The following is a 115,343-nucleotide window of genomic DNA, read 5'->3' as shown; positions in this document are numbered from 1 at the left end:
CGGCTTCTGGGACAAGGTCGGTCAGGTAGAAACGGAAAATAGCGGCCGCACCACATTACACATTTTGCCGCGTGAACTCGCCGATACCACCTTCGTGAATCAGTACCTACTGGACGAAGGCGACGATTTTGCCGGACGTGTAGTGGGGTTAACCGACACGGAAATGACCATTAAGGACATCAGCCGTGAACGTTTGATGCACCGTGAAGCATGGGGAGTGCGCCCAAAAAACATCTATCAGGGAATGGCAATGGATGCATTGCTTGACCCGAATGTGGATCTAGTGATCCTGACTGGCCCTGCGGGCTGTGGTAAAACCATCCTGGCAATGGCAGCAGCGCTTGAGCAGGTGGTTGAAAAGGGCATGTATGACAAGATCATCGTGACCCGTAACACGCCGGAAATTGCCGAATCCATCGGTTTCCTTCCAGGCACCGAAGAAGAGAAAATGCTGCCCTGGTTAGGTGCAGTGACCGATACGCTGGAAGCGCTGCACAAAAATGATGAGTGTGCAGATGGCTCGATGCGTTACATCATGGATAAGGCCAATATCCAGTTTAAATCCATCAACTTTATGCGTGGCCGCTCTATCCAGAATGCCTTTGTGATTTTGGATGAGTGTCAAAACCTTACCGCATCACAGTTGAAGACCATCATCACCCGTTGTGGTGAAGGAACGAAAATCGTTTGCTCCGGTAATCTGGCGCAAATAGACAGTCCATACCTGACCCCTGTGACATCAGGGCTGACGTACATTGTGGAAAGATTTAAGAACTTTGAAGGCAGTGCCTGTGTTTACCTCAATGGTGTGGTGCGCAGCCGTCTCGCAGAGTTTGCTGAAGAAAACCTCTAACTGGAACCGAATTGAAAAAGGCTGCCCTTTGGCAGCCTTTGTTTTTTCTGCATATTGATATTATGCCCAGCGATGCTCAGTAAACAAATCATCGTCATTGTTGTCAGCCGTAAAGTTATTTTGTGACGGTTTATTGGCGCGCATACGGGTAGATGCGATACGAACCAACATCTCACCACTTTCACCATCGTAGGGATAGCCGGCGATGCCTGAACTGAACTTGACCGGCACGACTTGTTGGTCGATATAGAGAAGGCTGAGTTGTAAGGTCTTTTGGAGCTGTTGCAATTTTCGTTGAGCCTGACTGGTGTCACTTAAATCAAATAAAACTGCAAATTCACCGCCACCAAGGCGCGCGCAAAGCGTCTGACTAGGAAGCTGTAATCTAAGTTGTGTCGCAAGGTGCTTGATGGCCATATCGCCAACATCCTGTCCGTAGCTCTCGTTGACTTCTTTAAGATGGTCAATGTCTAACACCGCTACCACGTAAGGCGAAGGTGAAAAGCGCTTATCGCTCAGCGCCGTGAAAAACTGATGACGGGTTTTGGTGCCAGTAAGCGGGTCGTTTTGTGTCGCGGTTTCCAGTTTCTGCTTTGAATCCTTCAGCGCTTTCACGGCAGATTTTAGCTCTGCGGTCCGGTGTTTCAGCAGGCGGTGATAAAGGAAAAGACCCACTGTCAACAATACCAAGGAGCATATGAAAATCAGGTACTGCGCCGTTTTGTTCAGCCATGGTAAAGCGAGATGTAACTTGTTTTGCGGCAGCCACTTTTCATAAATGGCTTTGATGTCATCTGGACGAATGTTGTCCAATCCACGCTCAACATCTGCAATCGTCTCTTTTGAATCTTTGTTTACTGCGAAATGTAGCGGGAAAGAATAGAGCTTCTGGCGTGAGGTGAACTGACCACTGTTGCCTGTATGGCGCATGTCATAAAGCGCGGTACTGAGATCGTCAATAAACACATCCACTTCGCCCCGGTACGCGGCATCGTTCAGGGAGCCAAATGTTGGGAATAAACGGATGTTTTGCTCTGGAATTCGGGAGACTAAAAACGCGTGCTTGGTGCTTTCTTTGACTGTACCAACAAGGGCGGAATCCAGAGCATGCAAATCATCAAATGGCAGGTCTTTTTGAACGAACAAATTCACGTTGTAGTGATTGAGCGGGAGTTCACGTGAAAAAGCGAGGGATTTAGCGCGATCGCCTGTATAGCCTAAGCCGCCATGGACAACGTTTGGCGTGTTGCGTGTGAAGGCGAGCGATTCACTCCAGGGTTTTAGCTCAAATGAGATGTCGACATTGTTGGCTTCGCCGTAGAGACGCCAGAAGTCGACCATAATGCCATCAGGTTCACCAAAGCGGTTGATAAATGAGAAGGGTTGCCACGTCGAAGAGCCCGTAATGATCAGTTTCTTGGCTTCTGCATAAGAGAAGGGAGAAAACAGAAAAAGTACTGACGTCAGCGAAAGAGCAGCAAGCTGGCGAATACTGGGCATAAATAAACTCGGGTACATCAACCTGTCTAGATTATCTGACGGGATTATACGCAACCCTTTGCGTTGAGGGAAACGATTAATAGGATTTCTGTCAATCGTTAATGTGATGTGAAAACGCCATATACATCTCAAAAAGAAAAGCCGCCTTACTTGGCGGCTTACTGAACAATGCGATGGTTAAAACAATTCGACGTCATCCTCGGGAACCAGAGACTGGAGTTCCCCAGAAGCAATGAGGTCTTCATAAAAAGCGACCTGATTGCGACCTTTTTGTTTGGCTTTGTAAAGGGCCTGATCGGCAAAACCGAGCACGGTAATCGCGTTGAGTTCCTGATCGTTAATAGATGCGGCGCCCATGGAGATAGAAACGTCTTTCGCCTGGCCATAGTCGCGTTGATTAACGGTAACAAGGAAGTCGCGCACCGTTTTTTCCATTTCTTCGCGTGGTTGCGGGTGCATGATGACCACGAACTCATCACCACCGTATCGGAACAGGATGTCTTCATCATCAAATGACTGTTTCATCATTGCTGTAATGAGCAGAATGACTTCATCACCAAACACGTGTCCAAGAGCGTCATTGATTTGTTTGAAGTGGTCGATATCAAAAATACACACCCAGTGATGATGCGTTGGATCGTCGGTAATACTGGTGCCCTGTATCAAGAAACGGTCGAGCAAGAGATCGATCTTGGTGGTCAATACTTTGCGGTTATATAGCCCTGTCAGACCATCACGTTCGCTGGCGGAGATGATCTTCTGATAGTTCTCATAGATTCTCGCCAGTCCTTCAATGAGTTGAACTTCATCACCCTTAAGCTCGTCCGCTTTACAAAACACGACGGCATGAATTTCGTTGTTCTCACCGTAGCGAATAGGCACGGCCAGCAAAGACTGGTTATCGTCTTTGCTAAACTCAACCACATTTTCACCTGTGATAACACAGTTGCGGAGCACACGCTCGATAGCGTCTTTCTCTTCTTCAAACAGGAAGATGTCTGAACACGCGACAACCATAAACTCAGGACTTGCTTCTGCATTATAATCCAACACCAATACCTGATTAGCCGGTGTTAGCTGTAAGACAGTCGTAATAAGGCTTTCGGAAATGGTATCGGACTCTGTCTGGGCTGTAATATCGACCACCGAGTCCAGTACATCGATACTGGTAACAGTCACAATCGCATCTCTCTTATGGGTTAAGTGTCTTAAAAATAAGTATAGATGCGGTTAGGTGATGCGCAATATTTGACCATCGCACATCACTTAAGACTATGAAAGGTAGGGCTTTATGGCTTCATTTGGTGAGCTTAGCTCGCTGATTTTTGCGTGATAAACTACCTTTCCACCATCAATAAACAACACCTTATCAGCAATAGCGATGGCATCTTCCGGGTGGTGGGTCACCATTAATATGGTTGTGCCTAAATTTCTGGCAAGCTGCCGGACTTCTTTCAACATATCGCGTCTCAGAGAAGGATCCAGTGCCGAAAACGGTTCGTCGAGCAGTAACAGAGGACGGTTGCGAACAAGACATCGTGCCAGAGCGACACGCTGTTTCTGACCTCCCGATAACTCTCCAGGTTGGCGATTGAGATAACCCTGCAGGCCTACTTTGTCAGCCGCATCTTCAACAAGTATTTTGTCTTGCGCATTTAAGGAGAGTTTTGGGCTGATACCCAAAGCAATATTGTCGAACGCGCTCAGATGACTAAACAGGTTGTGTTCCTGAAACAATACCGAAAGTGGTCGCTCGTGGGACGGCTTTAGCGTGAACTCTTCTCCGTCAAAGCTTACTGAGCCATCATGAGGTGGCAGCAAGCCACACAGCAAGGAGAGCAGAGTGCTTTTACCCGCTCCACTTGGTCCTAAAATTGCCGTAATGCTTCCCGGGTCAGCGCTAAACGAAAAGCTTAGTGTCTCTGACTGATACTGATAACTGAGCTCATTGACGTTAAGCATGGCTTCTTCCTGCGATGAGTTTTTCGATGAGAGCGTAACTGCCAAGACTGAGTATGAACAGGATGAGCGATGCCACAGCTGCGGCATCCATTTGGTAGCTACCCATCAAGTGAAACAGGTACAAAGGCAGCGTTTGGAAATCCTGGCTGCCGACCAAAGCAATCGCACCAAGATCGCCCGTTGAAAGCACAAAACTGATGCCTATTGCACGGGCAATCGGTGCCTTAAGGGCACGCCATTCAATCAGCTTAAGGCGGTGAATACCTTTTACACCGAGGCTACTGCAAAGATTTTGATATTGTTGTGAAAGTTGGAAGGCCGGTGTGCTCAGCGTTTTCACCACATAAGGCAATGCCATCAGGGTATTGACTGCCAGCACCAGCCAATACGGTGAACTAAATACGTCGATGTGCTCGCGCAGCATCAGGAAAAGGCCGGTACTGAGTACCACGCTTGGTACCACTAAAATCAATGAGGCTGTCATCTCGATGCTGTCGGCTCGTTTGTTGGAACCGTTTAAACGCCAGAAACGGCTCGTAAGCACAATAGCACTCCCAAGCAAAAAGGCGCTAAGCGCTGCCCCCGCAGCGAGTGAAATAGAATTTACGGTTGCCTGCCAAAGCGCTGCATTTGTTAATACATCAAGTGCGCTGGGGTTGATGCCACTCATTACCACCATCAGAAGGGGGGGAACGACAAAAAAGACGGCGAGCGAGATCCACATTGTATCCCAGACTTTCTCAGCAGTGCTGTCGAGTCTTGGCGGAAGCATAATATGGCTGTCCTTTCCTTGCTGGGAAACAGGACGCGTCAGTCGCTGGATAGCAAGGTGGAAAAAGCCACAAAGCAGTAACTGCCACAGTGCCAGCAGGGCACCTGTCTGCAAATCAAAGTCAAAGCGGATAGCCTGATAGATAGCGAGTTCAATGGTCGTTGCACCCGGGCCACCTCCCAGCGCCATCACAGTAGCAAAGCTCGTAAAGCAGAGCATGAAGACCAAACCAATGACATGGGGTAGTTGCTGACGGAGGTAAGGCCATTCTAAAAGGCGAAAACGGTGCCATCCGCGCATACCAAGTTGTTGAGCAAGCCTTTGCTGATCAGTGGGCACCTGCTCCAACGCTTGAACCAACAGCTGGGTCGAAAAAGGTAGATTGAAGAAAACATGTGCCAGCAAAATGCCGGAAAGGCCGTATATATTGACGTCCCAGTGTGCGCCAAGCAACGGAAGCCAATCTGACAGCAGCCCTTTTTTTCCGTAAATCGCCAGAATACCGAACACGCCAACCAGCACGGGCAGTACCAGCGTCATGGAAAACAATTTCAGTAACAGGCGCTTGCCAGGAAACTGCCGACGCGAGAGCGCATGGGCGACAGGAATCGCTAAACCAACTGACAGCAGCGTTGAGAGTAAAGCCTGTTTGATGCTGAACTCAGTCACGTGCTGCAAGTAAGGATCGTGCCAGAGGGAGGCAACATCCAGAGATGGTGCCTGACTGAGCAAAGAAAATAAAGCGGCGCCAATCAGCGCCGCTATGACCGACGCCGACAGAACGCCGGGCCAGGTTCGGGAAGGGTTTAACACGAGTTACTTATCACTTACCAGAGGCTATTTCACTAAGGCTGATTGCCATTCACGAATCCAGATGCGGCGGTTATCTGCCACTTTCTCTGGAGAGAATTGCAGGCTCTTGCCAGGTACAGAAAGCGTTTCGAAGCCTTTTGGTAGCTCAACGCCGGTAACTGGATACATCCATTGGCCGGTTGGCACTGCATTTTGGAAGCCATCACTCAGGATGAATTGCATAAACTGATCAGCCAGTTCCTGTTTTTCCGAAGTTTTCACTTTCGCTGCCACTTCTACCTGCATGTAGTGGCCTTCTTCAAAGTTAGCACTGCTGAAGTTCGGATTTTCTTCCGCAATCAGGTGATAAGCCGGAGAAGTGGTGTACGACAGTACCATGTCTGATTCGCCATTGAGGAACATGCTATACGCCTCAGACCAGCCTTTAGTTACGGTAACGGTTTTCTCCGCCAATTGCTGCCAAGCACCCGCAACATCTTCGCCGTAAACAGACTTCATCCACAGCATTAGGCCTTGGCCTGGTGTTGAAGTGCGTGGGTCTTGATAAATAACGGAGATGTCATCACGCTTCTCAACCAGCTCTTTCAAACTCTTTGGTGGGTTTTCCAGCTTGGTTTTGTCGTAAACAAAGGCGAAGTATCCATAATCGTAGGGAACGAAGGTGTCATTGCTCCAACCGTCAGGCAAAGTAACTGATTTAGTGTCTACTTTGTGACTTGCCAACAGACCTGTTTTTTCTGCTTCAGTCATTAGGTTGGTGTCTAAGCCGAGGATCACATCCGCTTTGCTGTTTTTTCCTTCGAGGCGCAGACGGTTCAATATTGTGACGCCATCTTCCAGTGCGACCAGATTCAAGGTGCAGTGACATTCAGCCTCAAAGGCTTCTTTAACTGCAGGGCCTGGTCCCCAGTCAGCAGCAAAAGAGTCGTAAGTGTATACGGTCAAGGTATCAGTAGAGTGTGCCAGCGCGGGACCAGCCATGGTCATTGCCAACATCAGAGCAGAAATAGAATATTTCATCGGTGCCTCACGTCAATGTGCGGCGAGGGTGAGGTCATTGAGCGGGTCAGCTTTGGACATCTCATTCCTACGCCAGCATTATCTGGTTCAGGTACATGGGTTTAGCGTTCGCAATCTCAGCCGACGAAGTCAGCACCCCACGAGATGGTCAATATTGTAAACCAATCGTAGTGATATAAATAGCAACGGGCGCGTAATGCGCCCGTCTTTAGTTTTTCAACAAAATACGTTTTAAGGTTGGTTAAGTGACCAATCGTAATCGTATTTAATTTTACCCTTCCAGCCCTCAAGCTTTGAACCGTCGCGGTATCGGTCGATGGTTTTTAATATTTCTTGCTCGTCACTACCGAAATCTACGCCATACCAGTCATAAATCGAAGATAGTGTCAGAGTATTACCGTCAATGCTTGCGCCTTTATTACTGTTGGTGAACTGCTTGGCTGCTGCTTCCAATAGCGCTTCACTGTTATGTGCGGAAAACGCGGTCGTAGCGAGGTTAGGGCAACCAAGGCTGGCACAGTTAACGGCGTAGTGAATACGTGAGTCATTCCAGATGGGACGAAGGATACGGTGCTCAATGTCATTGAGCGTCAGTGATTGACCTGCGACTTTGGCAACATCATCATCCCAAGGACCAAAACTTAAAAAGCCACCCAGTTTAGTAATTGATTTTACAGGGTACTCATCGAGAATAAGTTGAACAGTCAGCGCATTGTACAGATTTACCCAATAAGCAAACTGTTCAGCCTTGCTGTAATTACGAGGATCCAGAGCAGTCAGGTTAGTCAGATATTGACTGAGTAATGCCTTATCAGTCGGACTGACTGAATTGTAATTAAAAAGGTTGTGCTGGCCTTTTTCGAGAAGGTACTTGTCTAGGATTTTCTGCCAATGGCTGTGATCAAACGAAGCAGAGTTAGACTCATTACTCTTATCCCAAATAGGCCAGAGGTCGCTTTTGGGGGCAGCAAAAGCCTGGCTGCTCAAAATTAAAAAGGCGGCGCAAATGGTTAAAATAGTTCGCATGATCTTTTCCCTAAAGAGTCGTTCTAAAGCCTAAGACCTTTTAATCCATGATTTTCTTTCTAATACGACAAAAAAAGCCGACTCGATGAGCCGGCTTGTTGATACTTTGTCTGCGATCACGCCAGAAATGCTGGGATCTTACTTTCGTACTCTGCGATCTTTTCTTCATGTTGCAGCGTCAGGCCGATGCTGTCTAAGCCATTCAGCAAGCAGTGACGGCGGAACTCGTCGATTTCGAACGAGTAAGATTTACCACCTGCTGAAACGGTTTGCGCTTCCAGATCCAACGCGATCTCTGCGCCTTCATTAGCTTCCACAAACTTAAACAGTTCGTCGACTTCTGCTTCAGTCAGCTTAACCGGTACCATCTGGTTATTGATGGAGTTGCCGTAGAAGATGTCCGCAAAGCTTGGCGCGATCATCACTTTGAAGCCGAAATCAGCAAGTGCCCAAGGTGCGTGCTCACGGGATGAACCACAACCAAAGTTCTCGCGTGCCAGCAGTACACTTGCGCCTTTGTAACGTGCTTGGTTCAGCACAAACTCTGGGTTGTCCTGCTGACCAGCATCATCCAGAAAACGCCAGTCGTGAAACAGGTGCTTACCAAAACCGGTGCGGGTCACTTTCTGCAAAAATTGCTTTGGAATGATGGCATCAGTGTCGACGTTTGCTGCATCCAGCGGCGCCACCAAGCCTGTGTGTTGTTTAATTCCTGACATGGTGGGCTCCTTATAAGCTGTTCACATCAACGAAGTGACCAGCAACGGCTGCAGCTGCAGCCATCGCTGGGCTCACTAAGTGAGTACGACCTTCACGGCCCTGACGGCCTTCGAAGTTACGGTTACTGGTGGATGCGCAGCGCTCTTTTGGCCCAAGGCGATCATTGTTCATCGCCAGACACATAGAGCATCCAGGTAGACGCCATTCAAAGCCTGCTTCGACGAAAATCTTGTCGAGACCCTCTTGCTCTGCTTGCGCTTTGACCTGTTCAGAACCAGGCACCACCAGCGCCTGAACGCCTGCAGCCACTTTACGGCCTTTGGCGACAGCCGCTGCGGCGCGCATGTCTTCAATACGTGAGTTGGTGCACGAGCCGATAAACACTTTATCGATGCTGATATCAGTGATTTTCTGGCCGGCTTCGATGCCCATATAGCGAAGCGCACGCTCAGCAGAGTGACGCTCGATAGGGTCGCTAAAGCTTTCCGGTGCCGGAACCACATCGTTCACACCCACAACCTGACCTGGGTTGGTGCCCCAAGTGACTTGGTTAGAGATGTTTGCCGCTTCCAACGTGACGATAGTGTCGAACTCAGCGTCCGCGTCAGTTTTCAGGCTGTTCCAGTATTCAACAGCTGCATCCCAGTCTGCGCCAGCTGGCGAGAACTTGCGGCCTTGCAGGTATTCAAAGGTGGTTTGATCCGGTGCAACCAGACCCGCTTTTGCGCCCAACTCGATCGCCATATTACAGACCGTCATGCGGCCTTCCATGGTCAGATCTTCAATCGCTTGACCACAGAACTCAACCACGTGACCAGTACCACCTGCGTGGCCGACTTTACCGATGATCGCGAGAACGATATCTTTCGCGGTCACGCCTTCAGCGACTTTGCCTTTGACCTCAATCTTCATGGTCTTGGCACGGCCTTGCTTCAGTGTTTGAGTCGCGAGTACGTGTTCAACTTCAGAGGTACCGATACCGAATGCCAGTGCACCAAACGCGCCGTGGGTTGCGGTATGGGAATCGCCACAAACGATGGTAGTGCCCGGCAGGGTAATACCCAGCTCAGGACCCATAACGTGAACAATACCCTGATAAGGGTGGTTCAAATCGTAAAGGGTGACGCCGAACTCTTCACAGTTCTTTGCCAGCGTTTCCATCTGAATTTTTGCCATCTCGCCTGAGGCGTTGATGTCTTTGGTCTCAGTAGAAACGTTGTGATCCATAGTCGCGAAGGTTTTAGAAACCTGACGCACTTTACGGCCGTGTTGACGCAGGCCATCAAATGCCTGAGGAGAGGTCACTTCGTGGACCAAGTGACGGTCGATATACAGCAACGGGGTTTCGCCCGGTGCTTCTACGACGATGTGCGCGTCGTAGATTTTTTCGTAAAGGGTTTTCGCTGACATTGCCCTGTCTTCCTTAATAATTATGTGCTTCCAGTGCGCTTAGGCTTCGCTTACATACGCTGCAATCTTATCACCCATTTCGGATGTGGTCAGCGGGGTCGCATCGCCAGCCAGATCAGCCGTTAGCTCGCCGGCTTCCAGCGCTTGGCTGACCGCAGCTTCGATGGCACGTGCGGCGTCTTCTTCGCCAAGGCTGTAGCGCAGCATCAGAGCGGCGGACAGGATTTGCGCCACTGGGTTTGCAATGTTTTTACCTGCGATATCCGGTGCAGAACCACCTGCGGGCTCGTACAGGCCAAACTTGCTGTCGTTGAGGCTAGCTGAAGGCAGCATGCCCATGGAGCCAGTGATCATTGCGCACTCATCAGAGATGATGTCACCGAAGATATTTGAACAAAGCATCACGTCAAACTGCGATGGGTCTTTAATCAGCTGCATGGTCGCGTTGTCGATGTAGATGTGTGACAGTTCAACATCTGGATAGTCTTTCGCGATTTCTTCGACCACTTCACGCCACAGGATAGAGCTTTGCAATACATTCGCTTTATCTACTGACATTACCTTCTTGCGGCGAAGACGTGCAGACTCAAACGCGATGCGAGCAATACGCTCGATTTCATAGCGGTAGTAAACTTCAGTGTCGAACGCTTTCTCTTCTGCACCTGAACCTTCACGGCCTTTAGGCTGACCAAAGTAGATACCACCGGTCAGCTCACGCACCACTACGATGTCAAAACCGCGCTCAGAGATATCCGCGCGAAGTGGTGAGAAAGCTTCCAAACCTGCGTGAATCTGCGCCGGACGCAGGTTACAGAACAGTTGGAAATGCTTACGCAGTGGCAACAGCGCGCCACGCTCTGGCTGTTCATTCGGTGGCAAGTGTTCCCACTTAGGGCCACCTACTGAACCAAACAGAACCGCATCAGCCGCTTCACAGCCTTTGAGAGTTGCGTCTGGCAGCGGGGTGCCATGGTTGTCGATGGCGATACCACCGACATCGTATTCAGTTTTCTCAAAGCTAATGCCAAATTTAGCGCTTACGGCATCAAGAACTTTGTGGGCTTGTTGCATCACTTCCGGGCCAATACCGTCTCCCGGTAGAACGGCAATCTTATAGGTGCCTGCCATGGTTACACTGTCTCCATTTTTAATGTTGCTTGTTCTTTTATTTGCGCGATGCGGTCAGCGCGGTAAATGCTGTTAATCACGTGCAGCAATGCCTGACCTGAGGCTTCAATAATATCTGTTGAGACGCCCGTACCGTGGTACTTGCGACCTTTGTAGTTAGCGATGATGTCTGCTTGACCCAAACCGTCTTCCCCTTCGCCTTTAGCGGTCAGGTCAAACTTGTCCAGCACAATGTCATAGCCGGTAATGCGGTAAATGACCTGATACAAGGCATCAACTGGGCCGTTACCAATCGCAGCGTCGCTGACTTCGTCGTCGCCGCACTGCAGGCTGACGGTTGTAGTCGCCATTACACTGCCACTTTGTACGCTCAAATACTTCAGCTTGTAGAAGTCATCTTCTTCCTGCAGGTTGTTGAAGAACATCAGGGCTTCCAGATCGTAATCGAAAACCTGACCCTTGCGGTCTGCCAGTTTCAAGAAAGATTCGTACAAGTTGTCCAGGTTGTAGTCGTCGTCGCTGTAGCCCATGGTATCCATGTGACTTTTCACCGCAGCGCGACCTGAGCGGCTGGTCAGGTTCAATGCTTTTTGGCCCAAACCAATCGACTCTGGCGTCATGATCTCGTAAGTGTTCTTGTTCTTCAGCATGCCATCTTGGTGAATACCAGAGCTATGGCTGAATGCATTCGTACCGACAATCGCTTTGTTGGACTGAATAGGCATATTACACAGTTGGCTAACCATCTTACTGGTGCGGCTGATTTCTTTGTGATTGATACCTGTTTCGACGCCTAACAACTCGCCGCGGGTTTTGATAATCATCGCAATCTCTTCCAGCGCACAGTTACCGGCACGTTCACCGATACCGTTGATGGTGCCTTCAATCTGGCGCGCACCTGCTTGAACTGCGGCAATCGAGTTGGCGACCGACATGCCCAAGTCATCGTGACAGTGAACCGAAATCACTGCTTTGTCGATGTTTGGCACGCGGTTGAATAGGGTTTCGATGATGCCACCGAACTCACCCGGTACGGTGTAACCCACAGTATCAGGAATATTGACCGTAGTTGCACCTGCTTTGATGGCTTCTTCCACCATGCGGCACAGGTTATCAATCGGCGTACGGCCTGCATCTTCACAGGAGAATTCCACGTCATCTGTGTAACGACGGGCGCGTTTGACGGCATTCACACCCATTTCAACAACCTGATCGTAGCTACGGCGCAGTTTGTCCTGAACGTGGATAGTAGAAGTAGAAAGGAAAGTGTGGATACGAAACGCTTCAGCAACTTTGAGGGATTCTGCGGCGACGTCGATGTCTTTATCGACAGCACGGGACAATGCACAAATGCGGCTATTCTTGACCGATTTAGCGATCGTCTGGACGGATTCAAAATCACCTGGGCTTGAAACAGGGAAACCAGCTTCAATCACATCCACACCCAGACGCTCCAGCGCCAGTGCAATCTGCAACTTCTCTTTTACAGTCAAACTGGCGGACAGCGCTTGTTCGCCGTCGCGTAATGTGGTGTCAAATATGATGACTTGGTCTTTCATGGTCGTTCCCTCATGTGCCTTTATTAGGTTGTACTCCGCACCTTTGGCAGGTCATACAAAAAACCCGCGCCTTGGCGCGGGTTTCGTGTGTCAGGTGAAAACTGTTTTCAATCCATGACCTACCCGCGCGAATAATTCACGAGAAGTAGAAGGTCTAGGAGGAAAATGCGTTTCATCATTTGTAACAGTTCTCTAAAGATGTCTGCACAAATGAATACCAAACAGCTTACTAAAGCGTCAATATCAAATTAGAAAATAACAAGAAAGCGTCACTCATAATGTTAACTGTGGTTTAAAAAACTGCTTTATTGGCTTAAATCTAGATTTTTCATCTGCGGTTATTTTTTGAGCGGTAATTCATCACAATCCTATGATTTGGGGAATTAAATGGAGCGAAAAGAGACCAAAGTGGGAGTAGTATTAATTCAACAGTGATGAATTACGGATGATGAGATGAACAAAAAGCCTGGTCGCCCTACCGGAGGCTCTGATGCCAGAGCGGCGCTTATCAAAGAAGCGCAGCGATGTTTTCTTGCTTCTCCCTATCACAAAGTGTCTACCCGCAAGATTGCTGAGAGCGCAGGGGTGGATGTCGCCCTAATACGCTATTACTTCGGCAACAAAGCAGGGTTGTTTGAAGCGACCGTGCATGAGAGCGCCGCTCCTATGATTGCCCGTATCCAGAAGGCGATTAACGATGGAAAAATAGAAACACTGAACGATGCGGTTGCAACGTTTTACAAAGTGATGGCGCCAGGTCCTAATCTTCCAGCGCTGATTATCCGTAGCATGATGCTGGACGAAAACGATGAGCAAAGAAAGACAGTCGAAAAGCTCTTCAACCACTTACTCTTGCCTATGCAGCAAATGTTGTTCAGACGGTTACAGGAGAAAGGGGCATTGCAGGAAAACATCGATCCTGAGTTCGCCCGTCTTAGCTTTTTCAGCCTGATGGTCTTTCCATTCATTATTCCGCAAAGCCTTGCCACACTGCAGGGGATCACAATGGATGAGGACTACCTTCAACGGCTCGCCCAGCACAATGCTGCCTTATTACAACACGGAATTTTCAAGGTTCAGGGAGATCATACGCCATGACACTTCGCCGCAAATTGCTTTTCTTTCCCGCTCTGGCCGTTGGTATTGCTGTGCTTTTTATCGCGATAAAAAGCAGGCCAGATGTACCAGTGAAACCTGCGCAATCTAAAGCGCGGGCAGTGGATGTGATTACCTTGCAGCAATCTGACATCGCTCCTGTTGTCACTGGCTTTGGCCGGGTGACCCCGAAACTGACCTGGCAGGCGATCGCTGAAGTGGACGGCAAAGTCATTTACCGCAATCCAGCACTGGAAAAAGGGCGGGTGTTGCCTGCTGGAACCGAACTATTGCGTATTGATCCCACTGATTATCAATTGGCCGTCGCGCAAGCTCAGGCAGACGTGAGTGTCAGGGAGGTACGTTTGGCCAAACTGGAATTGGACGAATCCAACCTTAAAACCACCTTGGCGATCGAGAAGCGTAGACTGGCATTGAGCCGAGACGAATTGGCGCGTCAAAAGAACCTGCGCCAGAAAGGTTTGATATCTCAATCAGATTTGGACAATGAACAGCAAGCCTTCCTTTCCCAGCAAACCCGGGTTCAGGACCTGGAGGCTCAGTTAAAAGTTCTGCCAGATGAAAAACGCATCACTGAATCAGAACTTGAGGCGAGTAATCTAGCGCTGGAACAAGCCCAGAGAAACCTTGATAAAACCCAAATCGTTTTGCCTGTCGACAGCCGCATTGCGGAAGTGAACATCGAACGCGATCAGGTTGTTACGCCGCAGCAAGTGATGGTGATTGCCCATGGCCTTGGTGCGGTAGAGGTGGATGCGCAGGTCTCCATCCATGATATGCAGACCGTATTCGACACGTTAAATGGCGACCATAGCGAAGGCTTTTCGAGGAAATTGCATCAACTTGAAGCGAGCGTGAACCTTTCAAGTGGTAGCTTTAAAGAAGAGTGGCTGGCCAAGGTGGCGCGTTTAAGCGATACCGTCAGCCTCAATCAGGCGACGGTTGGCGTCATCCTCGAAATTGCGCTTGATGAAGAACAAAAACAGGGGATTGCCGCACAGCCAAGTTTGGTCAATGGCATGTTTGTTAAAGCGACCATTGAAGGCAAACCTGTCGCTCATTGGGTTATCCCGGAGCGCGCTCTTCGCGGTGACAAGATTTACCTGTTGGAAGACGGTACATTGAAAGTGGTGCCGGTAACCATTTTGTTCAGGCGCGGAGAGAGCGTTGCGATCGCCGGGGATCTGAAAGCGGGTCAGCAACTGGTGCTGAACGATCTTCTACCCGCGGTGCCAGGAATGGAACTTCGCGCGGTGACCTTAAACGGTGACGTGGTCGAAAACAATGCGGTGAACGGGGAGGCATCATGATTCGTTTTTTCGCCCGTCACCCGACAGCCGCTAACTTGCTGATGCTAACGTTGATCCTTCTTGGATTAACGTCACTGCCACAACTTAAGCGCGAAACCTTTCCTGAATTCGCGCCGCCTTTTATTCTCGCCACGGTAGTGTATCCCGGCGCTAGCCCAGAGCAGGTAGAGCAAAATATCTGTCTGTTGATGGAAGATGCGGTAGATGGTCTTTCCAACATCGTTGAAACCCGCTGTGAAGCAGTGGAAGGTTCAGCTGGTTTGGTCGTAAAACTGGATGCCAATGCTGATATCTCCCGCATGCTGGTGGATATCCAAACCCAAATCAACGCCATCAACAATTTCCCTAGTGATATTGAGCCGCCCGTAGTACGTGAGCTGGATTGGAACGAACCCGTGGTAGATGTGGCGATTGCAGCCGATACCGATTGGGTAGGGCTTAAAGCCTATGCAGAAGATCTGAAGCAGACGCTCAAGCGTGACTATGATGTGCCTTTGGTGAGTGTTGCAGGTTTCTCGGACAAACAAATCCGCATTGAAGTGCGAGAAAGTGCATTACGACAACTTGGGCTCAGCATTTCAGATATTGCCTCTCAAGTCAGTGCGCAGAACATCAACCTACCTAGCGGTAATGTCGAGCTTGATAACAAGAGCCTGTTGATCCGATTCGATGAAAGACGTATTGCTGCGGATACCCTGGGGCAGATTGTCGTTGCTGCTGACAGTGATGGCGGCGTGATTCGCCTGCAGGATATCGCTACCCTGACCGAGCGCTTTGAGCTTGATGAACAGCAGGTGTGGTTTGATGGCAAACCTTCGGCGCTGCTTAAAATCAGCAAAAACAAAGCTGATGATGCTCTTCGTATCAAAGAAAAAGTGGCGCAGTTTGTTGATGACGAACAAGCCCGCGCACCCAATGGCGTGACACTTAACCTCACCAACGATTTCTCGTCGCTCCTTTGGGACCGCCTGACCATGATGACCCGCAATGCCTGGCAAGGGGTGATCCTGGTATTTGGTGTGATGTGGATGTTCTTCTCGTTGCGCTATTCATTCTGGGTGGCGGCTGGCTTACCCGTTGCCTTTCTTGGCAGCTTCTTTTTGATGGCACAACTTGGGCTCTCCATTAACATCATGTCGCTGGTCGCACTGCTAATGGCTATCGGTATCATGATGGATGATGCCATTGTGATATCAGAGTCCATCGCCTCGCATATCGATCGGGGGCAGAAACTTGAGGATGCCGTGGTCAATGGGGTCAAGAAGGTACTTCCCGGCGTGGTGTCTTCATATCTTACTACCGTGTGTATATTCGGGAGTCTTATCTTCTTACAAGGAGAGATGGGGGCGGTGCTCCGGGTCGTTCCTATGGTGCTTATCCTGGTTCTGACACTCAGCCTTGTGGAAGCCTTCCTCATTTTGCCGCATCACTTGCAACATTCATTGGCAAAAGCCAAAGCGCCAAAACCGGATTTGGCCTTCAAACGTGTCTTCCTCGAAAAATTCGAGGCTTTTCGTGCAGGCAAACTGGCAGAGTTAGTAGAAAGTGCGGTGAAGTGGCGCTACCCCTTTGTTGGCGGTGTTATTGCCATGCTGCTGATCTCTTTTGCTCTTTTAGCCTCCGGTCAGCTACGTTTTGTCGGCTTTCCTGAACTCGATGGAGATATTGCGGAAGCCCGCGTCATATTGCCGCCCGGCTCATCACTGGCGCAAACTGAGGCTGTCGTTGCGAAACTGGTTGCCTCAGCCAATCGAGTGGGTGAGAGATTAAGTGAACAAAACGAAAGTGGTCAGCCTTTGGTGGAGCACATCACCGAGCAATTCAACTTTAACGCCGATGCCGATGAGAGTGGTCAGCATATCGCGACAGTGAGGCTTGATTTGTTGAGTGCGGAGATCCGCAATACCTTGATTGATGACTTCATCTCAGATTGGGAAAAAGAAACTGGTGTGCTGACCGATCCTATTTCTATGGTTTTCAAGCAGCCCGCGTTTGGACCCGGTGGACGCGACTTTGATATTCGCTTGCAACATGACGATTTGAACGAGTTGAAACAAGCCTCGGTCGCCATCCAGCAGTTTATCAGCCAATTTCAGGGCGTATCAGGGGTGCTCGATGATATGCGCCCCGGTAAAGAAGAAGTGAAAGTGACGCTGCGTCCCGGTGCGGAAGCTTTTGGCATCAACGGCCAGTTGATTGCCCGTCAGCTGCGCGCCGCGTACTTTGGTCAAACGGCAGATGAAATTCAGGTTGGCCCTGAAAGCATTGAGATAGATGTACGCCTCGACAGTGATGATGCCGCCAGCCTGCAAAGCTTAGCCAACTTCCCAATTGTGTTGCCTGATGGAAGTCAGGTGCCGCTTTCTACCGCCGCAGAGCTCAATTATCAACGTAACTTCGTGCGTATCCAGCGCATTGATGGCATGCGAACACTGAGTGTTTATGGCGATGTGGTGCAAAGCCAGGTCAGTATTGGTGATGTTTTGGCGCAATTAAAACGCGATGTGATCCCAGGGCTGGAAACGAAGTATCCGGGGCTACGCGTGTTGTTTGAAGGCCAGAGTCAGGACTCAGCGGAAACTGGCCGCTCCATGGGGATTGGCTTTGCTCTGGGATTGTTCGGTATCTTCGTGATCCTGAGTTATCAATTCCGCAGCTATCTTGAACCCTTTGTGGTCTTGATTGCCATCCCGCTTGCCTTAATTGGCGTGCTGTGGGGACATTGGCTGCTGGGGCATCCGCTCAGTATGCCAAGCCTGATGGGGTTCGTTTCGCTGGCTGGCGTGGTGGTGAACGACTCCATCTTGCTGGTGCAATATATCCGTCACCACTTGGATGAAGGGGAAGATATTTATGATGCTGTGGTGCGCGCCAGTCAGGAACGTTTCCGTGCCGTCTTTCTGACGTCGCTGACCACGGCTGCTGGCTTACTGCCACTCCTGTTGGAAACGAGTTTGCAGGCCCAGGTGGTGAAACCTCTGGTGATTTCAATCGTGTTCGGGATATTCACTTCAACGTTGTTGGTGCTGTTTATGATTCCGGCAGCGTACGCGATTTTGGCTGACTTCGGTAAAGTGAAGCGCCATGAAAATCTTCATGGTGATATGCCGGCGTAAAATTCATCAAGTCGTCTACAAAGCGTCATGGGACTGTCATTCCTGACTCCTAGTCTGAAACGGTAACGTGAAGAATTGGAGCTGATGAATGCGGAGCCTCGTCGCCATCCAGAGGGTGGATAATGCCGTATCCACCCTTTGTCTTAATCACCGTTTCAGTGCGGACATCGCACGGATTTTCCGTTGGGTCTCTAAAAGTGGAGACGGTCATCTTTACGCAGCAATAGGCGTGTTGCTTGCTCTTTTCGGCGGCATGCAAGGCCTACATTTTCTTATCGTCGGCCTGTTGGCGTTTGCCATTGAAGTGCCTCTTTTTATGTGGCTGAAAAGACGCTTTCGTCGCGCAAGGCCACAGCATCTTCCAGCATTTATCACGCCGTCTGATCTCTACAGTATGCCTTCAGGACACACGGCGGCGGCATTTGTGATGGCGGCATTGCTAAGTCACTTCTACCCCGAATTCAGTCATGTTTATTGGGGATGGGCGGCCGCGATTGGCGCTTCCCGTGTACTGCTTGGTGTTCACTTCATTACCGATGTCTTCGTCGGTGCCCTGCTTGGACTGGCCTGTGCTTCACTGGCTTTAATGGTCTGATTAATCACAACGAGAACCTGCATGAAAATACTTTATGGCGTGCAAGGCACGGGGAATGGCCATATTTCCCGTGCACGTGCGATGGCTGAAGCCTTTTCCAAGCTACCGCATGTTGAGGTGAAATTTCTGTTTTCCGGCCGACCTGCGTCGGAATACTTTGATATGGGGATATTCGGGGACTATGAGGTTCGCCGTGGCCTGACGTTTATCAGTGAGGCAGGTAAAGTCAGCATGCTGAAAACGGCGTTGAACAACAGTCTGGTGTCATTTGCCCGAGAAGTGCGTGATTTGAATGTGTCCGAATACGATCTGGTGGTGTCTGATTTTGAGCCAATATCCGCGCATGCCGCCAGGCGACAGCGGGTACCGACAGTGTCGGTCAGCCATCAATCTGCGTTTGCCTTCGACGTCCCAAAGCAGGGGCAATCCCTGCTGGATAAGCTCATCATGCATTACTTTGCGCCAACTGAGACCAAAATTGGCCTGCATTGGTATCACTTTAATCAGCCTATCCTTCCGCCGATCATTGATCTGAAAACAACAGAAATCTCCAAGGATGGCACTATTTTGACGTACCTTCCGTTTGAAAAACTGGAAGAGGTTATCGGCGTACTACAACATTTTACTCACCGCTTCATCTGTTTTCATCCTTCCTGTCAGGAAGCAAGAACCGAAGAGAATGTGGATGTACGTCCGTTGAGCAAAGTTACTTTCCATGAAGCGTTAGCTCGTTGCGATGGTGTGATTGCCAATGGCGGATTTGAGTTACCTTCTGAAGCATTGTCTTTGGGAAAGAAGCTATTGTTGAAACCCCTCAGTGGTCAGTTTGAACAGCAAAGCAATGTCTCGACGCTGGACACGCTGGGGCTTGCAAACTCAATGGAGTCGTTGGATGTTGGGACGATTCGCGAGTGGCTGGAACAGGCAGAGAGCAGTCGAGTGAAATACCCAAATGTTGCTTCGGAGCTGGCGACTTGGCTCGGGGAAGGGGATCTAAGCACCTTGTCTTTACTTCGTGAATCGCTCTGGTCACAAGTGTCATTTCCAGAGCATGTCACCGATCTTCTCTCAGATTTCTGGCCGCAAAAAACACGCAAGCGTGCGATGTTTAGCATGAGGCTGCCATCTCAGGCGAATAAAAGTTTGCGCCAGCATTGATGAAATGAATGTGTAACTAACAAGGTTGTTAGTTTTGATTTTTAGATCTAAGAGGCTGATTATCAGCCTCTTTTTTATTTTGTTTTTAGGTTTTTACCATTTCTGTTGCACATGATTTTATAACAATTTACTGGGGCGCATTTATCCGATCATGTTACTAAGTTGGTGCCTTGGTTAGCGTGTGTTCAGTTTCACTCATTATGCTGGGGCGTGAGCAGGCTAAGTTGCCTTACTGATAGCTGTCGACCCTTTTCAATTTACATACTCATTTTCAGGGTCGTTCGGTAATTCCGGTGACGGACGCTTTACATTTACTCCTTCCTTTAGGGTTTTGCTATGACGCAGAAAGAGTCGGTTAACAATATTGAAAACCGTACGGATACGACGTTAAGAAGTGTTGATCTCAATCTCATCACCGTTTTTGATGCAGTGATGCAGGAACAGAACATTACGCGCGCCGCACAGAGTCTAGGCATGTCACAACCAGCGGTGAGTAATGCAGTGTCACGTCTTAAAGTGATGTTTAACGACGAGCTGTTTGTTCGAAATGGCCGTGGTATTAAACCTACCCAACGCGCCCGTCAGCTATTTGGCCCGATTCGTCAGGCGATCCAGCTGATTAAAAATGAACTGCCGACTTCCGTATTCATTCCGGAAACCAGTAACCGTACATTCCGTTTGGCGATTTGTAGCCCATCAGACATGCGCTTTGTTCCGCAAATCCTGAACACAATTTCGTCAGTCGCACCGAGCGTGAAAGTTCAGGTAGAAACGGAATTTGATCGTGATATCGCGCGTAAGCTGCGTTACCAGGAAGTGGATTTTGTGATTGATTACCTGCACTTCAATGAATCAGGTTTCAGCAGCACAGAAATGTTCAACGATGAGCTGGTTGTGGTAGCGAGCAAGAACCATCCCCGTTTGGCAGAGAGCATCACAGCGAAAGAGCTGGCAGCTGAAGCGCATGCCGTGTTGAAGCGCAATGGTGAAATGCAGGGCTATGCAGAAGCGCTTTACCGCGATGGTCGTTACCGTGAAGCGTATCAGGGCGTGAGTCTGAGCAATATTCTTTACGTGGTCAGCCAATCACAGCTGGTGGCTGTAGCACCTCGCTGGATGATTGAAGCAGGCCATAACCGCGACAACCTGAAGATGTTGCCGCTGCCACTGGATACTAACCGTATCAGTGGTTACCTGAGCTGGCATGCGTCTGCAGAAAAAGACAAAGGCCACCTGTGGATGCGTGACCAATTACTGTCAATTTGTGGTAACTCACTGGTATAAGTGATGCCAAAACAGATGAGAAAACCGGCTTCGGCCGGTTTTTTTGTGCCTAAGACCTTTTTGATTACAGCCTGTTACAACTTTCCCATAAGTTGAGAGAACACGTGTACTCTGAAATGAGCAGGGTTCGTCAAAATCATTGCCTAGATTTTAGCCAATGTGGGTGCGCTTTTTCTTGTAATTGATGAAGGAGTCATTACACTGCTGCCTAAGTTTTAGCTTACAAGTGTTAGCTAATTTTTGTCGCTGTCCCACATGCATTCTAAAGGGACGCAACCACGTGCTGAGAGAGAATTAAATGGCGCTGGAACTTCATATCGTTAACCGAATCCGCGAGCAGGTAAAAGCTCAAGGCGACAAGATCGCGCTGCGTTTCCAACAAGGAAACGGTTGGGGCGAAATGAGCTGGCGTCAGTTCGGTGAGCGCATTGATGCGGCTTCCAAAGCGATGCTGGTATCTGGCCTCGCGGTACAGGACAAAATTGGTATCTTCGCCAACAACTGTGCGGAGTGGAGTATTGCGGATATCGCTGCGCTTCAGGTGCGCTGCGTGCCAGTGCCAATTTATCCAACCAATACCGCTGATCAGGCTGCTTACATTTTGCGTGATGCAGGTGTGCGTATTCTGTTTGTGGGCGATCAGTCGCAGGCGGATGCCGCGATGTCGATTGCATCTAGCTGTCCAGCGCTGGAAAAGATTGTCAGCTTTAGTGATAACGTTGATTTTGCCGGCCATGAAATGGGCCTGAGCTGGGAAGCGTTCCTTGAGAGTGCTAACGACAACGTTGAGCAAGAGCTCATTGCGCGTGTCGATCAAGCATCAATGGAAGATTTGATGACGCTGATTTACACCTCAGGCACTACTGGTAAGCCAAAAGGTGTGATGCTGGATTACGGCAACATTGCGGCCCAAATTGAAAGTCACGATGCGGTATTGGGTATCACTGAAAACGAAGTCTCTCTGGCGTTCTTGCCGTTGTCGCACGTGTTTGAGCGTTGCTGGAGCTTCTACGTGCTGCACCATGGCGCGACAAACTGTTATCTGTCTAACACCAATGCAATTCGCGATGCGCTGCAGGAAGTGAAGCCAACCGTGATGTGTGCGGTACCGCGCTTCTACGAAAAAATCTACAGCGCTGTTCACGAGAAAGTGGCGACAGCGAGTCCGGTGAAAAAAGGCATGTTCCGCGCTGCCGTTTACATCGGTAACCTGATGGCCGAAATCACCCGTAAAGGGAAGAAACCGGCCCCATGGCTGAAAAGCGCACACCGCATGGCAGACAAGCTGGTATTGAGCAAACTGCGTCAGCTTCTGGGTGGCAATATCACTATGATGCCGTGTGGAGGGGCAAAGCTGGAGCCGGCTATTGGTCGCTTCTTCCACGCGATTGGTGTCAATGTGAAGCTGGGTTATGGCATGACCGAAACCACAGCAACGGTTTCATGCTGGGACAGTGCGAGCTTTGACCCCGATTCCATCGGTATGCCAATGCCAAATGCCGAAGTGAAGATTGGGGCCAACAACGAAATTCTGGTGCGTGGTCCTATGGTCATGCGCGGCTACTACAACAAAGCCAAAGAAACAGCAGAAACCTTCACGGCTGATGGTTTTCTTAAAACCGGCGATGCAGGCCACATTGATGCTCAAGGCAACCTGTTTATCACTGACCGTATCAAAGAGCTGATGAAAACCTCTGGTGGTAAGTATATTGCGCCGCAGGTGATTGAAGGCAAATTGGGTAAAGACCACTTTATCGAGCAAATTGCTGTGGTGGCGGATGCGCGCCATTTTGTGTCTGCTTTGATTGTGCCTTGTTTTGAAACCTTGGAAACCTGGGCGAAAGAATTGAACATCAAATACCACGATCGCATGGAGCTGATTAAACATAGCGAAGTGGTGGAGATGTTCGAGAAACGCGTCGAAGAGCTGCAAAAGGAGCTGGCCAAGTTTGAGCAGGTGAAGAAGTTCACCCTGCTGCCTTCAGAGTTCTCCATGGCACAAGGTGAACTCACGCCAACTTTGAAGCTGCGTCGTAAGGTGATCCTAGAGCGCTACAAGAAACAAATCGAAGCCATGTATAAGAAACACAGCTGATTGGAATATTGTGAAAAACCCAGCCTCTGAGCTGGGTTTTTTATGGCTTTTTTTCCTGTATTCCCATATTGGAAGTGACGTTAAAGTGTCCTTAATGTGCTACTTCAATCGAATCCTGTCAGTAACAGCCAAAAACATACTTTTTTCATGCCCCATTTTTCCTGGTGAGCGAACAGTAAATGTCGCCAAAAAGGAACTTTTCAGCAGTGAATGCTAAAACCGATGGCTATATCAGAGTCTTTACTGATGAATGTTTGTCCAATCAGAGTATTAATGGGAATCTGAGTTAACCAATAGACATATTTGCTAACAAAGCGTTAAAGTTGTGGGGCTCAAGCGGTGATGAGCGGCTGTTTACAGCGCGCATCCAAATAGCCCTTGAGTGGAAGCTTTTTTGATTCTTGTTACGACCGGAATCAAAAGCATAGCTGGCATGGATTGGCGGCAAACAGGTAGTCACGCCGACATCCATCACTAGGCTACAAATAAGTCCTAAAACTATGCATACATGGAGGCATATAGTGGAAATGTTGTCAGGAGCCGACATGGTCGTTCGTTCGATGATCGACCAAGGCGTAAAACATATATTTGGGTATCCGGGCGGATCAGTTTTGGATATCTATGATGCACTGCATGAGAAAAGCGATATCGAGCACGTTCTCGTTCGCCACGAACAAGCAGCAGTTCACATGGCCGATGGCTATGCCCGTGCAACCGGCGAAGTCGGCGTTGTACTGGTTACCTCAGGTCCAGGCGCAACCAATGCCATTACCGGCATTGCAACCGCGTACTATGATTCTGTCCCAATGGTGGTTTTGTCCGGTCAGGTAATGAGCAACCTGATTGGTAACGATGCCTTCCAGGAATGTGACATGGTGGGTGTTTCACGTCCTATCGTAAAACACAGCTTTTTGGTGAAAAACACCGAAGACATTCCAAAAATCATCAAGAAAGCCTTCTATTTGGCATCAACCGGCCGCCCAGGTCCTGTGGTTGTCGATCTGCCAAAAGATATGCTGAACCCAGCAAACAAATTCCCGTACGAGTACCCGGAAAGCATGTCCATGCGTTCTTACAACCCAACAACAACGGGTCATAAAGGACAAATTAAGCGTGGCTTGAAAGCACTGCTTGAAGCGAAAAAACCGGTACTGTACATCGGTGGTGGTTCCATCATTTCTGAGTGTGGCGAGCAAATTAAAACGCTGGCAGATACACTGAATATTCCTGTTATCAGTACACTGATGGGCCTTGGAGCTTATCCGGGTACGGGTGACAAATCGCTGGGCATGCTTGGTATGCACGGCACGTACGAAGCCAATATGGCAATGCACAATGCTGACCTGATCTTCGGTATTGGTGTCCGTTTTGATGACCGTACGACGAATAACCTCGAAAAATACTGTCCAAATGCCAAGGTCATGCACATCGACATCGACCCATCGAGCATTTCAAAAACCGTTTCGGCTGACATCCCAATCGTAGGTTCGGCAGACGTGGTATTGAATACCATGCTGAAGATCCTGACCGAGCAGGGCGGCACGAACGATGAAGCGGCGCTGGACGCATGGTGGAACAACATCAACGTATGGCGTGAACGCAAGTGTTTGGCTTACGAAACGAATAACGAACGCATCAAGCCGCAGCAAGCGATTGAAGCGGTCTACAAGCTCACCAATGGTGATGCATACGTGGCATCGGATGTTGGCCAGCACCAAATGTTTGCTGCGCTTTACTACCCGTTTGATAAGCCACGTCGCTGGATCAACTCCGGTGGTCTCGGCACCATGGGCTTCGGCCTGCCTGCTGCGATGGGTGTGAAATTCGCAATCCCTGATGCAGAAGTGCTTTGTGTCACCGGTGACGGCAGTATCCAGATGAATATCCAGGAGCTGTCGACGGCGCTGCAGTACGATATCCCCGTTAAAATTATCAACCTCAACAACCGCTTCCTCGGCATGGTGAAGCAGTGGCAGGACATGATTTATCAAGGTCGTCACTCTCACTCTTACATGGATTCGGTGCCTGATTTCGCTGCAATTGCAGAAGCTTACGGTCACGTAGGCATCCGCATCAGCGATCCGGCTCAGCTGGAAAGCGAGCTGGCACGTGGTTTGGCGATGAAAGACAAACTGGTCTTCTTCGACATCAGCGTGGACGAAACAGAGCACGTTTATCCAATGCAGGTGCGTGGTGGTGCGATGAATGAAATGTGGTTGAGCAAGACGGAGAGAACATAATGCGCAGTATTGTATCGATTTTGATGGAAAACGAACCGGGCGCATTGTCTCGTGTAGTTGGCCTGTTTTCGCAGCGTGGCTACAACATTGAATCCCTGACGGTTTCCCCGACAGATGATCCAACACTGTCCCGCTTGAACATCACAACCACCGTGGTGAAAGCGTCTGAGCGCGAGCAGATTGAAAAACAACTGCACAAGCTGATTGACGTACTGAAAGTGAGTAATGTGACCGAGTCAGAGCACATTGAGCGCGAACTGGCGATGGTAAAAGTGAAAGCGAGCGGTTTTGCCCGCGCAGAAGTCAAACGTACAGCTGACATCTTCCGTGGTCAGATTGTGGACGTGACTAACTCGCTTTACACCGTTCAAATTGCAGGCTCAAGCGACAAGATTGAAGCCTTCATCGCAGCGATGAAAGATGTCACCGACATCATCGAAGTTGCACGAAGCGGTGTCGTAGGTATTGCCCGTGGTGAGCGCGCACTGCGTCAATAAAACTGACAGTTTGTCTCAGAAAAAGCCGATGGTGAAAGCCGTCGGTTTTTTTTATGTCTGATGGGTTGGCGGAAGATGCTCTCAACTTGTGACTTTCTGCCCAAAATGTATACTTCCGGGGTACAAGAAAAACAAAATAAACCCAAGAGAAAGTCGTTGTGTTCCAAACCATCAATAAGTATTTGGTGAGAGTGACAACCTTGTCTCTGGCTGTCCTGACCATAAAGGTCGGCTGGATTTATCTGGTGCCGATGGCGGTACTGATGAACACTCACCGCAATGAACTGGTCCCATCCAGATTTAAGAAATAAAACCAAAGAAACAGAATGTTAGCCTGACGTGCTAAAAACAAAAAAGGAGCCGATAGGCTCCTTTTTTTATGCTCGGTACGGTTCGATTACAGAACGTGTACAGATGCAGTATTAGTAGTACCAGAAGCAACCAGTGCGCCTGAAACCATAACAACGATGTCGCCTTTCGCAGCCAGACCTGACTCCAGAGCGATTTCTTTACCGCGACGGTAGAATTCGTCAGTGTTTTCGAACTGGTTAACAACTACAGAAGTCACACCCTTGCTCAGGCAAAGTTGCGCAGCCGTTTTCTCGTTGATGGTGACAGCAATGATGTTTGCCGTTGGGAAGTACTTACGGATAGAACGCGCAGACTTACCTGCTTCAGTAGCAACAACGATCAGAGGAGCACCCAGCTTTTCAGCGGTGTCTACTGCGCCTTTACATACTGCTTCAGTGATACGCAGGCGAGAGCTGTCCAAACGTGAGCCCAGTTCAGCTTTCAGTACAGCATCAGTACGCTTAGCAATTTGCGCCATGATGGTCACTGCTTCAACAGGGTATTTACCTTTCGCAGTTTCACCTGACAGCATCACTGCGTCAGTGCCGTCCATGATCGCGTTCGCTACGTCACCCGCTTCTGCGCGAGTTGGACGTGGGTTCTTGATCATTGAATCCAGCATTTGAGTTGCAGTGATAACCACTTTACGCGCGCGGTTACATTTTTCGATCATCATCTTCTGAGCGAAGATAACTTCTTCAGCTGGGATTTCTACACCCAGGTCACCACGTGCAACCATGATGCCGTCAGACAGATCCAGAATTTCGTCGAAGTTATCAACGCCTTCCTGGTTTTCGATTTTAGAGATGATTTGGATGTTCTCGCCGCCGTTTGCAGCCAGAAGCTCACGAATTTCTTTAACGTCAGACGCTTTACGGATGAAAGAAGCAGCGATGAAGTCAACGCCTTGCTCACAACCGAATACCAGGTCACCTTTGTCTTTTTCAGACAGTGCAGGCAGGTTTACAGAAACGCCTGGCAGGTTAACGCCTTTGTTTTCGCCCAGGTCACCGTTGTTCAGAACTTTACAGATAACGTCAGTTTCTGTGGTTTCCAGAACTTCCATCTCGATCAGACCATCGTCAACCAAGATAGTGTTACCTACAGCCAGGTCTGTTGCAAAACCAGGGTAGGTCACTGCAACGCGTTCTGCGTTACCTACTACTGAAGCGTCAGTAGTGAAAGTGAAAGTTTGACCTGCAACCAGAGAAACATCGTTGCCGCCTTCCAGCTTGATGGTGCGGATCTCAGGACCTTTGGTATCCAGCAGGATAGCCAGTTGCTTGCCACTGTTTTCCATTACCTGACGCAGGTTAGAGATGCGAGTACCGTGCTCTGCAAAGTCGCCGTGCGAGAAGTTCAGGCGCATTACGTTCATGCCTGCATCTGCCAGCTTAGTCAGCATCTCTACTGATTCGGTTTTTGGTCCAATCGTACAAACGATTTTGGTCTTTTTCATGTAGGGTTCTCTCCGGTCGAACTTTTACTACCCAAGGGATAAATGTCGCTGTAGTCACGTTATTCAGGTTCTTGAGTTTTGTAAGAAAACAACAAGCTACTGTGTGTTGAGCAGCAAGAGTGCCATGTGCTCTTACAGCGTTAATATTGATTCATGCCACATAATTGTGTTGTCCAAACGCGGATTCGCTTGGACAACACAACTCATCCATGAAAGCGGACACAAGTATACATGCTTTATATGGCGGAAATTTGATCGCAGGCAAGTGAAAAAGGGTTATTCCAACCTTCCTTGCACCATCCACTCAAATGAAACAGCAATGTGCCTTTTTTCAGGGCCGTAAATTTACCACATAAACTTATCTAGATCACTAATCAGTAACGAATAGATAAACAGCAGTGAACATCGGTGAACATTGGGTTGAATGCGTCAAAAGATAGCCCACTAGACGGGGATCATGCCTGAATATTTTTGAAAAAAAATGACATTATTTCGTCGCCTCATGAGTATCTGGAGAAATTTTTTCACTATTTCATAGATCTATGTCTCGCTCTGGCTATCTAACTGTCAAACAGTATGTGGTCTGTTGGTTAAATTTTGCGACAATGTTGTCATCAATTCACCTTGGGGAATGACTGCCTTTGATGCATTTGCTTCGGTTATGCCGATTCGTCTGTAGCGTTGTGGTATTTGTACTGGGGATCTCCCAGTCAGTTGCGTTGGCTGAAACGGATAAAGACACCATTATCGTGACGAACTCTCATAGCTGGAAGCCATTTGCTTTCTCTGAAAATGGCATCGCTAAAGGACTGTTGGTCGATTACTGGAAGTTGTTCGGGGAGATCAATAATACACCCATTGAGTTTGCGCTTTCTGACTGGAATGACTCGTTGGTTGCGATGCAAGAAGGTGGGCGCAAAGTGCACGCTGGTTTGCTCTATTCCGAATCCCGCGACGAATATCTGGATTATGTTTTTCCCCTTTTTGAAATCTCCACCACTTTATACGTGGTTAATGATGCTGAAGAACTGAAAACACAGGGTGTAGTGCCAGGTATGGTTGTCGGTGTGGTGCGTGGTGGCTTTGAAGAGGAGTATCTGAAAAACCGTTATCCGCTTGTTGCTACCATGGGTTTTGATAACAATGCCGCCCTCATTCAGGCGGCGCGTAATGGCAAAATTAAGCGCATGCTGGTCGATACCCAAGTTGCTACCTACTATCTGCTTCAACAGGATAACCCTCTGGGGTTTGTCCCTATTGAGCGCATGTACAAAAAAATGCTGTACGCAGCGGTACCTGCAGGCAACGAACTGCTTCAACGCGAAATCGAAAGTGGTATTAAGAATATTCCGCCCCATGAAATCGATCGCATCAAACAAAAATGGCTGAACACCAGCAGGACCACGAAAATACCAAACTGGCTTTGGCCTTTGGTGGGGTCCGTCTTGTTGTTGGGTTCTGCAAGCTATATCATTTTGCTGAAACAGGCAGTGAAGCGGAAAACCCGCGCTCTCAAAGCGTTGAACAGCAAACTTGAGGAATATGCCTTTACAGATTCCTTGACGGGCTTGATGAACCGCCGGGGTCTCGACAGGGTGTTCGCCAGCAAGCGGGTCAAAAGCATGCAGAAACGTGGTCAGCTGGGTGTATTGATGCTCGATGTGGATCACTTTAAGCAAATTAACGACAAATATGGCCATTCGAAAGGCGATGAAGTGCTGAATAACCTGGGCCGGGTACTGAGCAACTACCTGCGTGAAGCAGTGGCGATATCCCGCTTGGGGGGAGAAGAGATTTGCTTGCTGGTGCCAGTGGAGGATCTGCACGATCTTGAGGTTAATGCCGATTACGTTTGCAGTTTTATTGTACCGCAGGTATCTCAAGAGGGTGTTGGGTTAAGCGTCACTGCATCTGTTGGTGCGTTGTTGGTGGACAAAGACGGGAAAGAAACGTCTTTAGAAGCGCTGCTTCATCATGCTGACCGGTTAATGTATCAGGCTAAAGAAGCGGGGCGTAACAGAGTGATGCTGGGCTGTCTGTCCAGCCAACAGCATCATAGATATTCAAGTCAGGTTAGTGCTTAGCTTTTCTCCGGCGCGTTTTCAGCAGACTCGTCGTAATTGATCACGCGGTTACGCCCGGTCTTTTTCGCGATGTAAAGGGCTTCGTCTGCGCGGAGACTGGCAGAAAGAAAGTCTTCCGTCGCATCAAGTACAGTCGCGCCGATGGAAATTGCACAACTAATCGTTAGAGGCTGAGAATTTGGGTGGCTGACCCTGACTTCGCAGTCTTGTACCGATTGTCTCAACTGTTCCAATCGCGCTGTGGCCTCGGTATGGTTATCCGCCCAGATAAGCAGTGCAAACTCCTCCCCGCCTAAGCGGAACGCATATTCATCTGGTGCAGTGAAGTCTTCAATTTCCTGAGCAAAACGACGAAGCACGATATCGCCGACCGGGTGGCCAAAGGTATCGTTGATGCGTTTAAAGTGGTCGATGTCCGCCATGGCGAGGTATTGACGGCGCTGTTGGGCGGCATGGCGCTCGCTGAACAGATCTAACAGATAACGGCGATTATAAAGATTGGTGAGATCGTCCCGGTTTGCCATATCACGCAAAGTACGCTCGCGACGGATTTGGTCGGTCACCACGCTCACAAACGTACACATGGCTTTTTCGCCATACCAATCAATCACTTTATCTGTAATTTCAGCAATCATTGGATTTCCTTTCAGATCCATATGATTGATTACTTCCGGGGGGGTCGGGATTCCAGTTTCAATCGCATGATTGTAGCGGCGCTGCGCCTCAGGCCAGTGTTCCTCTTCAAAGAGCACACGGATAGAAGGCAGACTCAGCACGTCTTCTGCACTCGCCATTCCACTGAACTTTGCGAATGCATTATTAGCATACTTGGGGACAAAGTTGATGTGTATGACGCAGGGGTTGGGGTGGATGTCGAGTATGTCTTTAAAATCTGGCATCGCGTGGAGAAAGTGCTGGTCAAAAATTTAATGTGCAAGTTATCACTTACCAGTATGAAAACTGCGATGTATTTCAAGAATTTGGAATTGTCGTTAGAAATTAATCAGTTGTGAATCATATGTCTTACATCTTTGTTAGTAGTGGGGCGCAAAATTATCATTCCACTCAATAATGGAGCGAATCTCTCAGATTTAGATAGAGCCAATTCTTTTTACGTAGACCTGACAGAGAAACGGGTTTTTTTGGGGAAGAAATGCCGCTTCCTGCTACTTTCAAATTAAGATCAACATTACACCGAGATAAGGTTGATTCATGCATAAATGGAGATTATTGGTAGGCGTTAGCGTGTTATGTTTCTCGTCATATCTGCCCGCTGAAACTAGCGAGTTTTCCTATACCGAACAATTAGATAGTGATAACCGCATGAAGTGTCTATATGGCTATTTTGCGGAGAAAACTGGCGACCATGATTTCGCGGTGGCGATTCTTGAAGACTGTATTGCACGCTGGAATGATGTTTATTCCATGCTGCTGCTTGCTCAAATTCATGAAAACGGTGTGTACTCAGCGTCCAATCCCTCCCGTTCCACAGCCCTAATGAAGCAGGGGGCACAACTCGATGATGAAGCAGGCTACTCGCGACTTGCGAGATATCACTACGGGAAAGCGCTTTACGAAGGCTTTGGCACTGCTGTCGATAAAAACCAGGGAAAAGAATATCTCCGAATGGCCGCCCGCGAAGGGGTTGAAGCCGCCTGCGAATACCTTGAACAAAATGGTGAACTTTGCTGATGACGTGAAGGCGTAAAGTTTCCATTCGCTTCGCTGTCTTAAGGATGAAGCAAGGCCGCACAGCGACTCTGGATATGCTCAATAGGAGTAGTAGCGCAAAGGTAAGAAGTCATGTGTACCATTTTCGCCGGGCAGGATCCCACCAATTACGAAATGCATTCCCGTTCTGTTCGCCTCGCGGGCCATTCCACGAGTGTCAGGCTGGAAAAGAAGTTCTGGCAAATCATCGATCATATTGCCCATTCCCAGGGCATGAACACGGGTAAGTTCCTCACCACGCTTTACGACGAAGCCATGGATATCAATGGGGATGTCACCAACTTTGCGTCTCTGCTCCGCTGCAGTTGCATTTTGTATTTGAGCGAGCCACACGGTGTGTTGGATCTTGCCAACGCTGAACTTCACCAACAAGCCGCGTTGGTGAAAAAAGCGGTCTAGCGGCGTTAACAATATTTTTACATGCGGTAGCATGATACCACCTAAGCAGGTGTCCCTGTCGTTATAGTGGGTTTACCCAATAACGCATGGAGGTGCTTATGGCGAAACTCATTCATTCGATGATCCGGGTGCGCGATCCGGATCGCTCAATAGCCTTTTACAAAACTGCCCTCGATCTCGACGTCGCACAGCGATTCGATTTTGAGGGCTTTTCCCTCATCTATTTGCGTAATGTCAGCAACGACTTTGAGCTGGAATTAACGCATAACCATAGCCAGAGCGAGCCCTACACCCACGGAACGGGCTATGGTCATCTTGCCGTCTGTGTGGACGATCTGGCCGCGACACACAGCAAAATCAGCAACGCCAACCTCAACCCTGCCGAGATTAAATCCATGAGCCACCAAGGTGAGCCAATGGCGAGGTTCTTTTTCCTTACCGACCCCGATGGCTACAAAATCGAATTCCTTGAGCAGTCCGGACGTTTCCAATAGAAGAAGCGCCGCACTGCTTGCAAAAGGACACTGAAAGCAAGGAGAACAGCAATGAATAACGTGAAACCCCAATACTCCCGACGAGCCATTCTAAAAATGGGAGTGATGACCGCCACCGCCGCGTATGCCTATGTAGCGGCGGGAATTTCCCTTTCTGGTAAATCCTGGGCACTAACAGTCAAAGCGCTGGATGACAATACCGCCAGTCATCTGGTGAGTATTGCGCGCAGTATTTATCCTCATCCAAGCCTTGATGATGTCTACTATGCCGCGAGTGTCGAAAGTATTGATGCTCAGGCCGCCAACGATCCCGTTTTGAAAAAAGCCCTGATCGATGGTGTGGCAAACCTCATGAAAAACACAGGAGGTGACTGGAATAGTCTGCCTTTGGCGAAACGAACTGAACTGCTTCAGCAGGTGGCGAGTGACCCGTTTTTTCAGGCAGTCCGCGGCAACATGGTGGTGTCTCTTTACGACAATCCTGGTGTCTGGCCGGCGTTTGGTTATGAAGGCTCTTCATTTGAAAAAGGCGGCTATATCAACCGTGGCTTTGACGATATTCAATGGCTGCCAGCATCCGGTAAGGAGGGATAATCATGGCTAAGCAGTATGACCTGACTGACGACAATGTAGTGGTAGTGATTGGTTCCGGAGCCGGTGGCGGAACTTTGGGAAATGAGCTGGCACAAAAAGGCGTCGATGTTGTGTGTCTTGAAGCCGGTTCGCGCCTTGATTACCGCAAGGACTTTGAAAATAACGAATGGAAGATGTTTGGTAAAGAAGCCTGGCTAGAGCCGAGGACCACGTCCGGCACATGGGAAGTAGCCAGAGACTTTCCCGGCTTACCAGCCTGGATTTGCAAAACCGTTGGCGGCTCAACACTTCACTGGGCAGGAGCAAGCCTTCGCTTTCAGGAGCACGAATTCCGCACCCAAGACGTGTATGGCGATGTAAAAAACGCCACCTTATTGAACTGGCCAATCACCCTCGCTGAGCTTGAGCCTTATTATGACAAAGCGGAAGACAAAATGGGCGTGACCCGCACCCATGATATTCCCGGTCTTCCCGGCAATAACAACTTCAAGGTGTTGCAGGCCGGTGCGACCAAAATCGGCTATAAAGATGTGCATACCGGACGTATGGCAATCAACTCCCAGCCGCGAGATGGACGGGCAGCTTGTCAGCAGCTTGGGTTCTGCTTCCAGGGCTGTCGAATGGGGGCGAAATGGTCGACGCTTTACACTGAGATCCCGAAAGCGGAAGCGACAGGTCACTTTGAGCTCAGGCCCAGCAGTCATGTGTTGAAAATTACTCATGATGCGTCAGGCAAAGTAGATGGTGTGCTTTATGTAGATGCTGACGGTAATCAGCAACATCAAAAGGCGCGTATTGTCTGCTTAGCCGGTAACTCAATTGAAAGCCCGCGCGTGCTGCTGAATTCTGCCACTGCCATGTATCCAGATGGGCTTGCAAACAGCTCAGGCGAAGTGGGGCGTAACTACATGCGCCACGTGACAGGCTCTGTGTATGCTGAGTTCGAAAATCCCGTGAACATGTACCGTGGCACCACCATGGCGGGGATTGTGACTGATGAGTCCAAACACGATCCATCTCGCGGCTTTGTCGGCGGCTATGAAATGGAAACCTTGTCACTCGGTCTTCCCTTTATGGCGGCATTTCTAAAACCGGGTGCATGGGGCGAGGAGTTTGCCAAAGACATGGAAGGTTACGAGCGCATGGCGGGCATGTGGATCGTCGGTGAAGACATGCCGCGTTCAACCAATCGCATCACACTAAACACCGATGTCAAAGACCAATTCGGATTACCGGTTCCTAATGTGCATTACGATGATCACCTCAATGACATCGCAATGCGAAACCATGCCTACAAGCAAGGTGCGGCAATTTATGATGCCGTTGGTGCGGTGAAAACCCACAAAGTTGTCCCCTATCCGTCGACGCATAACCTCGGAACTAACCGGATGAGCGCCCAGGCGCGGGATGGAGTAGTCAACCGTTGGGGGCAGTCCCACGATATCGATAACCTGTTTATTTCTGATGGCAGCGTGTTCACCACGGGAGCGGCAGAAAACCCAACTTTGACCATTGTTGCCCTTGCAATTCGTCAGGCGGATTACATTGCTGATGCCATGAATAAAAAGCTGATTTAATCATTTTCTCCCCGGCGAAAGCTGGGGAGTTTATTTCCCAAGTTCTGCATCTTTGAGATCTTGCGGTGTGATTTCCTGTCCGTCAGCCTCAAAGCTAAATAGGCCGCTCGCTTCTTTAGAAGGCAACGTGAAAGGCGGCGCATGATGAACCAGTTGAAACTCCAGCACAGTGTAAGGGCGCTGCCACAACCACTCACGATTACTCACGGCACCTAAATCCGGCTCAGGCAGAGGCTCATCAATAAAAGAATAGAAATAAAGTGTAAAGCCGTAACTGGCTACAGGTTGGATGGATTTTAGCGTTAGACCCAAGCTATCCGCCCATGTCTGCATGGCATTTTCGTTATGACACCGGAGAGTGATGTGTGCCAGTGTTGCTCCATCGGCTATCGGGTGTGTCAGTGGACGGTTTTCCGGCTTGTTACCTTCAAAGGTGGTTTGCAGCAACTCAATGGTTAAACCGTTTGGGTCAGAGAGGTGCGCGAGGTAGCCAATATCCTGAAACTGGCGTGGCGTTGAGACATTGATACCTTGCGAGCGAAGCCATTGGCAGGCAGCATCCAAGTCCGCGACGGTAATGCCGATTTTCCAAAAAACATCGGTTGGTGTTGGTTGGTAACAAGTGTCAGACGAAACAAAAGAAAGAGACGCGCTTTCGCCGTCAAATCGCCAGCCAGAATCAGTGAGTTTCATACCCAAAATGTCTTGATAGAAAGCGTGAAGACTCTCGCCAAGCTTTGCTTTGATGGTAATGCCCGTGAACACCGAATACTTCTCCTTTCCTTGTGTTTATGCCTTTTATTGTTGCTGTTTCTTGGGAAAAAAGTGCGATGAAAAAAGCGTGATTTCAGACCGACAGCAACTGACTGGTTTGTAAATTTGCCAACGGCGTCCCGACACTCATCGATAGGTTTGCAATTGCAATGTGATGTGTATCAAAATTGTCACACGATAAATTTTGGAATAGAAATCACGTTAATGCTCAGGGCGTCAACTCTCGCAATATCACTGGTATCAATCGTAGGCTGCTCCCAGGAAAAAGACGGCGACGTCTTTCTAGAGCGCTGCTTTGCTGATCGTGAATATAACTACGAATGCGATGGCGTCAGTTTTACGGCGCTGCAAGGCTTGGTTGAAAAAACCAGCGAGCAAGAGTTGGTGGTGAGAGTCGGAAGAGAGCCTTTCATACTCTCTAATCCTGAAGGCTTTGAAGGGCTGGCAGACGTGGACATTGATTACCTGAAAAACCTCTCCATCAAGTTTTCTGGCACGATCAAAGAAGCCACCTGGATCCAGAAAAGCTTTGATGTGGAAAACCCACGTATTGACTGGTTTGAGATGCCGGACAAAGAACACATTGCCAACATCCGAAAAGAGCGCAAAATCCGCTCAGCGATGTTAGATGCCCGCGGCGGTGAAGATGAAGCCTATCAATATTGCGCGGCACAGGCCGAAAGCTTTTACGGTGCAGATTGTGGCTTCGACCAAAGCTTCGAGTCAGTCTGGAACAAAGACACGCTATTCACCACAGTGAGTTGTAGAGGAGAAAGCGGAAAGAAAACCCGTTTTAAGTGCAGCACCTATGACGGTATGACCGTGCTTGAGTCGTACTGGTGATCTCAGGGCTACTGTTCTAATTCAGAATATTTACTGACAATCTCTGCGTATTTGCCTGACGCTTTCACCTGATCCAACGCCGCTTGCCAGCGGGCAACCTCTTCGTCTGGCGTGTCTTTGGAGAAAGCGATATAAAGCTGAATGTTGAACAGTGTAATGTCAGTTTTCTCGATACTGTCTGGATTGATGCTGCTGTTTTGCATCATCGGCTTGTAAGCAAACTCCCCTATTGGTGCCAAATCCCCCCGTCCCATGGCCAACATAGAAAAACTCTGTATTGGTGAGTTGGTCACATAAAGATTGTTGAACCCCTGAGCTTGCAGAAACCCGGTTTCCGGGAAACCTCGGGTCACCAGAATAGAGTTGACCCCTCGCGCGTCTTCGAGTGATTGGATATCAGTATTGGCATCTTTGCGGCGAAAGAAGCGGATTCTGTCTTCGACTAAAGGACCGACCCACTTGAACAGCGGCTCTCGCTCTTCCGTCCGGCTCATGGAAAACAGGATACGACGTTCTTTCCGCTGCGCTTCTTTGAACGCTCTTGCCCAAGGGAGGATCTCGATATCGTCAGGATGTTCGACGATCGTGAACATCTCCCGGACGATCTCGACAGATAGGCCAGTAAGCTCACCCCCTTCAACATAGCCAAACGGGGCGAAGTCCTCTGTCATCACAGTGAATGTTTGAGATAACGCGAGCTGACTGTTGAGCAGCAGTGGAAGTGCGATAAGGCAGCAGATGGCGGATTTTAACCGCGACTTACTCAGTAAGTTCATTATTCACCTGACATTGCATTTTCTTGTTTTTCGTATGCATAAAGTTTACTCAAACTCAAAAATAGCTTGGTTCTATTTATGCTAAGTCTCAAGAGTGGATCCGAAGCTGTATCAAGAAGAGTCGGAAGATGCAGGGCGCTTCACACTAAATGCTGGCTGTTACGCGCTGTTTGTTGAGAAAAGACGGCAATGCCTGTTTGCTGGTTTTGCTGATGGTTTGCATCAACCTAAAGCTTGGATTGGTAACACCTTGTTGTTGAAGCTCTTCAAGCATCAGCAGCCAGAGTCTTGCTGTCATTTCAGCATCAGCCAATGCGCGGTGGAAAACGCCATCATTGGCAATGCCCTTAAAACGCACGAGATCGCCGAGTTTATGGGTGGGGGAGTCTTGAATAAGACGGCGGGCAATCAGCATTGAGCAAGTAAACTGACCGGAATAATCTGCGCGCAGACGTTCCAGTTCCGCATCCAAAAAGCGCTTATCGAAAGAGGCGTTGTGAGCCACAAGATTAAAGTCAGCGATAAACACAGCAAAGCGACTCATAACATCTTCGCAGCCTGATGCGGTGCGCAGCATATTGTTGGTGATGCCAGTGTAGCCTTCGATAAAACTGCTGACGCGAAAGCCGGGGTTCATTAATTCCTGAAAGGTGTCGACTACCTCACCGTCAACCAGCTTTACTGCACCGATTTCAATGGCGCGGTCACCCATGTTAGGTGATAAGCCCGTGGTTTCGAAGTCGAGGACAACGACGGTATTAGCGGCAGTAGATGGCATTGGGAAGCTTCCGGAACAAGAGAAACAGAGGGAAGGAGTATACAGGGGAAACGACTACATGCGTGAAAAGTGAAAAAAAAGCTCGCTATTTAACCGGCACACTGTATAGTTCGCGCCTGGCTCAGAAAGAGCTGTTAATGCCAAATTTAGTTTAAGTTTCTTCTCAGCTACTTCTCGATAGTCTTCGTTAATACCCTGCGTCAACTTGTGCTTCATCGACCATTCAATAGCTTTCCATACAGCCTTACTGTTCAACGTCAGCGTTTAGCTTGTCGTTAACACACTCATTTAAAAACAAATTAGAGGTTACTATGTCTGATAAATCGACTGGTCTGGTAAAATGGTTCGACGAAACTAAAGGTTTTGGCTTCATCACTCAAGACAACGGTGGTAAGGACGTATTCGTTCACTTCCGTGCAATCGTTTCTGACGGTTTCAAAACTCTGGCTGAAGGTCAGAAAGTACGTTTTAACGTTGAGCAAGGCCAAAAAGGTCCTCAAGCGACTAACGTAGAAGCGCTGTAATTCAGCGAGAGACTGCGCAATACGCGGTATATTGCGCAGTTTTATTTACTGCTTTTTCTTCCTCAGGGCATCGCCCTTAAAGTTGAACCCTTACCGTTTGCAGTGCATTCGCTGGCAGGGTTATCAGCGCACTCTGCGCACCAATCACCAAATCAAACTGTATCGGCTTCTTGGTCGTGTTGAGCAGTTGCACACTCAGCAATCCTGATTCATTCACCGTTGCACTGGCATGTAAATCATCCTGTTCCAATCCGCCTAACAAAGTATCGGTTTTGACGGCTTTATCACCGGGGCGAATCGTGCGGCTGAACTGTGCTAACACATCATAAATCGGCGTGTAATAGACATAGCCCGTTTCCGTATCAATCATGATCGGCGCCCCGCAGAAATTCCCGGCATGATTAGGTCCGCCTTTGGCATCTAGCACCGCATTCCAATCTACCCAGCCGTTCATCCAGTGATTCAGACTGACGATAATGTCACGCGCGTAGCGGTGCACTGGGGTGTAGATAGGGTGGTTTTCCGGGTTTGGCGCCCAAGTAGCGGTGTATGCCCAATCGGTCGCGTTTTCATTCCACCAGAACGCGTCGTTATCAAACCAGCCGGACTCCTGAAATTTCACCGGATCCAAAATGCCTTTCGGCGCAGGCTTACCGAGATCGTCAATGGTGCCTTCAGTATGGATGATGGCGAAATCCGGGAATTTGTTGTGTACCTTCTCCAGCACCTCTTCGTACACATCCACCGTGCTGGAATACCAGTGAACGGCAGAGCCATAAACATACGGCGCGGTGTCGGGATCGCCCAGGATCACATCCGTCCAATGTTCCAGATGATCACGGTTTTGATCGTAGATCAGCAATCGAGTATCGCTGAAAGCGCTTTCTTTTAAAGCCGGACCAAGAAACTCTTTGATGAAGGTATTCTGGCTCTCAGCAGTAAAGTGCATGCTCTCCCAGTTGCCGCTGTTGCCGTGCGGTTCATTGACTGGCGTTAAACCCCAGATATCAACTCCGGCTTCCTTATAGTGCTCAAGGTATTTCACCAGATAATCCGCATAAGTGGATTCATATTCCGGTTTGAGCGATCCGCCCGTGCCTTCCCAGTCGTTCTCTTCTGAGCCTTTGATGAACCAGGTATTGATGTCTTTCATCCAAGGTGGCGCTGTCCAGGCAGAGGCAATGATGTTCAGGGTGCCGTCATCTTGTTTTGCTTTGATCGACTTTGCTTCTTTGATCATCGGCAGCACGTCGAACGATTCATCCTGAATACCTGGATACTTAGCTTTTGAAAAGCCATCACTGTCTGGTGCGATAGTAAAGTGCTCCAGCGCCGCATCACCTTCCACTTCGGCATAGCCGAGCTTTCCTTCCACAGAAAAGTCGGTCGAGCCAATCGGCGTGCGGGTCAGCGAGAAGTTTGCGCCTGATTCGCCGTAGAGGTTGTTCATGACCTCAAGACGCTTTTCTGGCGGAAGGTGAGCTAATACAAACGCAGCAGATTCAGTGAAAGACGTACCGATCCCAGTAATGGTTTGCTTGGTGATATCCGGTTGGATGACGACTTGTGTGCCGTTTGCGCGTTCAGTGGTGAAGGACTGGTTTGGCATCACCGACATTTTGTCTCCCGCTTCGCTGGTCAGCAGGATTTCACTCGTTGAGGTTAAGCCAAAATTCTTGTTATTACTCAATGCTTGCTCCCTGTCTTTATCAGTAGTGCAGGAAAGCAGCATTGCCGAAGACAACGCAACAAGCGCCGCAGCGACTGCTCTCACTTCCATGTTGTTCGCTCCACAGTGGGATGGTTTTTTGTTTATTCAGCGACCGCGCAATAGTCCCTTTTACGCAGTGAGCTGACACCCGCGGATAGGTATAACGGTTTCAGGTGGGCTTGTAACTAGTCGGAGTGGTTTAGGTTTTCAGTATTCTTGCGATTGGGACAAAGGGCGAGCCAAGGTGCCACCAGAGGTGCTGAAAGAGAGCGAATCGTGGAAGAGGAATAAACGCCAGTGGCGCTATGTTGTCGGCTCTGGGGATCTCAGCCACTCAATCGCCAGTTTTTCCAATGACTCCCAACTGGTGATTTCATGGGTACCGATGTGGAAACGGGAAGACGTCAGTTGTCCATAGAGCTTGAAGTTTATCTTTTCTCGGGGGTACTGAATCTCGCAGTGCACTGACTTAGCAAGGGTATCGATATCAAACGCGACCACCATAATTGGTAGCGACTTATCGCCGCCACGAATATTGAGGCGAAGCACCACCGGCAGCCCTGCATCATTGGCGAACATATACATAGGCACAACACTGTGCTTGCTGCCGCTAGGGAGCAATTTGTGAAGACAATCCAGCCTATCGAGCATACCTTTCCCCTTGGGTTTTAAGGATTAATCCAACTTAAGCCATTTCTTCAGTGTAGTGATGTTTACAGATTAGAAACTTGATTTGGTTAAAGTTTGTGCGATTTGGCGCGAGGGGAGCAGAAAACGGCGCGTTGAAAATGAAAGGCATGCCACCGCATTTACGGCAGTGGCACTTCGTTTTCCCTAGGTGCGTAGACCACGCGATTACGGCCTTCCCGTTTCGCTTGGTATAACGCGTGGTCAGCATTTTGCAGCAATTGGTCGAGGTTTTGAGTGGGATGCCAGGTGGCCATACCGACAGAAATGGTGACGCGAATAAATTGGTCTTCGAACTCGATATCCGAATCTTCTACGGCTGAAAGCAGTCGTTCTGTCATGGTTTGAGCTGCCTCTCCCGGTTTGTTTTCCATGATGACAGCAAACTCTTCTCCACCAAGACGCGAAAGGAGATCGGTTTTTCGCAGTGATTGGTTTAAAACCTTACCGACATGTCGAAGAACAGCGTCCCCACAGGCATGGCTGTATGTGTCATTCACCTTTTTGAAGTGATCAATATCGATCATCAGCAGGTGCACACTTGGCGAGGCGTTGCGCTTCGCCCGCTCAATGAATTGCTGTGCGCCTTCAAAGAAAGAGCGCCTATTCGGTAAACCCGTCAGCAAGTCGGTGCGGGCTTCTTTTTCGGCCAGTGCTTTGGCTTCATACAGTTGCTTGGTTTGCGCTTTAACCCTTTCTTCTAAAACGTGCGCGGCATTTTCCAAATATTTCCAGTGTTTTTCTTCAATGCGTTGCTTTTCCCGCTGCATGTGTCTGAATCGAAGGATCATGACAGTAGTCAGCAAAATGACTTCAATCAGACCACCAAAATAAATCAGCCATTCAGCGAAGGCGCTGTCTGCGATGTACCCTCTGAGTCTTGCTGAGGCGAGCGCCATACCAATGGCAAAGAACACCCAACTTCCTGAAAACAGCAGTGCGTGTGGCACTTTTTTCTTGTGAGCATAGATGCCCAGAGGGATCAGGAAGAACGCCCCAATCGCGGTGAAATCAATAATGATTCGGGAAAGATAAGGCTTACCAAGGAGGTTAAGGACCACGCCGACCGCGACCACTGTCACCACTGCCAGCATGACTTTATCAACACGTGGTGAATGCTCCGGCACATTCAAAAAGTGACGAACAAAAAGAATGGCGACGAGTTGGCAAATGTTTATCTGCAGCACCACCATCCATAACTCATAGTGCTGTGATGCGATTAAATAGCTCCACACACCGCTGAATGCAGCAAAAAGTGAGGCGGCTGAAAACGCGAAAGCGGTGTAATAAAGATAAAGCCGGTCTTTTGTGGCGAAATAGGCGAGCAGGGTAGACAGACCCATGGCAATTTCCACACACAACAAAATCACCAATAGCGATAATTCTACATGTGTAGAGTGGTAAAAGTCAGACTCTTCCCAGATACGCATAGAGTCAAATTTATGCATAGGGAATTCTCTTCCCTGAAACAGGCGATAGTAAACCTCAACCTCAGAGTCAGGCGGGACATCGACTGAAAATGCAGGCCTGTAAAAAGAGACCGGCCGCGAGTCTGTGGGCTCAGTGTAGACGAAGCGTTGATGCGTGAATGTGCCGTCACCGCCTTTCAAGCGGAAGTAGAAATCGATGGTCTCTACGGATGGCTCCACATACTCCACAATGACTTTTTTACTGACGGGTTCAGGATTAGATAATTGAAAACTTATCCAGGTCGGAAGCGTCGAAAAGCCTCGGTTAACCTCACCTTTTTCGGGGCGCTGCCAGTCCGTGATAGCCACGACATCATCAATGGTTAACTGATATGAGGGATCATCGATAAAACGAAATTTATCAACCGTCGACCTCCCGCTTTCCCACTGTGACAAATCAATGGTTGTTTCCGCAGACGCGAGACCAGAGACACTGAAAGTGATAAACAGGACGGAAAACACCAGTGATAAAAAGTGATTAATCCGACGTTGCCACATGCATGTAGATTCCTGAGTTAATGGGCTTATCACCTTCACTCCCCGCCAAGCATTGCCGGATACCCAGCAGGGAAATGCCAATGACTAAATACTGATACTGTTCGGTATCAAAGAGGGCAGTTGCATCACATACGGCATAGGTCGTGAGGCATTGCGCTCATGAATATCGATCTCGATTCTGTTTAAGTTCATGTGGAACTGAGTCAGTATCGGTGCCACACGTTTGTCGGTGAAGTATTGGGTTCTTGGGTCATCCGTATAGTGACCAAGGGTGTCATATTGCACGCCGGCTAACAGGTAGGCGAATGAGGTTTGATAGAGCGCCACATCCAAAGGCGGCAGCCAATCAACTACATCTTCCTGAGCGAGTATTTCACTGCGTCCTGGCATTGGCTTGTAAAGCGTTCCGCTCGCCCCAGGGATATAAGACATCAGCGGATACTGCGCATAGTTCACTGAAGCATGTTGGGCACTTGCGGTATAAATGATTTGCGCCACGACACGGCAGAGATAATCAAAACTGTCGATTTGTACCGGGCTCTTTTCATCATTCGTTGCCGTTAAGCCATCTAAGCCCCTTACTGCGGCGCGCTTTGGATTAACCAGCTCATTCACCCAGGCTTGAAGCTCAAAATCATCCAGCACCATTTTGTTGCGCGCTTCCGCCGTATCGCCCTCGTAATAAAGCGACAGATAATCAGTCACGAATTGCTGAATCGCAGCCCAAAGGTCGAGGGTATCTTCCCTGAACGGGAAAGACGGTAACGAGTCGCTTGAGACACCACGTTGATGGAAGATCTTATCTGGATACTGATCATCAAAGCGACGCTTTTCATAAGCGTCCACCAGTACTTCCGCAGTTTCCTGATGCGAGGTTGAAATCACGGAGGCCACAACGCCGCCTGGCACCATCAAGCTGGTGTAAGCGCCATGATTAATGTCCAAGGTGAAGCGGAAATGCGGTTTCAACAGCACCATCAGTGGGTGTGTTTGTGGCAACTGTCGATGGCTGGCGACAACAATGGGTTCAATCACCAAATGGCACGCGCCCAAATGCGCCACGGTTTCATGCTCAATCGTACAGGCATTTTGCACCACCATTTTTGCCAGCAGCCACTTTGCGCCATCGACATCGTTGTTATTTGTGCAGTCATTTGGCGTAAAAATTGGCGTGGTGTCGGCATTAAAATGCTGTCCTAATTGAATGGCGATGGGCTGCATTGCGCCGTCAGTCGGGTAGCCATGAGGTGGCGACGCATTCCAATAGAACAGCGCAATCGGCGCTTCAGGGTAGCGGTGTAAACCATGCAAAGACGCGCCTTTCTTGCCTTCAAACATGGTGTAATCGCAAACGTACAATAAGCCTTTATTGACGGCCTCAGTGAGCGTTAACGTACTATCACCGCTGACTTGCTGCAGAATGTCGTCAGTAACGGGCATCTTCTCCAGAAGCTCAGCCAGCAAATACACATTCTCATGCGCTGCTTTCTGTGTTCTGACACCTCTGAGATTAGTGGTATTAAACCCCGCGATTTGCATGTAGCCAAAGTACCAATCTTGCAGACAAATCGGTAAATCATCTTCCGGCATCCACGCTTTGCGCTCTACATCCAAAGCTTGAGGCGTCGGCAAGGTGTTAAACAGCAATTCGTAATCTGCCAGTCCTTTCGGTTTGAGATACTGATGCCCACGCTCCTCATTCAAGGTGTAGTAAAGCGTGTCTTTCAGAAATGCCGTAAAGCCCTCTGACTCAAATTGCTTGGTGACTTTCGCCAGCCCCTCAACGATGTGCATGAAATCTTTGGGTAGATGAGAGAGGCCTTTAAGCGCCCCTTCAATAGCATTAGGCACCTCAGCCAGTGCTTCGAGCAACGCCTTGGTTGCTGCTACATCTTCAATCACAGCCAGTGGAGAACTTGGCGATTTCAACGCGTGGTAGGCCTCGTTAACCTTTTTGATCGACTCTGAGACATCGCCGGTCAAATCGTCCTGCAGCTCTCGCTCAAGCAAAGACACAACAACCTTTGTGAAGTTTTCCAGCAAGGGCAAAAAGACCTTAGCAACTTTCGCTTCATACTCCAGCGTGAACTCCTCTCCTTTAGGCAGCCCTGCAGAGAGGGACAGCGGCTCAATGTAGCTGAACATATAGTTATATGACGCTTGTGATACCGATACCTGAAACGCTCTATTCTGAATAGCTTCCTGAGACAGCGTCTGTGGAAGTGATGGAGTCATAGAGGAGTTTTTAGATTGCATGCGCTTTCCTTGCTGGCTTTTCCCAATCTCCTTGGGATACTTCTTTTCTAACAAAACCGTGGTTCATTTTTGTTTCGTTAGTTTTATATATGAAGCAGCCAATAATAAAACAATCAGTAGACGTTCATGCGCGCAAATTCAGGCGCACTACACAAACATCAATATTTGCGAGTGTGATTTTGTTTAACTGAAAGAGCGTGGATTCGTTGCATTTGGGCTGCGTGTTCTGTAAGCGCACTGAACATCAATGTCATTTGGGGTATAAGGTTTAAAAGTTACAGAACGTTTTGGATCTTTGTTCCTATCTTTGGTGTTTTCTACCTGTTCGTTGTCGGTGCCAAGGGTAATGAATGGGCATGGAAAAATAATGAATGGGAAAGTATTGATGCGTTCAAAGCATCACAAAAAAAATGGTCGCGGGCAGCACTTGGATACATTGTTGTTCTTGTTTTATTTTCTGTCGTCTTTACTCATTCTCTTACTCATGAATTTGAGACATCTCCGTCTACCAAGCTTGCGTTAACCTCGATGGAATAAAGTGAGGTTTTCAAGGCTAATATAGGGATTCCTCATGATTATTCTTTAAGGTCAGGAACAATTGGTGGTCCTGAGTCTGAAGGCTTTGCTGAAATGGAATATGTTGTCGAAGGAAATCATGGTGAAGGTATGCTTTTCTTCAAAGCGAGTCATACCAATCTGAACTGGCAGTTGGACTGCCTGACAATTCAGTTTGCTGATACGCACGAAACAGAGACAGTTATACCTTGTGAATAGCGCTAAAAATGAGGACGAATCAGCATGGATAAAAACTCGGTCGTCAAGATAGAGCCAGTAGACACTGAATTCAATGAACAACGCGTGTCAGACGTTCGCGGTGTAAATTGGGACGGTTGTATGCTCAAAGTCCATGTCGAGTTTGATAATGTCGAAGAGCCTGTGTACGTCTGCTTTTTTGGGGTGGATGGATTCAGAGTGTTGGATGAATTCGACCTAAATGAGTTTTGGTGGGCAGACAATGCCGACCTTACTTGGCTTTGCACCGTGAAAGAGGGAGGCTGGCTTAGTCTTGAGAAAACACGGTCTGGTTTTCTATCCGATCCCGAAGGTCTAACTGAGTATCTTATTGCTGGTAATACTGAGTGCGTCAGTATTCTGACAACCGCACCACCAACTATCATTTACGCTTCCAAAAATGCCCTCAATTCAAACTAAAGGCTCCTGACGGTTCAGTTCATGGAGATAGGCAGATATTTGAACGAGGCCAATGAGAGCTGTTTTGCGTATTGCTTTGCCGCTCCCTTACTTTCGAAAGGATAAATCCCTGCCTTATCTAACTCCGCAATAGCATCATCTACATTTTTCACCATCCTCGCAGATTTGAATTATGGACCAATCGATTATGAGGGGGATTTTTCGTTATTTTTCAATGAACAAGGATGAACGAAAATGCACAAATTAACTTATTAAAATCAGTGGTTTGTCGTGTTTTGGTTTGTTTGCTCTTGTTCATCAAAATCCATGGGAATATGATTAATTTGCTACATATGTGCTACACAGCGAGCGCGGCGAGTTGCAGGGAAGCAAAAAATCATGCCTATAAAAAAGAAGATCACCACCACCAGTATCAAGCAACTTCGGATAGAAGATAAGCGGATCAATGATACCGAAATTCTCGGCTTCCATGCGCGGATTTCTTCGGCGGGTCGCATCGTTTACTACCTGTTCTATCGTTTTGATGGCAAACAGGTGAACTACAAGCTTGGAAACGCAACAGATATCACTCCCGCTCAAGCGCGAGACCTTGCCAAAGAGAAAGCGGGACAAGTGGCTAAGGGCAATGACGTACATGAAGAGAAAAAGCAGGTACGCCAAGAAACTCAACGCCGGAAACACCTCAAGCTCCCTGTTTACCTTGATGAGCGTTATCTGCCGTTTTTGATAACGCGAAATCCCAAAACAGCCAACCGCATCGTTAACCACATAAAAAGCCGCTTCGCATTTCTGATGGATAAGGAACTGGATCAAATCACCCCTTGGGAGATTGAAAAGTGGCGTAGTGAGCAAAGGCAAAAAGGGCGAACACCTTCAACCATTAATCACAGCGTGAACTCACTGAAAGGCGCGCTATCAAGAGCGGTTGAATGGGGGTTGATTGATTCCCACGAACTGAGCAAAGTCAAAACCATCAAAGCGGATAACATTCGCGTCCGTTACCTTAATGAAAGCGAAGAAAAGCGGTTGCGTCATGCTATCAAGCTGCGTGATATGAATGCCCGCGCTGCTAGGCGTTCAGCCAACGAACACAGAGAAATTCGAGGTTATGAGCAATTTCCAAGTTTGGATGATGTCACCTTCGTGGATTACGTCGAGCCGTTGATACTGCTTGCCATGAATACAGGTTTGCGCCGTGGCGAGCTATTGAGTCTTGCTTGGTCAGACATTTACTTTACTGAGCGTTACCTGCAAGTACGTGGCGGTAATGCCAAGTCAAAGCAAGGCCGAACCATTCCACTAAACAATGAAGCGTACAACGCGCTTTTCAACTGGCGAGAGCAAAACCAGAAAGCGACTTATGTGTTTGAAGGTAAGGCTGGCGTGCCGCTTACTGAGGTGAAAAAGCCGTGGGGCATGGTAATGAAGATGGCAGAAATTGAAGAGTTCAACTTTCATGACCTCCGCCACCACTTTGCCAGTAAGCTAGTGATGGCGGGGGTAGACCTGAACACAGTTCGAGAATTGCTAGGCCATGCAGACCTTAAAATGACGCTAAGGTATGCACACTTAGCGCCAGAGCATAAGGCTGCTGCTGTTAGCTTGATTGGATAAAAATCTCAGAGTATTAAACCTATACTAGTAAGATTCCTAAGTCTTTTTGTTTTGTGAAGTCATCAATTTTCGTATAAAGCTCGCTTTTCTTGAAATACATTGAGTCGTAAGACATTGCCCACAATTTTTCAATGTTATCTCCGCTATTTACCATATCATTGTTAATCTTTAAGTGTTTTCTTATTAATATGTATGTTAACTCAGAAAGATCATGCCCATGAACTATCTCATCTATTGGGAAGTCAAGGGCAATTACCTTTTCTAATGATGAGTGTATTTCCTCCTGAGTTTTTATTGACCCCTTGTCTTCTACTTTGTTAATTGAGTAGTTTATAGCTGTTTGAATAAGAGCTGTGTCATCAATAAAGGTAAAGCTTTTTACATCAACAAATTTTGTAAAGTCTAACTTTTTCCCATTCGCCTTTTGAGGTTTGAATACTAGCCCAAGTCTATCTAACTTGTTTGCTAGTTTTAAACATCCTACCTTATAGGCGAGATCTTTTATGTGGCATTTTAGGTTGGGAAATTTTTCCATTAGAGTTTGTTTTCTCTCTAAACCTAACATTTGCTCTAAAACTTTTTCAAAAGTGGGAGTCTTGACTATCATACCCTCAGAATCATGAGTGTCAGTTATGAAAAAGTTTGGATGAAAATCCTCTTGGTAGTTCCCTCTTACTCTAATAAAATCTGCGTCTCTGATTGCAATCTTATCTGTAAACCCTCTCCCTTCTAATATTTCCCAAACATCCCTCATTTTATATTTTCCAAAAGTGACTTTAGGTTCAATTAATTCTTTATTGAAGAATTGTGGATATACATTTAAATCTTTTACACCCTCAATAAGTAAATAATATTTTGAGTCATTCGTGTCTTGCATAATAGAGTTTGCAATTCTATCTGGCGTTATAAATTCATCCACAGTTATGACTCCAAACCTACAAGTTTCTGAGTCAGATTCCAATGATTCCCTATGAGGTCAGGGGAGTGAGTTGCTATTATTACAGACAGGTTGTTTTGAGAAATTATCTCTTTTATGTCATTAATGAAATTGTTTTGCCAAGAAATATGTAGAGATAGCTCAGGCTCATCAATCAAGACAAGACTTCCTTTGCCATATAAGAAGATAAGTTTGTAGAACAGAATTATTTCATGTTGCTCTCCTGAAGAGAGCTTTTCGAATGGAAACTCTAAAGGACTACCTTGTTCATCATATAGAATGGTTGATTGAACTTTAAAGCCATTATTCATACATGAGGATATTTTTTTATGTTTAAGTCTGGCGTTAGTGATTCTTAGGAATAGTGAAAGTTGTTTGTGGATTTCATTGTATGGCTCAAGCTTTTCCTTGCTATCCTCAATATATTGACTTATGAAGTTGAAAACGCTGGCTTCATTCTTTTTTAAGTTCTGAATATCTTCAAGGTTAATATTTGTTAACAGACCCACACTTGCTAGCTCTTTTCTTCTATCATTGAGTTTGTTTAGTTTTTCATTGATGTCATCACTTGTTAATGTTGTTATTTTGTTTAACTTTTCTATTACTCGGTTTGGAAATGTACTATCTAGGTTGGCTGTTATATTCTGCGCTTTGTTGCTGTATGATTGTAATTTCTCTTTTAGGTCTTGGGCACAATACATTATTGTTGATTTGTATTTTTCATCATTTTTTCCGTGTTTTGTTAGTATCCGCTGTGTTTCAATTAACTCAATTTTAATGTGATCGACTTTTTCTAAGAACCAGTTAGGGAGTTGATTCCTGCTTTTTTTTTGGTTAATTAATTTTTGTATGAAAATATCATCCTCATCATAGTGCCGGTAGACTCTTTCTACTACATCTCCATTTTCATTTTCAATTAAGTAAGATCTCCTATTGAGTCTATTTCTTCTAGCTGACTTTGAATGCTCATCAAGGTTTATCCACTTGTTTTTTGCGGACTCTGGGTTCCTAATTTTTAGTCTGTTTTGGCCTTTTTCATTATGTACTTGTAATAACCACTGACTCTTGTCAGTAAATGTAATGGTTAGCTTTTTAAATGTTACTTCTTTTACTTGATCAAAGTTGTATTTGAAAATGTTATCTAACATCTCAAGTAAAACGGTTTTTCCAAGTCCATTTTCACCAATAATTATTGTTATATCATCATCAGAAAAGCTTATCTCATGGGTGAATATTCCAAATAAACCTTCTATGATTATTGATTCTATCTTCATGGGAGCTCTCTATTAGTATATCTAGTGATTGGCGATTGATTATACTGTTAGGGTGCGTTTTTTTCTTTAAAAATATACATTCACTTTCAGAATGGTGATTTCCATCTGATAAATCAGGTCTAGAAAGTGTTCTCGTCGACTTGATTAATTAGTGAGTCTCCTGCGATTTTTATAGATATAGTATTCGGCCTCTTAACCGACCAAACCTCATGAATACTAGGTTTCTAACTGAAATTGGTAGATCTAAAGGCTCGGTTCGTTTTGGTTAACAAACCTAAAGACCTTTTAACTGTGGGATTTTCTCTAACCATTAAATACTAACTTTGAATTAGATGGAGAGAATACGAGCCAGATCGCTTGCAGTGACGTTACGTTGGTATCAACTTCCCTTAATCTATCTGGATGTAAATTCGGTTTGGAAGCCGACGGCTTAACCAACCAACTTCGGTTAGATGAACCTTTAGGTTACCTCTTTCGGTTAAAACCAAACTTTCAGCTTCTTAACCGACGAAACCGCATAAACACTGGGCCTCTAAACGAGTCGGGTAGGCCTAAAGGTTCGGCTCGTTCGGCTTACAAACCTAAAGGCTAGGAAACAGGCAAGGATGCAAAAAAGACGTTTTTATCGCTTAGACGAAATCAGTGATATCACCCCAATCACCAAAGGCGATTTACTTCATGCCGTTGAAAGAGGCGATTTGTCGCTTTGTGCTTGGGTGGATGCTAAAGCGCTAGGCGCTCAAATACAGAGCAAAGAACCTAATAGGCCTGCGCTGGCAAACTTGTTTGATTACCGTGGGGTTTTGAGTCTCACGTCCAAGCAATCGATTGATTGCCTCTCTTCATTAAAAACGGCGATTAGCCGGACGCTTATCCTTGAACCTGACTTCGTTGCCAATTGGCGAAGTGTTTCAACGGATTACCCTAAAGCCAAACCTGTTCGGTTTAGTTCGGTTACCACATTGCCGAATAAGCATTTAGACCCATTTGTTGCGTTCGCGTCGATTGGTACTCAGGCGGTATACGGTCAGAGGGCAAAGCAATTTGCGAAAGCGGGTACAGATGAGTGGCAAAGAGAAGGCATCTCAGGCCTGTTTGATGCTTTGCTCGCTACCGAGGAAGAATTGGCAATCAAACCGTTAGAGATTCGGCTTGATCAGCTTCGGTTTGATTTAGAAGCCGTGAACAAAGTATTTGGTCTTGAAACAAACCAAAGTGAACGTAAAAGCCAGAAAGTGGTAGACCTGAGCGACATTGAAACGCACGGGATAAAGATAATGATAAGTAAGGTGCTCTTTGGTAATCCTGATGCTGAACCTCGGGTCATTTGGAACGCGATAAAGCGAGATCATCATACCGAAGCTAAAGAAATTGATGTTGATAGCCTGATTTACGACATCAATCATGATTTGATTAAGTGGTTTGGTCAGGGCGATACGACAAAAGAACTTAAATATAAAACCTTCACAAATTACGTTTCAACCCTGAAAAACGAGGTTAAATAAAAACTCTCCCAACTAGAATCCCAGCCAGCGTCCCAAGGCAATTGGGACGCTTACGGTATCTCCCAACGAACAACAGGAGATATCGTTATGGCTATACAGCACTCGAATAAACGCGCATACACTGAACAAGAAACTTCCGCCTATATCGGCATGAGCCGTTCCTTTCTGCGTCAATCACGCATGGAAGGCCACCGCCAGAACCGCACCGAAGCACCACCGTTTATTAAAATCGGTCGTGCCGTCCGTTACCTGAAAGAAGACCTCGACCAATGGCTTGATAGCCACCGCAAGCAAACTCAACTTGTTTGTGATGGAGGTGAACATGTCTAACGCCAAGAAGCTTAAGTTAAACAAACACCTTCGAGACGTTATCGGAGCGCTTCAAAAAGGGCATTGGTTCGAACTGTGCAATTCAAGCAAGCCATGTATTGAAGGCCGTTACGCCTGCTCTGAGGGTTTCGGTATTCGAGTGATGCACCGGACGATTCTCAAACTTCAACGAGAAGGGATTCTGACTAAAAGACAGGTTCAATACTACGGTATCTCGTGGCTTCGCTACGAACTTACTGATACAGGGAGGGCGTTAGATGTTAGCCATTCCTGAAAGCGAACTGGCGAAAATTGATTGGGATGACAGGGCGTTCGTAAAAGAGCGCCTTTCCTTATTGCCCGCCAAAGCACAAAAGATTCTATTCGCTCGTTACAAGACAATCTCAAACAAGCAGGTTAGAAACACAGACCTTCGTGAATTGGTTGATGGCCTAACGGCAAAGCTTACCGTTTCCCCTGAAACGCTTAGTCTCAGCATGTCAGAAGATGAGCTTCGTGAAGAGGCCGAAAATCTGGTTGATGCTGCGTTGTCGATTCGTCGAGCCATGATGGGCAACGAGGAAGAAACGCTTTCTTCACTGACCGCACTTTGCCTCAGCTATGGAATTACCCCACCAGAAGAGAAGAAATACACACTCGAAGGGCGTTTACGGCGGCTGTCGGACAAGTCTTGGTGGCTGCGCAGACTTCGCAGGGCATTGCGAGCAAACATAGAAACTACCATGCGCCACTTTGGGGAAGTGAATCGCTGTAAGGCTATCTATTGTTCGGACGAAACACTTACCGCCAGGACTGCGCAGAAATTCCATCAAACGGAATATCTTTCAAAGACTGTCATGACCAACCAACACGGCCAAAGCTTTAGCCTGTTGGAGCTTTCACAAAAGGGCGTATCAGACCCGAAAATCCGCAAAACTGAGTTGATGGTTCGTGCACGTGGCTTTGAAGACCTCGCTAACGAGCTAGGCCATGTTGCCACCTTCCTCACCATTACTTGTCCGTCAAAGTATCACCGTAGCTATGCAACGACGGGAGACGATAACCCCAAATGGCAAGGCTATACGCCAGCCGAAGCCCAAACCTATCTGAACGAGAACTGGAAACTGGTTCGTGCCAAGTTGCAGCGAGAAGACGTGCGTTTCTATGGTTTTCGCGTCGTAGAGCCACAACATGACGGCACACCGCATTGGCATTTACTGTTATTTGTCGAGCCTAGGCACTATGACACCTTGATAAACATCATGCGTGAATATGCCATGCGCGAAGATGGCGACGAGAACGGCGCAGATAAGCACCGCTTCACCGAAGTGAAGATTGACCCTAACAAGGGTTCAGCAACGGGCTATATCGCCAAATACATTTCTAAAAACATAGACGGTGAGAACCTTGAAGCAGGTGTTTACGGTGAAGACCCGAAATGCGCAGCGGCGAGGGTGGATGCGTGGGCGGCGTGTTGGAGCATTCGTCAGTTTCAGCAACTTGGCGGCTGTTCGGTGACTGTTTGGCGCGAGTTACGCCGTTTAAAGGCCATGATGGGTGAAAGCAAGCTAGTGACAGAAATCCATGCGGCAGCAGACAAAGGATGTTGGAAGACGTTCACCGATTTAATGGGCGGTGTGTTCTGTAAGCGCACAGAACAGGCTATCGCACCGCATTATGAACTCGCCGTTGATACGGCAACAGGCGTTGTGAAAACGTCTATGTATAGCGAAGAAGAGCTTTTAAAGGTACTGAAAGGCATTTCAACGGGTGGTAAAACCATTATCACCCGAACCAACGAATGGCATCTGTCCTAGGGACAGATGTTCTTTTACTTGGAGTTCTGTGAATAACTGTATTTAGAAACAAAAGCGGATGCCATAGAGCCCTTCAGGGTAAGTATGTTTAAATTGAACTGTTTATATGTACAGTATAAGATCGTGAGAGTGAGCAGGTGAAATTTGATGTTGTGAGTTAAGTTTCGCATTAAAATGCTAAGAATAATTAGTGTTTTACTTGGTTTTTATTTCATCGATGAATTTCTACGCACTACGAGTATCTTTGGTTGCCACTGAGCCACAACTTTTTGTCGGTAAAAACATGTCAAAAGATATCTTATCTTTTGAAGATGCTCTAAATCACGCTGTTGGTGAACCACCTAAAAATGAACAAGGACACGTTCTTTTTTCAATAAAAGTCAGTGTATATGACCGCAAAACAGGCGCGATGGCAGGTATGGTTGCAAAAGCAAAAAGTTTGCATGGCCATGACTCTGACTTTAAAGAATATAGTGTTGATGATTATCCACCAATGGTTTGGTTTTGGGATCGAGAGCAACAAGTGATTCTGCTGGAGAAAAAAACTAATGTGTTCTCTACCCCTAGCGCTGCTTGTAAGGCGTTTGAAAAGATAGCTAACAACTATGAGCTTGCTATGTTGGGCATTAGAGCAGAAATAGAACCAGTGCTAAATCGAGATGAGCAAAATTTTTGGGAGGAGTATGACAAGTTTGAGGTTGTGCAGTCTGTTACTTTCGAACTTACACCTCCTAACCTCTTTGGTGAAACTGAGAAAGAGATGAAAAAAGCTCTGAACGATACGGCAAGAAGCACTAATGCAAACAAAGTTACTGCTATTTTCGAAAACAAAGATAAGAAGCTAAAACTGAAAAATGATAGCTGGGTTGGCAATCTCGTTAGTTGGTGCAGAAAAGGTGGTGGTCACTGGTTTCTAAAGGGATACCTTCACGGAAAGAAAACTCAAATGACTGTTAAGAGTGAAAAAACAGCAAAAATTGTCCATATGAAAGGACAAGGAATTACAGAAGTTACCCTGACTAACTATGCACCTCATGATGTGAAAGATATCGTTGAGCTTTATCGAGATGATTACCGCTATGATGATGGGAATGAGAAAGTAAGTTAATGATTAAGCCAGTCGCTATAGTTGTAATTATCTTTATATTTTGTCTGGCATTTTCATCTAGTGATGAAAATGCTTACAAGATTATTGAAGCTGCAACGCCAGGAATTCTTGGTGCGATTCTAGGTGGCATTACCGCTGGCCTATCAATCATCTTTAGCGTGCTTCTTACTGTAACGTCAACTAACGCCACAAAGATAAAGTTATCTTCATTTATGGGGTTTATTTCGAGCCTAAGAGTTGATGTTTTAGCTTTGTTGGCATGCTTAGTAGCATCGCTCCTTCTTCCTTATCTTAGAGTTACAGGAATTCCCCTACTTAATTATCCAATTCATGAGCTAGTTCCTGATAGACATACGTTTTATACAGCACTACAGCTAACAACGATTTCCGTTTCTGTTGCCATCATCGTTGAAGTGTTTAACGTAATGTTCGGCTTGTTTAAGTATTTTTCCAAACTCAAAGATGAACAAGATATTGAGTGAAAATTGTAAATGGTTATGTAGTCCTTTTAGGATAAAAAGAGAAATCGGTCAGTCTCCATTATTGGCGGTTATCTATACACTTTTTAGTTTTTTGGTTCATTCAATATATCTACAATTAGGAAAACTTGAGCATCCGTAAAATGATGAGCCTCGATGTTTGCCTTGTTTAGCTGTTCTCAAGACAAGTTCAGATTTGCAGCGTGGGCAAATAGGGGATTGAGTTTTTGTTGGCGTGTGTGCGATTTCATTTCCACTCACTTGCTTTGTCTCATTAATCATCTTGAGTAACTTACCGCCGTTGATGAATTCGAATTGTTTGGCGTTAGCAAAACTGATTGCATCCGCGGTAAAGTCGCCAGAGGTGACAACAATCATTCTATCGGCTTGGCGATCTAGCAAAACGCCGTAGAGCTCTCGCAATACCTTCACACCTACTTTTCTCGCTTTCCAGTGTTTGCATTGAACAAGGTGCAGCTCACCATCTTTGCGCAACTCAATATCTACGCCACCATCGGGCGCTTGATTCAAGTTTTGGGAAACGTTAAATCCCTTTTGTCTGTAGTACTCACCCACTAACGCCTCAAAATCCAACCAGTGCATTTTATACAAGTGCTCAAACGTGGCGGTTTTGGTGAGGCGATTTCGGGCGATGTGACGCTTTAACAGGGAAGTAGCTGCAGGAAGCAGAAAAATGAGGGCGAAGGGAAGCGCAAGAGTGCGCGAAGCGTTAGCTAAACCCTCAGAGACCATAGAGTCGCCACTAAGGATGTAAGGCACCAAAGACGTAAGCGAGATATAGATAACGCCTGAGAACATAACACTGACCCACCACGGAGCATGTGTTAGTAGCGTAAGAATGTGTTCGTCTCGCTTTGGCATCTCGTCAGCCCATCGTTTTGGCAATACGGCTAATTAATCACAGCTTGCGGATGCTCGGTAGATGAACGAGCGGTCTATTCGATGTGGATTTTAGAAAGCGATGAAACGGAGAGGATATTTCTTGAGAACGGCTATAACGGGCGTCTTATGTAGCAAAAATCTGCTACATATATGCTACACAGAAGCAGAAAAGCAAAAGGCCTGAGTGGTTACTAACCTCTCAGGCCTTTAAATTTGGTGGCCCCTCGCAGATTTGAACTGCGGACCAATCGATTATGAGTCGACTGCTCTAACCACTGAGCTAAGGGGCCGTTTAGGGGGTTGATTATAAGGGGTGGGAGCGGGGGTGTCTAGACGCAACCACACCCTATTCAGTATGCTTTTTAGCCACTTAGTTCAAATCGCAGAAATGAAAAAGGCGAGCAGTGCTCGCCTTTCCAATATTGCTTTAAATGCGTCTTGGATTATTCGTCCAGGAAGCTGCGCAGAACTTCTGAGCGGCTTGGGTGACGCAGTTTACGCAGTGCTTTCGCTTCAATCTGACGGATACGCTCACGCGTTACGTCAAACTGTTTGCCCACTTCTTCCAGCGTGTGGTCGGTATTCATGTCGATACCGAAACGCATACGCAGAACTTTTGCCTCACGAGGTGTCAGGCCAGCCAATACTTCGCTGGTAGCCATCTTGAGGTTGTTCATGGTCGCGGAATCCATTGGCAGCTCGAGGGTGGTATCCTCGATAAAGTCGCCCAGATGTGAATCTTCATCGTCACCGATTGGGGTTTCCATGGAGATTGGCTCTTTGGCGATCTTCAGCACTTTGCGGATCTTGTCTTCTGGCATTTGCATGCGCTCTGCCAGTTCTTCTGGCAGTGGCTCACGACCCATCTCCTGAAGCATCTGACGTGAGATACGGTTCAGTTTGTTGATGGTTTCAATCATGTGAACAGGGATACGGATCGTACGCGCCTGGTCTGCGATTGAACGGGTGATTGCCTGACGGATCCACCATGTTGCGTAAGTCGAGAACTTGTAACCACGACGGTATTCGAACTTGTCTACCGCTTTCATCAGGCCGATGTTACCTTCCTGAATCAAATCCAGGAATTGCAGGCCGCGGTTGGTGTATTTCTTCGCGATAGAAATAACCAGACGCAAGTTCGCTTCAACCATCTCTTTCTTCGCACGGCGTGCTTTCGCTTCACCGATTGACATGCGACGGCTGATATCTTTTACACGCTCTACAGAAAGGCCGGTTTCGTCTTCAACGATTTTCAGTTTCTGTACGCAGCGGCGAAGATCTTCTTCGTACTGCTTCAGGCGATCGACGTATGGTTTGTCTGAAGCCAGTGCTTCATCCAGCCAGCTGTCTGACGATTCGTTGCCGCTGAACAGTTGTACAAAGGTTTTCTTCGGCATTTTCGCTTGGTCTACACACAGGCGCATCACAATGCGTTCTTGTGTGCGTACGCGATCCATTGTCTCGCGCATTTCATTAACCAGGCGGTCGAATTGTTTTGGTATCAGACGGAATTGCTTGAACACTTCTGACAGTTCGGCGATGGCGCCTGCAGTGTCTTCGTGGAAGCGGCCGTTTTTCTGGATGGACAGCTGCATGCCTTCGTAAGCGAGGCGCAAGTCGTTAAACTTTTCGCGCGCTAGCTCTGGGTCGATGCCAGTGTCTTCTTCTTCGTCATCGTCATCATCGTCGTCGCCATCATCTTCGTCTTCCAGTTGCTCTTCTGTGAGCTCTGAACCGATGTGGGTGGCGGTAGGTGCGATGTCTTCCTGGTTCGGGTCTACGAAGCCAGAAATGATGTCTGTCAGGCGAAGCTCTTCTGCTTCTACTTTGTCAAACTGATCGAGCAGTGATGAGATGGAGCCAGGGTATTCGGCAACCGATACCTGTACTTGGTTAATACCATCTTCGATGCGTTTGGCGATGTCGATTTCGCCTTCGCGGGTAAGCAGTTCTACTGTACCCATTTCACGCATGTACATGCGTACTGGGTCAGTTGTACGACCTATTTCAGATTCAACGCTAGAAAGTGCTGCTGCTGCTGCTTCGACGGCATCTTCGTCCGCGACAGTTTCAGACATCATCAGCTCATCGGCATCTGGCGCTGTTTCCACCACCTGAATACCCATGTCGTTGATCATCTGAATGATGTCTTCTATCTGATCAGAATCGACAATGTCTTCCGGTAGGTGGTCATTTACTTCTGCATAGGTTAGATAGCCTTGTTCCTTACCTTTTGCGACAAGCAACTTTAGCTGTGACTGCGGATTTTGATCCATAGACGATATCCAACTTCGGGTCTGAGTGAAGAATTTAGTATGCGGAAACGCAAACTGCCAATTTTAGCAAAATACAAGTATGCTGGCTAGTTTCTAGTCGGGCCGGTTGAGGATTAACAACTGCAACTCCCGCTTCTCTTCGACTGATAAGCCGACGGTATTCGATTTAGCTTGCAACTTGGCTATTTGTTGTTTGACACACTGGTCCAGAATCTTGTCCAGTGAGTCTAAAAATACATCTAATACATTGTTTTCGTTGATAGGTAGTTCCCAACTTGCCAATTTGGCTAACAATGCTTCTTGTTCCGTGCCGCGCCAATGTTCCAGCAGCTGTCCTGTCGTAATATTGGGACGGGACCGGCAAAGTTCAAGCATGGTGGTGAATAAATTTAAGCCGGGGATCCCGAGCTCTTCCACACCATCAAGTGGCGGTACGTTTTCTACAAACCCTGGATTCTGCAATAACAGGGTTATCACTTCTCTCATTGGGGTACGTTTCATTTCCGGCAAAGGTTGACGTTTTTGCGTCTGACCTTGTCGGCTGATGAGCTTTTCGAGTTGTTGCTCATCAGGTAGACCTAGCTTCTGGCCCAAAATGTTACGTAGGTAGAGACGAAGTGTGCCGCCCGGCACTTTGTCTATCAGTGGCACGGCCAAAGTGGTGAGCTTGGCTTTACCTTCCTGACTGCTGGTGTCGACTTGTTCCATCAAGGTGTTAAACAGAAATTCTGACAGTGACATGGCACCTGCAAGGCGCAGTTCAAAGCCTTCTTTGCCTTCCTGTCGAACCATGGAATCTGGGTCTTCACCGTCTGGCAGGAACATGAATTTGAGCTGGCGACCATCTACCAAATGGGGGAGTGCCTGCTCCATTGCACGCCATGCAGCGTCACGTCCTGCGCGGTCACCGTCGTAGCAGCAAATCACGTTGGAGGTCTGGCGGAACATGGTTTGCATATGTTCTGCGGTGGTCGCTGTACCCAGTGAGGCAACGGCATAATCAATGCCAAATTGTCCTAGGGCGACCACGTCCATGTAACCTTCAACAACGAGTAATTGCTTGGGCTCGCGGTGTGCCTGTAGCACTTCGTACAGGCCATACAACTCACGCCCTTTGTGGAATATCGGTGTTTCCGGTGAGTTGAGGTATTTCGGTGTGCCATCGCCAATGACGCGGCCACCAAAACCGATAACACGTCCACGACGGTCACGAATAGGGAACATTACACGGCCACGGAAGCGGTCGTAACGGCGTCCGTTGTCGTTTTCAATCAGCATGCCGGTTGATACCAGTGCCTGCTGGCTGGTGTTGTCACGACCAAAGCGTGAGCGCACCTGATCCCATTCGTCAGCGACGTAGCCAATCCCAAACTTCTGTACGATTTCACCGGAAAGGCCACGACCTTTTAGGTAATCAATCGCTATCTTACCCGCTTCATTACGCAGCCCACCCTGATAAAACTGGGCGATTTGCCCCATCATCTGGTAAAGGTCGCGTTTTTGATCGCTGCGTGCATAAGGCCCTTTTGGGGCACCACCGCCGGATTGTTCTCTTGGGACATCGAGACCTAGCGAAGACGCTAATTCTTCGATGGCTTCGACAAATTCAAGGCGATCGAACTCCATGACGAAGTCGATGGCGTTGCCGTGAGCACCACAGCCAAAACAATGATAGAACTGTTTCTCTTGGCTGACGGAGAAAGACGGGGTTTTTTCGTTATGGAAAGGACAGCAGGCACCGTAGTTTTTGCCTTGCTTTTTAAGTTTCACCCGCGCGTCTATTAGCTCGACAATATCGAGTCGTGCTAGCAGATCATCAATGAATGAGCGTGGGATCTTTCCTGCCATAAACCTTTATGCGTTCGGTGAATAAGAGAAGAGGGTACTCTCAGTATTTGCTACTGAGCGAATACGAACAAGCCGCGCACTCCAAAAATGGATAGCACGGCTTGTTTGCAGGTCGGATAAAAGTTAGGCCAGATTAGCTTTAACCAATTGGCTGATTTTACCCATGTCAGCTCGGCCCTGAACCAAAGGTTTCAGAACGGCCATGACTTTACCCATGTCTTGCATGGAGCCTGCTCCAGAAGTTGCGATGGCTTCTTTCACCAGAGCATCAACTTCTTCGTCGCTGAGTGGCTTTGGCATGAACTCTTCCAGAACGGAAATTTCTGCCAGTTCCACATCAGCCAGGTCATCACGGCCTGCTGACTGATATTGCGAAACGGAATCACGACGCTGCTTAACCATTTTGGTCATCACTGCCAGCACTTCGTCTTCGTTCAGAGTTTTCTGACCGTCGACTTCTTGCTGTTTAATTGCAGCCATGATCAAACGGATTGTGCCAAGACGAGGTTTGTCTTTGGCTTTCATCGCCGTTTTTTGTTCGTCTTTCAGACGTTCAATCAATTCCATCTCGCAATCCTGTATTAATCGTAATTAGTACAGGCGAACGCGACGTGCGTTTTCGCGAGCCAGCTTCTTCAGGTGGCGTTTAACTGCAGCTGCTTTAGCGCGTTTGCGAACGGTAGTCGGCTTTTCGAAGTGCTCACGACGGCGAACTTCAGAAAGGATACCTGCTTTTTCACAAGAGCGCTTGAAGCGACGCAGTGCTACGTCGAATGGTTCGTTTTCACGTACTTTAACTACTGGCATGTGCCTTTCACCTCAGGGGTTAGTCAGTTATCGCTGGAGACAGATTGACCAGCTTTGATTAAAAATGGTGCGGAATTCTAATCCGATACTAGGGTGCTTGTAAAGCATAACTGGTGAATTTGATGCCGCCCATGTAAGATTGCCGCCTGATTTAGAAACCAGCAGATCGAAAGCGGATCGATCTGTGATCCAAGTGAGCTGAGGTGTTATGCGAATTCTGGGCATCGAGACGTCGTGCGATGAGACCGGCGTGGCTATTTATGATGATGAAAAAGGTCTGTTAGCGCACCAGTTATACAGCCAGGTAAAACTGCATGCTGATTACGGCGGTGTGGTGCCTGAACTGGCTTCTCGCGATCACGTTAAGAAGACGATTCCGCTGGTTAAAGCTGCGCTGAAAGAAGCAGGCTTGACGCCGAAAGACTTGGATGGCGTGGCTTACACGGCAGGCCCGGGTCTGGTGGGCGCGCTGTTGGTCGGCGCGACGATTGGCCGAAGCCTGGCTTATGCGTGGGACATTCCTGCCGTAGCGGTTCATCATATGGAAGGTCACTTGCTGGCGCCGATGCTGGAAGATAACCCTCCTCCGTTCCCGTTTATCGCGCTGTTGGTTTCTGGCGGTCACTCGATGATCGTTGAAGTAAAAGGTATCGGTGAATACCAGATCCTTGGCGAATCGATTGATGATGCCGCCGGCGAAGCGTTCGACAAAACTGCGAAGCTGATGAACCTGGATTACCCAGGTGGCCCTCTGCTTTCTAAACTGGCAGAAAAGGGCGACAGCAGCCGCTTCACTTTCCCACGTCCAATGACCAACGTGCCGGGTCTGGACATGAGCTTCTCTGGCTTGAAAACCTTCACCGCCAATACCATTGCCGCCAACGACAATGACGACCAAACCCGTGCTGATATCGCCCGTGCGTTTGAAGATGCCGTCGTTGATACTTTGGTGATCAAGTGTAAACGCGCATTGAAGCAGTGCGGCATGAAGCGTGTGGTGATTGCGGGCGGCGTGAGTGCTAACCGTCATTTGCGTGCCAAGCTGGAAGAGTTGGCGAACAATATCGGTGGTGAGGTTTATTACCCGCGCACTGAGTTTTGTACCGACAACGGTGCCATGATTGCTTATGCTGGCATGCAGCGCCTGAAAAACGGCGAGCACAATGATTTGGGTGTGAAAGCTTTCCCACGCTGGCCGATTGATACGCTTAAGCCGATTGAAGGGTAAGAGTGAAGAGCAGATCCTAGGAAAAGAAAGGTCCTAGATCCTAGGAAGAGCACAAAGCAGAGCGCTGGAAAAGCGAAAAGCAGAATATAAAAAAGCGGCAACTGAATTTCAGTGCCGCTTTTTTATTTTTCTACGTTGGGAGCAATCTCTTCTAGGGCCCTAGGACCTAGGACCTAGGACCTGCTCTTCCTTCCTGCTCTTCACTTTCCGCCAGCTTCTTCTTTTTGTTCCAGATCTTTTGCTCTTCCTTGCGAAGCAGGCGTTTTATGTTTTCCTGATGACGGAAAATGATAAGACAGGAGAGCATGGCGACAGGCATGGTGAATTGGGGTTTGACCATCCACGTAAACAATGGGGCAAACAAAGACGCGAGAAGTGCGCCGACAGAAGAATAGCCCGTGACTAAAACGGCAGCTATCCATGTCCCTAACATCATGCCGGTGAGATCTAAGCCTATAGGTGCAATGGCACCGAGTGCAGTTGCGACCCCTTTACCGCCACGAAAATGAAAGAAGATGGGGTAGATATGGCCCAAGCAGGCCGCGATACCAATCAAGCCAAGCATGAAAGGATTGACGCCCAACAGGTAGCTTACCCAGACAGGAATAGTGCCTTTGAGCATGTCGCACAGTAGCACGAGTGCGGCAGCGAGCCGACCACCTAATCGGAATACATTGGTCGCACCTGGATTACCTGAGCCTTGTTCTCGTGGGTCTGGCAGGCCATAGAGACGACAGATCAATACTGCGCTGGATATGGAACCCAGTAAATATGCAAGTACGATCATCAATAGGCCAAAAGCAGTCATTCAGTCATCCAGTTTGAACATTCGCTAGGGCGGCGAGAACTTGGTATAGTTCGCGCACCAGACACAAAGTATCCAATTTTTTAAGGATATTGTGTAGATATAATGAGCGCTCAGGCTATTTTTGCCGTGGCGCTGGTTGAGCAGATGTTACGTGCTTTTGCGCATAATGGGTATCCGACCTCTGATATTTTTGAGTGAACATGGATTTAGTATTTATTGAGCAGCTTGAAGTCGTGACCACTATCGGCGTCTACGACTGGGAACAACAAATCAAACAGAAGCTGGTGTTTGATATTGAAATGGCGCATGACAACAAGCCTGCGGCAGATAGCGATGATGTGGCTTACGCACTGGACTATGCCTCAGTGAGTGGTGCGATTATCGATTTGGTCGAAAGCGGCCGTTTTCTCCTAGTGGAACGCGTTGCTGAAGAAATTGCGGCGCTGATCCAATCCCAATTCTCTGTGCCTTGGGTTCGCGTGAAAGTGAGCAAACCAGGTGCTGTCCCTCAGGCTCGCACCGTAGGTGTGGTGATTGAGCGAGGCGCCAAGTGACTCAGGTTCTCGTGAGCGTCGGCTCTAACATTGAACGCGAGCATCATATCTCTGAAGGTATTGCAGCGCTCAGGGAACTCGACCCTCAATGTCGTTGCTCCCGCATTTTTGAAGCTGTTCCCGTCGGCTTTGAAGGTCCTAATTTTTATAACCTTGTCGTTGAGCTTCATACTGAACTGAGCCTCGAAGGCATTATGGCTGCGCTGCGTGAGATTGAATCGCGCTGGGGGCGTGAGCGTGATGCTATCAAGTTCCGTGATCGCACGCTGGACATCGATTTGCTGACTTACGGTGAGCTGTCGCAGCCTGAAGGCCCGACATTGCCGCGCAACGATGTGTACAAATTTGCCTTTACCCTGTGGCCGTTGGCAGAGCTATGCCCTGACCAAATCATTCCGGGTGATGACAAAACTTATCAAGAAGCGTGGGACGCTTTCTCAGAAGAACAACCCCTTTGGCCGGTGACCGATTTTTCCCTTTAATAACTATAAGTGACTTAAAACTATGAGCATGTTTGAAGCCTTTGCGCTGGCTTTAATTCAGGGTCTGACGGAGTTTCTTCCCGTCTCGAGCTCTGCGCATCTTATTCTTCCGTCAGAAATTCTAGGTTGGCAGGATCAGGGCTTAGCCTTTGATGTTGCTGTTCACGTGGGTACCTTGCTTGCTGTTGTGGGCTACTTCCGAAAGGAAGTGACGCAATTGCTGGGCGCATTCTTCCGCTCCATCTTCAAAGGTGAGCGTTCTTCTGATGCAACGCTGGCATGGATGATTGCACTGGCAACGATTCCTGCCTGTATTTTCGGCCTGTTCATGAAAGACATCATCGAAGTTTACTTGCGTTCGGCGTGGGTGATTGCGGTGACATGTATTGTCTTCGGTCTGCTGCTTTGGTGGGTCGATGTGAAAGCCAAGTGTGAGTTTGACGAATACAAAACCACGCCGAAAATGGCGCTGTGGATTGGTATTGCGCAGGCGCTGGCAATGATCCCGGGCACGTCCCGCTCTGGCGCGACCATGACTATGGCGCTTTACCTCGGTTACACCCGTGAAGCTGCGGCGCGTTTTTCTTTCCTGATGTCGATTCCAATCATCGTACTGGCAGGCTCTTACCTCGGCCTTGGTCTGGTAAAAAGTGACGTACCTGTCATGTGGGCGCCTATCCTGACTGGTGTGTTGGTTTCATTCATCAGTGCGTATGCGTGTATCCACTGGTTCCTGAAACTTGTGACCAAGATGGGCATGAAGCCATTCGTGATTTACCGCGTAGCGCTGGGTCTCGGCCTGATGGCGTTTTTGGCGACGCGATAAGAGCTTGAGGGCCTGGGAAAAGCAGGTCCTAGGAAATACAGATCCTAGGTCCTAGGAAATACAGATCCTAGGTCCTAGGAAATACAGATCCTAGGTCCTAGGAGGAGCAAGAGTAGATCCTAGGAATAGAAAAAGCGGCAACTGCTAACAGTGCCGCTTTTTTACGTCTGGAGTTGGAAATACTGCCTTCTAGGACCCTAGGACCCTAGGCCCCTAGGACCCTAGGACCCTAGGACCCTATTCCCTTCCAGGTACTTTTTCACCGCTTCGATCCGCTGTCTTGTCAGCTCTTCCCGTATTGCCGGGCCTTTAAAACCAGCAGCGACAATCGGTTTCACTTCAACAGCGCTTGCGGCATCAAACGCGCCGCTCAGCCATTCTGACTGCGGGTATTCACGCTCTTCAAATCCTGTGCGGCCTTGGTGATCAGCTTTGCTCGCCGTGGCGAGTTGAGGGGTTTTCTCCGGCTTACGCCAACAGTCATTGCGGTCAAATATCTTGACGAAAGTGGCGGCTTTTAACTCGCCTGCGTTGTGCACATTGGTGTGCTCGGCGCAGACCAGAAGGGCGGCGTCGCGGTAGGCGTTCGGTACACGGATGCGCTCGCACAGCGCTTTAATCGGTTTCAAACCAAGCTTGGTGTGCAGTTTGTGGCTTGGCCACTCTTCTTTTGGTGTCAGGCCTTTACCCAAGTCATGCACTTGCGCAGCAAAACGTATTACCGGATCTTGGGTTAGAAGCGCTGCTTGTCTGGCGACCATTAGGGTGTGAATACCCGTGTCGATTTCCGGATGCCACTGTTCGGGCTGAGGTACGCCGAACAGGGCGTCTATCTCCGGCAGTACGACAGCTAATGCACCGCAGTCTCGCAACACGCTTAAGAACACTTCAGGATGCTGAGAAGTGAGTGACTTTTCCCATTCTTTCCAGATGCGCTCGGCGGTCAGGGCGTCAAGCTCGCCGCTTTCGACGATTTCCTGCATCATCGCAAGGGTCTCATCAGCCACGCGAAAACCAAGATGATGAAATCTTGCCGCAAAGCGTGCAACGCGCAGCACGCGTAGCGGGTCTTCTACAAAAGCAGGGGAAACATGGCGAAGCAGACGATCGTTGAGATCTTGCTGGCCACCGTAAGGGTCAATGAGAGATCCATCTTCGGCTTTCGCAATGGCATTGATGGTCAGGTCGCGTCGCTGCAAGTCTTCTTCCAACGTGACATCAGGTGCGAAATCACAAACAAAACCCGTGTAGCCTTTACCTGATTTGCGTTCTGTGCGAGCCAGTGCATGCTCTTCATGGGTTTTAGGGTGGAGGAAAACGGGGAAGTCCGAGCCCACTTGCTGGTAACCAGCGTTTAGCATGGAATCAATGTCTGCGCCGACCACGACCCAGTCCCGATCTTTGACTTCCAGACCGAGGAGTTCGTCGCGAACGGCACCGCCGACAAGGTAGGTTTTCACATTACTATCCGAAATCTAAGCAATAATGTGATCATCATATACCGAAACCATGGGTCTATGCAGGCGCGAACCGTGCGCAGAATACAGGGATGTGTGTAAAAGCTGCGAACCTGTCCCTGATTACACAGTCTGAAGCTGTGACTGGCTTTACTTCATCTTTAGGCCGCGCTACCTTGCGAGCCATTGAGGGAACAGAGAAATATTCATGTACCAAGACTTTTTCCGGTTAACCGAGTCGCCATTTGCGATCGTGCCTAATCCTAAATTTTACTTTTTGAGCGAAAGGCACAAAGAAGCGCTGAGTCATGTCCTGAATGGCATTGAGGATGGTGGCGGTTTGGCGCTTTTAACCGGTGAAGTGGGGACGGGTAAAACCACCACCATGAAAGCCTTGTTGGATCGCATGCCCGAGAAAACGCAGGTTGCAACGATCCTGAATCCGAGTGTGTCTGTACTCGAACTGCTTCAAACGCTTTGCGATGAGCTGGGCGTGAAATACAAAGACGATGACAGCTTTAAGCGCCTCTACGACGCCATATCCGATAAGTTGTTCAATAACGAATCTAAAGGCATCCAAACTGTGTTGCTGGTGGATGAAGCCCAACATCTGATGCCGGATGTGTTGGAGCAGCTTCGTCTTCTGACCAATATCGAAACCTCTTACCGCAAGCTTTTAAAAGTGATTCTGATTGGTCAGCCTGAGCTGCAGCAAATGCTGCGTCAGTCCAATCTTCGCCAGCTTGCTCAGCGCATTACCGCGCGTTATCACTTGATGCCGCTCACGCCGGATGAAGTGCATCAATACATCACGCACCGTATCAGCTGCGCGGGTGGTTTGGAGCCTTTGTTTGATGGGGCAGCCATTAAGTTGATTGCCAACGAGACGGGAGGTGTGCCGCGTCTGGTGAACCTGGTGTGTGATAAAGCGCTGAAGATGGCGTTTAAAGAATCGCGCCAGAAGGTCAACAAAGCCATTGCGGCGCGTGCTTGTCAGGACGTGCTGGAATGGCAGGGCGTGGTACAGAGCAAGCCACAGACTGACTACAAACGTTATTGGCCTGTTTATGCCGGTGCGATTGGTGGTGCAGCCTTACTTGCTATCGCTATTCGGGTTGGGCTCGGTGTTGGCAGCGAGGACGAAGCGATTGTTGTTGCGACTGAATCTCCTGCTCCTGTGGTTGTCACTGAGCCGGCTGCTGTTGAAGTGGTTGAGCAACCAGCGCCTGTTGTTGTCGTTTCCGAGCCGACACCTGTGGTGAAAGCCGAGGCTAACAAGCCGGTCCAGACCATTGTCACTTTGCCACTTAGCGAAGTGACTCGTGAGAGTTTGAGTGCAGGCTCATCGATGCAGTCCCTTTATAAGCTTTGGGGCTTTGATGCCGATGTGTTGGCAGCGGGCTGTTCATCAGAAGTGCGTGGTGAGCTTGCCTGCTTTAAAGGAAACTTACCGCTTTCCCAATTGTTGACTATCGATCGTCCAGCTGTGCTTGAAATGAACGGCACAGGTGGCCAAAACTGGTTTGCCGTGCTGTATGGCAGAGGTGACGGTCAGTTTGAACTGCTGGCGGCTGACAAACGTCTGCTGGTGAGCGAAGAATTCCTAAACCAATACTGGAGCGGCGAAGCGTTGGTGCTTTGGCGTCCGCCATTAGGCAACCCTAACTTTATCCGCTTTGGTCAGCGCGGTGAGCGTGTTCAGTGGCTGGATCAGCGCTTGAATCTGGTGCTGGGCGAGAATGCGCCGGTATCTAATACCTTTGGTCAGGAGCAGCGCGTGAAAGTACGTGAGTTCCAACGCAGCAAAGGCTTGGATGCGGATGGTATCCCTGGCGCTATGACCTTTATGGTTCTGGACTCTGTGCTGCAAATGCTTGGGCCAACGCTGGTGGGCAGCATTGATGCTACTCCGGGCGAGAAGCTGGCGCTTTCAGATGGTGAGATTGTGGTGATGCCAGATTCAGATGTCTTTGAACTTGCGCTTGAGCCTTTGCCGCAGCCTGTCATTGAGCCGGTTGTGGAAGAAGATATTGCTCAGTCTGAGCCGTCAGAGCCTGAAGTGGTAGAAATCGGCAGCACAACCTTTACCGCGCCGAATCAGACACAACTGAAAGGGAATAACGAGCTGACACTGGAAGATTTGGATTTATCTGAACTCTCTCCTGAACTGGCGCAGAAAGTCGAAGCAGCCATGGGCAGTGATAAGTCGCGTACCCTGGAAGCGAAATTGGACCGCGCTCAGCCAGAGAGCAATGTCGTGCCGATTGCTGAGCTGAATTCTGCGCAATTAAACCGCTTGCCTGCGATGGATTTTCAAACCCATATCTATACCTCTAATGAGAGTAACCGTTGGGTGAAGGTCAATGGCAAAGAAGCCCGTGAAGGTCAGTTTGTGGCAGATGGCGTATTGCTTCGCGGTATTGAACCCCAGCAAGTGGTGGTGCAGTTTGAAGATGCGCTCATCGCCATTCCAGCGCTAACAACATGGTAATGCAAGAGTTCGCGTCTAGAGTTTTTTCCTAGGTCCTAGGGTTTGGGGTCTGGGAAAAGCAGTAAAGCCAAACGCTATTGCCTTTAGTGCTGATTCAAAAAACAAAAAAGCCGCTTTCGCGGCTTTTTTATTGTCGTTTGCTTATCGCTTACGCCCAACCATTATTACGCTTCTTGCGGCGTGGGATCAGGTGCGGCAGGATGAGACCAAACAGCAGACCGCCACCCGCAACCATGCCACCGTAAGCAAAGTAGCGCATCAGCAAGTCATCTTTCTGAGTGTCGATACGTGCGCGCAGCTCGCGGATTTCGGTTTGCGCATCGATCAGCTTCTGGTTCAGTTCGCTGGTGTGTTGCTCCAGCTCTTTCACCTGAGCGTTGCGCTGATCCAGCGACTCAATCAGGCCTTTGGTTTTTGCTTCCGCATCGCCTTGTGCACTCGACAGTGCTTCTTTTACCTGCTTCAGTTCTTCTTCCAATGCAGGTACACGAACTTTCAGACCAGGTTGTTTAGAAACATACTTGGTTTCAACCCAGCCTTTACGACCACGATCATCAATAATTTGGGTGTAGCCAGCGTTACGGTTACTGTCCACAACTGTCACTTTCGTACCCGCATCCACACTGCCGAGAATACGGAACTGGGTGCCCGGGCCAGAATGCATGTAAGTGAAAAGCTCATCTGAGATGTAGTTGTCCTTCGCATGTGCAGCAGGGACCGCCAGCATCATAAGTACAGCCAGGGCAGAGAAAAGTTGCTTCACGGAGTATTCCTTTGTTTTGGTCGTGATAGTTAAGACTGATATACCCAAACGACCTGAAGATGCTCGCATTCAGAGGTCATCAATGCGTTCAATTCGAGACAAATTTCACGAGGAGTAGTCGTTCTACTTCCGTGGAATTTAACGAAGAAGTGGGCGCATTGAAGGCCTCCCTTCGGGCGAGTTGACTGACACTGTGCTCTTTGTTGTTCCTTTTTGATGGAGGTGACTACACCTACAAAGGAACGCCGCGATCACAATGCCAGTCAAACTCGCTGAATCCTGCATCTTCAGGTTGTTTGGGTATAAGATCCAAATACTAAAAAATTTTGGGGTTCAGGTACAACAAAAGGGAGGCATAACCTCCCTTTTTTGACCGAAGACTGACATCACTGCACAAAAACGTGACTGAAATGCCTTTCTTAGTTTGTCTTATACGCCGAATGCAGCCTGCATAACGTAGAAGAAAATCACTGCAAGCAGCGCACCGGCTGGCAGGGTGACGACCCAAGATGCCACGATATTACGCACGACACCCAGATTCAGTGCACCGATACCACGGGCAAAACCAACACCCAATACCGCACCGACCAGCGTTTGCGTGGTAGAGATTGGAAGGCCCGTGCCGGAAGCCAGAACAACCGTAGATGCGGTTGCCAGCTGAGCCGCGAAACCACGGCTTGGTGTCAGCTCAGTAATACCTGAACCTACCGTCGCCATCACTTTGTGACCCAAAGTTGCCAGACCCACCACGATACCGATACCACCCAGAGGTAGAATCCACCATGCAATGGTGCTCTTCTCGGTGATTTGGCCCATGTGTTCAACGGTAGACACGATAGCCGACAGTGGACCGATCGCGTTTGCTACGTCGTTAGAACCGTGCGCGAATGCCATCGCACAGGCTGTCACGACCATCAACAGGCTGAATACGCGTTCAACGCCTTGGTAGCCATTTGTGCTTGCTGTGTCATCTTTGTACTTGCGGTTGATGTAGACGTACCCGAACATCATGATCAGAGAAGAAACCGCAATGGATACCATCACTGCTTCACCGGTAGAAAGATGCAAACCGACATGCTTCAGACCTTTCTTGATGGTTACCATAGCGATAATCATCGCCGTCAGGAACATGTAGACCGGTACGAAACGCTTGGCGTTGATCAACGGTTTATCGGTATCAAAGATCAGGCGTTGGGCACTGACAAAAATCGCGTAAGCGAACACACCGGAAATCAACGGCGTGACAAGCCAGCTGCCTACGATGCCTTGCACCGAACTCCAGTCCACTGCTTCAGTGCCGACAGACACACAAGCGAAACCGATAATTGCACCAATGATGGAGTGAGTGGTGGAAACCGGCCAGCCCATGTAGGACGCAACCAGTAGCCATGTACCCGCTGCCAGCAGCGCAGACATCATGCCGTAAACCAGCACTTCAGGTTGGGAGGCATAAAGCGACGTTTCAATCACCCCTTTGCGGATGGTGTCTGTCACTTCACCACCGGCCAGATAAGCGCCGGCGAATTCAAAAATCATCGCAATGATGATGGCTTGTTTAACGGTCAGTGCTTTAGAACCCACTGACGTACCCATGGCGTTGGCAACGTCGTTTGCACCGATACCGATAGCCATCATGAAACCAAAGACTGCGGCCACCAAAATAATAATGGTGCCGTAATTCGCTAGGATTTCCATTGTATTACCTTGTTATCTCTTAGATGAATGGCGCGTTACGAGCGCGACAGCATCAGCTCAAGACGCGAGCCAACACGTTGTGCCTGATCAGCGATAGCGCCGACCCATTCAAGAATCTTGTAAAGGAACATCACATCAACCGGGTTGTATTCACTCTCGATTGACATCAATTGCTGGCGAAGTTTGATTTGCATTGAGTCAGTATCGCCCTCAATGGTATCCAACTGGTGGATCATTTCTTCAACCAGAGTGACTTCACGTCCTTTAAAGCCAGTTTCCAGCAGTTCATCCAATTCACTGATAACGCGACGTGCCTGATCGGCAGCGTCCAGACAACGTTGCACGTAGGCGACGAAGTCGGTGTAGAGCAAGGAAGGGACTTGGAGTTGTCGACCAATCACACGGCCGGCAATGTCTTTGGCGAGGTTTGCAAGCTTGTCCTGTTGGATAAGCAGGTCGAGCATGTCAGTACGGTCTACCGGAAGGAAGAGACCGCGAGGCAATTTAAGGCGGATTTCACGTTTGAGCGCATCTGCTTCTTTCTCAATCGTGGAAATCTCGTGGCGCAGTTGTTCTGCACGTTCCCAATCGCCTTTCTCACAAGCTTCGAAGAAAGGGACCAACAGCGAGCAGCAGTCGTTTACGCGGCTCACATGGCGTTGCAAAGGTTTTAAAGGGCTCTTTGCGAACAGCCCAACAATTGTATTTACAGGCATAGCCGTATCTACCTAAAAGACCTGTCCAAAGGATCAGGCTAAATATTACACCGGAAATCACCTGAATATTTCAGGGGTATGGATTTCTGGTGACGCGATGGTTATTTAGGCGGCGAATGTTATCGTAATCACATTTGTATTGATACCGTTTCAGATCAATGAAAGTCTCTTGCTCGCATAAGCGAATACCCATATCCTTGTTCTGCTATTGGTTATGGGTACCTTTATGGAAACTGAGATAGAGCTAAAGTTTTTTGTCTCAACCGATTTTTCACGCCAAATTCGAGACAAAATTACTGATTTAAAGGTATTGCAGCAACGCCAGCGAGACCTCGGTAATATCTACTACGACACCCCGGATTACCTGCTGCGACGCCATGATATTGGGCTTCGTGTCAGGCGCTATGACGATGTGTTCGTGCAAACACTGAAAACCGCAGGCCGCGTTGTTGCAGGACTTCACCAACGTCCGGAATACAATGCAGAACTGGAATCTCCAGTTCCTGATCTTTCACTGATTCCCGCTGATGCTTGGCCAGAAGGTTTAGACATCGAAGCACTCAGTGCCAACCTGAATCCTTTGTTCTCTACAGATTTTGAGCGCCAGCAGTGGCTGCTTGCGATGCCTGACAGCAGTCAGGTGGAGCTAGCTTTCGACAGCGGCGAAGTCACTACTGAGAACGGGGGCTACGACCCGATTTGCGAAGTTGAGCTTGAGCTGAAGTCTGGTCAGACAGATGCGCTGTTTGTGCTGGCGCGAGAGCTGGCAGAAAACGGCGGTTTGCGTTTGGGCAATCTGAGTAAAGCGGCCCGAGGTTACCGTCTGGCGACTGGCTATGAAGGTGATCCGGTGAAACCGCTGACCATGGTTCATGTTAGCGGCCTGATGTCGGTAGAGCAGTCGTTTGTTAAAGCGCTCGAGCACGCGCTTGATCACTGGCACTACCATGAGCAGGTCTACGTGGAGCGTCCTGAGCAGGAAGCCATCTTTGAGATGTGCAACGCCGTGTCGCTGATCCGCCAGGCTCTGGTGCTTTATGGTGGTTTGATCCCGCGTCGCGCCAGTGCACTGCTTCGTCAGGAGCTGCAATGGCTGGAAGGGGAACTGGATTGGGTTTACGAGGGCCGGGCTATTGAGCGCTTGCTCGACGATAAAGGTCACTTTCTGCGTAAACTGAACGCGCAAAAGCCATTGATGGCAAAGCTTTCAGATCGCTATGACGAATTGCCAGAGCGTGCTGAAGTGTTGGAGCTATTGCACTCAAGCCGTTATTGCAACCTGCTGCTTGATTTGAGCCGCTGGATCCTGACTCGTGGTTGGCAACCGTTCCTGGATGACAAAGCCCGTGAAAAATTGGGTGAGCCTATTCGCCAGTTTGCTAACCGCTCGCTGGCCCAATCCTGGGATGAGCTTTTGAGTGTCTTCGCGGAAGGCAATGAGCTGGATCGCTTTGCTTATCTGGATCAGCAGCCGCGCCTGAACCGAAACCTGATGTCAGGGTGTTGTGTCGCTGCCTTATTTGAGACTGAAGAGCGGGAAACTTTCCGTCTTCCTTGGCTTGATCTGCTGCAAGGCATTGAAGACTTTCAACTGCTTGAGCCTGTGAGAAAGCTGGCTGATGATGAAGATTTGGATGAGGATGATCGCGCGCAGATCGAAAAATGGCTGGGTCGCAAGGAAGAATCTTTGCTGCATGCCATGATGCAATCGCGTCAGATTGGCCTACAGCTTGAACCCTATTGGGATATCTAAATTCTGAATGTTTAAAAATAGCGCCTGATGGCGCTATTTTTTTGCTTGCTGCGAAGGTGGTTTGTTCTCCAGCTTGGCTTCAATTGCTGTAAGGCGTTCCAATATTTCAGTTTGCTGCGTGAGAATAAGTTCCAACGCTTCGCGGCGGCGTTCTTCTCTTTCCTGCGCTTTCTTCTCTGGCTTGGTGACATAGGAAGTCACAAGGCCAGTGATAGCACCAAAAATACCAACACCACACATAATCACTATTACCGCGACAGCGCGTCCTGCCGGTGTCACAGGGTAGTAATCGCCGTAGCCTACGGTAGAAATAGTGACAAACACCCACCAGATAGCATCAGTCAGGCTAGTGATGTTGGCCTCGTCTGAAGGGCTTTCGAGTGCGAAAACCGCTGCAGAGCCTGTGGAAACAAGAACCGTCAGCAGCAACAGAATGGTCGCCATGGTGGTTTCGTTCCGGTTTTCGCTCATGTAAGTGAGCAGTGACTGACTTTGCTGAATAAGACGGATTACGCGGAATATTTGGAAAATGCGGGCGAAACGTAGTGCTTCAACCACAGGGATGCTGGCGAGAATATCTATCCAATGTGCTTTCAAATAAGTGACTTTGTTATCACTTTTAAGAAGATGTAGGGCGATTTGTAGCAAAAATATCAGACAAATCAGCGTATCGATGCCTAGCAATAAGGTATAAAGAGGGTCGCTTTTAGGCAGCAATAAAATGGTAGTGACCACACAAAGTGAGACAAAGGAAAGCAACAGACTCAACAATCCCATCGGATTCAGATCTAAGTTTTTCGTTTCGGTCTCGCTCATCACTCAATAAACAACCTGTGCTGCCGTTAGTTTTTTAGGGTTTAGCATCTCCACCGAAGTTAACGCTCGACAGATACCTAACCCTATTCCGCTTGCTTTCTCTCTACTGTATCGCAGTTTACGCGATGCAACTATCAAGGAGTCATCGAGAATGTCACAGATGATATTCAGGCCTTGGGAAAAGGCCGTTGCCAACATCAAACTGGTTCCCAAACTCATTCTTTTAATGGTTTTCAGTACCTTGCTATTGGTGGCAAAACAGTTGTGGGACGCCAATACGTTTCGAGACTCTGTCAGTGAGGTCACTGAAGCGCAAAGCCATAGTCTGGCATTGCGAAGTGCTGAAATGGCAAAAGAGCTTCTGAAAGAAGAGAACGGCACATCGCTGCTTCAGCGTGTGGTGAGCCGAGAAAACGCGACCAGCGAAATTAACCAATACATCTACTTCACCAACCGTAAAACCGGTGAAGTTCTGGCGCATCCAAGCATCCGTAATTTTGATGGATTGAACCTGCCACTTGAAAATGGCCGAATGCTGACAGAAGTGATTCGAAATACTCAGGGTGAATTTACCTACCATCTTGCTAACGAAGGGCGTCATGGCATTGCCGTGCCTGTAGGAAACACGGATTGGCTGTCCATTTCTTCCCAACCAGATTCCGCGGCTGAACAATACTACAACGCTTATCTGATTCAGGTGGCATGGCAAACCGCGCTTATGATTGTTGCCTTTATGGTCATACTGCTGGGCGGCTCTAACCTGATGCTTCGCCAAATCAATTGCTTGATCGACGGTATGCGTAATATGGCTCAGAAGAATCTGAGTGTGCCAGTGGTGATGGACTGCAAAGACGAGTTCGGTGAGCTGGCGCGTGAACTGGAAAAAAGCCGTATTCAACTGTCGAGCGTGATTAAAACGCAGCGTCACTCTTCGGAAGAATTGTCTGATATGGCTGAGGTGATGAGCATCAGCATGGACGAGACCCGCGAATCTGCCAAAGAGCAATTCGGTGAGATCGACCAGTTGGCGTCAGCAATGAGCGAAATGACTTCCACAGTACAAGATGTTGCGGGCCATGCGCGTGCAGCTTCACAGGCGACAGAAGCATCCCGCGAACAGGTGGCGAACGGTCAGCAGTACGTGAGCAACACGATTTCGACTATCAACAAGCTGTCTGATGATATCCGCGAGTCAGCGAGCGTAGTCAATCAGGTGGAAGAGCGCGTTGAGAAAATCAGTTCTGTTGTAGTGACCATTCAGGGGATTTCAGAGCAGACCAACTTGCTGGCACTTAATGCCGCGATTGAGGCAGCGCGTGCTGGTGAAATGGGCCGAGGCTTTGCCGTGGTAGCCGATGAAGTGCGTAACCTGGCGCAAAACACTCAGAAAGCCACTTTAGAAATTCAGGATATGATCACCCAGCTTCAGTCTTCAGCTCAGCAGGCGGTTGGCCTGATGGAGCAAAGCGTGGTGGAAGCCGTGGAAAGCGTAGAGTCAGTCAGCAAAGCGGGCGAAGAGCTCAACCTGATTGTGGAGCAAATCTCCCAAATCAACGACATGAACTTCCATATCGCCACCGCCGCAGAGCAGCAAGCCTCAGTGGCTGATGAGATGAATCAGAATCTGACCAATGTCCGAGAGCTGGTGGAGGCGTCTGTGACTGTGGTGACTGAGCTGGCGGAAACCTCAGAAAGCATGCAGGGCAATGCAGAAAAGCTTGATCTGAAAATCAAAGAGTTCGCAGTTTGATTTCCGTTTAGGAATGAGGAAGCCCACCGATTGTGTGGGCTTTTTTTATGATATTTTAAGGTTAACTAGAAAGCTCAAAGGAAAGATCACCGATGTCGCTTCCCACGGAACTGGATGCTTGCGCAACTCGCGCTATCGACACTCTGGCTGAAAAACAGCCTGATAACCTTGAACAATGGCAAGGTGCTGACAGGGAGACCCTTTCCCGCACATTGGCACTGAGCGACTTCATCAATGAATCGGTGCTTCATGACGAAAACCTGCTGCCTTGGTTAAAGGATAATCTCGGCTCCGGTCTTCGTATCGCGCAATACCGTAAACTGCTGAAAGAGCAACTCGATAGCCAGCAGGATGAAAATAGCCTATTGCGTGAGCTTCGCCGTTTCCGTCGACGTGAGATGGTTTGGCTGGCATGGCATGACTTTAACGACGCCATTTCCCTTGATGATGGTCTCGCCCATCTCTCTAAACTGGCAGAAGCCATGATCATGGAAGCTTACGGCTGGCTTTACCGTTTCTGCTGCAATGAGTGGGGAACGCCCTGTGATGCAGACGGAAATCCACAGCCAATGTTGATCCTCGGCATGGGTAAGTTGGGCGGCGGCGAGCTGAATTTCTCTTCTGATATCGACCTTATTTTTACATACCCTGAGAACGGCGAAACCCAAGGCGCGCGTCGCAGCATTGCCAATGCCCAGTTCTTCACCCGTCTCGGTCAGCGTTTGATCAAAGCGTTGGATCAGCAAACGTATGATGGTTTCTGTTATCGCGTCGACATGCGCCTTCGCCCGTTTGGTGATAGTGGCCCATTGGTCATGAGTTTCGCGGCGCTTGAAGATTACTATCAGGAGCAGGGACGAGATTGGGAACGTTACGCGATGATCAAAGCGCGGGTGATGGGGAAAGAGCAGTTTGCCTGTTACCAGACTCTCCGTCAGATGCTGCGTCCTTTTGTGTTCCGCCGATATATCGATTTCAGTGCGATCCAGTCTCTACGTCGTATGAAGGCGATGATCCGCAGTGAAGTGCGTCGCCGTGGCCTGACAGACAACATTAAGTTGGGGGCGGGTGGTATTCGTGAAATCGAGTTTATCGTCCAGTCTTTCCAGCTTATCCGAGGCGGTCGCGATCCGATTTTGCGTAAACGTGGCCTTTTCATCACTTTGAATGCGATTCGCGAACTGGAGCTGCTGCCGGAGAAGGAAGCTGACACGCTCGAAGCATCATACCGCTACCTGCGTAGAGTAGAGAATTTGCTGCAAGCCATTGGTGATAAACAGACCCAAACCTTGCCTGATAACGATCGTGATAGGTTGCGTCTTGCCGTGGCTATGGGTGAAACGGAGTGGGACGCGCTTCGTGAGAAGATTGCTTTCCACATGCAGGGTGTCCACGACATCTTCGATAATCTGATTGGCGACGAAGAGGAAAACGAAGAAGAGAAGATCGGCGCTGAATTCAGTGAGATCTGGGATGCTGCACGTGATCCTGACTTGGTCGAGAAGATCCTGAGCGACATGCAGGCACAAAGCGCTGAAGATCAGGCCAAAGCATTGCTGCGATTCAAAGAAGAGTTAGCAAAACGCACTTTGGGCCCTCGAGGTCGTGAAGTGGTGAACCGCCTTATGCCTCTGATGCTCAGCCACATTGTGTGCCGTACAGATGCAATGGCGGTGCTTGAGCGGGTGCTCAAACTGCTGGTTCGTATCGCGACGCGTACAACGTACCTGGAACTTCTCGATGAGCACCATGGAGCAATTACCCAATTAGTACGCCTTTGCAGTGCAAGCCCAATGGTGGCCGAGCAACTGGCGAATTACCCTATCCTTCTGGATGAACTTCTGGATCTGCAACACCTTTACAATCCAACGCCACTCGATCAATACCGCAACGAGCTGTTTGATTTTCTCGCCCGTATTCCGGAAGAGGATATGGAACAGCAAATGGAAAACATCCGCCAGTTCAAGCAAACCCAGCTGCTCCGTATCGCAGCGGCTGATATTGCTGACGTACTGCCAGTGATGAAGGTGAGCGATCACTTAACCTATTTGGCGGAAGCCATTGTGGAAGCTGTGGTGAATCAGGCCTGGTATCAGATGACGGAAAAGTACGGGCAACCATCTCACCTGTCTGGCCGAGATGGCCGTGGCTTTGCGGTAATTGGTTACGGCAAAGTTGGAGGCATTGAGCTCGGTTACAACTCAGACTTGGATGTGGTGTTTGTGCACGATTGCCCGGATAACACCTACACTGACGGCCCGAAAGAGATAGACAGCCGCCAGTTCTATCTGCGACTGGCTCAGCGTATCGTCCATCTATTTTCTACTCGGACAGCATCAGGCGTGTTGTATGAAATCGATACCCGCCTTCGCCCCTCTGGTGCTTCAGGAATGCTGGTGACAACGCTCGAGTCGTTCGAAGAATACCAAAACGAAGAGGCCTGGACCTGGGAGCATCAGGCGCTGGTGCGTACCCGTTTGGTTTATGGTGATGCACTGCTGACAAAGGGCTTTGCAGATGTGCGTAAGCGCGTACTGACGAAAGAGCGCGACGTTGATGCCCTGCGTAAGGAAGTGGTCGAGATGCGCCATAAAATGCGCGACCACCTTGGTAGCAAAGAGAAGGACAAATTCCACATCAAACAGGATCCGGGCGGGATTACTGATATTGAATTTATGACCCAGTTCTTCGTGCTGGCGAATGCCAATGACGAACCAGCATTGACCCGATGGAGCGATAACGTCCGCATCCTTGAAGACATGGCACAAGCGGGCATTCTCAGTACGCCGCAAGCACTAACCTTACGGGATGCTTATGTTGCGATGCGCGATGAAATTCATCGTCTGAACCTACTTGATGCGTCTGTGGAAGTTGAAGACAGTGCGTTCATAGCAGAGCGCGAAGCGGTGAAAGCGGCTTGGGAAGAGTGGATGGAGCCTGTGTAAAACAGGCCCTAGGAAGAGTAGGATCTAGAGCCTAGGAAATGAAAAAGCGGCTACTGATTCAGTGCCGCTTTTTGCAGAATTACTCGCAGGATCTAGCCCATTGATAACTCAGTCATATAGCGAGGGTTCGCCTTCAGGACGGCTCTTGAATCGGCGGTGCAGCCACATGTACTGCTCAGGCGCACGCATGATCGATCGTTCCACAAACTTATTGGTATAAACCGCAGAGGCTTCGGCATCATCGTAAGGGAAAGCTTCCATTGGCGGATCCAGTCTCATGGTGTAGCCAGTGCCTTCACGGTCTCTCGTGATGGTGAATGTAGCGACTTTACATTTGCTGGCAGAAGCAAGCAGGTGTGTACCCGTCGTAGTGCAGGCTTTTTCGACCGCAAACAGTGGCGCCCATGCATAGCGGTGACGGCCATAGTCATGGTCCGGTGCATACCAAACCAGCTCGCCTTGGCGCAGGCGTTTGATCATCTGCTTCACGTCGCGACGATCAATGCATTTGTTCTCGCGGGTTCGGCCACGGTATTGGAACCAGTCGTAGACCGGGTTAGTGTTAGGTCGGTATACACCATAACCAGAAGTATGAACCCCGAAAGCGCGGGCACCCAACTCTAAGTTAAATGAATGCACTGCTACCACCAGTACACCTTCATTGTTGGCTTTGAACTCTTCGATTTGCTCAAAACCTTCGTATTTCATGTGTTTCTTGATACGCCATGCTGGCCAGAACCATGCCATGCAAGTTTCAAAAAACGCTAAGCCCATATGCTGGAAGTTTTCCTTCAGCAAGGCTTCTCGTTCACCGCCTGTCATCTCCGGGAAGCAAAGCTCCAGATTTCGCGAAGCAATCTTCTTGCGGCTTTTGAAGAACTTCATGATCAGCAAACCAAGCTTCCGGCCAAGGAAGCGTTGCACGCGATAAGGCATCCAACTTATTAGGAACATCAACCCGACACCAATCCAGGTGTGCCAATACTTAGGATGTAGTAAGGACCATTGGAAAGTGGGCGCTTCAGAATTGTTGCTCATAGCGTTGTCGTGTTTCCTGAATCAAGCGAGAAAATAAGGTCGTCATTGTATACCGAAACTTTTGAAATAGTCAGAGTTCGTCAACAAGCTATCTTACTGTAGCAATTGAAAGACATAGAAGAAGTGAGTTGTTGCCCGCATGGCTGTTGCAGTGATGTGTTTATGGTAATATCGCCGACGTTCCTTTTTCCCTGGAGAAAACAATGAAACTGACTTTGCCTGATTATCAGCAAGCCGACGTTCTGGTTGTTGGAGATGTCATGCTTGACCGCTATTGGTATGGCCCAACGGGACGTATCTCTCCGGAAGCTCCGGTACCGGTCGTTAAAATCAACCAGACTGAAGAGCGTCCAGGCGGTGCTGCCAACGTGGCGATGAATATCGCAGCGCTGGGTGGCAAGGCACAACTGATTGGTTTGGTAGGCCAGGATGAGCAAGCGCAAGTGCTGAACAACACGTTGAGCTCGCTGAAAGTGGAATGTGATTTTGTTGGTTTGGAGAATTTTCCGACCATCACCAAATTGCGTGTAATGAGCCGTAACCAGCAGTTGATTCGTCTGGATTTTGAAGAAGGCTTCCACGATGTAGACGTTCAGCCAATTCTTGAGCGTATTGAAGCGGCACTGCCAAAAGCCAAGGCTATGATCCTGTCGGATTACGCGAAAGGCGCACTGGAAAATGTTCAGCCTATGATCCAACTGGCGCGTCAGGCAGGTGTTGCTACGCTGGTCGACCCGAAAGGTGCTGACTTTGAACGCTACCGTGGTGCAACGTTGCTGACGCCAAACATGAGCGAATTTGAAGCTGTTGTGGGTACTTGCCGCACGGAAGAAGATATTGTTGAGCGTGGTTTGGCGCTTATCGAAAAATTCGAATTCGAAGCTCTGCTGGTAACCCGCAGTGAAAACGGCATGACTTTGCTTCGCAAAGAGCATGAGCCACTGAACCTGCCAACGCTGGCAAAAGAAGTGTATGACGTGACAGGTGCGGGCGATACCGTGATTTCGGTGCTGGCGGCTTCTTTGGCGGCAGGCAAGCCTATCGAAGACGCCTGTGCGCTGGCAAATGCTGCCGCTGGTGTCGTGGTTGGCAAGTTGGGCACATCCACTCTGTCTACCATTGAACTGACGGAAGCTGTGCATGGCAGCCATCATTCTGGTTATGGTGTTGTCACTGAAGAACAGCTGAAAGCAGCAGTGCAGATGGCTCAATCCCGTGGTGAGAAAGTGGTGATGACGAACGGATGTTTCGACATTCTGCATGCTGGCCACGTGGCGTACCTAAATGAAGCAGCAAAACTGGGCGATCGTCTGATTGTTGCCGTGAATACTGACGAATCTGTGCGTGGACTAAAAGGTCCTGGTCGTCCGGTAAATCCTACCGATCGCCGCATGGCTGTATTGGCAGGTCTGGGTGCTGTGGATTGGGTTGTACCATTCGGTGAAGAAACGCCGCAACGTCTTATCAGTGAAGTGCTGCCTAATCTCTTGGTGAAAGGCGGCGATTATAAGCCTGAAGATATCGCTGGCGGTGAAGAAGTGATTGCCGCAGGCGGTGAAGTTCGCGTGCTGAATTTCGAAGACGGTTGCTCAACCACAGAGATCATCAACTCTATCCTAGGCGGTCACAACAAGGCTTAACCCCTTTTTGTGGCAAAGTGAGTTGGAAACAAAAAAGGCGCCTTAGGCGCCTTTTTGATACTTACCGAAAAGTTATTTTTTCGGTGGAAGCAGACCGTTGTTGATATCAACCAGATCTTGTTCGTTCAGCGTGCCCACCGCTTGACGCAATTGCAATACGCTGATGATGTAATCGTAACGTGCATCCGACAGGTTACGGTTCGCATCGTAAAGGCGACGGGTCGCATCCAGTACGTCTACGATAGTACGGGTACCCACTTCGAAGCCGGCTTCTGTTGCTTCCAACGCAGAGCGCTGTGAAACCACGGTTTGTTCATACGCACGAAGTGCACCGATGCTGGCGTTGATGTTGTTGTAAAACGCACGAACATCTTTCACAGTCGAGCGGTATGTACCCTCCAACTGCTCAGACGCAGCAACATAGTTAAACTGCGCTTCTTTCACGCCAGCGCTGATAGTTCCACCACTGTACAGAGGCATGTTGAAGTTGATACCACCCCTCAGTTCACTGTTATCTATATCGTTAGAGGAATTAGAGCGGTTTTCTTGATTGGTATAATTATAACCTGCATCAAATGTCAGAGAAGGTAGGTGGCCAGACTCTGCCAGGCTAATACGCTCCTTCGCTGCATCGCGAGAAATGCGCTGTGCCAGCAGGCTCAGGTTGCCCTCTTCTGCTTGCTTAACCAGCTCATCGGCAACTTGTTCTGGGCGGGTGGCAGAGAAAGTTTTAGTGTTCAGTACGTAGAGGTCAGCATGACGGGTGCCAGTGATCTCACGAAGTTCTTCGTAGCTGTTGGAAACCTGGTTTTCAGACAGAATTTCCTGAGCCAGCACGGAGTCATACTGTGCTTGTGCATCATGCACGTCAGTGATTGCAGATAGACCCACTTCAAAGCGCTGCTTGGTTTGTTCTAATTGACGACCAACTGCAGCTTTCTCTGCGCGCACGAAAATCAGATCATCAATAGCGCGAAGCACATTGAAGTATGCTTGTGAGACACGAAGCATAAGACCTTGTTGTTCTGCCGCATAAACTGCATCAGCCTGACGGGCAGTAATTTCTGCGATATCAAGGTTAATCCAGCTATTCTGCTCGAAAAGCTCTTGGCTAAGAGTAATGCCGGCAGTCAGTGTGTCGGTGTCATTAATACTGTCATCGCTGTTGCGAGACAAATTGTAGCCTGCGTTAAGGTTAATTTGTGGCAGCAGCGTACCGCGGTTGGTATCGACAGCAGCAAAAGCAGCGTCTTTAGTTGCAGCGGCTTGTAGAAGTTGTGGGTCGCTTTGTTTCGCCTGCTCGTAAACCTGAATCAAATCGTCAGCGCTTGCCAGGGGAGCGGCAGTGCCTAGCGCAACCCCGATAAAAAGGGGGAGCAATTTTTTCATAATAGGTAGTCCCTGAACTTATCGTTATCTCGTCAATTGCCAATAGGTGTCCGACCCTAGTGTAAACTATGGATGCTTACTTGGAACTGACAATGTGATGGTTTCTTGAGAAAAATTGATTGTAAAACCATCTGAACCATAAAGATATTCAAATAATTCTGCAATCCATACCAAAAAAGTGAAGGTATGACATTGCGGCTCCACATTTCGACCATTTATCATTTGCTCCCCGTTTGCAGGAATAAAGGGATATTCCGTGCCACAGCAAAATACACCATCCCAATTTGGGAAAGACGACGTCAAAATTGAAGCAAACGACGTTGTCTATAATGGTTACTTTAAGATGGTGAAATATCGCTTTCGTCATCGACTTTTTGCCGGTGGCTGGAGTGATGCCATTGAACGCGAGCTATTCGAGCGAGGCCACGCCGTCGCGATGCTCCCTTATGACCCGGTGACTGACAAGGTTGTGATGGTTGAGCAAATCCGCATCGGAGCAATGATGGCAAGCGATTCTCCCTGGCAGTTAGAGATTGTCGCAGGGATCATCGATAAAGATGAATCCCCAGAGGAGGTCGCTGTGCGCGAAGCGGATGAGGAAGCAGGGCTTTCTGTCAGTAAGCTCGAGCGAATGACCAGTTACCTGTCGAGTTCAGGAGGGTGCTCTGAACGCATTCATCTGTATCTTGGGCTTGTAGATGCGTCGAATGCTGAAGGCGTTCATGGTTTGCCGGAAGAAGGCGAAGATATTTTGGTACATGTGGTGCCGTTTATCACAGCAATGCAATGGATAAAGGAAGGCAAGGTTGAAAACGCTGCTTCTCTTATTGCGCTGCAATGGCTGGCACTTAACCGTGATAGGGTTCGCGCGGAGACATCCAACATTGGGTGAACACGCAGCGATTGGGAATAAGGGTATGTTGAGGCAAGGGTACAGAGTCGACTTGAATGCGCTGATGCGTATGTACGAGACCAATTACGCTAAATTGCTAAGACTGATGCCGCGTGACGATAACGTGGGGGACTCCTGCGTTTATGAAATCCAGGGACATGAGTTCCAGATGGATATCGTAGAGTCGACGCGTTACACCACCTTGCTCGATATTTGGCAGCGTGGTGAAGTGCCCCAATATTTGCGACCCAGACTCACAGTTCGTATGTATCATGATGCACGTGTGGCCGAAGTGTGTACCACACAGCAGATTTCTCGCATCCAGCCGCGCTATGATTATCCGAACCCGCGTATGCACCAGAGAGATGAGAAGCATCAAGTGAATGCTTTTCTTGCTGACTGGTTAGCGCATTGCCTGCAAAACGGTATAACAAAACAGAATATAATTTATTAGTTTGACGTGCATGAGCGCGTATTTACGATCAGGGTTTTCAAGACGTTGCGGATAAGCCATCTACCAAGCCAACACAGCCAGACCGTCCGGTTGTTACAAATTACAGATACCCATCTCTTTGCTGATCCTTATGGTTGTTTGCTTGGGGTGAATACGGCTGCGAGTTTTCAGGCAGTAGTCGGTGAAATCCAATCCAGTCAGGTTGAGTTTGATGCCATTATCGCGACCGGCGATATTTCCCAGGATCACACCGCCGAGTCCTATCAGCGTTTTGTTGATGGTATTGCTCACTGGTCGCAGCCTTGTTTCTGGCTCCCGGGCAATCATGATTACCAACAGGAAATGCATTCCATTCTTGCGCAATCGACGCTGCAACGTTGCGATAGCGTGTTAGTTGGAGAGCATTGGCAACTGGTGGTATTGGACAGCCAGGTGAAAGGCGTGCCGCATGGACGTCTCTCTGACGAGCAACTTTCTCTGCTTGATATCGCGCTATCAACAAACAAAGACCGTCATACATTGGTGCTACTTCACCACCATCCGCTCCCCGCTGGCAGTGCATGGCTGGATCAACACCAACTCCATAATCAGGAAGACTTCTGGGCGGTGGTTGAAAAGCACAACAATGTGAAAGGCGTGGTGTGTGGCCACATTCACCAAGCGCTGGATACCGAACATAAAGGTCGTCGCGTCATGGCGGCACCTTCAACCTGTATTCAATTCAAGCCTGATTCTGATGATTTTGCACTGGATTCTACTAATCCAGGTTGGCGCGAAATTGAATTACATCAGGACGGCACCATTATCACCCACGTAGGACGACTTAAGGGCACGGAATTTCAGCCTGATATGAATTCAACAGGCTACTAAAATATGAAGCCCTTGCTCCTCTACATTCATGGTTTTAACAGCTCGCCGCTTTCTGCGAAGGCAGAGCAGATGCGGGCTTGGTGCGAATTTCATCGTCCAGACATAAAGCTGGAAGTTCCCCGTCTCGCCTGTTACCCTGCCGAAGCCGCACACCAACTCCAACATATAATTGAAACCTTCAAAGGTGACTATCAGATAGGTTTGGTTGGTAGTTCTCTCGGTGGCTATCTATCGACATGGCTAAATGCCCATTATGGGTTTCGTGCCGCGCTGGTGAACCCAGCGGTAAAGCCTTATGACTTGTTGGCCGATTACCTCGGGCCTCAGCAAAATCCTTACACCGGAGAAGAGTACCTGCTTGAGCCTCATCATATGGATGAGTTGAAAGCCTTGGATGTGGATGTGATTTCTCATCCAGAGACACTCTGGTTGCTGCAGCAAGAAGGCGATGAAGTGCTTGATTACCGAGAGGCCGTCGCTAAATACCAGGGTTGCAAGCAAACTGTTGAAGCAGGTGGCGATCATGCTTTTGTCGGATTCGACAGATACCCCGCTGAAATCATTCAATTCCTGGGACTGTGACCACAACTCACAGAATAACCTCGTTAGCTGTGACAATATTTGACAAGCTAGCGCGGCATCACTGACCATGTGACAAAATTTAGAAAACCATTCATCTATGACAGAGCAAGTTTATAACGCGGGATCCATTGAAGTTCTCAATGGTCTTGAGCCGGTGCGTCGTCGTCCCGGTATGTATACAGACACGACCCGTCCAAATCATCTCGGTCAAGAAGTTATCGACAACAGTGTCGATGAGGCATTGGCGGGACATGCACGTAAAGTGGAAGTCATCCTTCATGCGGATCAGTCCCTTGAAGTGATTGATGACGGCCGTGGCATGCCGGTGGACATTCACCCGGAAGAAGGGGTTTCAGGTGTAGAACTGATCCTTTGTAAGCTCCACGCCGGTGGCAAATTCTCCAACAAGAACTATCAGTTCAGTGGAGGTTTGCACGGTGTGGGTATTTCGGTTGTAAACGCCCTGTCTAACCGTGTCGAAGTCTCGGTAAAACGTGACGGTCAGGTGTATGAAATCGCCTTCGAACATGGCGATAAAGTACAGGAACTGACAGTAACCGGTACTTGTGGGCGCCGTGCAAAAGGCACGCGTGTTCACTTCTGGCCAGATTCGAGCTACTTCGACTCACCAAAATTCTCGGTTTCCCGTCTGAAAAGCATTCTGAAAGCCAAGGCCGTACTTTGTCCTGGGCTTGAAATCGTCTTTACCGACAAGAACACTGATGAAACCACCAAGTGGTGCTACGAAAGTGGCCTGAAAGATTATCTGGCAGAAGGCGTAAAAGGTTACGAACTGCTGCCGGCAGAACCATTTGTAGGTGAATTCAATGCGCCACATGAAGCGGCCGATTGGGCAGTTATCTGGTTACCGGAAGGTGGTGAGCTGATTGCTGAAAGTTACGTTAACTTGATACCAACCGCTCAAGGCGGTACGCACGTGAATGGCCTTCGTCAGGGCCTTCTGGATGCAATGCGCGAGTTCTGTGAATTCCGCAATCTGTTGCCACGCGGCGTTAAGCTGACAGCTGATGATATCTGGGATCGCTGTGCCTACGTGCTGTCTGTAAAAATGCAGGATCCGCAGTTTGCGGGCCAGACCAAAGAGCGTCTGTCATCGCGTCAATGTGCTGCATTCGTATCAGGCGTCGTAAAAGACGCGTTCAGCTTGTGGCTGAACGAGCGTCCGCAACTGGCGGAACAACTGGCAGAAGTTTGTATTGCTAATGCGCACCGCCGTATGCGCGCCGCGAAGAAGGTAGTGCGTAAGAAAGTGGCGTCAGGCCCAGCACTGCCGGGCAAGCTGACAGACTGCTCAATGCAGGATCTGGCGCGCACTGAACTCTTCCTCGTCGAGGGTGACTCGGCAGGTGGTTCTGCCAAGCAAGCCCGTGACCGTGAATTTCAGGCCATCATGCCGCTTCGCGGTAAGATCCTGAACACGTGGGAAGTTTCAGCTGATCAGGTTTTGGCCTCTCAGGAAGTTCACGATATTTCTGTAGCGCTGGGTATCGACCCGGACAGTGAAGATCTGAGCGGCCTGCGTTACGGCAAGGTTTGTATCCTCGCCGATGCGGACTCGGATGGTCTTCACATTGCCACACTGCTTTGTGCGCTATTCGTGAAGCACTTCCAGGCGCTGGTGAGAGCTGGTCACGTGTATGTGGCAATGCCACCGCTTTACCGTATCGATTGCGGCAAAGAAGTGTATTACGCACTGGATGACGAAGAGAAAGCGGGCATCCTTGAGCGTTTGAGCCAGAAGCGCGCCAAAATCGACGTACAGCGATTTAAAGGTCTGGGTGAGATGAACCCACTGCAGCTTCGCGAAACCACCATGGATCCGAATACCCGCCGTCTGGTTCAGTTGACCATTGACGATCAGGAAGAAACGGATCGCATGATGGACATGCTCCTGGGTAAGAAACGCGCAGAAGACCGCCGCCACTGGTTGCAAGACAAAGGCGACATGGCTGAGCTGACCGAAGTTTAAGCAAGAATTTTAAGATCGGACGTTTTCAATGACTGATATCACTTATGACGGTGTCGAACAGCTTCCGCTGAGGAAGTTTACTGAGGATGCATACCTCAACTATTCGATGTACGTCATCATGGACCGTGCACTGCCTTTTATCGGTGACGGCCTGAAGCCGGTACAGCGCCGCATTATTTATGCGATGTCTGAGCTTGGCCTGTCGGCAACTGCCAAATACAAGAAATCTGCCCGTACCGTCGGTGACGTGCTGGGTAAGTATCACCCACACGGTGACTCCGCCTGTTACGAAGCCATGGTATTGATGGCGCAGCCGTTCTCTTACCGTTACCCGCTGGTTGATGGTCAGGGCAACTGGGGTGCGCCAGACGATCCGAAATCCTTCGCGGCGATGCGTTACACTGAATCGCGCCTGTCACGTTTCTCGGAAGTGCTGCTGTCTGAATTAGGACAAGGCACTGTTGACTGGCAGCCAAACTTCGACGGCACCATGAAGGAGCCGAAAGCGCTGCCTGCGCGTCTACCGCATATCCTGCTGAACGGCGTGACCGGTATCGCAGTCGGTATGGCGACTGACATCCCACCGCACAACGCCCGTGAAGTGGCAAATGCGCTGGTGGCGTTGATTGATACGCCAAAACTGGAGCTGGATGACCTGCTTGAGCATGTCAAAGGCCCGGATTATCCGACCGAAGCCGAAATCATTACACCGCAGGTAGAGCTCAAGAAGCTGTACCGCGATGGTCGTGGTTCCATCAAGATGCGTGCTTGCTGGCACAAAGACAACGGCGATATCGTGATCACCGCGCTGCCGCATCAGGTTTCCGGTGCGAAGCTTCTGGAGCAAATCGCTAACCAGATGCGCGCGAAGAAATTGCCGATGGTCGACGACTTGCGTGACGAGTCGGATCATGAAAACCCGACCCGTATTGTGATTGTTCCACGCTCAAACCGTGTGGATTGCGATCAACTGATGAACCACCTGTTCGTTTCAACAGATCTGGAAAAGAGCTACCGCGTTAACCTGAACATGATTGGTCTTGATGGCCGTCCTCAGGTGAAGGGTCTGGTTAGAATCCTGACTGAGTGGCTGGAATACCGCCGCGAAACCGTGCGTCGCCGTCTGCAATACCGTCTGGACAAAGTACTGGCCCGTCTGCACATCCTGGAAGGTTTGTTGGCTGCGTATCTCAACATTGATGAAGTGATTGAGATCATCCGCACCGAAGACGAGCCGAAAAAAGAGCTGATGAGTCGTTTTGACCTCAGCGAGAAGCAAGCCGAAGCGATCCTTGAAATCAAACTCCGCCAGTTGGCAAAACTGGAAGAGATCAAGATCCGTGGCGAGCAGGATGAGCTGAACAAAGAGCGCGAGCAACTGGAAAAGCTGCTGGGTTCTGAGCGCCGTATGAATACCCTGCTGAAGAAAGAAATTCTGGCAGATGCTGAAAAGTACGGCGACGATCGCCGCTCGCCATTGATTGAACGCGCTGAAGCGAAAGCGATGACAGAGCGTGATTTGATCCCGAGCGAGCCAATTACTGTGGTTCTGTCTGAAAAAGGTTGGATCCGTCATGCGAAAGGCCACGATGTTGATGCGACCACGCTGAGCTATAAGTCTGGTGATAATTATCTGGCGTCCGCACGTGGTAAGAGTAATCAGCCCGCTGTGTTTATCGGCACTGATGGCCGCAGCTACGCACTTGAGTCGCACAGTCTGCCCTCTGCGCGTAGTCAGGGTGAGCCGATTACTGGCCGCTTGAACATCACAGCAGGTACGACAGTGCGCCATGTGATGATGGGCGAGAACGATCATCTGGTGCTGATGGCGTCAGATGCGGGTTATGGCTTTGTGTGTAAGCAAGACGACCTTCTTTCGAAAAACCGCAGCGGTAAAGCCTTGTTGAGCCTGCCTCAAGCTGCTGAAGTAATGGCACCACAACGTGTGTTTGATATCGACAATGACGATATCGTCGCTATCACTAATGAAGGCCGTATGCTGGTGTTCCCGGTGAAAGAGCTGCCTCAACTGGGTAAAGGTAAAGGTAACAAGATCATCAACATTCCTTCTGCGCGCGCGAAAGCCCGTGAAGAGCTGTTGGCGCAATTGTTCGTTATTCCACAAGGCTCAACCGTGACTCTGCATGCCGGTAAGCGCAAGCTGTCATTGAAACCTGCGGACATGGATAATTTCCGTGGTGAGCGCGGCCGACGCGGCTCTATGCTGCCACGAGGTTTGCAGCGAGTAACGGCTATCGAGGTGGTGACACCAGACACATCGTCGGCAGAAACCTCAGCGCCAGATATTCCGGAAGCTGAATAGGAAAAAGCCCTCTACGGAGGGCTTTTTTTCGTCTTGTTAACCGAAGGTTGATGATTTTTGTCAATGCATGCGTATACTAGTCGCAGCCAATTTAAGCGAACAAGTGTACGCTGTAATTTTTACCCGACCGCCCCAGGCCAACAGCCTGATTCTTTGCGGCTAAATGGTGTTAGGAGAATTTGAATGTACTTTATACTGCGACTGCTGGCTGTCGCGTTGTTTGCGATTTTCATGCTTGTATTCGGTTGTGGTTACTGCCTGTTCAGCCCGAGAAATCCAAAGCACGTTTATACTTTCGGCCGCATGTTTGGCAAGCTTTCTTCTCTGTTTGGCATCAAGCTTGACCTGCGCCAGTCCGAAGCATCAAAAGACGTTGGCACCTGTGTTTACATCGCTAACCACCAGAGCAACTGGGACTTGGTGACCGTATCAAATGCTGTTCGCCCGCGCGCCGTGACCGTGGGTAAGAAAAGCCTCGCATACATTCCTATTTTCGGTACCTTGTACTGGTTGACCGGTAACATCCTGATTGACCGCAACAACCGTAGCAAAGCGGTTGGTACCATTGGCCAGGTGGTTGACCAAATTAAAGACAATGACGTTTCTGTTTGGTTGTTCCCTGAGGGTACGCGCTCACGCGGCCGCGGTCTGCTGCCATTCAAAACCGGTGCGTTCCATGCCGCCATCGGTGCAGGCGTGCCTATCGTTCCTATCGTTTGTAGTTCAACCAAGCACCTGAGTGCTTCACGTGGCGATAACGGGCACATCATTGTGGAAGTGATGGATCCGATTTCTATCGAAGGCTATGACAAAGACAATGTGCGCGAATTGGCGAAGAAGTGTCATGACATCATGGCGGCTAAACTGGCAGAACTGGACGCGGAAGTAGCCGAGCTCAACAAGAAGTAATAAACTACTCAGTAACAATGAACGAAAGGATACGCAGATGCGTATCCTTTTTGTGTTTTAAGAAGCCTCTGATTTGTAAGAGAAGTAAGACAGGTATGCTGAGAGATCAGGTTGTTCTGGTAACAGAAAATGGCGAGCCAACGGGGCTTGCCGAAAAACTGGCTGCGCACGAGCAAGGGCTTTTGCATCTGGCTTTTTCGGTGATGATTTACCGGGAAACGCCGCATGGCCGTGAATACCTGCTCCAGCAAAGAGCGATGGGTAAGTACCACAGCGGTGGGTTGTGGACCAATACCTGTTGCTCGCACCCTATGCAGGGGGAGTCTTTTGAAGCTGCAGCGAAGCGTCGCTTGAACGAAGAGCTTGGCATTGTTGCGCCGCTCAGCTTCGAGATGGGCGAGTCTTTTTGCTATCGCGCTGAGCTTGATAACAATCTGACTGAGCATGAGTTGGACCAAATCATTGTCTGTCAGGTAGACGATGTCACCCTGGTTCCCAATCCTGATGAAGTGATGGACTGGCGCTGGTGGCCTCAGCAGGAAATGAGTGCCGCAATGGGCAACAAGCCCGAGCAGTTTACGGCTTGGTTCCATGAAGTTGTCGACAAGATTGAAGTGCAGTTGGCGGCTTAGCAGTTTTGCTCAGACAATAAAAAAGCGACCTTTTCTTTTGGTCGCTTTTTTCATTCTCGTTCAATCAAAGTCATGCGACCTAGAAAGATTATTTGCGTACCGCGATCGCTTCGATTTCGATACCAACATCTTTAGGCAGACGAGCGACTTCAACACAAGAGCGTGCTGGGTAGTGTTCTACACCGTGCTCGTCGAAGAATTTGCCATATACCTCGTTAACAGTACCGAAGTCGTTCAGATCTTTTACGAATACGGTCAGTTTAACGATGTCGCTAACAGTCAGGCCTGAAGATTCAACAACTGCTTTCACGTTTTCCAGAGACTGGCGTGCTTGAACAGCGATGTCCGCTGACACTTCACCAGTGACAGGGTTCACTGGGATTTGGCCTGAAGTCAGTACCATGTTACCCAGATCGACGCCCTGAATGTATGGGCCAATTGCTGCTGGAGCGTGTTCAGTGTGAAGCACTTTAGTCATTTACCAATCCTTCATTCAATGTTTTTCGGTAGGGTGGTTAGTCTGCATGGCGACTCGCCCGACGTAAACCCAATTCCATCACATTTTATACCCGACACCATGTAATGTTCCGCTCATGGACAAGAAAAGCCAGCGCAAAGGCTGGCTTTTTTGCGCAGAGAAAACGATCAGTGGCTTTCTGTCATGATTTCGCGCGAGAACACCTTCTCACAGTATTTGCACTTTAGGTGGATATCGTCAGTTTTCTCAATCACGTTGAAGCTGCTCTCAACGGCTTTTTCGTCGTGAGTGATGCAGTTGGAGTTAGGACAACGGAACACACCCAGAATGCTCTTAGGCAGCGTCAGGGGGATTTTGGCGACGACTTGATAGTTCTCGATTTGGTTGACGGTAGCTTTAGGGGCGTAGAGTGCCAGTTGTTGCGCCTGCTCTTCAGACACGAAGATGTTTTCAATCTTGATCAGATCTTTCGCACCCAGTGCTGAGGAAGGCAGGTTCAAACCCACGGTCACGCGTTCGTTGGTTTTGTGCAGCTTAAACAGCTTCATGACTTTAAAGCCGACATTTGCAGGGATATGGTCGATAACTGTGCCGTTCTTGATGGCTTCAACCTGTAATTTGTGTTCTTTAACCATGTTGTTTCTCCTGCCTTAAACGCTTCCGTTGATAACCAGTGCCAGTAATGCCTGACGCGCATACACCCCATTTTCCGCCTGCTCGAAGTAGTAGGCGTAAGGGGTTTTGTCGACTGCGACCGTGATTTCATCTACGCGCGGCAGTGGGTGAAGCACCTTCAGGTTATCGCGGGCATTGGCAAGCTGTGGGGTGTCGAGAATAAACGCCGCTTTGATGTGTTGGTACTCGGACTCGTCAAAACGCTCTTTCTGAACACGCGTCATGTACAGAATGTCGAGTTCCGGCACGACGTCTTCGATGCTGGTGTGCAGGCTGTAATGGATGCCTTGCTCGTCCAATTCTTCCAGAATGTAGTCCGGCATCGCCAGTGCTTCTGGTGCGATGAAATAGAACTGGTTGTTATCGAACTTCGACAGTGCCTGAGTCAGAGAATGCACGGTGCGGCCGTATTTCAGATCACCAACCATGGCCACTTTCAGGTTGTCCAAACGCCCTTGGGTTTCGTAAATGCTGAAAAGGTCCAGTAGGGTTTGGGTTGGGTGCTGGTTGGCGCCATCGCCGCCATTAATCACAGGCACACCTTTGGAGAACTCTGAAGCCAGGCGGGCAGCACCTTCTTTCGGGTGACGCATTACGAATGCATCAACATAAGAAGAGATGACCTGTACCGAGTCAGACAAGGTTTCGCCTTTTTTACCGGAAGACGTATTTCCGCCATCCGGAAAACCAATGACTGTGCCACCAAGACGCTGAACCGCTGTTTCGAAAGACAGGCGGGTGCGGGTTGATGCCTCGAAGAAGCAACTCGCGACTACCTTGTTCTTCAACACGGTAGGGTTCGGTTCCGCTTTCAGTTTGCCGGCAGTGTCGACGATAAGTTCCAGTTCTTCGCGGGACAACTCCGGGATGGAGATGATGTGTTTATTGTGCAGCGAGGTCGCCATGTCTTCTCTTCCCTTAACAAATTCCATGCGTTGGCTGGGTGAAAACAGCCAGTGCAACATGGTGGATGGTACATTTTGGTCAAAAAAAAGCCTCCCGATCAGGAGGCTTTTCTTGAGAATCCAGTAAAAACAAAAAACGGCGCCAGTGCCGAGATTCGGCAGGTTTTAGCAGTCAGTTGTGTCGCTAATGTTGGCATTCCGATTCGTTTTTTTGACAAATTGCGAAGGATTATACGCCCATTTTTGTCCGGTGCAAGGCAGAGCGAATAGCGGTATAAAATAAAAAGCCGCGCAGGTGCGCGGCTTCATGGAGCGATGTAATAGGGTTAACTACCCAGCGTGGCTACCATCACTGCTTTGATGGTGTGCATACGGTTTTCTGCTTCATCAAACACGATGGAGTATTCAGATTCGAAGACGTCCTCGGTGACTTCGAGCCCTTTCATGCCGTATTTCTCTGCTACTTCTGCACCAATGGTGGTTTCATCATTGTGGAACGCTGGCAGGCAGTGCATGAATTTGACGTCTGGATTACCGGTGGCTTTGATCATATCCATATTGACCTGATAAGGCTTCATCATGGCAACACGCTCGTCCCAGGCTTCTTTAGATTCACCCATGGAAACCCACACGTCGGTGTAAAGGAAATCACAGCCCTGAACGCCTTCTTCCACGCTTTCTGTCAGGGTAATTTGTGCACCAGTCTTGGCGGCTATCGCCTGACACTCTTCAACCAGCGCTTCTTCCGGCCAGAACTGACTTGGGGCAACCAGACGGATATCCATGCCCATCTTTGCTGCACCCACCATCAGGGAGTTACCCATGTTGTTGCGTGCATCGCCAAGGTAAGCAAACTTCATTTCGGAAAGCTTTTTGCCCTGACCGTGCTCAAGCATGGTGAGGAAATCTGCCAGGATCTGCGTTGGATGGAATTCATCAGTCAGACCATTCCAAACCGGAACACCTGCAAATTGGCCCAACTCTTCAACGATAGACTGGCCGAAACCGCGATATTGGATGCCGTCATACATACGGCCAAGAACACGCGCAGTGTCTTTCATCGACTCTTTGTGACCGATCTGCGAGCCAGATGGGCCGATATAGGAAACCTGTGCGCCTTGGTCAAAGGCGGCAACTTCGAAGGCACATCGCGTGCGGGTAGAAGCTTTCTCGAAGATCAGGGCAATGTTCTTGCCTTTCAGACGAGGCTGCTCATAGCCACCGTATTTAGCTTTCTTCAACTCTGCGGAGAGATCCAGCAGGTGCGCGATTTCTTTTGGTGTGAAATCCAGCAGCTTGAGAAAGTTCCGGTTACGCAGATTAAATGCCATGTTGAGGTCCCTTTCTAAAAATCCGTTTACTGCGATGTGACTTATATTTTCGTCACTTTGATATTAGTCACGATTCTGACTTATTTGTGAGTATTAATTCAACCCCTTTGAATAAATATTTATTTGTGTTTGGTCGACATTTTCCCGGAGAAACGAAAAAAGCCACCTCGCAATGAGGTGGCTCGTTCGGTTAAGGAGAGTGGGAGAGTTCGGTTGCTTTTTAAAGCCCTTCGCGTTCGATAGGGCAGCTCATGCAGCGTGCACCGCCACGACCGCGGCCAAGTTGATCGCCCGGGATAGGCAGGACGGTGATGCCCGCTTTGTCGTATTTTTCATTGGTGTATACGTTGCCTTCATAACCAATCACCACGCCTGGGCGCACGGTCAGCACGTTGTTGGCATCGTTCCACTGTTCGCGTTCGGCTTCAAAGCTGTCACCACCGGTGGTGATGATATTGAGCTGAGGTAATTCCAGCGCTTTTTCGATGGCATGCAGGAAATAGTCAGCTTCTTTCACTTCCACATCGCCATTGCCTTTGTTGATAAGACGCCAGCTTTGCAGGTCTTTACGCATCACTTGTGGATACACAGAGAAAGTGTCGATGTCCATGTGGGTCATCACGGTATCCAAGTGCATGCAGGAGCGGTGCTTTGGTAGGTTAATGGCAATCACTTCTTTTGCCTGACCATTAGCAAACAGGCTACGTGCCAGCGCTTCGACACCTTGTGGTGTTGTGCGCTCAGACATGCCCACCAGAACTGCACCGTTGCCGATAACCAGCACATCACCGCCTTCGACCATGGCATTGTCGTAGTCGCGCTGTTCATCGCCAAGATAAGTAATGAAGTCCTGACCCGCGAACAGAGGGTGCCAGCGGTAAATAGCGCGCAGGTGGTTGGTTTCACGCTGACGGGCAGGCATCGCCATTGGATTTAAGGACACGCCACCATATACCCAGCATGAAGTGTCACGGGTAAACAAGTGGTTCGGCAGAGGGTCGATGATGAAATCCATGCGTTCGTGCATTGCCTGCATCATCGACGCTGAATGGTTTGGAAAATCGATATAGCTCAAACCGCCGAGAAGGATGTGTGCTAACTCTTCGTTACTCAGGCTCTTTAAATAGCTTCGCACATCATGGGCGAACTGGTAACCAAGACGGTATTCGCCCACCTGGGTTTTGAGCAACCAGGTTTTGGCTTCCGGCACTTCTAATGTTTGGGCCAGAAGATCGTGCAATAACAGCACTTCAACGCCCTGGTCACGCAGGGTTTGCGCGAATTGATCGTGCTCCTCGCCGGCACGTTCCACGGCAAGTACATCATCAAACAACAGGTCTTTGTAGTTAGACGGCGTAAGGTGGTTTAGCGCTCGTTCTGGTCGATGAAGCATTACACGCTTCAACTGACCAACTTCAGATCCCACATATAGCTGACTCATGATCGTTTCTCTCTTGAATTTTTATTAACCTCCACCGTTTAGCCTTGTGCGACATGAGCTGCTGAGAGACGTTGTCTCTTGGTCATGTCAATGCGCAGCAGGAACGATGGGGAAAATGGAGATAAAGCGACAGAATTCTGTATTCGTGACGTCGGATAGTAGAGACGCCTGAAAATTTGTCGTAAATCCATTTACCTTTTTGCATGAGGACTAACCTTGGATTGCTCGATCTTCGCCGAGTGGGAGAGCCCGCCATGCATCTATCGGTGCTTATCTATGCGATAAAAATGCACACTATTCCATAATTAAGGGTTTTATTGGCGCAAGATTAGGTGTTTTTAATTATATCCAGCATCTTGTGTTGTAATTGCCCTGTTCTCAAATAATGACAACCTTGTTCGATAAGGTCAATTTTACTTTTAATTAACATGTGGGGAGTGTGGGAAATTGGCGTGGTAAACCATGCCAATCCATGCCATAGTTCTGCCGTTAATTAAGTGCCTGGAGTGATCTGATGTCTTACGCTGACATTATTGAAGAACAAAAAGCGGAAACCCGTGAAATCATTGAAGCCCTGTTGGAAGATGGTAGCGATCCTGATGCGCTGTACACCATTGAGCACCACCTGTCTGCAGACAGCTTTGCAGAGCTTGAAGGCGCGGCAGTAGAAGCGTTCAAAATGGGCTTTGAAGTGCTGGAAGCGGAAGAGCTTGAACTGGAAGACGGCTCCACAGTGATCTGCTTTGATGCGGTGATGGAATCTGCGCTTGATGCAGACCGCATTGACGAACAGGTCGAGAAACTGGTGAAGCTGGCTGAGAAATTCAGCATCGATTACGACGGCTGGGGCACTTACTTTGAGTCGGACGAAGAAGACGCCGAGGAAGAGGGTGAACTGGAAGAAGACGATTAATTGTCTTTGCCGAAAAGAAAGCCGGAGCGTTAAAGACTCCGGCTTTTTTGTTTCTGTTAATTGGTGACTTATAGTTTTTTCAGCATCGCGACTTCGCAGTCTGTATGTCCGGTGTTACCAAGTGGAGCATCGACACGTTTAAAGCCGAGTGACTTGTATAGGTGAATAGCTTCTTTCAGGCAGGCAGTCGTTTCTAGATAGCAACTGTGATAACCCTGATTACGTGCGAACTTCATGGCCATCGCCGCAAGCCTTCTAGCAAAGCCCCGACCACGAAGTTCAGGACGGAAATACATTTTCTGCAATTCGCATACACCCACTTCCCCCGGCAAAGGTGCAATGCCGCCGCCACCCAAAATTTTCCCGTTCTGCTCAACAACCCAATAAGCCGCATTTTCCGCTTTGTAGCTTTCACTCAGAACATCCAGAGTCGGGTCTGCCACGCTGTAGCCTTTATCAGCAGTCAGGCCATACTCTTCGGATACTTTACGAATAACAGTAGCAATCGCTGCGTTGTCGGCAGGCTCCAATAGGCGAAGGGTAAAACCTTTCTGGCGTTCGCTTTGCTCCATTGCCCGGTTATATCGGTGCAGTGATGTGGAAAGGGATTCAATTTCATCGGTATCCAGTTGTTCCAGATACAGAGCGATTTGCTGATTGATCCCAAAGTGATGTTCATCCAGACGCTCTTTACCCACATCAGATAGGGAATAGCGCGGCAGATTGCTTTCTTGGTCGATAGTGGAAGCAACATTGTCGTTGTTGATGAGAATAGCCAGTGTGCGGTTAGCATTGGTGACATCAATGTTGAGACGCTCAGAAAGCTGCTCAGCGGTCAGAGACTCTTGCTCCAGCTCAATCATGACGTGGCATTGCACGGTCGTGAGGCCTGCTGTGCCATAGATGTTGTCCAACAATCCACGATGGCGAAGAAGTTGGCGGACGAGCGATCTGATTTCAACCGGACCTGTAGTCATTGTGTCTCCATTTTACATCGAATGTGTCACTTTCCTTTGTGGCTTACTGTCTTTGGGTAAGCAAGCAACCCGGAGGATAACAGCACCGGGTTGCACAAAATAAAGCCATTTGATTCGCACTTGCTTAATTTGGCGATGAGCCTATCGAGCTTAATGATTATGATGGCAAAAACCATAATAAAACAGTTGGCAAAGGATTGACCATGGAAAACAAAATGAACTTTCACGGCACCGGACGTGAATTTTTTGGTATCTGGATTGTGAATATAATACTGAGCCTTCTTACTCTCGGTATCTATTCAGCTTGGGCAAAAGTAAGAACCAAGAAGTATTTCTACGGAAACACAGAACTAGCCGGTGATCGCTTTGATTATCACGCCACCCCGAAACAAATTCTGATTGGGCGGCTTATTGCCGTCTCCGCATTTATAATCTGGCTTTTGGTAGGGCAGTTTTTTCCTCTGCTTTCTGGCATTTTATTTTTAGCCGGTCTTCTCGTATTACCTTGGCTTGCGAGAAATAATGCTCGTTTTGATGCCCGCATGACCAGTTATCGAAACGTACGGCTCAACTTTACAGGCTCCTTGCTTGGTGCATATACGGCTATTCTTGGCCGTGGTGCGTTGATTGTCATCATGTTTATTGCACTGGTGGCGTTTGCCACGGCGCAAACGAACGCCTTTGTCACTTTTGTCTTTATTCTGGGCGGATTCGTAGCAGGTTTCATCATGTTTGCTTGGTTGATGAAAGGGATCGCCAGTTACTTTGCCAACGGCTATGGATACGGACGGCTTTCCTTTCAAGCGGAGTTATCAACGGGCTTTTATGTTCGGACCTATTTTGGGGCAATGCTGTTGGGATTCTTGGTGTCTATCGGTACCGGTATTTTATCTGCGGCTGTGGTTGCGATTGCTGAGTTCTTTTTTCCTGTTTCGCTGAAATTGGGTGATATGGATATAGAAAATATCTCAATATCTGACCTCGGTGGCGTACTCAATTTAGCGTCTGTCATTATTCTTACTTACGCAACTATGTTTGCTTCTTTTCTGGTAGTTAGCGCATATGTTGTTTCACGTACCCGCAATCATGTATTCAGTCGCATGCAAGTCGGCGAAACGGGAGATTACCGCCTAAAGTCCGAGATGCGAGCTCGAGACTATGTTTGGTTGGTTGTGAGTAACTTTTTCCTTCAAGTGTTTACGTTGGGTTTGGCTCGTCCTTGGGTACAGGTGCGCACTAGCCGTTATTTGCTGTCTGTCACTACAATCCATGGCGACCTTGATGCGCTGAGTGTTTATGAAGATGAAAATGGCGCTAAGTCCGCTGTGGGCGATGAAATGTCACAGGTCTTCGACTTGGATATTGGGATTAGCTGATGGCAAAAGGTACTGCGTTTGCAGCAGGCGAGTCAGGCAAACATGAGGCTGAGCTCTATGTCATGGGTGAGACTAAAGCCGTCCTGACATTCGGTGGCAAATCCGTTGAATGCGCACTTAATGAAATCTCTCGTTCTGAGCGTATAGGAAATCTGCCTTTGCAACTCCGCTTCCCCGATGGTGAACTCTTTATACCGAATAATGAAGCTGAATTACCCTATTTCATTCAGGCTAAAAAGCGAGGGTGGCTGACGCGCCTTGAGAGCAGCAAAACGGCAATTTTATCTTCCATTGCAGGTGCACTGCTGTTTATGGTGGCCTTTTTCTATATCGGGTTGCCTGGGATAAGCACTGGGATCACGCAAGTTTTACCCGAAGAGATCCCGATGGCGGTGGGTGAGCATGTGATGTCTCAGCTCGACGAAAGAATGTTTACTGCTTCTGAGCTGGATGCCGAACGCCAGCAAGCGCTGAATGAGCGCTTTGATGCGCTGGTAGAAATGTTACCTCCAATGCCTGTCAAACCTAAGCTGGTGCTCCGCAACTGGAAACAAGGGCCCAATGCGTTTGCCTTGAGTGATGGCACTGTGGTGTTGCTCGATCCGCTGGTGAATCTGGCAGAGAGTGACGCGCAGCTTGAAAGTGTGATATTGCATGAGCTTGGGCATGTTTATCACCAGCATGTGATGATTGGACTGGTGCGTTCGACCTTGATTTCTGTTTCTGTGGCAATGATTACTGGCGAAAGTACCGGAGTTATCGACTTGATGACAGGTTTGGGTGTACTTGCCGCCACGGCAGGGTATTCCAGAGCAGATGAGGAGGAATCTGACCAATTTGCGGCTAAATACCTCAGTACTATTTATGGTGATGCCAGTGCACAGGCGGAAATGTTTACTTTGCTTGGCGAAGCACATCAGGCGAGTGGAATGTCACAATGGCTGAGCTCCCACCCTGATACACAAGGGCGCATTGAGGCAGCAAACACCTACCAGACGGAATGATAAAAGGGCAGCTGATGCTACCCTTTCTGATTCTCTAACATTTCCGCATTTTAAGCTGCCATAGGATGCTGGCGTTGCATCATGCTCAAGCGTTCTTTGTTCTGCCATACACGTTCGTGGAAGTAGTAAGCCATGGTATTGATACAAGGTTCAATCATCGCCATTACACTACCAATCAGTACATCGCCAGTCAGCAGGTAAGCCACACCAAACGCAACGCTGAAGTGGACAACAGCAAAACTTGCAGTTTTACGGCCCGGATGATTCATCGCCAGACGCTTCAGTAACTTGTTGTCCCATGCTTTTTCATGGAAGTAAAACGCAACCGTATTGACCATCGGTTCTACCATGGCAATCAAGCTACCCAGCAGAATATCGCCAGTCAGTACATACGCGACTGTAAACGCAACGGTAAAGTGAATCACAGCAAAACTTAAGGTCTTTTTCATAACAGTTCCCTCATTCGGTATGACTTCATTATTGCAAATAATTCTCATTTGTAAATGAGTTTTCTGTTGATTGTTTTGATAGGTTTAAACTATCAAAGCGTCGAGGGGGGTGACAATGAGGAGAATAATGGAATAAGAAAGCGCTGAGAGTGGGCCCTGGAACCAGATGTTGAACCAGGGCAATAGGAAATGTTTAGGCGACTGCCTGTTCTTTTAAGGCGAGAGTGAATGCATCCAAGGTGAGAGGTTTGTAGAACAGGTAACCTTGTGCCATCTCCAATCCGGCAGCCACCGCGGAAACAAGTTGTTCCTCTGTCTCCAGCCCTTCAATCAATACCTGTTTTTTCATGCCTTTAAGCATATTGACCATACCACCAAGTAAGCGCTCTGAGCGGTCACATTTGCTTAATCCCCAAGTGAAGATTCGGTCGATTTTTATTACTGATACTGGCAAATCAAGCAGATAACCAAAGGAGGAATACCCTGTACCGAAATCATCAAGGTGTAGTGACCACCCTTGTTCATGTAGCTTGGCAATATTCGCTTTGCACCCTTCCCCTTGAACGAAACAGCCTTCGGTGATTTCCAGTGATATCCGATGCTTGTCGATACCATACTGTTGCAAGATGCCACTTAGAATTGGTAATAACTCCCGACGGTTGAGTGACAAGGGAGATATGTTGATGGCAATTTCTGGCAGCTCAGGATGGTTTGCCAGCACTTTACAGGCAGAGCGGAACACAAAGGTATCGAGCTCGAAGCTTAGCCCAGCGGCCTCTGCGATTGGGACAAATACACCCGGTGACACTTCCCCCAATTCTTCATGGTTCCACCGCAGTAAGGCTTCAGCCCCAATAATGCGATTATTAATGAGGTTGACCTTAGGTTGGAAAACCAGATAAAGCCTTTCTTCAGAAAGATCCTGACGCAGTTTGTTAATCAGGTTCAGTCTCTCGTTGCAGGCTTTTTCCATATCATCATCAAAGATGAGTGTGGCACCACGACGTTTGGATTTCGCTTGTTTAAGGGCCATTTCGGCGCGTCTTAATGCGACTTCTATGTTGCTGAGGTTTCCATCCTCCTTCACGCTGAAAATACCGGACGTTACACCAAGGTAGAAGGTGCCACCTTCCCCCATTTCAAAACAGGTGTCCTGAAGGGTTTGAAGTACATTTAGCAATGACGCTTCGCCTAACTCTGTAGCGACAGCAAAAGCATCACTGTGAAGTCGGCTGACGACGCTACTGGCTGGGAGGCTTTGTTTTAAGGCATTACCGAACACTTTGAGCACTTTGTTGCCATAGTCAAAGCCCAGCGATTCATTAATCTGATGAAAATCGTCGATATCAATCATTGCAAGGGTGAGGCGGCCTGTTTGCTTCAAAAGCGATGGCGCTTGTGAATCAACAAACCCTAGGCGGCTGTGAAGACCGGTGATTTCGTCAATAAAGGCGGCATCAAAAAGCTGATTGACGAATTTGGTGTTTTCCAAGCCAAGTGCAACATTCTGGATGAATACAGACAGTAGTTCAGGATCAAGCTGATCCAGCACATCGGTTTTGTCAGTGAAAATGTAGATCACTGCTTTCCAACGGCTTGGCGTGTCCATATACAGGGCGATGTTCCCGCCATTGATAACGTTTCTTCCTTCCTTAAAAGCCTGTTTGATGACAGTGTGAGAGGTGTCATCCAACGCCACACTGTCGAGGCTTTTACCAAATGCTTTTTGGTATTTTTGGCTGGTGGCAACGACGATGTGTTCATCTTCGTGGCGTTTGCTGGTGGCGTGAAAGTAGATTTTTTCCAGTTGCTCCGGTGGGTTCAACGGGCGACTGGATACACAGAATATACCTTCAGAGTGAATGTCGAACAGTACGTTGATTTGCTCCAGTACACCTTCACTGAAGCTGGCGATTGAGCGTTCCTGAAACTGGTTGGCGGCTGAATCGACGATTTTCTTTAATCCATCTCGGCTTTTCTGAATCGAATACAGATTCTGGTATGAGCGGATAGATGTGCAAATGGTGCTGAACAACTTGGTGCGTGTCAGCTCGTTCTTTGTCTTGTAGTCGTTTATCTCAAAGTTCTCTATCACTGACTCTTCAGGGGCATAACCTGGCTGGCCGGTACGCAGAACGATTTGCGTGGCGTGGTTGCCCAGCTCTTTTCGGATATAGCTCGCGAGCTGTAATCCTGCATCTTCGGTTTCCATCACCACATCAAGCAGCACGACCGCTGTATCAGGGTTATCTGCGAGAAGCTGCTGACCTTCTTCTCCTGAGTAGGCATGGATGAATGTCAGCGGGTAACCCATGATGGTGACATTGCTCAATGCTAGTGTGGTGGCCTGATGCATGGAGGCTTCATCATCAATAATGGCGATTTTCCAGCTGCGGATGGGCACAGTCTTAGGTTCGGATGGGGCAGATGGGCTATCGATAATGCTGATTTTAAAATTGCTCATTGTCCACCTTCTGCTTGTTGAATAGATGCCGGAATAGATATGTCGAACACGGCACCATTGTCGTTGTACACCTGAATATCCCCTTGCAGCATATTGACCACAATGCTGTAGACGATATGCATACCCATCCCGGAACCACCTTTACCCAAACGGGTTGTGTAAAAAGGTTCAAAGATGCGTTTGATGCCTTCTTCAGAAAGGCCTTTGCCCGAATCGCGATAAAGCCATCGAATATGGTCATCTTTCTGGGTCAAAGTGAGGGAAATCTCTCCATGACCATCCTGATCAAATCCGTGAAGAATTGAGTTATTAAATAGGTTAGTAAACACCTGCCCAATCGGCCCTGGGTAGCTGTTCATCATCAGTTTATCGTCCGCATGAAGTTCAAAACTGATAGGGCGGTTTTTGATTTGGTGGTGCAGAGTGCTGTACACCTCTTGCATCAAGGCACCCAGCTCAAACTCCCGCAATTGCTCGCTGGTCTGGTCGTTGGCCACCTGTTTGAAGCTGTTAATGAGTTCAGAGGCTCTTTGCAATGAACGGTTCAAGACACTGAAAGCATCGTTCCCATGAGACTCAAAGCTTTCAAGATCTTCACGACGGATCTCCCCGGTTTTGAGCTTTTCCAAAAACGAAAGGTGCTCGGCTTCCAGCGTGCTCGCCATGGTCACCGAAATCCCAAGTGGCGTGTTAATCTCATGGGAAACTCCAGCCACTAGGCTCCCAAGGGAGGAGAGTTTCTCAGTTTCTATCAGTTTATCCTGCGCAGATTTCAGGTTCTCCAGCATCTCTGTCAGTTGCTCTTTATCCCTTTTAAGTGCTTCCTTCTGGTTAGCATTTTCTATCTGCAATTGGTCGAGTTTTGACAATCCAACCTGAAAATTCTTCAGACTTAAGGTTATTCGTCCCAGCTCATTGTCTTCAATGTCTTCAAAAGGGATATTGCGATGACCCAGACGCAGTGCCTGAATGGTTGTGTTGATTTTCTCCAACGGCCTGAACAGTGAACGCTGGAAGAAGAGGACAATGAATGCCAGTAAAATAGTCGCAAAAATAGTGACAAATATGAGTAGATACATGGACTTGTTGGCTATATTGCGCAGCCCATGAGATTCTTCAATCAATAGGCTGTCCGACTGGTCAGCCATTTTGTTGAGCAGTGTTTTCATATCCAGAAATACGCCTCGTTCCAACGCAATGACCGCTTTAAGTGCTCGTTGTCGGGCAGTGTTGTCATGGTGTTTGAATACGTTATTGGCTATTCCGAAAAATCTGGCAAAGTGCCATTCAATGCGCCTTAGCTGCTGGGCAATGTTGGGGTCGCTCGTTGCATCAGAAAGCGATTGTATGTAGTACTTGAATTCCTCTGCATTGGCGATGAAACGTTTTTCAGCTAACGGGTAACCAAGCAGGTAAATATCTAAATCAGCTTTCATATCCTGCATTTCATCGAGTAACTCTAGATCGTATCGATGTAATGGAGCGAAGTCGTTACGGAAAGCCTGAAGATCGCTCTGATTGTTAATAAAGGTATGTAGCTTATCGAGAAGCACTTCAAGTGGCTGACTTGTAGAGTTGATGAGGGAGCGGGCACGCTGCTCTGCTGTAGGGTCGAATACGTTAAATACGCCTTCTTGAGAGAGTGAGAGAAAGGCTTGGTGTAGCGCGCGCAACTCTACAATATCCTGACTTATTGCCTGATCTTTCGAGACGCTGAGATCCTGCTTGTGTTTGACGAATATCTCCAGATGTTGAAGGAAGGCTGTGTGACCTTCCACATCTTCCTCTTCCACATACCGCATCAGATTGAACAGCATTTCGCTAAGCTCATCCACCATGTGAATGGTGTTGATAGTATTCGGTAGTGCCTTATCTAACAGCGCATCAGTACTGCTTCGGGTGCTAAGCGCGACCCAAACAGTCATTGACGACACGGTAAGTAAGAGAACCGTTAGTGTTATCAAGCTGAGGTTCAGCCTGGATGCGATTGAATTCATTTCTACGTTTCATTAGTTGCAGAATGACGTTCTATAAAGCGTAGTAATGGATTTAGACACGAATGTTAAACCTGCCCACTAATTGCGGCGCATGTCACTTTTATGCATCGAGTTGTTGATAGATTTAACAGTTTTGGTGGGCGAGGAGGAAAGAAAACGGGCCTTCCAGTGGAAGACCCGTTTGTGAGCAAAAGTTAAACAGTGAGATTACAGTGCAGCGATAACTGCTTTTTGTTCTTCCAGCTTAGTCAGGGTTTCTGCGTAGCCATCCAACTTCGCACGCTCAGCAGCGACAACTGCTTCAGGCGCTTTCGCCACAAAGCCTTGGTTGTTCAGCTTGCCTTCAACGCGTTTGATCTCGCCCTGAGTTTTGGCAATTTCTTTGTCCAGACGAGCCAGTTCAGCGTCTTTGTCAATCAGACCTGCCATTGGGATCATCAGGGTAGACTTACCAACCAACGCGGTTGCACATGCTGGAGTTTCTTCACCGGCTTCCAGAATGCGGATGCCTTCCAGCTTCGCCAGTGAAACCAGAACCTGCTTGCTGGCTTCTACGCGCGCAGCGTCTTTCTCGTCAGCCGCTTTCAACATGATGTCCATCGGCTTGCTTGGTGCGATGTCGTACTCTGCACGCAGGTTGCGGATAGAAGTGATGAAAGATTTCACCCACTCGATATCTGCCAGTGCGTCTGCATCGAATTGTGCTTCGTCATACTGTGGCAGTGCCTGCAGCATGATGGTGTCGCCTTCAACGCCTTTAACCAGCGGTTTCACGCTCTGCCAAATAGATTCCGTGATGTATGGAACCACTGGGTGCGCCAGACGCAGCGTCTTCTCAAGCACGGTGATTAGCGTGTGACGGGTCGCGCGCTGTTGTGCTTCCGTGCCTTTCCACAGAACTGGTTTAGTCAGCTCCAGGTACCAGTCACAGAATTGGTTCCAGATGAATTCGTACAGCGTGTTTGCTGCCATATCCAGACGGAAGTTCTCTATGTGTGCGTTGAACTCTTTTGCTGCTAGTTGGAACTGAGATTCGATCCACTTGTCAGCCAGTGAGAATTCCATCTCACCGCCCTGCATGCCACAATCTTGATCTTCTGCGTTCATCAGCACGTAGCGGCTTGCGTTCCAAAGCTTGTTACAGAAGTTACGGTAACCCTCAAGACGTTTCATGTCCCAGTTGATGTCACGGCCAGTTGATGCCATGGCAGCCAAGGTGAAACGCAGTGCGTCTGTGCCGTATGCTTCGATACCGTTTTCAAACGTCTTACGGGTGTTCTTCTCGATCTTCGCTGCCAGTTGAGGCTGCATCATGTTGCCACAACGCTTCTCAACCAGAGACTCAAGATCGATACCGTCGATCATGTCGATTGGGTCAAGTACGTTACCCTTAGACTTCGACATCTTGTCGCCGTTTTCATCACGGATCAAACCCGTCATGTAAACAGTTTTAAACGGTACTTGTGGCTTGCCATTTTCATCTTTACAGAAGTGCAGCGTCATCATGATCATACGCGCAACCCAGAAGAAGATGATGTCAAAACCAGACACCAGAACATCTGATGGGTGGAATTGTTTCAATGCGTCCGTATTTTCTGGCCAACCTTGAGTACCAAAGGTCCATAGCGCAGATGAGAACCACGTATCCAGAACGTCGTCGTCTTGGCGCAGCACAATAACTGGATCCAGACCGTTCTTCTCGCGAACTTCGTCTTCGTCACGGCCGACGTAAACATTGCCTTGGTTGTCATACCAAGCAGGGATGCGGTGACCCCACCATAGCTGACGAGAGATACACCAATCTTGAACGTCACGCATCCAAGAGAAGTACATGTTTTCGTATTGCTTAGGTACGAATTGGATGTCGCCATTTTCAACGGCTTCCACTGCTGGTTTAGCCAGCGGCGCGGTACGCACGTACCATTGGTCAGTCAGCATTGGCTCGATAACCACGCCACCACGGTCGCCGTAAGGAACCGTCAGGTCGTGATCTTTGATTTCGTCCAGCAGACCCAACTCTTCGAACTCAGCAACGATCGCTTTACGTGCAGCAAAGCGCTCCATGCCATGGTATTTCTCAGGCAGGTTGCTGCTGTATACATCGCTGGTTTCACCGTTTGTGGTGAAAACTTCTGCAACATCACGGATGTTTGCATCAAAGGTCAGGATGTTGATCATAGGCAGCTGATGACGCTTACCTACTTCATAGTCGTTGAAGTCGTGCGCAGGGGTGATCTTCACACAACCTGTGCCTTTCTCCATGTCTGCGTGCTCGTCGCCCACGATTGGAATGCGGCGGCCAACGATTGGCAGAAGGATGTCTTTACCGATCAGATCTTTGTAACGTGGATCTTCTGGGTTTACTGCAACACCGGTATCACCCAGCATGGTCTCTGGACGCGTAGTTGCAACAACAATGTAGTCTTTGCCGTCTGCCGTTTTAACGCCGTCTGCCAGTGGGTAGCGGAAGTGCCACATGTGGCCTTTGGTGTCTTTGCTTTCAACTTCCAGGTCCGAAATTGCTGTGTGCAGTTTCGGATCCCAGTTAACCAGACGCTTACCACGGTAGATGAGATCTTCTTCGTACAGGCGTACGAAGACTTCTTTAACCGCATTTGATAGACCGTCGTCCATGGTGAAGCGCTCACGATCCCAGTCAACCGATGCGCCAAGGCGACGAAGCTGTTTGGTGATCGTGCCACCAGACTCGCCTTTCCACTCCCAGATCTTGTCGATGAAAGCGTCGCGGCCGTAGTCGTGCTTGGTTTTGCTTTCTTCTGCAGCGATCTTACGCTCAACAACCATTTGGGTTGCGATACCTGCGTGGTCAGTACCGACCTGCCACAGGGTGTTTTTGCCTTTCATGCGCTCGCAGCGGATCAGGGTATCCATAATGGTGTCTTGGAACGCATGGCCCATGTGCAGGCTGCCCGTGACGTTGGGTGGTGGGATCATGATGCTGTATGCAGCTTTTGATGTGTCACCGTGAGGCTTGAAGTAGCCAGCCTCTTCCCAGCGCTGGTACAGCGCTTTTTCAATTGATGTTGGGTTGTATGTCTTTTCCATAGCGCTCTTGATGGACTGATTTAATAGGACATTTCTTCAATGGCGAGAGTACGCATTTGACGCCCCGCCATGCGGTAAATTTTGTAGCGTTCCCGAGCCTGTTGCTTGGGAGCTTCTTCGCAAGGCACGAAGTCTACCACTTGTGCAAAGGAAGGCGCAAAAGTTGCTGCTTCTTGCGCCAGATTTATTAGCACTTGGCGGTGGCCAGCATGGCGTACACCCGGCCAACCAATTTCAACCTGCGCACCACCACGGGGACCTTCACCAACAAGGTTATGAGGCACAAAGTGCTCCGCAGTTTGTTGGAAGAGCAATTCATCAATCGCTTCGGCTTGGTTTTTGTCTTCAGCCATGATGAATGTCTTCATGCCTTGCTGACAAAAAAGGGCAGAGAGCTGGCTAACCTTTTCCAACATTTGTTGTGTTGGTTCGTCTTGCGATTCATCCAGTATGTAGAAGGTCGCCATGCCTGTCATCGAATTCCCTCTTTAGCCATTGGGCGGTGTTGATAACGCCACTTTGTTCGGCTCAGTGTGCGGTGAGTTGTTCACTCACGCAACAAAAAGTAGCGACAAAAAACAGCAACAAAAAAGGAGGCCTCGGCCTCCTTTTCTCTTTGTGCAGTTTTATTCTGCGACTTCAAGGCCAGAACGGTTCAGAAGGAACTGGACCAGCAATGGAACAGGACGGCCTGTTGCGCCTTTGTTCTGTCCGCCTTTGAACGAAGTCCCCGCTACATCAAGGTGCGCCCAGTTGTACTTCTTCGCAAAGCGCGAAAGGAAACAACCCGCAGTAATGGTGCCGCCACCTGGACCGCCGATGTTCGCCATGTCAGCAAACGGGCTCTTAAGTTGGTCTTGGTATTCTTCAGTCATTGGCAGGCGCCAAGCACGGTCACCCGCTTGCTCAGATGCATTCACAATTTCGTGTGCCAGTGGGTTGTGGTTTGAAATCAGGCCGCTGATGTGATGGCTCAGTGCCACGATACATGCGCCCGTCAGAGTTGCCACGTCAATCACACACTCTGGCTCGTAACGCTCAACATATGTGAGGGCGTCACAAAGTACCAGGCGTCCTTCTGCGTCAGTGTTAAGCACTTCAACAGTTTGGCCTGACATGGTGGTCACGATGTCGCCTGGACGGTAAGCATTACCATCAGGCATATTTTCACAACCAGCCAGAATACCCACCACATTAATTGGCAGGTCCAGTTTCGCCAGAGATTTCATTGCACCGAATACAGACGCTGCACCACACATGTCGTATTTCATTTCGTCCATGTTGGCAGGCGGCTTCAGTGAAATACCGCCAGCATCGAACGTCAGACCTTTACCAACCAGAATGATTGGCTTGGCATCTGGGTCTGGGTGACCTTTGTACTCCATGATTGACATCATGGACTCGTTTTTCGAGCCCTGACCAACTGCCAAGTAAGAAGTCATGCCCAGCTCTTTCATCTCTTGCTCGCCAATGATCTTGGTGCTGACTTTTTCAAAGTCATCCGCCAGACGGCGTGCTTGCGAAGCAAGGTATGCTGGGTTTGCAACGTTTGGTGGCATGTTGCCAAGGTCTTTACATGCGTTCACACCGGAAGCAACCGCCAGACCGTGTGCAATCGCACGTTCACCCAGATTCAGTTCACGACGTGTTGGTACGTTGAATACCAGTTTACGCAGCGGGCGGCGGGTTTCTGGCTTCACGCTCTTGAACTGGTTGAAGGTGTAGAGGCTGTCTTTGGTGCTCTCAACCGCCTGGCGTACTTTCCAGTATGTATCGCGGCCTTTCACGTGTAGCTCAGTCAAGAAGCAAACGGCTTCCATTGAGCCCGTTTCGTTCAGCGTGTTGATGGTGTTTTTGATGATTTCTTTGTATTGGCGTTCACCGAGTTCACGCTCTTTACCACAACCAACCAGAAGCACACGCTCAGACAGCACATTAGGAACGTGGTGCAATAGCAGCATCTGGCCAGGCTTTCCTTCGAGGTCACCACGGCGCAGCAGGCTACTGATGTAACCGTCGCTGATTTTATCAAGTTGTTCTGCCACTGGTGACAGGCGGCGTGGTTCAAACACACCTACAACGATACATGCACTGCGCTGTTTCTCGGGACTCCCGCTTTTTACACTGAACTCCATGCGTACTCCTACATCCTAAAGACAAGTGAGGCTAAATGTTGGATAATGCCCGCTTTATCGGAACTCGAAACTGTGTTCGACGTAAATTTCATTAAGCAGGCCAACACTTGGCCGAAAGATTAAAAAATAACTAATTTACCGAAAAACTATAGCGATTCGAGTAAAAAAACAAGTTTTCTAAAGGTAAAACGCCGTGATTATTGTTCGGTATTTGATCCGAGAAACAGTGAAAACGCAACTTGCGGTGCTGTTTGTGCTATTTCTGGTCTTTTTTAGCCAGAAATTTATCCGTGTGCTGGCGAACGCAACAGATGGCTCAATTCCGGGCAGCGATGTGTTAACTCTTGTCGGGTTGTACATGCCGTCGATGGGTATGCTAATGCTGCCGCTCAGCCTCTATATAGGTATTTTGATCACTTTCGGGCGTTTGTACGCAGAAAGTGAAATTACAGTAATGAATGCGACAGGTATCGGGAACAAATTTCTGATCCGGGCCGCACTTTATTTAGCTGTGATTACTGGCACTGTTGCTGCATTCAATGCGCTATGGCTAACACCATGGGCAAATGATAAAGAAATCAAGGTAATGGAAAGTCTTGAGGCCGATACGGGTCTTGAGCTTTTGGTTCAGGGACAAATCCAAACTACGCCTGATGGACAGGCAGTGGTTTTTGTCAGCGAAATCACTGGAGACGGTAAAGATCTCCATAAAGTGTTTATTGCACAGCCAGTACCACGTGGCACCTTGCGGCCCAACGTTGTTGTAGCGGAGAAAGGCTATATCTCTGAATTACCTGATGGACGCCAGGTTCTCGATCTGAATGACGGCATGCGCTATGAAGGTGTGCCAACCCTGCTCGATTACACAGTGACTGATTATGAGAACTATCAGGTGCTCATTGGTCAGCGTGAAGTGCGCCAGAAACACCGGGATTGGGATGCCGTTCCGACCCAATCGCTGATCAACGAGCCGTCAGCCCACGCTCAGGCTGAACTTCAGTGGCGTATCTCTCTGGTGCTTTGTATCCCGCTGATGACCATGATTGTGGTGCCACTATCGGCAGTGAACCCGCGTCAGGGACGTTTCGCGAAACTCTTCCCCGCGGTATTGATTTACCTGGCCTACTTCCTTTCCATCAGTGCGGCGAAATCTGCAATAGAGGAGGGTAAGTTGCCACCGGAGATTGGTCTTTGGAGTGTGAACATTTTGGCTTTGCTGGTGGCATTAATGCTGATCAGTTGGGACAGCCTACCAATGCGTAAACTGAAATACCGACTGAGGAGAGCGGCTTAATGTTTAAGATCCTCGACCTTTATATAGGCCGCACCATCATCGCTACTACAACCTTGTGTCTGGCAACACTGGTTGGCCTGTCTGCCATCATCAAGTTCGTTGAACAATTGCGCTCTGTGGGTGATGGTACCTTCACCATGATAACGGCTATTCAGTATGTGCTACTGAGCATGCCTCGCGACATTGAAATGTTTTTTCCGATGGCAGTGCTGCTAGGAGCTCTCATTGGACTGGGCACATTGGCCTCGAGCTCTGAGCTTGTGGTGATGCAAGCAGCAGGCTTTTCCAAGCTTGATATCGGTCTTTCGGTACTGAAAACCGCCATGCCTTTGATGTTGGTCGTACTGGCTCTGGGGCAGTGGGGGGCGCCTGACGCTCAGAAAGCTGCGCGTGAACTTCGCGCCTTCGCCAAATCTGGCGGTAACGTGATGTCGGTGAGAACCGGCGTTTGGGCAAAAGACGGCGCAGACTTCATCTATATTGCACGTACTGATCAGAAAGAGTCACTGACGGGTGTGAATATCTGGAAGTTCGATGATACCCAGAATCTGCAAGCTCAGGTGTTCGCAGAGCAAGCTAAATACCTGGATAAAGACAGCTGGATGCTGGAGAAAGTGACAGTGACGCACTTCGATGGTCCGGTGAAGATCAGTGAAACTAAAGAAGCGGAGCTGGCGTGGAAAACCACACTAACGCCAGAGAAGCTCGCGATTGTGACGGTGAAGCCTGAAGAGCTGTCGCTCAGCGGTGTCTATAGTTACGTGGATTACCTGAAAGCTTCAGAGCAAGATGCTTCCCGTTACGAGCTGGCTTTATGGCGTAAGGCACTTCAGCCATTATCGATTGGTGTCATGATGCTGTTGGCGCTGAGCTTTGTTTTCGGACCGTTGCGTTCGGTGACTATGGGGGCGAGGGTGTTGTCGGGCGTGATCTTTGGTTTCGCTTTCTATATATCTAATGAAGTTTTTGGCCCGATGACACTGGTCTATAAGCTACCGCCATTTGTTGGTGCGGTGGCGCCGAGTTTGGCTTTTATCGGTGTGACACTTTATCTATTAAACCGAAAGCTCTAATAAAAGACGATATCAGATTGGAAAACAAAAGAGGGAGCCTATTGGCTCCCTCTTTATTATCTACATTCGAACGAACTATTTAATCGTATCGACCTTAATCACCTGACTGTTCGAGAAGTGATCCTGAAACGCACGATTGTTGCGGTCAAACAGAGCCAGCAGGTTACCGATACCTAAGCACGAAGTCGCCATTCGGATAAGTGCTTGGGTAAAGGTGATGTTCCCACCGAACTCACTGACGACTTTAAGCTTCCATGCTTTCATTCCAACTGTCTGTCCTGCTCGGGTCCAGAAGTAACCATAAAAGCCAGCCGCAATAGCAAACACATAGATAGTAAAGAAAGGGCTGACTGCCGGGTTGCGTGTCAGATAATCGCTGACATCTTCATAGCCATCAATGGAAAGTCCCAGCTGCACAGCGATAGCCACGGCACCGACGACTAATGCGATTGCCAACATCTCCACAGCGATGAGTACGAGAAAGTCATAAAGCCAGGCGCCGAAGCGACGGAAAAAACTAGCGCCCTTGGGTACGCTGTACTGTGTCGATGATTGAGCCATTGTTCTGTCCTAGAAATGAGTACTGTGTGTAGTTTACCAGCCTAATCGGCAGTGTTGAATGCGTAAAAATAGGGCAGATAGCGCGTGTTTATAGCACTGTGGTGAAAAAAGAACCGATCGAGAAGGTTTTGTGAATTATAGGCTTGCTTCAACCCATTGCTTGCGTATAATTGCTCGCACTTGCCCGGGTGGCGAAATTGGTAGACGCAGCGGATTCAAAATCCGCCGGTGAATAACTGTGCCGGTTCAAGTCCGGCCCCGGGCACCAATTTCCGGAAAAGCCCCAGTCGAAAGACTGGGGCTTTTTTCGTTTTATGCTTTTCTATTGGCGTTCCAAAAATTCCTCTTTATTACGTTCCTTCACTCTAACCTCCATTTAATGATGCTTTTCTCCCTACCACGTTCGTTCTAATTACCAGTGACAAGAAAAAGCTCGATGAGTATTGGGCTCATCAGAGGCTTCTTAAACACAATTTCTACTGTGTATAGGGATGAAGGTGTGCTTCATTTCATTTTTCTTTGCTCTTTTAGGGTCAAAGTTGCTGGATAAATACTCATTTTTGCCGTTTTTGCTGGCTTTGTGACCATTTGAGCTGATTTTTGAAAATTATTTGGTTTTTGCTATTGCCAACGAAAGTGAACTCTCTATAATGCGCCTCATCGACACGGAGCGAGGCGCAGTAAGCCAGCTACCAAGTCAACGTTCTTTAACAATTTGACCTATGCAATCTGTGTGGGCACTCGTCATTGATAGACAAAAGATTTATCGATGTTTACTGAGTGACCAAACGACATAACTTCGGTTATATCGGCACAGTCAATTCGTTTTGCTTCTGCTTTTTTAAAAGCGGAGACAAAACAACAACAGTATTTCATCGAGCCAAAAACTTTAATTGAAGAGTTTGATCATGGCTCAGATTGAACGCTGGCGGC

General features: G+C 48.7%; 95 protein-coding genes, 2 tRNA genes, 1 pseudogene and 1 riboswitch (1 of these 99 running past the window's edge). Of the genes and pseudogenes, 50 read left to right on the top strand and 48 right to left on the bottom strand.

The window, feature by feature from the left end; all coding sequences use genetic code 11:
* Positions 1–853, top strand: partial view of a PhoH family protein gene (locus GCE9029_RS20650; RefSeq protein WP_062666513.1) — the 3' portion only. Its footprint begins 521 nt before the window's first position; 853 of the gene's 1,374 nt are visible here — the last part of the coding sequence; the start codon falls outside the window, past its left edge; the stop codon is at positions 851–853.
* A gap of 60 nt (positions 854–913) precedes the next feature.
* Here the strand turns inward: GCE9029_RS20650 and GCE9029_RS20645 are convergent, their stop codons facing one another.
* The 10 genes from GCE9029_RS20645 to leuA form a co-directional block, all read right to left on the bottom strand.
* A complete protein-coding gene (locus tag GCE9029_RS20645) occupies positions 914–2,353 on the bottom strand; it encodes a transporter substrate-binding domain-containing diguanylate cyclase (RefSeq protein ID WP_062666512.1) in 1,440 nt (479 codons plus the stop codon).
* Between the two features lie 177 nt (positions 2,354–2,530).
* Positions 2,531–3,532 carry a GGDEF domain-containing protein gene (locus GCE9029_RS20640; protein ID WP_062666510.1) on the bottom strand — a complete coding sequence of 334 codons (1,002 nt, stop codon included), beginning with the start codon at positions 3,530–3,532 and terminating at the stop codon, positions 2,531–2,533.
* A gap of 93 nt (positions 3,533–3,625) precedes the next feature.
* Positions 3,626–4,315: a thiamine ABC transporter ATP-binding protein gene (gene thiQ / locus GCE9029_RS20635; RefSeq protein WP_062666508.1), complete on the bottom strand. Its 690-nt coding sequence runs from the start codon at positions 4,313–4,315 to the stop codon at positions 3,626–3,628.
* Positions 4,308–5,900, bottom strand: coding sequence for a thiamine/thiamine pyrophosphate ABC transporter permease (gene thiP / locus GCE9029_RS20630; RefSeq protein WP_062666506.1), 1,593 nt, complete (start codon positions 5,898–5,900; stop codon positions 4,308–4,310). Before thiP ends, thiQ begins: the two co-directional genes overlap by 8 nt.
* A gap of 24 nt (positions 5,901–5,924) precedes the next feature.
* Complete coding sequence (gene thiB, locus GCE9029_RS20625) at positions 5,925–6,896, bottom strand: thiamine ABC transporter substrate binding subunit (protein ID WP_438356878.1); 972 nt, start codon at positions 6,894–6,896, stop codon at positions 5,925–5,927.
* A gap of 71 nt (positions 6,897–6,967) precedes the next feature.
* Positions 6,968–7,070: riboswitch (TPP riboswitch) on the bottom strand.
* An 81-nt stretch (positions 7,071–7,151) separates the two neighbouring features.
* Entirely contained in the window at positions 7,152–7,949 is a 798-nt protein-coding gene (locus GCE9029_RS20620; protein WP_197475412.1) for a DUF547 domain-containing protein, read from the bottom strand.
* A gap of 113 nt (positions 7,950–8,062) precedes the next feature.
* A complete protein-coding gene (gene leuD / locus GCE9029_RS20615; protein WP_062666498.1) occupies positions 8,063–8,665 on the bottom strand; it encodes a 3-isopropylmalate dehydratase small subunit in 603 nt (200 codons plus the stop codon).
* A 10-nt stretch (positions 8,666–8,675) separates the two neighbouring features.
* Complete coding sequence (gene leuC, locus GCE9029_RS20610; protein ID WP_062666497.1) at positions 8,676–10,076, bottom strand: 3-isopropylmalate dehydratase large subunit; 1,401 nt, start codon at positions 10,074–10,076, stop codon at positions 8,676–8,678.
* A 39-nt stretch (positions 10,077–10,115) separates the two neighbouring features.
* Positions 10,116–11,204 (bottom strand): 3-isopropylmalate dehydrogenase, encoded by a 1,089-nt coding sequence (gene leuB / locus GCE9029_RS20605; RefSeq protein WP_046306228.1) that lies wholly within the window; start codon positions 11,202–11,204, stop codon positions 10,116–10,118.
* A gap of 2 nt (positions 11,205–11,206) precedes the next feature.
* On the bottom strand, positions 11,207–12,763 hold the full coding sequence (gene leuA / locus GCE9029_RS20600) for a 2-isopropylmalate synthase (protein ID WP_062666495.1): 1,557 nt from the start codon (positions 12,761–12,763) through the stop codon (positions 11,207–11,209).
* Positions 12,764–13,216: 453 nt separating this feature from the next.
* Here leuA and GCE9029_RS20595 point away from each other — a divergent pair, with 453 nt between their 5' ends.
* The 10 genes from GCE9029_RS20595 to GCE9029_RS26585 all read left to right on the top strand — a co-directional run bounded on the left by GCE9029_RS20595 (position 13,217) and on the right by GCE9029_RS26585 (position 26,485).
* Positions 13,217–13,861 (top strand): TetR/AcrR family transcriptional regulator, encoded by a 645-nt coding sequence (locus tag GCE9029_RS20595; RefSeq protein ID WP_062666493.1) that lies wholly within the window; start codon positions 13,217–13,219, stop codon positions 13,859–13,861.
* Positions 13,858–15,189 (top strand): efflux RND transporter periplasmic adaptor subunit, encoded by a 1,332-nt coding sequence (locus GCE9029_RS20590; RefSeq protein ID WP_062666491.1) that lies wholly within the window; start codon positions 13,858–13,860, stop codon positions 15,187–15,189. The genes GCE9029_RS20595 and GCE9029_RS20590 overlap by 4 nt, the downstream gene beginning before the upstream one ends.
* Entirely contained in the window at positions 15,186–18,305 is a 3,120-nt protein-coding gene (locus tag GCE9029_RS20585) for an efflux RND transporter permease subunit (protein ID WP_062666489.1), read from the top strand. Before GCE9029_RS20590 ends, GCE9029_RS20585 begins: the two co-directional genes overlap by 4 nt.
* 88 nt (positions 18,306–18,393) lie before the next feature.
* Positions 18,394–18,900, top strand: a complete 507-nt coding sequence (locus GCE9029_RS20580; RefSeq protein WP_062666487.1) for a phosphatase PAP2 family protein — start codon at positions 18,394–18,396, stop codon at positions 18,898–18,900.
* 21 nt (positions 18,901–18,921) lie between these two features.
* On the top strand, positions 18,922–20,058 hold the full coding sequence (locus GCE9029_RS20575; RefSeq protein ID WP_062666484.1) for an MJ1255/VC2487 family glycosyltransferase: 1,137 nt from the start codon (positions 18,922–18,924) through the stop codon (positions 20,056–20,058).
* Positions 20,059–20,394: 336 nt separating this feature from the next.
* Positions 20,395–21,342: a transcriptional regulator LeuO gene (leuO, locus tag GCE9029_RS20570; RefSeq protein ID WP_062666482.1), complete on the top strand. Its 948-nt coding sequence runs from the start codon at positions 20,395–20,397 to the stop codon at positions 21,340–21,342.
* 298 nt (positions 21,343–21,640) lie between these two features.
* A complete protein-coding gene (locus GCE9029_RS20565) occupies positions 21,641–23,437 on the top strand; it encodes an AMP-dependent synthetase/ligase (RefSeq protein ID WP_062666480.1) in 1,797 nt (598 codons plus the stop codon).
* Positions 23,438–23,958: 521 nt separating this feature from the next.
* Positions 23,959–25,677: an acetolactate synthase 3 large subunit gene (locus tag GCE9029_RS20560; RefSeq protein WP_062666478.1), complete on the top strand. Its 1,719-nt coding sequence runs from the start codon at positions 23,959–23,961 to the stop codon at positions 25,675–25,677.
* Entirely contained in the window at positions 25,677–26,174 is a 498-nt protein-coding gene (gene ilvN, locus GCE9029_RS20555) for an acetolactate synthase small subunit (RefSeq protein WP_002537707.1), read from the top strand. Before GCE9029_RS20560 ends, ilvN begins: the two co-directional genes overlap by 1 nt.
* Before the next feature lie 158 nt (positions 26,175–26,332).
* Positions 26,333–26,485 carry a hypothetical protein gene (locus GCE9029_RS26585; RefSeq protein ID WP_197475410.1) on the top strand — a complete coding sequence of 51 codons (153 nt, stop codon included), beginning with the start codon at positions 26,333–26,335 and terminating at the stop codon, positions 26,483–26,485.
* Positions 26,486–26,571: 86 nt separating this feature from the next.
* On the opposite strand, the gene pykF is transcribed toward GCE9029_RS26585, so the two are convergent.
* Positions 26,572–27,984 (bottom strand): pyruvate kinase PykF, encoded by a 1,413-nt coding sequence (gene pykF / locus GCE9029_RS20550; RefSeq protein ID WP_062666476.1) that lies wholly within the window; start codon positions 27,982–27,984, stop codon positions 26,572–26,574.
* 644 nt (positions 27,985–28,628) lie between these two features.
* On the opposite strand from pykF, the gene GCE9029_RS20545 reads away from it, so the two are divergent.
* Positions 28,629–30,068 carry a transporter substrate-binding domain-containing diguanylate cyclase gene (locus tag GCE9029_RS20545; RefSeq protein ID WP_062666474.1) on the top strand — a complete coding sequence of 480 codons (1,440 nt, stop codon included), beginning with the start codon at positions 28,629–28,631 and terminating at the stop codon, positions 30,066–30,068.
* On the opposite strand, the gene GCE9029_RS20540 is transcribed toward GCE9029_RS20545, so the two are convergent.
* Complete coding sequence (locus GCE9029_RS20540) at positions 30,065–30,967, bottom strand: GGDEF domain-containing protein (RefSeq protein WP_062666472.1); 903 nt, start codon at positions 30,965–30,967, stop codon at positions 30,065–30,067. The genes GCE9029_RS20545 and GCE9029_RS20540 overlap by 4 nt on opposite strands.
* Positions 30,968–31,280: 313 nt before the next feature.
* On the opposite strand from GCE9029_RS20540, the gene GCE9029_RS20535 reads away from it, so the two are divergent.
* The 5 genes from GCE9029_RS20535 to GCE9029_RS20515 all read left to right on the top strand — a co-directional run bounded on the left by GCE9029_RS20535 (position 31,281) and on the right by GCE9029_RS20515 (position 34,863).
* On the top strand, positions 31,281–31,760 hold the full coding sequence (locus GCE9029_RS20535) for an SEL1-like repeat protein (protein WP_062666470.1): 480 nt from the start codon (positions 31,281–31,283) through the stop codon (positions 31,758–31,760).
* A 111-nt stretch (positions 31,761–31,871) separates the two neighbouring features.
* Positions 31,872–32,198 (top strand): ribbon-helix-helix domain-containing protein, encoded by a 327-nt coding sequence (locus GCE9029_RS20530; RefSeq protein ID WP_062666468.1) that lies wholly within the window; start codon positions 31,872–31,874, stop codon positions 32,196–32,198.
* 98 nt (positions 32,199–32,296) lie between these two features.
* The gene (locus tag GCE9029_RS20525) at positions 32,297–32,692 is read left to right on the top strand and encodes a VOC family protein (RefSeq protein ID WP_062666465.1); all 396 of its coding nucleotides are present in this window, start codon (positions 32,297–32,299) and stop codon (positions 32,690–32,692) included.
* A gap of 51 nt (positions 32,693–32,743) precedes the next feature.
* Positions 32,744–33,286, top strand: a complete 543-nt coding sequence (locus GCE9029_RS20520) for a hypothetical protein (RefSeq protein WP_062666463.1) — start codon at positions 32,744–32,746, stop codon at positions 33,284–33,286.
* Between the two features lie 2 nt (positions 33,287–33,288).
* A complete protein-coding gene (locus tag GCE9029_RS20515) occupies positions 33,289–34,863 on the top strand; it encodes a GMC family oxidoreductase (RefSeq protein WP_062666460.1) in 1,575 nt (524 codons plus the stop codon).
* Between the two features lie 30 nt (positions 34,864–34,893).
* On the opposite strand, the gene GCE9029_RS20510 is transcribed toward GCE9029_RS20515, so the two are convergent.
* Complete coding sequence (locus tag GCE9029_RS20510) at positions 34,894–35,628, bottom strand: VOC family protein (RefSeq protein ID WP_062666458.1); 735 nt, start codon at positions 35,626–35,628, stop codon at positions 34,894–34,896.
* A 213-nt stretch (positions 35,629–35,841) separates the two neighbouring features.
* On the opposite strand from GCE9029_RS20510, the gene GCE9029_RS20505 reads away from it, so the two are divergent.
* Positions 35,842–36,480, top strand: a complete 639-nt coding sequence (locus GCE9029_RS20505) for a hypothetical protein (RefSeq protein WP_062666456.1) — start codon at positions 35,842–35,844, stop codon at positions 36,478–36,480.
* 8 nt (positions 36,481–36,488) lie between these two features.
* On the opposite strand, the gene GCE9029_RS20500 is transcribed toward GCE9029_RS20505, so the two are convergent.
* Positions 36,489–37,256, bottom strand: coding sequence for a substrate-binding periplasmic protein (locus GCE9029_RS20500; protein ID WP_062666454.1), 768 nt, complete (start codon positions 37,254–37,256; stop codon positions 36,489–36,491).
* Positions 37,257–37,401: 145 nt separating this feature from the next.
* Positions 37,402–38,034 carry a 3'-5' exonuclease gene (locus tag GCE9029_RS20495; RefSeq protein ID WP_062666452.1) on the bottom strand — a complete coding sequence of 211 codons (633 nt, stop codon included), beginning with the start codon at positions 38,032–38,034 and terminating at the stop codon, positions 37,402–37,404.
* A gap of 311 nt (positions 38,035–38,345) precedes the next feature.
* Here GCE9029_RS20495 and cspE point away from each other — a divergent pair, with 311 nt between their 5' ends.
* A complete protein-coding gene (cspE, locus tag GCE9029_RS20490; RefSeq protein WP_002537692.1) occupies positions 38,346–38,558 on the top strand; it encodes a transcription antiterminator/RNA stability regulator CspE in 213 nt (70 codons plus the stop codon).
* 76 nt (positions 38,559–38,634) lie between these two features.
* Here the strand turns inward: cspE and GCE9029_RS20485 are convergent, their stop codons facing one another.
* The 4 genes from GCE9029_RS20485 to GCE9029_RS20470 all read right to left on the bottom strand — a co-directional run bounded on the left by GCE9029_RS20485 (position 38,635) and on the right by GCE9029_RS20470 (position 45,179).
* The gene (locus GCE9029_RS20485) at positions 38,635–40,338 is read right to left on the bottom strand and encodes a glycoside hydrolase family 30 protein (protein ID WP_062666450.1); all 1,704 of its coding nucleotides are present in this window, start codon (positions 40,336–40,338) and stop codon (positions 38,635–38,637) included.
* Positions 40,339–40,572: 234 nt separating this feature from the next.
* Positions 40,573–40,920 carry a hypothetical protein gene (locus GCE9029_RS20480; protein ID WP_062666448.1) on the bottom strand — a complete coding sequence of 116 codons (348 nt, stop codon included), beginning with the start codon at positions 40,918–40,920 and terminating at the stop codon, positions 40,573–40,575.
* A 158-nt stretch (positions 40,921–41,078) separates the two neighbouring features.
* Complete coding sequence (locus tag GCE9029_RS20475) at positions 41,079–42,923, bottom strand: sensor domain-containing diguanylate cyclase (protein WP_062666446.1); 1,845 nt, start codon at positions 42,921–42,923, stop codon at positions 41,079–41,081.
* An 84-nt stretch (positions 42,924–43,007) separates the two neighbouring features.
* A complete protein-coding gene (locus GCE9029_RS20470; protein WP_062666445.1) occupies positions 43,008–45,179 on the bottom strand; it encodes a lipoxygenase family protein in 2,172 nt (723 codons plus the stop codon).
* Positions 45,180–45,977: 798 nt separating this feature from the next.
* Here GCE9029_RS20470 and GCE9029_RS20465 point away from each other — a divergent pair.
* A complete protein-coding gene (locus tag GCE9029_RS20465) occupies positions 45,978–46,391 on the top strand; it encodes a hypothetical protein (RefSeq protein WP_062666443.1) in 414 nt (137 codons plus the stop codon).
* Positions 46,392–46,769: 378 nt separating this feature from the next.
* On the top strand, positions 46,770–48,005 hold the full coding sequence (locus GCE9029_RS20460) for a site-specific integrase (protein WP_062666441.1): 1,236 nt from the start codon (positions 46,770–46,772) through the stop codon (positions 48,003–48,005).
* A 19-nt stretch (positions 48,006–48,024) separates the two neighbouring features.
* Here GCE9029_RS20460 and GCE9029_RS20455 read toward each other — a convergent pair whose 3' ends face one another.
* Together GCE9029_RS20455 and GCE9029_RS20450 are read right to left on the bottom strand one after the other, a co-directional pair.
* A complete protein-coding gene (locus GCE9029_RS20455; protein ID WP_062666439.1) occupies positions 48,025–48,924 on the bottom strand; it encodes a DUF4435 domain-containing protein in 900 nt (299 codons plus the stop codon).
* A 2-nt stretch (positions 48,925–48,926) separates the two neighbouring features.
* Positions 48,927–50,216 (bottom strand): AAA family ATPase, encoded by a 1,290-nt coding sequence (locus GCE9029_RS20450; RefSeq protein ID WP_062666438.1) that lies wholly within the window; start codon positions 50,214–50,216, stop codon positions 48,927–48,929.
* Positions 50,217–50,821: 605 nt separating this feature from the next.
* Here GCE9029_RS20450 and GCE9029_RS20445 point away from each other — a divergent pair.
* The 6 genes from GCE9029_RS20445 (at position 50,822) to GCE9029_RS20420 (ending at position 55,437) form a co-directional block, all read left to right on the top strand.
* Positions 50,822–51,721: a hypothetical protein gene (locus GCE9029_RS20445; RefSeq protein WP_062666434.1), complete on the top strand. Its 900-nt coding sequence runs from the start codon at positions 50,822–50,824 to the stop codon at positions 51,719–51,721.
* An 87-nt stretch (positions 51,722–51,808) separates the two neighbouring features.
* On the top strand, positions 51,809–52,051 hold the full coding sequence (locus tag GCE9029_RS20440; protein ID WP_062666432.1) for a helix-turn-helix transcriptional regulator: 243 nt from the start codon (positions 51,809–51,811) through the stop codon (positions 52,049–52,051).
* Positions 52,044–52,325, top strand: a complete 282-nt coding sequence (locus GCE9029_RS20435) for a hypothetical protein (protein WP_062666430.1) — start codon at positions 52,044–52,046, stop codon at positions 52,323–52,325. The genes GCE9029_RS20440 and GCE9029_RS20435 overlap by 8 nt, the downstream gene beginning before the upstream one ends.
* Positions 52,309–53,847: a replication endonuclease gene (locus tag GCE9029_RS20430; protein WP_062666428.1), complete on the top strand. Its 1,539-nt coding sequence runs from the start codon at positions 52,309–52,311 to the stop codon at positions 53,845–53,847. The genes GCE9029_RS20435 and GCE9029_RS20430 overlap by 17 nt, the downstream gene beginning before the upstream one ends.
* A 190-nt stretch (positions 53,848–54,037) precedes the next feature.
* Positions 54,038–54,955 carry a hypothetical protein gene (locus GCE9029_RS20425; RefSeq protein ID WP_231870172.1) on the top strand — a complete coding sequence of 306 codons (918 nt, stop codon included), beginning with the start codon at positions 54,038–54,040 and terminating at the stop codon, positions 54,953–54,955.
* Complete coding sequence (locus tag GCE9029_RS20420; RefSeq protein ID WP_062666426.1) at positions 54,955–55,437, top strand: hypothetical protein; 483 nt, start codon at positions 54,955–54,957, stop codon at positions 55,435–55,437. The genes GCE9029_RS20425 and GCE9029_RS20420 overlap by 1 nt, the downstream gene beginning before the upstream one ends.
* A gap of 96 nt (positions 55,438–55,533) precedes the next feature.
* Here GCE9029_RS20420 and GCE9029_RS26580 read toward each other — a convergent pair whose 3' ends face one another.
* The 6 genes and pseudogenes from GCE9029_RS26580 to rpsU all read right to left on the bottom strand — a co-directional run bounded on the left by GCE9029_RS26580 (position 55,534) and on the right by rpsU (position 61,268).
* Positions 55,534–56,037: a restriction endonuclease gene (locus GCE9029_RS26580; protein WP_197475409.1), complete on the bottom strand. Its 504-nt coding sequence runs from the start codon at positions 56,035–56,037 to the stop codon at positions 55,534–55,536.
* Between the two features lie 514 nt (positions 56,038–56,551).
* Positions 56,552–56,627: transfer RNA gene (locus GCE9029_RS20410), tRNA-Ile, on the bottom strand.
* A 153-nt stretch (positions 56,628–56,780) separates the two neighbouring features.
* Positions 56,781–58,625, bottom strand: a pseudogene (gene rpoD / locus GCE9029_RS20405) (RNA polymerase sigma factor RpoD); the annotation flags it as partial.
* 81 nt (positions 58,626–58,706) lie between these two features.
* Positions 58,707–60,461, bottom strand: coding sequence for a DNA primase (dnaG, locus tag GCE9029_RS20400; RefSeq protein ID WP_062666419.1), 1,755 nt, complete (start codon positions 60,459–60,461; stop codon positions 58,707–58,709).
* A 123-nt stretch (positions 60,462–60,584) separates the two neighbouring features.
* Positions 60,585–61,028 carry a GatB/YqeY domain-containing protein gene (locus GCE9029_RS20395; protein ID WP_002537657.1) on the bottom strand — a complete coding sequence of 148 codons (444 nt, stop codon included), beginning with the start codon at positions 61,026–61,028 and terminating at the stop codon, positions 60,585–60,587.
* Between the two features lie 24 nt (positions 61,029–61,052).
* Positions 61,053–61,268, bottom strand: a complete 216-nt coding sequence (rpsU, locus tag GCE9029_RS20390) for a 30S ribosomal protein S21 (protein WP_002537656.1) — start codon at positions 61,266–61,268, stop codon at positions 61,053–61,055.
* A 208-nt stretch (positions 61,269–61,476) separates the two neighbouring features.
* Between rpsU and tsaD the strand changes: the two genes are divergently transcribed.
* Positions 61,477–62,496, top strand: coding sequence for a tRNA (adenosine(37)-N6)-threonylcarbamoyltransferase complex transferase subunit TsaD (gene tsaD / locus GCE9029_RS20385; RefSeq protein WP_002537654.1), 1,020 nt, complete (start codon positions 61,477–61,479; stop codon positions 62,494–62,496).
* Between the two features lie 166 nt (positions 62,497–62,662).
* Here tsaD and plsY read toward each other — a convergent pair whose 3' ends face one another.
* The gene (gene plsY, locus GCE9029_RS20380) at positions 62,663–63,304 is read right to left on the bottom strand and encodes a glycerol-3-phosphate 1-O-acyltransferase PlsY (protein WP_062666417.1); all 642 of its coding nucleotides are present in this window, start codon (positions 63,302–63,304) and stop codon (positions 62,663–62,665) included.
* A 194-nt stretch (positions 63,305–63,498) separates the two neighbouring features.
* Here plsY and folB point away from each other — a divergent pair, with 194 nt between their 5' ends.
* The 3 genes from folB to GCE9029_RS20365 are packed head-to-tail and all read left to right on the top strand — an operon-like array spanning position 63,499 to position 65,166.
* Entirely contained in the window at positions 63,499–63,858 is a 360-nt protein-coding gene (gene folB / locus GCE9029_RS20375; protein ID WP_157487847.1) for a bifunctional dihydroneopterin aldolase/7,8-dihydroneopterin epimerase, read from the top strand.
* Complete coding sequence (gene folK, locus GCE9029_RS20370; RefSeq protein ID WP_062666412.1) at positions 63,855–64,340, top strand: 2-amino-4-hydroxy-6-hydroxymethyldihydropteridine diphosphokinase; 486 nt, start codon at positions 63,855–63,857, stop codon at positions 64,338–64,340. Before folB ends, folK begins: the two co-directional genes overlap by 4 nt.
* 22 nt (positions 64,341–64,362) lie before the next feature.
* Positions 64,363–65,166 (top strand): undecaprenyl-diphosphate phosphatase, encoded by an 804-nt coding sequence (locus GCE9029_RS20365; protein ID WP_062666409.1) that lies wholly within the window; start codon positions 64,363–64,365, stop codon positions 65,164–65,166.
* Between the two features lie 221 nt (positions 65,167–65,387).
* Here the strand turns inward: GCE9029_RS20365 and GCE9029_RS20360 are convergent, their stop codons facing one another.
* Positions 65,388–66,626, bottom strand: coding sequence for a multifunctional CCA addition/repair protein (locus GCE9029_RS20360; RefSeq protein WP_062666407.1), 1,239 nt, complete (start codon positions 66,624–66,626; stop codon positions 65,388–65,390).
* A 205-nt stretch (positions 66,627–66,831) separates the two neighbouring features.
* On the opposite strand from GCE9029_RS20360, the gene GCE9029_RS20355 reads away from it, so the two are divergent.
* On the top strand, positions 66,832–69,114 hold the full coding sequence (locus GCE9029_RS20355; protein WP_062666406.1) for an AAA family ATPase: 2,283 nt from the start codon (positions 66,832–66,834) through the stop codon (positions 69,112–69,114).
* A 148-nt stretch (positions 69,115–69,262) separates the two neighbouring features.
* Here GCE9029_RS20355 and GCE9029_RS20350 read toward each other — a convergent pair whose 3' ends face one another.
* From GCE9029_RS20350 to GCE9029_RS20340, 3 genes are all read right to left on the bottom strand, one after another.
* The gene (locus GCE9029_RS20350; RefSeq protein ID WP_062666404.1) at positions 69,263–69,877 is read right to left on the bottom strand and encodes a TIGR04211 family SH3 domain-containing protein; all 615 of its coding nucleotides are present in this window, start codon (positions 69,875–69,877) and stop codon (positions 69,263–69,265) included.
* Positions 69,878–70,306: 429 nt separating this feature from the next.
* Positions 70,307–71,572 (bottom strand): inorganic phosphate transporter, encoded by a 1,266-nt coding sequence (locus GCE9029_RS20345; protein WP_062666402.1) that lies wholly within the window; start codon positions 71,570–71,572, stop codon positions 70,307–70,309.
* A gap of 35 nt (positions 71,573–71,607) precedes the next feature.
* Positions 71,608–72,288: a TIGR00153 family protein gene (locus tag GCE9029_RS20340; protein WP_062666400.1), complete on the bottom strand. Its 681-nt coding sequence runs from the start codon at positions 72,286–72,288 to the stop codon at positions 71,608–71,610.
* Between the two features lie 226 nt (positions 72,289–72,514).
* On the opposite strand from GCE9029_RS20340, the gene GCE9029_RS20335 reads away from it, so the two are divergent.
* Positions 72,515–74,041, top strand: a complete 1,527-nt coding sequence (locus GCE9029_RS20335) for a CYTH and CHAD domain-containing protein (RefSeq protein WP_062666398.1) — start codon at positions 72,515–72,517, stop codon at positions 74,039–74,041.
* A 33-nt stretch (positions 74,042–74,074) separates the two neighbouring features.
* Here the strand turns inward: GCE9029_RS20335 and GCE9029_RS20330 are convergent, their stop codons facing one another.
* The gene (locus tag GCE9029_RS20330; protein WP_062666396.1) at positions 74,075–74,857 is read right to left on the bottom strand and encodes a potassium channel family protein; all 783 of its coding nucleotides are present in this window, start codon (positions 74,855–74,857) and stop codon (positions 74,075–74,077) included.
* A 151-nt stretch (positions 74,858–75,008) separates the two neighbouring features.
* Here GCE9029_RS20330 and GCE9029_RS20325 point away from each other — a divergent pair, with 151 nt between their 5' ends.
* Together GCE9029_RS20325 and glnE are read left to right on the top strand one after the other, a co-directional pair.
* Positions 75,009–76,607 (top strand): methyl-accepting chemotaxis protein, encoded by a 1,599-nt coding sequence (locus GCE9029_RS20325; RefSeq protein ID WP_062666394.1) that lies wholly within the window; start codon positions 75,009–75,011, stop codon positions 76,605–76,607.
* 92 nt (positions 76,608–76,699) lie between these two features.
* Positions 76,700–79,552 (top strand): bifunctional [glutamate--ammonia ligase]-adenylyl-L-tyrosine phosphorylase/[glutamate--ammonia-ligase] adenylyltransferase, encoded by a 2,853-nt coding sequence (gene glnE / locus GCE9029_RS20320; protein ID WP_062666393.1) that lies wholly within the window; start codon positions 76,700–76,702, stop codon positions 79,550–79,552.
* A 108-nt stretch (positions 79,553–79,660) separates the two neighbouring features.
* Here the strand turns inward: glnE and lpxL are convergent, their stop codons facing one another.
* A complete protein-coding gene (gene lpxL / locus GCE9029_RS20315; protein ID WP_062666391.1) occupies positions 79,661–80,590 on the bottom strand; it encodes an LpxL/LpxP family Kdo(2)-lipid IV(A) lauroyl/palmitoleoyl acyltransferase in 930 nt (309 codons plus the stop codon).
* Between the two features lie 203 nt (positions 80,591–80,793).
* On the opposite strand from lpxL, the gene hldE reads away from it, so the two are divergent.
* Positions 80,794–82,230, top strand: a complete 1,437-nt coding sequence (hldE, locus tag GCE9029_RS20310; RefSeq protein ID WP_062666389.1) for a bifunctional D-glycero-beta-D-manno-heptose-7-phosphate kinase/D-glycero-beta-D-manno-heptose 1-phosphate adenylyltransferase HldE — start codon at positions 80,794–80,796, stop codon at positions 82,228–82,230.
* A gap of 72 nt (positions 82,231–82,302) precedes the next feature.
* On the opposite strand, the gene tolC is transcribed toward hldE, so the two are convergent.
* Positions 82,303–83,619, bottom strand: coding sequence for an outer membrane channel protein TolC (gene tolC, locus GCE9029_RS20305; protein WP_062666381.1), 1,317 nt, complete (start codon positions 83,617–83,619; stop codon positions 82,303–82,305).
* Positions 83,620–83,875: 256 nt separating this feature from the next.
* On the opposite strand from tolC, the gene nudF reads away from it, so the two are divergent.
* The 8 genes from nudF (at position 83,876) to idi (ending at position 92,271) form a co-directional block, all read left to right on the top strand.
* On the top strand, positions 83,876–84,511 hold the full coding sequence (nudF, locus tag GCE9029_RS20300; protein ID WP_197475408.1) for an ADP-ribose diphosphatase: 636 nt from the start codon (positions 83,876–83,878) through the stop codon (positions 84,509–84,511).
* Positions 84,512–84,536: 25 nt separating this feature from the next.
* Positions 84,537–84,965, top strand: coding sequence for a DUF1249 family protein (locus GCE9029_RS20295; RefSeq protein ID WP_062666376.1), 429 nt, complete (start codon positions 84,537–84,539; stop codon positions 84,963–84,965).
* A gap of 45 nt (positions 84,966–85,010) precedes the next feature.
* Entirely contained in the window at positions 85,011–85,835 is an 825-nt protein-coding gene (gene cpdA, locus GCE9029_RS20290) for a 3',5'-cyclic-AMP phosphodiesterase (RefSeq protein WP_062666720.1), read from the top strand.
* Between the two features lie 3 nt (positions 85,836–85,838).
* On the top strand, positions 85,839–86,417 hold the full coding sequence (gene yqiA, locus GCE9029_RS20285) for an esterase YqiA (RefSeq protein WP_062666373.1): 579 nt from the start codon (positions 85,839–85,841) through the stop codon (positions 86,415–86,417).
* Positions 86,418–86,514: 97 nt separating this feature from the next.
* On the top strand, positions 86,515–88,407 hold the full coding sequence (gene parE, locus GCE9029_RS20280; protein ID WP_062666370.1) for a DNA topoisomerase IV subunit B: 1,893 nt from the start codon (positions 86,515–86,517) through the stop codon (positions 88,405–88,407).
* A 28-nt stretch (positions 88,408–88,435) separates the two neighbouring features.
* Positions 88,436–90,730 carry a DNA topoisomerase IV subunit A gene (parC, locus tag GCE9029_RS20275; protein ID WP_082804404.1) on the top strand — a complete coding sequence of 765 codons (2,295 nt, stop codon included), beginning with the start codon at positions 88,436–88,438 and terminating at the stop codon, positions 90,728–90,730.
* 183 nt (positions 90,731–90,913) lie between these two features.
* Complete coding sequence (locus GCE9029_RS20270; protein WP_002537628.1) at positions 90,914–91,639, top strand: 1-acylglycerol-3-phosphate O-acyltransferase; 726 nt, start codon at positions 90,914–90,916, stop codon at positions 91,637–91,639.
* Positions 91,640–91,734: 95 nt separating this feature from the next.
* Positions 91,735–92,271, top strand: coding sequence for an isopentenyl-diphosphate Delta-isomerase (gene idi, locus GCE9029_RS20265; protein WP_062666368.1), 537 nt, complete (start codon positions 91,735–91,737; stop codon positions 92,269–92,271).
* A gap of 88 nt (positions 92,272–92,359) precedes the next feature.
* On the opposite strand, the gene GCE9029_RS20260 is transcribed toward idi, so the two are convergent.
* The 5 genes from GCE9029_RS20260 to arcA form a co-directional block, all read right to left on the bottom strand.
* Positions 92,360–92,749, bottom strand: a complete 390-nt coding sequence (locus GCE9029_RS20260; protein ID WP_046304083.1) for a RidA family protein — start codon at positions 92,747–92,749, stop codon at positions 92,360–92,362.
* A gap of 167 nt (positions 92,750–92,916) precedes the next feature.
* Positions 92,917–93,384 (bottom strand): aspartate carbamoyltransferase regulatory subunit, encoded by a 468-nt coding sequence (gene pyrI / locus GCE9029_RS20255; RefSeq protein WP_062666365.1) that lies wholly within the window; start codon positions 93,382–93,384, stop codon positions 92,917–92,919.
* Positions 93,385–93,399: 15 nt separating this feature from the next.
* On the bottom strand, positions 93,400–94,329 hold the full coding sequence (gene pyrB / locus GCE9029_RS20250; protein ID WP_062666363.1) for an aspartate carbamoyltransferase: 930 nt from the start codon (positions 94,327–94,329) through the stop codon (positions 93,400–93,402).
* Between the two features lie 326 nt (positions 94,330–94,655).
* Entirely contained in the window at positions 94,656–95,660 is a 1,005-nt protein-coding gene (gene argF / locus GCE9029_RS20245) for an ornithine carbamoyltransferase (protein ID WP_062666362.1), read from the bottom strand.
* 220 nt (positions 95,661–95,880) lie between these two features.
* Positions 95,881–97,101 (bottom strand): arginine deiminase, encoded by a 1,221-nt coding sequence (gene arcA, locus GCE9029_RS20240; RefSeq protein ID WP_062666361.1) that lies wholly within the window; start codon positions 97,099–97,101, stop codon positions 95,881–95,883.
* Between the two features lie 514 nt (positions 97,102–97,615).
* On the opposite strand from arcA, the gene rraB reads away from it, so the two are divergent.
* On the top strand, positions 97,616–98,014 hold the full coding sequence (rraB, locus tag GCE9029_RS20235) for a ribonuclease E inhibitor RraB (protein ID WP_002537618.1): 399 nt from the start codon (positions 97,616–97,618) through the stop codon (positions 98,012–98,014).
* A 68-nt stretch (positions 98,015–98,082) separates the two neighbouring features.
* Here rraB and GCE9029_RS26115 read toward each other — a convergent pair whose 3' ends face one another.
* Complete coding sequence (locus tag GCE9029_RS26115; protein ID WP_082804403.1) at positions 98,083–98,991, bottom strand: bifunctional helix-turn-helix transcriptional regulator/GNAT family N-acetyltransferase; 909 nt, start codon at positions 98,989–98,991, stop codon at positions 98,083–98,085.
* Between the two features lie 203 nt (positions 98,992–99,194).
* On the opposite strand from GCE9029_RS26115, the gene GCE9029_RS20225 reads away from it, so the two are divergent.
* Together GCE9029_RS20225 and GCE9029_RS20220 are read left to right on the top strand one after the other, a co-directional pair.
* Entirely contained in the window at positions 99,195–100,367 is a 1,173-nt protein-coding gene (locus GCE9029_RS20225) for a YjgN family protein (protein ID WP_062666360.1), read from the top strand.
* Positions 100,367–101,371: a M48 family metallopeptidase gene (locus GCE9029_RS20220; RefSeq protein ID WP_062666359.1), complete on the top strand. Its 1,005-nt coding sequence runs from the start codon at positions 100,367–100,369 to the stop codon at positions 101,369–101,371. The genes GCE9029_RS20225 and GCE9029_RS20220 overlap by 1 nt, the downstream gene beginning before the upstream one ends.
* Positions 101,372–101,421: 50 nt before the next feature.
* Here GCE9029_RS20220 and GCE9029_RS20215 read toward each other — a convergent pair whose 3' ends face one another.
* The 6 genes from GCE9029_RS20215 to pepA all read right to left on the bottom strand — a co-directional run bounded on the left by GCE9029_RS20215 (position 101,422) and on the right by pepA (position 111,482).
* The gene (locus GCE9029_RS20215; protein WP_062666358.1) at positions 101,422–101,820 is read right to left on the bottom strand and encodes a DUF2061 domain-containing protein; all 399 of its coding nucleotides are present in this window, start codon (positions 101,818–101,820) and stop codon (positions 101,422–101,424) included.
* A 193-nt stretch (positions 101,821–102,013) separates the two neighbouring features.
* Positions 102,014–104,284 carry a bifunctional diguanylate cyclase/phosphodiesterase gene (locus GCE9029_RS20210; RefSeq protein ID WP_082804402.1) on the bottom strand — a complete coding sequence of 757 codons (2,271 nt, stop codon included), beginning with the start codon at positions 104,282–104,284 and terminating at the stop codon, positions 102,014–102,016.
* Positions 104,281–106,281 (bottom strand): sensor histidine kinase, encoded by a 2,001-nt coding sequence (locus GCE9029_RS20205; RefSeq protein ID WP_062666355.1) that lies wholly within the window; start codon positions 106,279–106,281, stop codon positions 104,281–104,283. Before GCE9029_RS20205 ends, GCE9029_RS20210 begins: the two co-directional genes overlap by 4 nt.
* A gap of 207 nt (positions 106,282–106,488) precedes the next feature.
* On the bottom strand, positions 106,489–109,347 hold the full coding sequence (locus tag GCE9029_RS20200; protein ID WP_062666353.1) for a valine--tRNA ligase: 2,859 nt from the start codon (positions 109,345–109,347) through the stop codon (positions 106,489–106,491).
* 20 nt (positions 109,348–109,367) lie between these two features.
* A complete protein-coding gene (locus GCE9029_RS20195; RefSeq protein ID WP_062666351.1) occupies positions 109,368–109,823 on the bottom strand; it encodes a DNA polymerase III subunit chi in 456 nt (151 codons plus the stop codon).
* A 150-nt stretch (positions 109,824–109,973) separates the two neighbouring features.
* Positions 109,974–111,482 (bottom strand): leucyl aminopeptidase, encoded by a 1,509-nt coding sequence (pepA, locus tag GCE9029_RS20190; protein ID WP_062666348.1) that lies wholly within the window; start codon positions 111,480–111,482, stop codon positions 109,974–109,976.
* A gap of 193 nt (positions 111,483–111,675) precedes the next feature.
* Here pepA and lptF point away from each other — a divergent pair, with 193 nt between their 5' ends.
* Positions 111,676–112,776: an LPS export ABC transporter permease LptF gene (lptF, locus tag GCE9029_RS20185; RefSeq protein WP_062666346.1), complete on the top strand. Its 1,101-nt coding sequence runs from the start codon at positions 111,676–111,678 to the stop codon at positions 112,774–112,776.
* Entirely contained in the window at positions 112,776–113,849 is a 1,074-nt protein-coding gene (lptG, locus tag GCE9029_RS20180; protein ID WP_062666344.1) for an LPS export ABC transporter permease LptG, read from the top strand. Before lptF ends, lptG begins: the two co-directional genes overlap by 1 nt.
* Before the next feature lie 75 nt (positions 113,850–113,924).
* On the opposite strand, the gene GCE9029_RS20175 is transcribed toward lptG, so the two are convergent.
* Positions 113,925–114,410 (bottom strand): RDD family protein, encoded by a 486-nt coding sequence (locus GCE9029_RS20175; protein ID WP_062666341.1) that lies wholly within the window; start codon positions 114,408–114,410, stop codon positions 113,925–113,927.
* A 182-nt stretch (positions 114,411–114,592) separates the two neighbouring features.
* On the opposite strand from GCE9029_RS20175, the gene GCE9029_RS20170 reads away from it, so the two are divergent.
* Positions 114,593–114,678 (top strand) — tRNA-Leu (locus GCE9029_RS20170).
* Positions 114,679–115,343: the final 665 nt, after the last annotated feature.

It is taken from the genome of Grimontia celer (genome assembly GCF_900055185.1).
In the GTDB taxonomy this organism is placed as follows: Bacteria; Pseudomonadota; Gammaproteobacteria; order Enterobacterales; family Vibrionaceae; genus Enterovibrio; species Enterovibrio celer.
The sequence above is the reverse complement of the archived record's forward strand: the minus strand, read 5'-3'. Positions and strand labels throughout refer to the sequence as shown.

What these genes read in the sequence shown, in the direction of transcription:
- GCE9029_RS20645 (WP_062666512.1), bottom strand. Translation starts at nt 2,353, where the DNA reads ATGCCCAGTATTCGCCAGCTTGCTGCTCTTTCGCTGACGTCAGTACTT.
- thiQ (WP_062666508.1), bottom strand. Translation starts at nt 4,315, where the DNA reads ATGCTTAACGTCAATGAGCTCAGTTATCAGTATCAGTCAGAGACACTA.
- thiB (WP_438356878.1), bottom strand. Translation starts at nt 6,896, where the DNA reads ATGTTGGCAATGACCATGGCTGGTCCCGCGCTGGCACACTCTACTGAT.
- leuD (WP_062666498.1), bottom strand. Translation starts at nt 8,665, where the DNA reads ATGTCAGGAATTAAACAACACACAGGCTTGGTGGCGCCGCTGGATGCA.
- leuC (WP_062666497.1), bottom strand. Translation starts at nt 10,076, where the DNA reads ATGTCAGCGAAAACCCTTTACGAAAAAATCTACGACGCGCACATCGTC.
- leuB (WP_046306228.1), bottom strand. Translation starts at nt 11,204, where the DNA reads ATGGCAGGCACCTATAAGATTGCCGTTCTACCGGGAGACGGTATTGGC.
- leuA (WP_062666495.1), bottom strand. Translation starts at nt 12,763, where the DNA reads ATGAAAGACCAAGTCATCATATTTGACACCACATTACGCGACGGCGAA.
- GCE9029_RS20595 (WP_062666493.1), top strand. Translation starts at nt 13,217, where the DNA reads ATGAACAAAAAGCCTGGTCGCCCTACCGGAGGCTCTGATGCCAGAGCG.
- GCE9029_RS20590 (WP_062666491.1), top strand. Translation starts at nt 13,858, where the DNA reads ATGACACTTCGCCGCAAATTGCTTTTCTTTCCCGCTCTGGCCGTTGGT.
- GCE9029_RS20585 (WP_062666489.1), top strand. Translation starts at nt 15,186, where the DNA reads ATGATTCGTTTTTTCGCCCGTCACCCGACAGCCGCTAACTTGCTGATG.
- GCE9029_RS20580 (WP_062666487.1), top strand. Translation starts at nt 18,394, where the DNA reads ATGCGGAGCCTCGTCGCCATCCAGAGGGTGGATAATGCCGTATCCACC.
- GCE9029_RS20575 (WP_062666484.1), top strand. Translation starts at nt 18,922, where the DNA reads ATGAAAATACTTTATGGCGTGCAAGGCACGGGGAATGGCCATATTTCC.
- leuO (WP_062666482.1), top strand. Translation starts at nt 20,395, where the DNA reads ATGACGCAGAAAGAGTCGGTTAACAATATTGAAAACCGTACGGATACG.
- GCE9029_RS20565 (WP_062666480.1), top strand. Translation starts at nt 21,641, where the DNA reads ATGGCGCTGGAACTTCATATCGTTAACCGAATCCGCGAGCAGGTAAAA.
- ilvN (WP_002537707.1), top strand. Translation starts at nt 25,677, where the DNA reads ATGCGCAGTATTGTATCGATTTTGATGGAAAACGAACCGGGCGCATTG.
- pykF (WP_062666476.1), bottom strand. Translation starts at nt 27,984, where the DNA reads ATGAAAAAGACCAAAATCGTTTGTACGATTGGACCAAAAACCGAATCA.
- GCE9029_RS20545 (WP_062666474.1), top strand. Translation starts at nt 28,629, where the DNA reads ATGCATTTGCTTCGGTTATGCCGATTCGTCTGTAGCGTTGTGGTATTT.
- GCE9029_RS20540 (WP_062666472.1), bottom strand. Translation starts at nt 30,967, where the DNA reads ATGCCAGATTTTAAAGACATACTCGACATCCACCCCAACCCCTGCGTC.
- GCE9029_RS20535 (WP_062666470.1), top strand. Translation starts at nt 31,281, where the DNA reads ATGCATAAATGGAGATTATTGGTAGGCGTTAGCGTGTTATGTTTCTCG.
- GCE9029_RS20530 (WP_062666468.1), top strand. Translation starts at nt 31,872, where the DNA reads ATGTGTACCATTTTCGCCGGGCAGGATCCCACCAATTACGAAATGCAT.
- GCE9029_RS20525 (WP_062666465.1), top strand. Translation starts at nt 32,297, where the DNA reads ATGGCGAAACTCATTCATTCGATGATCCGGGTGCGCGATCCGGATCGC.
- GCE9029_RS20520 (WP_062666463.1), top strand. Translation starts at nt 32,744, where the DNA reads ATGAATAACGTGAAACCCCAATACTCCCGACGAGCCATTCTAAAAATG.
- GCE9029_RS20515 (WP_062666460.1), top strand. Translation starts at nt 33,289, where the DNA reads ATGGCTAAGCAGTATGACCTGACTGACGACAATGTAGTGGTAGTGATT.
- GCE9029_RS20505 (WP_062666456.1), top strand. Translation starts at nt 35,842, where the DNA reads ATGCTCAGGGCGTCAACTCTCGCAATATCACTGGTATCAATCGTAGGC.
- GCE9029_RS20500 (WP_062666454.1), bottom strand. Translation starts at nt 37,256, where the DNA reads ATGAACTTACTGAGTAAGTCGCGGTTAAAATCCGCCATCTGCTGCCTT.
- GCE9029_RS20495 (WP_062666452.1), bottom strand. Translation starts at nt 38,034, where the DNA reads ATGCCATCTACTGCCGCTAATACCGTCGTTGTCCTCGACTTCGAAACC.
- cspE (WP_002537692.1), top strand. Translation starts at nt 38,346, where the DNA reads ATGTCTGATAAATCGACTGGTCTGGTAAAATGGTTCGACGAAACTAAA.
- GCE9029_RS20485 (WP_062666450.1), bottom strand. Translation starts at nt 40,338, where the DNA reads ATGGAAGTGAGAGCAGTCGCTGCGGCGCTTGTTGCGTTGTCTTCGGCA.
- GCE9029_RS20480 (WP_062666448.1), bottom strand. Translation starts at nt 40,920, where the DNA reads ATGCTCGATAGGCTGGATTGTCTTCACAAATTGCTCCCTAGCGGCAGC.
- GCE9029_RS20475 (WP_062666446.1), bottom strand. Translation starts at nt 42,923, where the DNA reads ATGTGGCAACGTCGGATTAATCACTTTTTATCACTGGTGTTTTCCGTC.
- GCE9029_RS20470 (WP_062666445.1), bottom strand. Translation starts at nt 45,179, where the DNA reads ATGCAATCTAAAAACTCCTCTATGACTCCATCACTTCCACAGACGCTG.
- GCE9029_RS20465 (WP_062666443.1), top strand. Translation starts at nt 45,978, where the DNA reads ATGGATAAAAACTCGGTCGTCAAGATAGAGCCAGTAGACACTGAATTC.
- GCE9029_RS20460 (WP_062666441.1), top strand. Translation starts at nt 46,770, where the DNA reads ATGCCTATAAAAAAGAAGATCACCACCACCAGTATCAAGCAACTTCGG.
- GCE9029_RS20450 (WP_062666438.1), bottom strand. Translation starts at nt 50,216, where the DNA reads ATGAAGATAGAATCAATAATCATAGAAGGTTTATTTGGAATATTCACC.
- GCE9029_RS20445 (WP_062666434.1), top strand. Translation starts at nt 50,822, where the DNA reads ATGCAAAAAAGACGTTTTTATCGCTTAGACGAAATCAGTGATATCACC.
- GCE9029_RS20440 (WP_062666432.1), top strand. Translation starts at nt 51,809, where the DNA reads ATGGCTATACAGCACTCGAATAAACGCGCATACACTGAACAAGAAACT.
- GCE9029_RS20435 (WP_062666430.1), top strand. Translation starts at nt 52,044, where the DNA reads ATGTCTAACGCCAAGAAGCTTAAGTTAAACAAACACCTTCGAGACGTT.
- GCE9029_RS20430 (WP_062666428.1), top strand. Translation starts at nt 52,309, where the DNA reads ATGTTAGCCATTCCTGAAAGCGAACTGGCGAAAATTGATTGGGATGAC.
- GCE9029_RS20420 (WP_062666426.1), top strand. Translation starts at nt 54,955, where the DNA reads ATGATTAAGCCAGTCGCTATAGTTGTAATTATCTTTATATTTTGTCTG.
- GCE9029_RS26580 (WP_197475409.1), bottom strand. Translation starts at nt 56,037, where the DNA reads ATGCACTGGTTGGATTTTGAGGCGTTAGTGGGTGAGTACTACAGACAA.
- dnaG (WP_062666419.1), bottom strand. Translation starts at nt 60,461, where the DNA reads ATGGCAGGAAAGATCCCACGCTCATTCATTGATGATCTGCTAGCACGA.
- GCE9029_RS20395 (WP_002537657.1), bottom strand. Translation starts at nt 61,028, where the DNA reads ATGGAATTGATTGAACGTCTGAAAGACGAACAAAAAACGGCGATGAAA.
- rpsU (WP_002537656.1), bottom strand. Translation starts at nt 61,268, where the DNA reads ATGCCAGTAGTTAAAGTACGTGAAAACGAACCATTCGACGTAGCACTG.
- tsaD (WP_002537654.1), top strand. Translation starts at nt 61,477, where the DNA reads ATGCGAATTCTGGGCATCGAGACGTCGTGCGATGAGACCGGCGTGGCT.
- plsY (WP_062666417.1), bottom strand. Translation starts at nt 63,304, where the DNA reads ATGACTGCTTTTGGCCTATTGATGATCGTACTTGCATATTTACTGGGT.
- GCE9029_RS20365 (WP_062666409.1), top strand. Translation starts at nt 64,363, where the DNA reads ATGAGCATGTTTGAAGCCTTTGCGCTGGCTTTAATTCAGGGTCTGACG.
- GCE9029_RS20355 (WP_062666406.1), top strand. Translation starts at nt 66,832, where the DNA reads ATGTACCAAGACTTTTTCCGGTTAACCGAGTCGCCATTTGCGATCGTG.
- GCE9029_RS20345 (WP_062666402.1), bottom strand. Translation starts at nt 71,572, where the DNA reads ATGGAAATCCTAGCGAATTACGGCACCATTATTATTTTGGTGGCCGCA.
- GCE9029_RS20340 (WP_062666400.1), bottom strand. Translation starts at nt 72,288, where the DNA reads ATGCCTGTAAATACAATTGTTGGGCTGTTCGCAAAGAGCCCTTTAAAA.
- GCE9029_RS20335 (WP_062666398.1), top strand. Translation starts at nt 72,515, where the DNA reads ATGGAAACTGAGATAGAGCTAAAGTTTTTTGTCTCAACCGATTTTTCA.
- GCE9029_RS20330 (WP_062666396.1), bottom strand. Translation starts at nt 74,857, where the DNA reads ATGAGCGAGACCGAAACGAAAAACTTAGATCTGAATCCGATGGGATTG.
- GCE9029_RS20325 (WP_062666394.1), top strand. Translation starts at nt 75,009, where the DNA reads ATGTCACAGATGATATTCAGGCCTTGGGAAAAGGCCGTTGCCAACATC.
- glnE (WP_062666393.1), top strand. Translation starts at nt 76,700, where the DNA reads ATGTCGCTTCCCACGGAACTGGATGCTTGCGCAACTCGCGCTATCGAC.
- lpxL (WP_062666391.1), bottom strand. Translation starts at nt 80,590, where the DNA reads ATGAGCAACAATTCTGAAGCGCCCACTTTCCAATGGTCCTTACTACAT.
- hldE (WP_062666389.1), top strand. Translation starts at nt 80,794, where the DNA reads ATGAAACTGACTTTGCCTGATTATCAGCAAGCCGACGTTCTGGTTGTT.
- tolC (WP_062666381.1), bottom strand. Translation starts at nt 83,619, where the DNA reads ATGAAAAAATTGCTCCCCCTTTTTATCGGGGTTGCGCTAGGCACTGCC.
- GCE9029_RS20295 (WP_062666376.1), top strand. Translation starts at nt 84,537, where the DNA reads ATGTTGAGGCAAGGGTACAGAGTCGACTTGAATGCGCTGATGCGTATG.
- yqiA (WP_062666373.1), top strand. Translation starts at nt 85,839, where the DNA reads ATGAAGCCCTTGCTCCTCTACATTCATGGTTTTAACAGCTCGCCGCTT.
- parE (WP_062666370.1), top strand. Translation starts at nt 86,515, where the DNA reads ATGACAGAGCAAGTTTATAACGCGGGATCCATTGAAGTTCTCAATGGT.
- parC (WP_082804404.1), top strand. Translation starts at nt 88,436, where the DNA reads ATGACTGATATCACTTATGACGGTGTCGAACAGCTTCCGCTGAGGAAG.
- GCE9029_RS20270 (WP_002537628.1), top strand. Translation starts at nt 90,914, where the DNA reads ATGTACTTTATACTGCGACTGCTGGCTGTCGCGTTGTTTGCGATTTTC.
- idi (WP_062666368.1), top strand. Translation starts at nt 91,735, where the DNA reads ATGCTGAGAGATCAGGTTGTTCTGGTAACAGAAAATGGCGAGCCAACG.
- GCE9029_RS20260 (WP_046304083.1), bottom strand. Translation starts at nt 92,749, where the DNA reads ATGACTAAAGTGCTTCACACTGAACACGCTCCAGCAGCAATTGGCCCA.
- pyrI (WP_062666365.1), bottom strand. Translation starts at nt 93,384, where the DNA reads ATGGTTAAAGAACACAAATTACAGGTTGAAGCCATCAAGAACGGCACA.
- pyrB (WP_062666363.1), bottom strand. Translation starts at nt 94,329, where the DNA reads ATGGCGACCTCGCTGCACAATAAACACATCATCTCCATCCCGGAGTTG.
- argF (WP_062666362.1), bottom strand. Translation starts at nt 95,660, where the DNA reads ATGGCATTTAATCTGCGTAACCGGAACTTTCTCAAGCTGCTGGATTTC.
- arcA (WP_062666361.1), bottom strand. Translation starts at nt 97,101, where the DNA reads ATGAGTCAGCTATATGTGGGATCTGAAGTTGGTCAGTTGAAGCGTGTA.
- rraB (WP_002537618.1), top strand. Translation starts at nt 97,616, where the DNA reads ATGTCTTACGCTGACATTATTGAAGAACAAAAAGCGGAAACCCGTGAA.
- GCE9029_RS26115 (WP_082804403.1), bottom strand. Translation starts at nt 98,991, where the DNA reads ATGACTACAGGTCCGGTTGAAATCAGATCGCTCGTCCGCCAACTTCTT.
- GCE9029_RS20225 (WP_062666360.1), top strand. Translation starts at nt 99,195, where the DNA reads ATGGAAAACAAAATGAACTTTCACGGCACCGGACGTGAATTTTTTGGT.
- GCE9029_RS20220 (WP_062666359.1), top strand. Translation starts at nt 100,367, where the DNA reads ATGGCAAAAGGTACTGCGTTTGCAGCAGGCGAGTCAGGCAAACATGAG.
- GCE9029_RS20215 (WP_062666358.1), bottom strand. Translation starts at nt 101,820, where the DNA reads ATGAAAAAGACCTTAAGTTTTGCTGTGATTCACTTTACCGTTGCGTTT.
- GCE9029_RS20210 (WP_082804402.1), bottom strand. Translation starts at nt 104,284, where the DNA reads ATGAGCAATTTTAAAATCAGCATTATCGATAGCCCATCTGCCCCATCC.
- GCE9029_RS20205 (WP_062666355.1), bottom strand. Translation starts at nt 106,281, where the DNA reads ATGAATTCAATCGCATCCAGGCTGAACCTCAGCTTGATAACACTAACG.
- GCE9029_RS20200 (WP_062666353.1), bottom strand. Translation starts at nt 109,347, where the DNA reads ATGGAAAAGACATACAACCCAACATCAATTGAAAAAGCGCTGTACCAG.
- GCE9029_RS20195 (WP_062666351.1), bottom strand. Translation starts at nt 109,823, where the DNA reads ATGACAGGCATGGCGACCTTCTACATACTGGATGAATCGCAAGACGAA.
- pepA (WP_062666348.1), bottom strand. Translation starts at nt 111,482, where the DNA reads ATGGAGTTCAGTGTAAAAAGCGGGAGTCCCGAGAAACAGCGCAGTGCA.
- lptG (WP_062666344.1), top strand. Translation starts at nt 112,776, where the DNA reads ATGTTTAAGATCCTCGACCTTTATATAGGCCGCACCATCATCGCTACT.
- GCE9029_RS20175 (WP_062666341.1), bottom strand. Translation starts at nt 114,410, where the DNA reads ATGGCTCAATCATCGACACAGTACAGCGTACCCAAGGGCGCTAGTTTT.